This window comes from Streptomyces sp. NBC_00178 (assembly GCF_036206005.1).
In the GTDB taxonomy this organism is placed as follows: domain Bacteria; phylum Actinomycetota; class Actinomycetes; order Streptomycetales; family Streptomycetaceae; genus Streptomyces.
Window position 1 is genome coordinate 519045 of the sequence record NZ_CP108143.1, and the last position, 113048, is coordinate 632092.

100 protein-coding genes (1 of these 100 only partly in view) are annotated in these 113048 nt (G+C 72.8%); 42 read left to right on the top strand and 58 right to left on the bottom strand.

Annotated features, from left to right (window positions below; translation table 11 throughout):
• The first annotated feature begins 177 nt into the window (after window positions 1-177).
• Window positions 178-2439, top strand: coding sequence for a terpene synthase family protein (locus tag OHT61_RS02135; protein ID WP_329034517.1), 2262 nt, complete (start codon window positions 178-180; stop codon window positions 2437-2439).
• Here the strand turns inward: OHT61_RS02135 and OHT61_RS02140 are convergent.
• Together OHT61_RS02140 and OHT61_RS02145 are read right to left on the bottom strand one after the other, a co-directional pair.
• Window positions 2378-2878, bottom strand: coding sequence for a hypothetical protein (locus OHT61_RS02140; protein ID WP_325748050.1), 501 nt, complete (start codon window positions 2876-2878; stop codon window positions 2378-2380). The two genes, OHT61_RS02135 and OHT61_RS02140, sit on opposite strands and share 62 nt — an antisense overlap.
• A 46-nt stretch (window positions 2879-2924) precedes the next feature.
• Window positions 2925-3326: an ACT domain-containing protein gene (locus OHT61_RS02145; protein ID WP_329034518.1), complete on the bottom strand. Its 402-nt coding sequence runs from the start codon at window positions 3324-3326 to the stop codon at window positions 2925-2927.
• Window positions 3327-3610: 284 nt separating this feature from the next.
• Here OHT61_RS02145 and OHT61_RS02150 point away from each other — a divergent pair, with 284 nt between their 5' ends.
• Both OHT61_RS02150 and OHT61_RS02155 read left to right on the top strand, forming a co-directional pair.
• Window positions 3611-4768, top strand: coding sequence for a right-handed parallel beta-helix repeat-containing protein (locus tag OHT61_RS02150; RefSeq protein ID WP_329034520.1), 1158 nt, complete (start codon window positions 3611-3613; stop codon window positions 4766-4768).
• Between the two features lie 34 nt (window positions 4769-4802).
• A complete protein-coding gene (locus OHT61_RS02155; RefSeq protein WP_329034522.1) occupies window positions 4803-5876 on the top strand; it encodes a methyltransferase in 1074 nt (357 codons plus the stop codon).
• 72 nt (window positions 5877-5948) lie between these two features.
• Here OHT61_RS02155 and OHT61_RS02160 read toward each other — a convergent pair whose 3' ends face one another.
• From OHT61_RS02160 to OHT61_RS02190, 7 genes are all read right to left on the bottom strand, one after another.
• On the bottom strand, window positions 5949-6281 hold the full coding sequence (locus OHT61_RS02160; RefSeq protein ID WP_329034524.1) for a TcmI family type II polyketide cyclase: 333 nt from the start codon (window positions 6279-6281) through the stop codon (window positions 5949-5951).
• 20 nt (window positions 6282-6301) lie between these two features.
• Entirely contained in the window at window positions 6302-6781 is a 480-nt protein-coding gene (locus tag OHT61_RS02165) for an SRPBCC family protein (protein ID WP_329034526.1), read from the bottom strand.
• Between the two features lies 1 nt (window position 6782).
• Window positions 6783-7040, bottom strand: coding sequence for an acyl carrier protein (locus OHT61_RS02170; RefSeq protein ID WP_327121664.1), 258 nt, complete (start codon window positions 7038-7040; stop codon window positions 6783-6785).
• Between the two features lie 15 nt (window positions 7041-7055).
• Window positions 7056-8315 (bottom strand): ketosynthase chain-length factor, encoded by a 1260-nt coding sequence (locus OHT61_RS02175; protein ID WP_329034528.1) that lies wholly within the window; start codon window positions 8313-8315, stop codon window positions 7056-7058.
• The gene (locus OHT61_RS02180; protein WP_329034530.1) at window positions 8312-9580 is read right to left on the bottom strand and encodes a beta-ketoacyl-[acyl-carrier-protein] synthase family protein; all 1269 of its coding nucleotides are present in this window, start codon (window positions 9578-9580) and stop codon (window positions 8312-8314) included. Before OHT61_RS02180 ends, OHT61_RS02175 begins: the two co-directional genes overlap by 4 nt.
• Window positions 9577-10011 (bottom strand): cupin domain-containing protein, encoded by a 435-nt coding sequence (locus OHT61_RS02185; protein WP_329034532.1) that lies wholly within the window; start codon window positions 10009-10011, stop codon window positions 9577-9579. The genes OHT61_RS02180 and OHT61_RS02185 overlap by 4 nt, the downstream gene beginning before the upstream one ends.
• Window positions 10012-10081: 70 nt before the next feature.
• Window positions 10082-11200, bottom strand: coding sequence for a SchA/CurD-like domain-containing protein (locus tag OHT61_RS02190; RefSeq protein ID WP_329034533.1), 1119 nt, complete (start codon window positions 11198-11200; stop codon window positions 10082-10084).
• A 272-nt stretch (window positions 11201-11472) separates the two neighbouring features.
• Between OHT61_RS02190 and OHT61_RS02195 the strand changes: the two genes are divergently transcribed.
• Both OHT61_RS02195 and paaK read left to right on the top strand, forming a co-directional pair.
• Complete coding sequence (locus OHT61_RS02195) at window positions 11473-13116, top strand: FAD-dependent oxidoreductase (RefSeq protein ID WP_329034535.1); 1644 nt, start codon at window positions 11473-11475, stop codon at window positions 13114-13116.
• Window positions 13117-13372: 256 nt separating this feature from the next.
• A complete protein-coding gene (gene paaK, locus OHT61_RS02200; RefSeq protein WP_329034537.1) occupies window positions 13373-14662 on the top strand; it encodes a phenylacetate--CoA ligase PaaK in 1290 nt (429 codons plus the stop codon).
• A 223-nt stretch (window positions 14663-14885) separates the two neighbouring features.
• On the opposite strand, the gene OHT61_RS02205 is transcribed toward paaK, so the two are convergent.
• The 3 genes from OHT61_RS02205 to OHT61_RS02215 all read right to left on the bottom strand — a co-directional run bounded on the left by OHT61_RS02205 (window position 14886) and on the right by OHT61_RS02215 (window position 18180).
• Window positions 14886-15833 (bottom strand): class F sortase, encoded by a 948-nt coding sequence (locus tag OHT61_RS02205; RefSeq protein WP_329043059.1) that lies wholly within the window; start codon window positions 15831-15833, stop codon window positions 14886-14888.
• 88 nt (window positions 15834-15921) lie between these two features.
• Entirely contained in the window at window positions 15922-16419 is a 498-nt protein-coding gene (locus OHT61_RS02210; protein ID WP_329034538.1) for a sortase, read from the bottom strand.
• Between the two features lie 249 nt (window positions 16420-16668).
• Window positions 16669-18180: an acyl-CoA synthetase gene (locus OHT61_RS02215; RefSeq protein WP_329034539.1), complete on the bottom strand. Its 1512-nt coding sequence runs from the start codon at window positions 18178-18180 to the stop codon at window positions 16669-16671.
• A 358-nt stretch (window positions 18181-18538) separates the two neighbouring features.
• Between OHT61_RS02215 and OHT61_RS02220 the strand changes: the two genes are divergently transcribed.
• Complete coding sequence (locus tag OHT61_RS02220) at window positions 18539-20407, top strand: serine hydrolase (RefSeq protein WP_329034541.1); 1869 nt, start codon at window positions 18539-18541, stop codon at window positions 20405-20407.
• A gap of 27 nt (window positions 20408-20434) precedes the next feature.
• A complete protein-coding gene (locus OHT61_RS02225; protein WP_329034542.1) occupies window positions 20435-21079 on the top strand; it encodes an SIMPL domain-containing protein in 645 nt (214 codons plus the stop codon).
• A gap of 104 nt (window positions 21080-21183) precedes the next feature.
• On the opposite strand, the gene OHT61_RS02230 is transcribed toward OHT61_RS02225, so the two are convergent.
• Entirely contained in the window at window positions 21184-22758 is a 1575-nt protein-coding gene (locus OHT61_RS02230) for a phytoene desaturase family protein (protein WP_329034544.1), read from the bottom strand.
• Between the two features lie 147 nt (window positions 22759-22905).
• Between OHT61_RS02230 and OHT61_RS02235 the strand changes: the two genes are divergently transcribed.
• Window positions 22906-23532: a DinB family protein gene (locus tag OHT61_RS02235; protein WP_329034546.1), complete on the top strand. Its 627-nt coding sequence runs from the start codon at window positions 22906-22908 to the stop codon at window positions 23530-23532.
• A 2-nt stretch (window positions 23533-23534) separates the two neighbouring features.
• On the opposite strand, the gene OHT61_RS02240 is transcribed toward OHT61_RS02235, so the two are convergent.
• The 4 genes from OHT61_RS02240 to OHT61_RS02255 form a co-directional block, all read right to left on the bottom strand.
• A complete protein-coding gene (locus OHT61_RS02240; protein ID WP_329034548.1) occupies window positions 23535-25778 on the bottom strand; it encodes a serine/threonine-protein kinase in 2244 nt (747 codons plus the stop codon).
• 68 nt (window positions 25779-25846) lie between these two features.
• The gene (locus OHT61_RS02245; RefSeq protein WP_329034550.1) at window positions 25847-26782 is read right to left on the bottom strand and encodes an oxygenase MpaB family protein; all 936 of its coding nucleotides are present in this window, start codon (window positions 26780-26782) and stop codon (window positions 25847-25849) included.
• A gap of 141 nt (window positions 26783-26923) precedes the next feature.
• Window positions 26924-28075, bottom strand: coding sequence for a methyltransferase (locus OHT61_RS02250; protein WP_329034552.1), 1152 nt, complete (start codon window positions 28073-28075; stop codon window positions 26924-26926).
• Window positions 28076-28145: 70 nt separating this feature from the next.
• Window positions 28146-28352 (bottom strand): hypothetical protein, encoded by a 207-nt coding sequence (locus tag OHT61_RS02255; protein ID WP_329034553.1) that lies wholly within the window; start codon window positions 28350-28352, stop codon window positions 28146-28148.
• A gap of 210 nt (window positions 28353-28562) precedes the next feature.
• Between OHT61_RS02255 and OHT61_RS02260 the strand changes: the two genes are divergently transcribed.
• Window positions 28563-29393: an endonuclease I family protein gene (locus OHT61_RS02260; RefSeq protein WP_329034555.1), complete on the top strand. Its 831-nt coding sequence runs from the start codon at window positions 28563-28565 to the stop codon at window positions 29391-29393.
• 4 nt (window positions 29394-29397) lie between these two features.
• Here the strand turns inward: OHT61_RS02260 and glsA are convergent, their stop codons facing one another.
• The gene (gene glsA, locus OHT61_RS02265) at window positions 29398-30750 is read right to left on the bottom strand and encodes a glutaminase A (protein ID WP_329034557.1); all 1353 of its coding nucleotides are present in this window, start codon (window positions 30748-30750) and stop codon (window positions 29398-29400) included.
• Between the two features lie 288 nt (window positions 30751-31038).
• On the opposite strand from glsA, the gene OHT61_RS02270 reads away from it, so the two are divergent.
• Both OHT61_RS02270 and OHT61_RS02275 read left to right on the top strand, forming a co-directional pair.
• Window positions 31039-32154: a baeRF3 domain-containing protein gene (locus OHT61_RS02270; RefSeq protein ID WP_329034560.1), complete on the top strand. Its 1116-nt coding sequence runs from the start codon at window positions 31039-31041 to the stop codon at window positions 32152-32154.
• Between the two features lie 135 nt (window positions 32155-32289).
• Window positions 32290-32697 (top strand): hypothetical protein, encoded by a 408-nt coding sequence (locus OHT61_RS02275; RefSeq protein WP_329034561.1) that lies wholly within the window; start codon window positions 32290-32292, stop codon window positions 32695-32697.
• Window positions 32698-32807: 110 nt separating this feature from the next.
• Here the strand turns inward: OHT61_RS02275 and OHT61_RS02280 are convergent, their stop codons facing one another.
• The 7 genes from OHT61_RS02280 to OHT61_RS02310 form a co-directional block, all read right to left on the bottom strand.
• The gene (locus OHT61_RS02280; RefSeq protein WP_329034563.1) at window positions 32808-35195 is read right to left on the bottom strand and encodes a phosphoketolase family protein; all 2388 of its coding nucleotides are present in this window, start codon (window positions 35193-35195) and stop codon (window positions 32808-32810) included.
• A gap of 12 nt (window positions 35196-35207) precedes the next feature.
• Window positions 35208-36614 (bottom strand): NADP-dependent succinic semialdehyde dehydrogenase, encoded by a 1407-nt coding sequence (locus OHT61_RS02285; RefSeq protein ID WP_329034565.1) that lies wholly within the window; start codon window positions 36612-36614, stop codon window positions 35208-35210.
• A 148-nt stretch (window positions 36615-36762) separates the two neighbouring features.
• Window positions 36763-37224, bottom strand: a complete 462-nt coding sequence (locus OHT61_RS02290) for an ATP-binding protein (protein WP_329034567.1) — start codon at window positions 37222-37224, stop codon at window positions 36763-36765.
• Window positions 37225-37377: 153 nt separating this feature from the next.
• Complete coding sequence (locus OHT61_RS02295) at window positions 37378-39474, bottom strand: xanthine dehydrogenase family protein molybdopterin-binding subunit (RefSeq protein WP_329034569.1); 2097 nt, start codon at window positions 39472-39474, stop codon at window positions 37378-37380.
• Between the two features lie 76 nt (window positions 39475-39550).
• Window positions 39551-40546 (bottom strand): FAD binding domain-containing protein, encoded by a 996-nt coding sequence (locus OHT61_RS02300; RefSeq protein WP_329034570.1) that lies wholly within the window; start codon window positions 40544-40546, stop codon window positions 39551-39553.
• On the bottom strand, window positions 40543-41115 hold the full coding sequence (locus OHT61_RS02305; RefSeq protein WP_443049347.1) for a 2Fe-2S iron-sulfur cluster-binding protein: 573 nt from the start codon (window positions 41113-41115) through the stop codon (window positions 40543-40545). The genes OHT61_RS02300 and OHT61_RS02305 overlap by 4 nt, the downstream gene beginning before the upstream one ends.
• Before the next feature lie 35 nt (window positions 41116-41150).
• Window positions 41151-41546 (bottom strand): hypothetical protein, encoded by a 396-nt coding sequence (locus tag OHT61_RS02310; protein ID WP_329034573.1) that lies wholly within the window; start codon window positions 41544-41546, stop codon window positions 41151-41153.
• A gap of 538 nt (window positions 41547-42084) precedes the next feature.
• Between OHT61_RS02310 and OHT61_RS02315 the strand changes: the two genes are divergently transcribed.
• The 3 genes from OHT61_RS02315 to OHT61_RS02325 all read left to right on the top strand — a co-directional run bounded on the left by OHT61_RS02315 (window position 42085) and on the right by OHT61_RS02325 (window position 44309).
• Window positions 42085-42420 carry a DUF6479 family protein gene (locus OHT61_RS02315; protein ID WP_329034574.1) on the top strand — a complete coding sequence of 112 codons (336 nt, stop codon included), beginning with the start codon at window positions 42085-42087 and terminating at the stop codon, window positions 42418-42420.
• Window positions 42421-42462: 42 nt separating this feature from the next.
• Window positions 42463-43377: a cation diffusion facilitator family transporter gene (locus OHT61_RS02320; RefSeq protein ID WP_329034576.1), complete on the top strand. Its 915-nt coding sequence runs from the start codon at window positions 42463-42465 to the stop codon at window positions 43375-43377.
• Window positions 43378-43490: 113 nt separating this feature from the next.
• Entirely contained in the window at window positions 43491-44309 is an 819-nt protein-coding gene (locus OHT61_RS02325; RefSeq protein ID WP_329034578.1) for a VOC family protein, read from the top strand.
• Between the two features lie 5 nt (window positions 44310-44314).
• Here OHT61_RS02325 and OHT61_RS02330 read toward each other — a convergent pair whose 3' ends face one another.
• Window positions 44315-44893: a DUF6328 family protein gene (locus OHT61_RS02330; RefSeq protein WP_329034580.1), complete on the bottom strand. Its 579-nt coding sequence runs from the start codon at window positions 44891-44893 to the stop codon at window positions 44315-44317.
• Window positions 44894-45178: 285 nt separating this feature from the next.
• On the opposite strand from OHT61_RS02330, the gene OHT61_RS02335 reads away from it, so the two are divergent.
• Window positions 45179-45565 carry a VOC family protein gene (locus tag OHT61_RS02335; protein ID WP_329034582.1) on the top strand — a complete coding sequence of 129 codons (387 nt, stop codon included), beginning with the start codon at window positions 45179-45181 and terminating at the stop codon, window positions 45563-45565.
• A gap of 52 nt (window positions 45566-45617) precedes the next feature.
• Here OHT61_RS02335 and OHT61_RS02340 read toward each other — a convergent pair whose 3' ends face one another.
• A complete protein-coding gene (locus OHT61_RS02340; protein ID WP_329034584.1) occupies window positions 45618-46115 on the bottom strand; it encodes a GNAT family N-acetyltransferase in 498 nt (165 codons plus the stop codon).
• Window positions 46116-46158: 43 nt separating this feature from the next.
• Window positions 46159-46563, bottom strand: a complete 405-nt coding sequence (locus tag OHT61_RS02345; protein WP_329034585.1) for a J-domain-containing protein — start codon at window positions 46561-46563, stop codon at window positions 46159-46161.
• A 218-nt stretch (window positions 46564-46781) separates the two neighbouring features.
• On the opposite strand from OHT61_RS02345, the gene OHT61_RS02350 reads away from it, so the two are divergent.
• Window positions 46782-47357, top strand: coding sequence for a hypothetical protein (locus tag OHT61_RS02350; protein WP_329034586.1), 576 nt, complete (start codon window positions 46782-46784; stop codon window positions 47355-47357).
• Entirely contained in the window at window positions 47354-47989 is a 636-nt protein-coding gene (locus OHT61_RS02355) for a hypothetical protein (RefSeq protein ID WP_329034589.1), read from the top strand. Before OHT61_RS02350 ends, OHT61_RS02355 begins: the two co-directional genes overlap by 4 nt.
• An 81-nt stretch (window positions 47990-48070) precedes the next feature.
• On the opposite strand, the gene OHT61_RS02360 is transcribed toward OHT61_RS02355, so the two are convergent.
• On the bottom strand, window positions 48071-48868 hold the full coding sequence (locus OHT61_RS02360) for a tyrosine-protein phosphatase (RefSeq protein ID WP_329034591.1): 798 nt from the start codon (window positions 48866-48868) through the stop codon (window positions 48071-48073).
• 106 nt (window positions 48869-48974) lie between these two features.
• Window positions 48975-49469, bottom strand: a complete 495-nt coding sequence (locus tag OHT61_RS02365; RefSeq protein WP_329034594.1) for an SHOCT domain-containing protein — start codon at window positions 49467-49469, stop codon at window positions 48975-48977.
• 190 nt (window positions 49470-49659) lie between these two features.
• Between OHT61_RS02365 and mutA the strand changes: the two genes are divergently transcribed.
• From mutA to rho, 4 genes are all read left to right on the top strand, one after another.
• Window positions 49660-51516, top strand: a complete 1857-nt coding sequence (gene mutA, locus OHT61_RS02370; RefSeq protein ID WP_329034596.1) for a methylmalonyl-CoA mutase small subunit — start codon at window positions 49660-49662, stop codon at window positions 51514-51516.
• Entirely contained in the window at window positions 51516-53750 is a 2235-nt protein-coding gene (scpA, locus tag OHT61_RS02375) for a methylmalonyl-CoA mutase (RefSeq protein WP_329034597.1), read from the top strand. The genes mutA and scpA overlap by 1 nt, the downstream gene beginning before the upstream one ends.
• A 10-nt stretch (window positions 53751-53760) precedes the next feature.
• Window positions 53761-54780: a methylmalonyl Co-A mutase-associated GTPase MeaB gene (gene meaB, locus OHT61_RS02380; RefSeq protein WP_329034598.1), complete on the top strand. Its 1020-nt coding sequence runs from the start codon at window positions 53761-53763 to the stop codon at window positions 54778-54780.
• A 387-nt stretch (window positions 54781-55167) separates the two neighbouring features.
• Entirely contained in the window at window positions 55168-56310 is a 1143-nt protein-coding gene (rho, locus tag OHT61_RS02385) for a transcription termination factor Rho (protein WP_329034600.1), read from the top strand.
• Between the two features lie 76 nt (window positions 56311-56386).
• On the opposite strand, the gene pgm is transcribed toward rho, so the two are convergent.
• Entirely contained in the window at window positions 56387-58033 is a 1647-nt protein-coding gene (gene pgm / locus OHT61_RS02390) for a phosphoglucomutase (alpha-D-glucose-1,6-bisphosphate-dependent) (protein WP_329034601.1), read from the bottom strand.
• Window positions 58034-58624: 591 nt separating this feature from the next.
• On the opposite strand from pgm, the gene OHT61_RS02395 reads away from it, so the two are divergent.
• From OHT61_RS02395 to OHT61_RS02435, 9 genes are all read left to right on the top strand, one after another.
• On the top strand, window positions 58625-59800 hold the full coding sequence (locus tag OHT61_RS02395) for a glycosyltransferase family 4 protein (protein ID WP_329034603.1): 1176 nt from the start codon (window positions 58625-58627) through the stop codon (window positions 59798-59800).
• On the top strand, window positions 59797-61284 hold the full coding sequence (locus tag OHT61_RS02400) for an exopolysaccharide biosynthesis polyprenyl glycosylphosphotransferase (RefSeq protein ID WP_329034605.1): 1488 nt from the start codon (window positions 59797-59799) through the stop codon (window positions 61282-61284). Before OHT61_RS02395 ends, OHT61_RS02400 begins: the two co-directional genes overlap by 4 nt.
• A gap of 3 nt (window positions 61285-61287) precedes the next feature.
• Complete coding sequence (locus OHT61_RS02405) at window positions 61288-62649, top strand: O-antigen ligase family protein (RefSeq protein WP_329034606.1); 1362 nt, start codon at window positions 61288-61290, stop codon at window positions 62647-62649.
• A complete protein-coding gene (locus tag OHT61_RS02410) occupies window positions 62646-64268 on the top strand; it encodes a lipid II flippase MurJ (RefSeq protein ID WP_443049348.1) in 1623 nt (540 codons plus the stop codon). The genes OHT61_RS02405 and OHT61_RS02410 overlap by 4 nt, the downstream gene beginning before the upstream one ends.
• Window positions 64258-65028 (top strand): polysaccharide deacetylase family protein, encoded by a 771-nt coding sequence (locus tag OHT61_RS02415; protein ID WP_329034608.1) that lies wholly within the window; start codon window positions 64258-64260, stop codon window positions 65026-65028. The genes OHT61_RS02410 and OHT61_RS02415 overlap by 11 nt, the downstream gene beginning before the upstream one ends.
• Entirely contained in the window at window positions 65025-66167 is a 1143-nt protein-coding gene (locus tag OHT61_RS02420; RefSeq protein ID WP_329034611.1) for a glycosyltransferase, read from the top strand. Before OHT61_RS02415 ends, OHT61_RS02420 begins: the two co-directional genes overlap by 4 nt.
• Window positions 66167-66841 carry a YveK family protein gene (locus tag OHT61_RS02425; RefSeq protein WP_329034613.1) on the top strand — a complete coding sequence of 225 codons (675 nt, stop codon included), beginning with the start codon at window positions 66167-66169 and terminating at the stop codon, window positions 66839-66841. The genes OHT61_RS02420 and OHT61_RS02425 overlap by 1 nt, the downstream gene beginning before the upstream one ends.
• Window positions 66838-68001 carry a GNAT family N-acetyltransferase gene (locus OHT61_RS02430; RefSeq protein ID WP_329034614.1) on the top strand — a complete coding sequence of 388 codons (1164 nt, stop codon included), beginning with the start codon at window positions 66838-66840 and terminating at the stop codon, window positions 67999-68001. Before OHT61_RS02425 ends, OHT61_RS02430 begins: the two co-directional genes overlap by 4 nt.
• A gap of 110 nt (window positions 68002-68111) precedes the next feature.
• A complete protein-coding gene (locus OHT61_RS02435; RefSeq protein ID WP_329034615.1) occupies window positions 68112-68423 on the top strand; it encodes a chaplin in 312 nt (103 codons plus the stop codon).
• Between the two features lie 90 nt (window positions 68424-68513).
• Here OHT61_RS02435 and OHT61_RS02440 read toward each other — a convergent pair whose 3' ends face one another.
• Both OHT61_RS02440 and OHT61_RS02445 read right to left on the bottom strand, forming a co-directional pair.
• Entirely contained in the window at window positions 68514-69374 is an 861-nt protein-coding gene (locus OHT61_RS02440) for a tyrosinase family protein (RefSeq protein WP_329034617.1), read from the bottom strand.
• A gap of 18 nt (window positions 69375-69392) precedes the next feature.
• Window positions 69393-69854 (bottom strand): tyrosinase family oxidase copper chaperone, encoded by a 462-nt coding sequence (locus OHT61_RS02445; protein ID WP_329034619.1) that lies wholly within the window; start codon window positions 69852-69854, stop codon window positions 69393-69395.
• A gap of 339 nt (window positions 69855-70193) precedes the next feature.
• On the opposite strand from OHT61_RS02445, the gene OHT61_RS02450 reads away from it, so the two are divergent.
• From OHT61_RS02450 to OHT61_RS02460, 3 genes are all read left to right on the top strand, one after another.
• Window positions 70194-71456, top strand: coding sequence for a cytochrome P450 (locus tag OHT61_RS02450; protein WP_329034621.1), 1263 nt, complete (start codon window positions 70194-70196; stop codon window positions 71454-71456).
• Window positions 71457-71593: 137 nt separating this feature from the next.
• The gene (locus OHT61_RS02455; protein WP_329034624.1) at window positions 71594-72787 is read left to right on the top strand and encodes a glycoside hydrolase family 26 protein; all 1194 of its coding nucleotides are present in this window, start codon (window positions 71594-71596) and stop codon (window positions 72785-72787) included.
• 58 nt (window positions 72788-72845) lie between these two features.
• A complete protein-coding gene (locus OHT61_RS02460; protein ID WP_329034625.1) occupies window positions 72846-73598 on the top strand; it encodes an SDR family oxidoreductase in 753 nt (250 codons plus the stop codon).
• 22 nt (window positions 73599-73620) lie between these two features.
• Here the strand turns inward: OHT61_RS02460 and OHT61_RS02465 are convergent, their stop codons facing one another.
• Window positions 73621-75078: a hypothetical protein gene (locus OHT61_RS02465; RefSeq protein WP_329034627.1), complete on the bottom strand. Its 1458-nt coding sequence runs from the start codon at window positions 75076-75078 to the stop codon at window positions 73621-73623.
• 153 nt (window positions 75079-75231) lie between these two features.
• Here OHT61_RS02465 and OHT61_RS02470 point away from each other — a divergent pair, with 153 nt between their 5' ends.
• Complete coding sequence (locus OHT61_RS02470; protein WP_329034629.1) at window positions 75232-76503, top strand: molybdopterin-dependent oxidoreductase; 1272 nt, start codon at window positions 75232-75234, stop codon at window positions 76501-76503.
• A gap of 310 nt (window positions 76504-76813) precedes the next feature.
• On the opposite strand, the gene OHT61_RS02475 is transcribed toward OHT61_RS02470, so the two are convergent.
• From OHT61_RS02475 to OHT61_RS02485, 3 genes are read right to left on the bottom strand one after another with little or no spacing between them, the layout of a single operon-like run.
• The gene (locus OHT61_RS02475; protein ID WP_329034631.1) at window positions 76814-77599 is read right to left on the bottom strand and encodes a class I SAM-dependent methyltransferase; all 786 of its coding nucleotides are present in this window, start codon (window positions 77597-77599) and stop codon (window positions 76814-76816) included.
• Window positions 77596-78255, bottom strand: a complete 660-nt coding sequence (locus OHT61_RS02480; RefSeq protein ID WP_329034633.1) for a TIGR04282 family arsenosugar biosynthesis glycosyltransferase — start codon at window positions 78253-78255, stop codon at window positions 77596-77598. The genes OHT61_RS02475 and OHT61_RS02480 overlap by 4 nt, the downstream gene beginning before the upstream one ends.
• Window positions 78252-78983: a glycosyltransferase family 2 protein gene (locus OHT61_RS02485; RefSeq protein WP_329034634.1), complete on the bottom strand. Its 732-nt coding sequence runs from the start codon at window positions 78981-78983 to the stop codon at window positions 78252-78254. Before OHT61_RS02485 ends, OHT61_RS02480 begins: the two co-directional genes overlap by 4 nt.
• A 124-nt stretch (window positions 78984-79107) precedes the next feature.
• Here OHT61_RS02485 and OHT61_RS02490 point away from each other — a divergent pair, with 124 nt between their 5' ends.
• Window positions 79108-79878, top strand: coding sequence for a response regulator transcription factor (locus OHT61_RS02490; RefSeq protein WP_329034635.1), 771 nt, complete (start codon window positions 79108-79110; stop codon window positions 79876-79878).
• Between the two features lie 4 nt (window positions 79879-79882).
• Window positions 79883-80995, top strand: a complete 1113-nt coding sequence (locus OHT61_RS02495; protein WP_329034637.1) for a sensor histidine kinase — start codon at window positions 79883-79885, stop codon at window positions 80993-80995.
• Window positions 80996-81037: 42 nt separating this feature from the next.
• Here OHT61_RS02495 and OHT61_RS02500 read toward each other — a convergent pair whose 3' ends face one another.
• Entirely contained in the window at window positions 81038-82117 is a 1080-nt protein-coding gene (locus tag OHT61_RS02500; protein WP_329034639.1) for an NAD-dependent epimerase/dehydratase family protein, read from the bottom strand.
• 297 nt (window positions 82118-82414) lie between these two features.
• On the opposite strand from OHT61_RS02500, the gene dhaK reads away from it, so the two are divergent.
• From dhaK to OHT61_RS02515, 3 genes are read left to right on the top strand one after another with little or no spacing between them, the layout of a single operon-like run.
• Window positions 82415-83401, top strand: coding sequence for a dihydroxyacetone kinase subunit DhaK (dhaK, locus tag OHT61_RS02505; RefSeq protein WP_443049349.1), 987 nt, complete (start codon window positions 82415-82417; stop codon window positions 83399-83401).
• 39 nt (window positions 83402-83440) lie between these two features.
• The gene (gene dhaL / locus OHT61_RS02510) at window positions 83441-84058 is read left to right on the top strand and encodes a dihydroxyacetone kinase subunit DhaL (protein WP_329034643.1); all 618 of its coding nucleotides are present in this window, start codon (window positions 83441-83443) and stop codon (window positions 84056-84058) included.
• Window positions 84055-84465, top strand: coding sequence for a PTS-dependent dihydroxyacetone kinase phosphotransferase subunit DhaM (locus tag OHT61_RS02515; RefSeq protein ID WP_329034644.1), 411 nt, complete (start codon window positions 84055-84057; stop codon window positions 84463-84465). Before dhaL ends, OHT61_RS02515 begins: the two co-directional genes overlap by 4 nt.
• 103 nt (window positions 84466-84568) lie before the next feature.
• Here the strand turns inward: OHT61_RS02515 and OHT61_RS02520 are convergent, their stop codons facing one another.
• The gene (locus OHT61_RS02520) at window positions 84569-88057 is read right to left on the bottom strand and encodes a phosphodiester glycosidase family protein (RefSeq protein ID WP_329034646.1); all 3489 of its coding nucleotides are present in this window, start codon (window positions 88055-88057) and stop codon (window positions 84569-84571) included.
• A 187-nt stretch (window positions 88058-88244) separates the two neighbouring features.
• Here OHT61_RS02520 and OHT61_RS02525 point away from each other — a divergent pair, with 187 nt between their 5' ends.
• Complete coding sequence (locus OHT61_RS02525; protein WP_329034647.1) at window positions 88245-88751, top strand: NUDIX domain-containing protein; 507 nt, start codon at window positions 88245-88247, stop codon at window positions 88749-88751.
• 4 nt (window positions 88752-88755) lie between these two features.
• Here OHT61_RS02525 and abc-f read toward each other — a convergent pair whose 3' ends face one another.
• From abc-f to OHT61_RS02545, 4 genes are all read right to left on the bottom strand, one after another.
• Window positions 88756-90429, bottom strand: coding sequence for a ribosomal protection-like ABC-F family protein (gene abc-f, locus OHT61_RS02530; RefSeq protein WP_329034648.1), 1674 nt, complete (start codon window positions 90427-90429; stop codon window positions 88756-88758).
• A gap of 303 nt (window positions 90430-90732) precedes the next feature.
• Complete coding sequence (locus tag OHT61_RS02535; protein ID WP_329034649.1) at window positions 90733-92013, bottom strand: glycoside hydrolase family 6 protein; 1281 nt, start codon at window positions 92011-92013, stop codon at window positions 90733-90735.
• Window positions 92014-92108: 95 nt separating this feature from the next.
• Window positions 92109-93395: a PP2C family protein-serine/threonine phosphatase gene (locus tag OHT61_RS02540; protein ID WP_329034651.1), complete on the bottom strand. Its 1287-nt coding sequence runs from the start codon at window positions 93393-93395 to the stop codon at window positions 92109-92111.
• 25 nt (window positions 93396-93420) lie between these two features.
• Window positions 93421-94317, bottom strand: a complete 897-nt coding sequence (locus OHT61_RS02545) for a GNAT family N-acetyltransferase (RefSeq protein ID WP_329034654.1) — start codon at window positions 94315-94317, stop codon at window positions 93421-93423.
• Window positions 94318-95215: 898 nt separating this feature from the next.
• Here OHT61_RS02545 and OHT61_RS02550 point away from each other — a divergent pair.
• Window positions 95216-96475 (top strand): sulfite oxidase, encoded by a 1260-nt coding sequence (locus OHT61_RS02550; RefSeq protein WP_329034655.1) that lies wholly within the window; start codon window positions 95216-95218, stop codon window positions 96473-96475.
• 66 nt (window positions 96476-96541) lie between these two features.
• Here OHT61_RS02550 and OHT61_RS02555 read toward each other — a convergent pair whose 3' ends face one another.
• Complete coding sequence (locus OHT61_RS02555; RefSeq protein WP_329034656.1) at window positions 96542-97462, bottom strand: NAD(P)-dependent oxidoreductase; 921 nt, start codon at window positions 97460-97462, stop codon at window positions 96542-96544.
• Window positions 97459-98157: an adenosylcobinamide amidohydrolase gene (locus OHT61_RS02560; protein WP_329043064.1), complete on the bottom strand. Its 699-nt coding sequence runs from the start codon at window positions 98155-98157 to the stop codon at window positions 97459-97461. The genes OHT61_RS02555 and OHT61_RS02560 overlap by 4 nt, the downstream gene beginning before the upstream one ends.
• Before the next feature lie 343 nt (window positions 98158-98500).
• Here OHT61_RS02560 and OHT61_RS02565 point away from each other — a divergent pair, with 343 nt between their 5' ends.
• A complete protein-coding gene (locus tag OHT61_RS02565; RefSeq protein WP_329034658.1) occupies window positions 98501-99484 on the top strand; it encodes a PRC and DUF2382 domain-containing protein in 984 nt (327 codons plus the stop codon).
• A 190-nt stretch (window positions 99485-99674) separates the two neighbouring features.
• On the opposite strand, the gene OHT61_RS02570 is transcribed toward OHT61_RS02565, so the two are convergent.
• The 13 genes from OHT61_RS02570 to OHT61_RS02630 all read right to left on the bottom strand — a co-directional run.
• On the bottom strand, window positions 99675-99842 hold the full coding sequence (locus tag OHT61_RS02570; protein WP_329034660.1) for a hypothetical protein: 168 nt from the start codon (window positions 99840-99842) through the stop codon (window positions 99675-99677).
• Window positions 99839-101683 (bottom strand): acyl-CoA dehydrogenase family protein, encoded by a 1845-nt coding sequence (locus OHT61_RS02575; protein WP_329034662.1) that lies wholly within the window; start codon window positions 101681-101683, stop codon window positions 99839-99841. The genes OHT61_RS02570 and OHT61_RS02575 overlap by 4 nt, the downstream gene beginning before the upstream one ends.
• Before the next feature lie 38 nt (window positions 101684-101721).
• Complete coding sequence (locus OHT61_RS02580; RefSeq protein WP_329034664.1) at window positions 101722-102669, bottom strand: carbohydrate kinase family protein; 948 nt, start codon at window positions 102667-102669, stop codon at window positions 101722-101724.
• A 146-nt stretch (window positions 102670-102815) separates the two neighbouring features.
• Window positions 102816-103079, bottom strand: a complete 264-nt coding sequence (locus OHT61_RS02585) for a type B 50S ribosomal protein L31 (RefSeq protein WP_329034666.1) — start codon at window positions 103077-103079, stop codon at window positions 102816-102818.
• 130 nt (window positions 103080-103209) lie between these two features.
• The gene (locus OHT61_RS02590) at window positions 103210-104088 is read right to left on the bottom strand and encodes an ABC transporter substrate-binding protein (RefSeq protein ID WP_329034668.1); all 879 of its coding nucleotides are present in this window, start codon (window positions 104086-104088) and stop codon (window positions 103210-103212) included.
• Between the two features lie 6 nt (window positions 104089-104094).
• A complete protein-coding gene (locus tag OHT61_RS02595; RefSeq protein ID WP_329034671.1) occupies window positions 104095-104787 on the bottom strand; it encodes a GNAT family N-acetyltransferase in 693 nt (230 codons plus the stop codon).
• Between the two features lie 51 nt (window positions 104788-104838).
• Window positions 104839-105750, bottom strand: coding sequence for a YihY/virulence factor BrkB family protein (locus OHT61_RS02600; RefSeq protein WP_329034673.1), 912 nt, complete (start codon window positions 105748-105750; stop codon window positions 104839-104841).
• Between the two features lie 128 nt (window positions 105751-105878).
• Entirely contained in the window at window positions 105879-106196 is a 318-nt protein-coding gene (locus tag OHT61_RS02605) for a cupin (RefSeq protein ID WP_327121503.1), read from the bottom strand.
• Window positions 106197-106228: 32 nt separating this feature from the next.
• A complete protein-coding gene (locus OHT61_RS02610) occupies window positions 106229-107863 on the bottom strand; it encodes a glycoside hydrolase family 13 protein (protein ID WP_329034676.1) in 1635 nt (544 codons plus the stop codon).
• Window positions 107864-107974: 111 nt separating this feature from the next.
• Window positions 107975-108859 (bottom strand): carbohydrate ABC transporter permease, encoded by an 885-nt coding sequence (locus tag OHT61_RS02615; RefSeq protein WP_329043065.1) that lies wholly within the window; start codon window positions 108857-108859, stop codon window positions 107975-107977.
• A 75-nt stretch (window positions 108860-108934) separates the two neighbouring features.
• Entirely contained in the window at window positions 108935-109897 is a 963-nt protein-coding gene (locus tag OHT61_RS02620; protein WP_329034677.1) for a carbohydrate ABC transporter permease, read from the bottom strand.
• Between the two features lie 88 nt (window positions 109898-109985).
• Window positions 109986-111398 (bottom strand): extracellular solute-binding protein, encoded by a 1413-nt coding sequence (locus OHT61_RS02625; protein ID WP_329034678.1) that lies wholly within the window; start codon window positions 111396-111398, stop codon window positions 109986-109988.
• A gap of 572 nt (window positions 111399-111970) precedes the next feature.
• Window positions 111971-113048, bottom strand: partial view of a discoidin domain-containing protein gene (locus OHT61_RS02630; protein WP_329034680.1) — the 3' portion only. 3209 nt of this gene lie beyond the right edge of the window; 1078 of the gene's 4287 nt are visible here — the last part of the coding sequence; its start codon lies beyond the right edge, outside the window; the stop codon is at window positions 111971-111973.

Below are 113048 nucleotides of genomic sequence, written 5' to 3' on the forward strand. Positions count from 1 at the left end.
GGCGCACACTCTGTTGCGCAAGGGGTTGGTGAGTCAAGAGTGCAGTGTGCAACGACTCCTGAGCTTGTGTGACTAACTCCCGCCGTGCGTGCCCCGGATGGCCGAGGGGTAGTGCTGCCGCCGACAGGACGGATCCGCGGGGTCACGCGGAGTTTCTCTGAGAGGCCGGACGTACACATGGCACAGCCCTTCACCCTGCCGGACTTCTACGTGCCGTATCCGGCGCGTCTCAATCCGCATCTGGAGGCGGCCCGGAGCCACACCCGGGAGTGGGCACGCGGGATGGGGATGCTGGAGGGCTCGGGCATCTGGGAGGAGGAGGACCTCGAGTCCCACGACTACGCGCTGCTCTGCGCGTACACCCACCCCGACTGCTCGGCCGAGGCGCTGTCCCTCGTCACCGACTGGTACGTGTGGGTCTTCTTCTTCGACGACCACTTCCTGGAGCTGTTCAAGCGCACGCCGGACCGGGAGGGCGGCAAGCGGTATCTGGACCGGCTGCCCGACTTCATGCCGATGGGTCGCGGCGTCGCGACGCCCGAGCCGGAGAATCCCGTCGAGGCGGGTCTCGCGGATCTGTGGGCGCGGACGGTGCCGAGCATGTCCGACGCGTGGCGGGCCCGGTTCGCCGAGGCGACGGAGAACCTCCTGAACGAGTCCCTCTGGGAGCTCGCGAACATCAACGAGGGCCGTATCGCCAACCCCGTCGAGTACATCGAGATGCGCCGCAAGGTGGGCGGGGCTCCGTGGTCCGCGGGGCTCGTGGAATACGCCGCGAACGCCGAGGTCCCCGCGTCGGTCGCCGGCGCTCGCGCGTTGCGGGTGCTGAGCGACGCGTTCTCCGACGCGGTGCATCTGCGCAACGACCTCTTCTCGTACCAGCGCGAGGTCGAGGACGAGGGCGAGAACAGCAACGGAGTCCTGGTCCTGGAGCGGTTCCTGGCCTGCTCGACACAGCAGGCGGCCGAGGCGGTCAACGACCTGCTGACGTCACGCCTCCAGCAGTTCGAGAACACCGCCCTGACCGAACTCGGGCCGTTGTGCGCGGAGAAGGGTCTGACCGCGGACGAGACGGTGGCGGTCCTGGCCTACGTCAAGGGCCTCCAGGACTGGCAGTCCGGCGGCCACGAATGGCACATGCGCTCCAGCCGCTACATGAACGGCGGTGCCGCGCGGAGCGTGCCCGGCTTCGGCATGGCCGCGGCCTCGATCCGGCTCACCCCCCGCGCCGAGTCGCTGCGCCTGCGCAGCCACACGCACGTGCCCTACCAGCACGTGGGCCCCTCCGTGCTGCCGGACTTCGACATGCCGTTCAGCACGACCCTCAGCCCGCACCTGGACGGCGCGCGCGTCAGGATCGTGGAGTGGTCGCACCGCATGGGCCTGCTGGAGGCGCAGCCGGGCGTGCCGGGTTCGCACATCTGGGACGAGGACCGGCTCGTCGCGACCGATCTGCCGCTGTGCGCCGCGGGGTTGCACCCCGATGCCACCCCCGACGAGCTGGACCTGTCGTCGGGATGGCTGACCTGGGGGACGTACGGGGACGACTGGTTCCCGGTGGTGCACGGGCGGACGCGTGATCTGGCGGGGGCGAAGCTCGCGAACGAACGGCTGTCGCTGTTCATGCCACTGGACGGTGTACCCCTGCCCGAGCCGGTCAACGCGCTGGAGCGGGGGCTCGCCGACCTCTGGCGCAGGACGGCCGGGCCGATGGACGAGAGCGGTCGCCGCACCTTCCGCGAGGCCGTCGAGAAGATGACGGCGAGCTGGCTCTGGGAGCTGGCGAACCAGGCCCAGAACCGGATTCCCGACCCGGTGGACTACATGGAGATGCGCCGGGCGACGTTCGGTTCGGACCTCACGATGAGCCTGTGCCGGCTCGGTCACGGCAGGAAGGTGCCGGACGCCGTCTACCGCAGCGGCCCGATGCGTTCCCTGGAGAACGCGGCCGCCGACTACGCGTGCCTGATGAACGACGTCTTCTCGTACCAGAAGGAGATCGAGTACGAGGGCGAGGTGCACAACGGCGTCCTGGTCGTGCAGAACTTCTTCGGAGTGGACTACCGGACCGGCGTCGCGATCGTGGACGACCTGATGAAGTCGCGGATGCGCCAGTTCCAGCACGTCGCCGAGCGGGAACTCCCGGTGCTGTACGACGATTTCGGCCTGGACGCCGAGGCCAGGGAGGTCCTCGCCGGTTACGTCGTGGAGCTCCAGCACTGGATGGCGGGCATCCTCGTCTGGCACCGCGACTGCCGGCGCTACCGCGAGGAGGACCTGCGGCGGGGCACCGGCACCCCGTGGCACGTCGGCGGCCCCACGGGGTTCGGTACGTCGGCGGCGCGGGTCACCCGGCTGCTCGTGGCGCAGGGACGTTTCAGCCCTGCTGGAACAGCTCTGCCGGAAGTGGCTTCAGCAGGGCGTACAGGTCGTCCGTGATCGGACGGTCCCAGCTGGCGATGGTGACGAGCACGCCGTCGCTCCGGTCGAACTGGACGCAGGAGATCCGGCTCTCGGAGAGTTTGACCCGGCGCACGATCAGCAGGCTGTCGCCCTGCATCACGGGTACGTCCTCGGTGCCGGTCACCTCGACCGGCTCGTCGTTCTCGAGCGCGAGGAGGAGCTGCGCGACCTCGAAGGGAACCTGGCCCTCCTCGGTCTCCCGGGCCGGTGACCCTTCCGGCAGGTTGCCGATGATCATCGCGGGCCCGCGACCGCCGAACAGGTCGTAGCGCAGGAACACGCCCTGGCAGCTCCCGTCGGGGGCGGGCAGGAGACCGGCGCCGAGGTTGCCGGGCCAGTCGCCCGGGTCCATGGCCAGGACATCGAAGTCCGGGCCCGCGGGAGTGGCGGCGCTGCGGCGGCGGAGGAAGGACATGGGGCCATGTTACGTGTCCCGGCTCACGTCGCGGAGCCGGGCACTGCTACCGGGACTCCGCCGCCAGGGCCTCCAGCACCCGGACCGCCTCGGCCGCCCGCTCGTACGGGACGAAGAGGTGGTCGTGGTGGTATCCGGCGACCACGTTGCAGCTGATGCCCGCGTCGGTGAGTGCCAGCGACACCGCGGCGGTGAGCCCGACGGCGTCCAGTGCGGAGTGCACACGCAGGGTGATACGGCCGGCGGTGAAGTGGTGTTCGAGACCCGCAGCGTCGGCCTGCGCCTCGGGGACGACCAGCGTCAGCCCCTCCTGCTCGGAGACGGTGGCGACGGGGGTGACACCGGCGGGGACCTCGCCACCGGCGACGCTGGTGAAGACGTAGCGGCCACTCTGCAGCTCCGGCCGCATGCTCCGCAGAAGTGTTCGAAGATCCCGCTCACCTGTCATGGGGCCACGCTACGCGCCCGGGCCGGCCCGCACGTCCCGTCCGGCGCGGGCACTCCGGGCCCGCGATCCGGCCGCCCTGGCCCGTTCGGGGTGGGTCGGTTCGTCCGCGGGGCCCCATCACCGCGTCCCGCGCTCGGCCCGGACGTGTCCGCGAGGGCACCCGCAACGGCGCCGAACGCGGTGCGTGACGGGTCGCGCGGGCCGAGTAAGCCATTCAGGCACGCCTTGTATCCATACGGTCACCTTGCGTGGCAACGTCGGTTGATCGCCCATAGCTTCGGCTCATGAGAACAAGACACCTGAACAGCCTGGCCGCCGTCACCGTCGTCACGGCCTCCGCCCTCGGTCTCGCGGCCGTCCCCACCGCGGCGTCCGGCCACCGGGATCACGTGGTGCACCCGGGCGAGTCGATCCAGGGCGCGGTCGACGCGGCGGAGCCGGGCGACACGATCGTCCTGCTCCCCGGCACCTACCGCGAGAGCGTCCTGATCAAGACGCCGGGACTGACCCTGCGCGGGGCCGGTGAGCGTACGGTGATCAGGCCTCCCGCCGCCAAACCCGCGAAGAGCTCCAAGCCGGCGAAGTCCACGAAGCCCGCCAGGACCACCAAGGGCGCCGAGGCCGCGAAGGGGCCCCGGGCCGCCAACGCGTGTGCGGCCGGCGGGAACGGCATCTGCGTCATCGGGACCAAGAGCAACACGGTCGACGACGTCCGGATCCGTGCGCTGAGCGTCTCCGGATTCAGCAAGAGCGGCATCTGGGCGTCCTGGACCGACGGGCTCTCCGTCCGCAGGGTGACCGCATCGAAGAACGGCACCTGGGGCATCGCCCAGGAGCGTTCGACGCGCGGCGACTTCCGCCGCAACACCGCCACGGCCAACGGCGACGCGGGCATCTTCGTCGCCAACTCCGTGTCCGAGGAGGGCGGCGCCACGGACACCGGCGGGACGCTCGTCGTGGACAACTCCGTGACCGGGAACCGCATCGGTGTCACGGCCCGCCGGGTCAGGAACATGGTGATCGACGGCAACACGATGACCGGCAACTGCAGCGGGGTGTTCGTCGTCGGCGACGAGTCGAAGCCCGCCGCCGGCGCCATCACGATCAGCGGCAACCGGATCCTGAAGAACAACAAGTTCTGCGCCGCGACCCCGCGCCTGTCGGCGATCCAGGGCTCGGGCATCGTCCTCACCGGAAGTGAGCGCACGATCGTTCGTTCCAACGTCATCCGGGACAACGTCGGCTCGACCCCCCTCTCCGGCGGCATCCTGCTCTTCAAGAGCTTCGTCGGCGCGCTGAACACCGACAACGAGATCAGCCGCAACCTCGTACGCGGCAACAAGCCGGCCGACCTCGCCAACCGCGACACCGCGGGCAAGGGCAACACCTTCGTCAGCAACACGTGCGGGACGTCCGTCCCGGCGGGGATGTGTGCCGAATGACAGCCGACCACCGCTCAAGGAGGAACGAGACGGTATGACCACCGTGAGCCCCACCCCCGAGACCCCCGTCACCGCGCCCCCGGCGTCCGCCGCCGCTCAGACTCCACCGCCGTCCATGCGTCTGCGTGAGCTCGCGTTCGGGGCGGCGTGCGCCGCGGCCGTACGCGCGGCGGCGAGGCTGGGCATCGCCGACGCCCTGGGCGATTCGCCCTCGTCGGCCGCGGAGCTGGCGCTGGTCGTGGACGCCGAACCCGTACCGCTGCAGAGGCTGTTGCGTGCACTGTGCTGCTACGGGATCTTCGCGGAGACCGAGGACGGGAAGTTCGTCCACACCGAGATGTCCCGGCTGCTGCGGGAGGACGACCCCAACAGCCTGCGCTACATCTCGCTGTGGTGCACGGAGCCGTGGACCTGGGAGGTCTGGCCCCGGCTCGAGGACGCCGTGCGCACCGGCACGAGCGTCTTCCCCGAGACGTTCGGCAAGGGCTTCTTCGACTACCTCCACCAGGACGCCGGCGAGTCCGCGCAGGTCTTCAACCGGGCGATGACCACGTCCAGCGTGCAGTCCGCGCGGGACGTCGCCGACCTGCTCGACCTCACCGGGGTCTCCTCGGTGGCCGACATCGGCGGCGGCCAGGGCCACGTGCTCGCGAGTCTGCTGGAGAAGCACCCCTCGGTCCACGGCACGCTCATGGACCTGCCGGGTGTCGTGGCGCGCGCGGACGCCAGGCTCCGGGACGGGGGCCCGCTCGCGGACCGCGTCCGGATCGTGCCCGGCGACTGCCGCGAGGACGTCCCGTTCGAGGTGGATCTCTACATCATCAAGAACATCCTCGAATGGGACGACGAGAGCACCCGCAGGACGCTCGCCAACGTGGTCGCCGCCGCTCGTCCCGGCGCGCGCGTGGTGATCATCGAGAACCTCGTCGACGACAGCCCGTCCATGCGGTTCACCACGGCGATGGACCTGCTGCTCCTGCTCAACGTCGGTGGTGCCAAGCACACCCGGGAGAGCCTGGTCACGCGGATCTCCGCCGCGGGCCTGCGGGTGGGCGAGATCAACCCGGTCAACGCGTACCTGCACGCCTTCGAGTGCATCGTGCCGTAACCCGGAACCCGGCGCACGAAGTCGCCCCGGGTCCGGCACTCAGGTGCCGGACCCGGGGCGATCGTCCGTGCGTCAGGCCGAGCCGTCCCGCTGCCACGTGTAGAACTGCTGCGCCATCGCGTCCTTGGGACCACGCCAGGTCTGCGGGTCGTAGGGGCTCACGAAGGCGGTCAGCCGGTCGCTGATGGCCTTGAACTCGGGGTGGTCCATCACCTTGGCGATCTCCGGGCCCGGAGGGCGCTCGGACTCGATCAGGTGCAGGTAGACGTCGCCGAACTGGAACAGACTCCGCCTGTTCACGCCGACGAGGTGGGGCAGATCCGTGTTGTCGGAGGCCGCGAACAGCTTCGCGATGTCCGGTGCGGACTCGGGTGCCATCCGGGCGACGATCAGTGCGTGGTGCATCCGGCTGCCTTTCCGGGGGCTCAGTTGGCGGGGACCGAGGCGGTGCGCCGCTCGCGGTCGCGCTGCTCGATCTTGTCCCGGATGAGCTCCAGCTGCACGCGGGAGTTGCGGTTGATGTTCTCGGTCATCCACGCGTCGTCGACGGGCGCGTCCGGGCGCATCGCGAAGTCCTGCCGCCAGTGCATGCGCGTACCGCCCGGGACCTCCGAGTACTCCCACCGGATGTCCATGTGCTGGAACGGGCCGGGCTCGACCCGCCGGGCGCGCACGTTGCGGCCCTGACGGTCCGTGGTGCGCTCCGAGACCCAGCTCCAGACCTTGCCGTTGTCGTCGGGGTGCATCGTGAGGCGGAAGGTCGTCTTCTGCCCCTCACGCTTCATCACCTCGACGGCCGCGTACTCGCTGAACAGCTGCGGCCAGTTCTCGAGATCGTTCGTCATGTCCCAGACGAGGTCCAGGGGCGCGGCGATGGTGATCTCGTTCTCGGTGTGTCCGGACACGTCAGGCTCCTGTCACGAGGGTGGTGTTCACGAGGTCGAGGAACTCGCGGGGCGTCTTGCACCGGTCGGCGTCGACCGGGAGGGGGTGGCCGTACCGGTTCTCGAGCGCGGCGACGATGCCGAGCAGCCCGAGCGAGTCGAGGCCGTACTCGTCGAAGGCGGAACCGGGGCGGTTCGCCATCTCCGTGGGGTCGACCGTGAGGCCGGCACCGTTCTTCATGAGTCCGGCCAGTTCCTCGTACGTCAGTTGAGCGGTCATCGGTACTGCTCCTTCTCAGACGGGGGTGTCGGTGGGGCGTCGCAGCACCAGGGCCGCGTTCGATCCCATGAGTCCTCGGCTCAGCACGAGGGCCGTCCTCATCTCGGCGGGGCGCGCGCGCCCCATCACGAGGTCGAGGTCGTGGCACACGTCGAAGACGTTGGGCGTGGGCGGGATCAGGCCGTGCTCCATGGCGAGCACGGCCGCCGCCGTGTCCAGTACGGGGGCACCGCAGTAGGCGCGGCCGATGCCGGTCTTGGGCGCCGTGACGGGTACGCGGCGTCCGTGCGCGCCGAGGGCGTCGGCGATGGCCAGCGCTTCGGCTCGGTCCGCCGACGGCACACCGAGCGCGTCCGCGAAGACCACGTCGATCTCCTCGGGCGCGCAGCCGGCCTCGCGCAGTGCTCCCTCGATCGCGTGGGCGAGCCCCGCACGCGACTCGTCCCACCGGGCGGCGCCCGTGAAGGTGGCGGCGTGTCCGGCCACTTCGGCGCGGACCCGGGCCCCGCGTTCGAGGGCCGCCGTCTCCTCCTCGACCACCAGCATGCCGCCGCCCTCGGCCGGGACGAATCCGCACGCGTCCTTGGTGAACGGCCGGTAGGCGCGGGTGGGGTCGTCGCTCAGGCTGAGGTCGTCGTAACCGAGCTGGCAGACGACCGAGTACGGTGCGAGCGGCGCCTCGGCCGCACCGACGACAACGGCGTCCGTGCCGCGGCGGATGGAGCGCGCCGCGTGCATGAGCGCGTCCAGGCCGCCGGCCTCGTCGCTGGCCACGACGGCGCACGGCCCCTTGAAGCCGCCACGGATCGAGATCTGGCCGGTGCTGGCCGCGTAGAACCAGGCGATGGACTGGTAGGGGCCGACGAAGCGGGACCCCTGCCCCCACAGCCGTTGCAGCTCGCGCTGGCCGAACTCACCGCCGCCGGACCCGGCAGCGGTCACCACTCCCACCTTGAAGGGCGCGCCCTCGTAGTCGGCGCGGCCGAGCCGGGCGTCGTCGAGTGCGAGATCGGCGGCCGCCATCGCGTAGTGCGTGAAGCGGTCCGTCTGCACGAGGAAGCGCTCCTCGATGAACGCGACGGGGTCGAAGTCCCGGACCTCGCCCGCGACGCGCAGCGGGAGGTTCTCGCAGCCCTCGCGGGAGACCGTGTCCAGGACGCTGACGCCCTCCTGGGTCTGCTTCCAGAAGGCGCCGGCGCCCGTCCCGTTGGGGGCGACGACTCCGATACCCGTGATCACGGAACTGCGGCGTGCCGGGGTTGCCGGGGCACTCATGGGTTCCTCCCGCCTGATCGGGTCATGGCGACGGCGGACTGGAATCCGCCGAAGCCGCTGCCGACCGAGAGCACACTGCGCAGCTTGAGGGGCCGGGCGGTGCGCGGTACGTAGTCGAGGTCGCACTCGGGATCCGCGGTCTCGTAGTTGGCCGTCGGCGGCACCGTCTGGTGCTTGAGGGCCAGTACGCACGCGGCGATCTCGATGGCTCCGATGGCGCCCAGGGAGTGGCCGACCATCGACTTGATCGAACTCATCGGCACCTTGTAGGCGTGGTTGCCCAGAGCGCGCTTCACCGCGGCCGTCTCGTGCCGGTCGTTCTGCTTGGTGCCCGAACCGTGCGCGTTGACGTAGTCGACCTGCGAGCCGTCCAGCCTGGCGTGCGCGAGGGCGGTGTTGATGGCCTCGGCCATCTCCAGGCCTTCGCTGGTCAGACCGGTCATGTGGTAGGCGTTGCCGAAGGTGGCGTAGCCGGATATCTCGCAGTAGATCGTGGCGCCGCGGGCCCGTGCGTGCTCCAGTTCCTCGAGCACGAGGACCGCTCCGCCCTCACCCATCACGAACCCGTCCCGGCGGGCGTCGAACGGCCTGGAGGCGTGCTCCGGGTCGTCGTTGTTCGCCGAGGTGGCCTTGATCGCGTCGAAGCAGGCCACCGTGATGGGGGTGATCGGCGTGTCGGACGCCCCCGCGATGCAGACGTCGACCCTGCCCTCCTCGACGGAGTGGAAGGCGTAGCCGATCGCGTCGAGTCCGGACGTGCAGCCCGTCGAGACGGTCTGCACCGGTCCGTGGGCGCCCACCTCCTCGGCGACCGCGGAGGCGAGCGTGCTCGGCGCGAACGCCCTTTCGAGATGGGCGCCGGCGGGCCGGTGGTCGACATCCCAGCGGGCGCCGCTCCCGCTGACGGCGACGTAGTCGTGCTCGAGCCGGGTGGTGCCGCCGACGGCGGTCCCGAGGGAGACCCCGATGCGCCAGGGGTCCTCCCTCTCCAGGTCGAGTCCGGCGTCTCCGAGTGCTTCCCTGGCCGCGACCAGGGCGAACTGGATGTACCGGTCCGAGCGGGCGATCAGCTGCTCGTCCAGGCCGTGGGCCACGGGGTCGAAGTCGCACTCGGCGGCGATGCGCGAGCGGAACTGCGACGGGTCGAACAGGGTGATGCCGCGTGTGGCCGTGCGGCCGTTGGCGAGCAGGTCCCAGAACGCCGGGGCTCCGATGCCGCCGGGTGCGACGACCCCGACCCCGGTGACGGCGACGCGCCGTGTCATGAGGCGGCCCCCGTTCGTTCCGGCGGGGCTCCGCGCTCGGCCGTCTCCGTGACCTCGGTGTCCACGTGCCCGAGCTCCGGGCGCGGGGCGAGCGGGCCGAGGTGGAAGACCATGCGGGCCTCCACGTCCCCCACGTTGCGGAAGCGGTGGCGGACGTGCGGCGGGATCAGCAGCCCCTGGTCGGGCCGCATGGCGAACGTCTCCCCGTCCAGGTCGACTTCGAGCAGCCCGGCCACGACGTACACGAATTCCTCCGAGTACGGGTGGTAGTGCTCGCCGATGCGGTCGCCGGGCTCGACGAGGGCCAGCCCCATGAATCCGCTGGTGGCCCCCACCGCCGTGGGGGTGAGCAGGGCGCGCAGGTCGCCCCCGCGCCTGCGGTTGGGCTGAGTCTCGCTGAGGTCCACGATGCGAGGCCGGTGGGTGGTCATGGCTGGTCTCCTCCAGGCACGTTGTGCGGTGGGTAGGCGGAGCGGGGTGGGCCCGGTCGCCGGTGACGCGTCAGGACTCGGTGGCCCGACGGTCGGTGATCAGGTTCATCTCGGCCTGCGCGAGGAAGCGCGCGGCCTCCTGGTCGGTCGTCGGCATGCCGTTGGCACCGCCGTCCAGCAGCCGGCCGAGCATGGCCGCCTTGCGGTGGCCGCCGATGCCGAGCGCCTGCGTGGGCTGCGCGTCGAGCGGGCCGCTCACCTCGAGGAGCCGCACCACGATGTCGTCGCGCTGGAAGATGGTGCTGCTCTCGATGGGGCTGGTGACGTCGTCCGCCGCCGCCTCGTCCTGGCCGGCGAGCAGCCGGGCCAGAGCCATGCCGCAGCCCTCCTTGCCCTGGTAGAACAGCGCGTGCCGTTCGACCTGGGCCGAGGAGTGACGGCCGGCCGTCACGTGGTGGACGGTCGGGAGGGCCGCACGGGTGAAGAACATGCGGGCGGAGTCGGGGTCGCTCAGGTCGCGGTCCTGCTCCAGATACGGGTTGATGGCCTCTTCCACGGCCCTGACCTCGGGCTGCCGTGAGACGTGGCGCAGTGCCGCCATCAGGTCGCCCTCGACCTCGACGGCCCGCACGACACGGTTGCCGTGCATGAAGAGCGAGGTGCGGCGCAGGCGGGTGTTCTCGTCCACGCGTGCCTTCGGGGACTCGTAGTCCGCGAGGATCTTCGCGACCATCTCCTCGGTACCCGGCTTCACCGTGAACGTCAGTGCGTGGCGCACGACGCCGTCGCCGAGGCGCGGTGCCGACTGCAGGCGGCTCTTGGCGGGCTGCGCGGCGCTCTCGAACGCCGCGCCGGTCTCCCGCAGGACACTGAAGCGGAGGGACCGCGTGTCACGTACGCAGCTGTGCAGCGGCTGCACCGTCGCGACGTGCTCCTCGCTGTTCACCCAGGCCAGGAACGGCGGCGCGCTCTCCCACTCACTGGTGATGAGCCACTGCGAGGGGTTCTCGATGGACTGGCAGAGCTGGTCGCTGATGTGGCCGGGGATCGAGGCCACCTGGTTGCGCATGTGCTCGTACGCCTCGAGGAACTGGTTCTGGGCGCCGTCGTGCAGGTCCAGCAGCAGTATGACCCGGAGCCTCGAACCGTCGAAGGCGGACTGAGATATACGTTCCGAGAGGGCTGTCATCTTTCGTTCTCCTTCGAGACGATACGGCGGCCACGGCACGTGACCCCTCGTCATCCGGCGGTATCGGTGGAAGCGGCACGAGCCCCTGCCCGCTGACGCGCGGCGAAGCCCCCGCAACGCGGACAGCGCTCCCGCGACTGATCGTGGAACGCTGGTACGGGCGGCGCGAGATTTATGAACCGTTCAGGTGAGGAGCCGTCCCAAGCCCTGCCGAACCACTCCCGCGAGGGCATGGACACTGCATCCGTCCTGTGTCCGAGCTGGAGCAACAGATGAACGAGAACGTCGACCATCGCGTACCGGTCCTAGTCGTGGGTGGCTCCCTGGTGGGCCTGTCCACGTCCCTCTTCCTGAGCCGGCTCGGCATCCGCCACCTGCTGGTGGAGAAACACCGCAGCACCTCGACCCACCCCCGCGGGCGCGGCAACAACGTGCGCACCATGGAGATCTTCCGCACCGCGGGGGCGGAGCGGCTGATCCGGGACGCCGCGTCCGTGCTGGCGGACAACCACGGCATCCTGCAGGCGGGCTCGCTCACCGGGGACGACCAGGAGTGGCTGTTCAAGGAGATCGACCCGGGGGGCGGCCTCGCCAGGTTCAGCCCCAGCGGCTGGTGCCTGTGCAGCCAGAACGACCTGGAACCGGTCCTGGTCGACCACGCGAGGGCGCAGGGCAGCGAGCTGCGGTTCTCGACCGAGCTGATCAGCTTCGAGCAGGACGCGGACGGGGTCACCGCCGTGGTGAAGGACCGGGAGACCGGGGTGCACAGCACGGTGCGCGCCGACTATCTCGTCGCGGCCGACGGGCCTCGCAGCCCGATCCGTGAGCAGCTCGGCATCGGCCGGACGGGTCCCGGCGACCTGTTCCACAACGTCAGCATCACCTTCCGCTCCCGGGGGCTCGCCGCGGTGGTCGGTGACCGGCGCTTCATCGTCTGCTACCTGACCAACCCGAAGGCGGACGGGGCGCTCCTGCCGGTGGACAACGAGGAGCGCTGGGTCTTCCACGCGCCGTGGCAGCCCGACCGGGGCGAGACACTGGAGGACTTCTCCGACGAGCGGTGCGCGGAGCACATCCGTCTCGCGGTCGGAGCGCCGGACCTGGACGTCGAGATCACGGGCAAGGCACCGTGGCACGCCGCGGAGCGGGTGGCCGAGCGGTACAGCTCCGGCAGGGTCTTCCTCGCAGGCGACTCGGCCCACGAGATGTCCCCCACCGGCGCCTTCGGCTCCAACACAGGGATCCAGGACGCGCACAACCTGGCGTGGAAGCTGGCCGCCGTGATCGGGGGCGCGGCGGAGCCGGGGCTCCTCGACACGTACGAGGCGGAACGGCTGCCCGTGGCGGCGGCCACGAGTGCGCGGGCGTCGGCCCGTTCGAGTGAGCACAGCCACCCGGGGTACGCGGGTTCGCCCGGCCCCGGTGGCGGTGGCGGGCGCAAGGGCGGCGGCATGCTCGCGGTCGCCCTCGGATACCGGTACGCGCGGGGGGCGGTCCTGGGCGTCGACCCCGCGACCCCCGTGGTTCCCGAGGGCATGGGTCTGACGGGCGAACCGGGGTCCCGCGCCCCGCACATGTGGCTCGGCCGCGACGGGGAGCGTGTCTCGACCCTGGACCTGTACGAGCAGGCGTTCGTCCTGCTCTGCGACGCCCGGCACCAGGACTGGCGTGCGGCCGCCGCAGCCGTGGCGAAGCGCCTCGGTGTCCGTCTGGACGCCTTCGGTATCGGTTCCGGCCCCGATGCGGACCTGCGGTCGGAGGAGGGGGCCGACTGGGCGGTCTCCCACGGCACCTCCGCCGAGGGCGCCGTGCTGGTGCGCCCCGACGGTTTCGTGGCCTGGCGGTCCGAGGACGCGGCGGCGGACCCCGAGGGAACGCTGTACGAGGTGATGGCGACGCTGCTGCACCGCGTCTGACCCGGTACGAACGGCCCGCTGCCTCGCCTGCGGGCCCGGCCCCCGCCCTGCCGCCTCCGAGCTCCGGTTCGAAGGAGGCGGGGCGCGGTCGTGCGGGGGCGGCTGCCGTACCGGCTGACGGGATGCGGTGCCAGGGGGGTCCGGGAGTTTTCCACAGGCTGGGCCCGGCCCTTGCCAGATGGCCCCGCATCCTGAATTACTGCTCCCAGGGAACGACCGAATGGTCGGTCGTCCGTCGCCGGGGAGGATGATCCGTATGACGGCGCTGCTGGATGCCGGAGAGCGGCTCGGCCGCGACGAGCTCGAAGCGCTGCAGCTGGAGCGCCTCCGGGCCACGCTGCGGCACGCGTACGAGAACGTCGGCTTCTACCGGACCGCGTTCGACAAGGCCGGACTGCGGCCCGAGGACTGCCGCACCCTCGCGGACCTCGCCCGCTTTCCGTTCACCGTGAAGGCCGACCTGCGTGACAACTACCCCTTCGGGATGTTCGCCGTCCCCGAGGACCGGGTGCGGCGGATCCACGCCTCCAGCGGCACGACGGGCCGGCCCACGGTGGTCGGCTACACCGCGCGAGACCTGGACACCTGGGCGGACGTCGTGGCCCGCTCGATCAGGGCGGCCGGCGGGCGCCCGGGGCACAAGGCCCATGTGGCGTACGGCTACGGGCTGTTCACGGGCGGCCTCGGTGCCCACTACGGCGCCGAGCGGCTCGGTTGCACGGTCATTCCGGCGTCCGGTGGGATGACCGCGCGTCAGGTGCAGCTCATCCAGGACTTCCGGCCCGAGATCATCATGATCACGCCGTCGTACATGCTCACCCTCCTGGACGAGTTCGAGCGCCAGGGTGTCGACCCGCGCTCAACGTCCCTGAAGGTCGGCATCTTCGGCGCCGAACCCTGGACCGAGCAGATGCGCCGGGAGATCGAGGAGCGGTTCGCGATCGACGCGGTGGACATATACGGGTTGTCGGAGGTGATGGGGCCGGGTGTGGCGCAGGAGTGTGTCGAGACCAAGGACGGCCTGCACATCTGGGAGGACCACTTCTATCCGGAGGTCGTCGACCCGTTCACCGGGGAGGTCCTGCCGGACGGGGAGGAGGGCGAGCTGGTCTTCACCTCGCTGACGAAGGAGGCCATGCCGGTGATCCGCTACCGGACCCGCGACCTCACGCGTCTGCTGCCGGGCACCGCACGCGTCTTCCGGCGGATGGAGAAGGTCACCGGGCGCAGCGACGACATGGTGATCCTGCGCGGGGTGAACCTCTTTCCGACCCAGATCGAGGAGATCGTGCTCCGGACACCTGGGGTGGCGCCCCACTTCCAGTTGCGGCTGACCCGCGAAGGACGTCTCGACGCCCTGACGGTGCGGGCGGAGGCACGGGCGAGTGCCACGGCGGGCGACCGCGCGGCGGCCGCGCGGTCGATCGCGTCCGCCGTGAAGGACGGGGTCGGCGTGAGCGTCGAGGTCGAGATCGTCGACCCCGAGACGCTCGAGCGGTCCGTGGGCAAGATCAGGCGCATCGTCGATCTGCGGGAGGGCGGCTGACGAGGCGCGTCGGTGCGCCCCGGGGCGCGATGCGCCGAGCGGGGCGCGACGTGACGGCATGGGGGCAGGACCGGCGACCGTGCGTCGGCGTGAGGAGGTCGGGGACGCTGTCAGGGAGGTGGACGCCGTCAGCGGGACGCGGCCGGAGAGCCCGACGCCGTCAGCCGGACGCGGTCAGGGAGCGGGGAACGGTCGGCTGACCACGCTCCGGGAGAAGACGCCGTCAGCGGGACGCGGTCAGGGAGGCGAAGACCACGACGTTGTCCCGGTAGCCGGACTTCTTGTCGTAGACGCCCCCGCAGGTGATCACCCGTAGCTCGGGGCGGGCCGAGGGCCCGTAGACCTTCGCGTCGGGGAAGCTCTTCTTGCCGTAGGTCTCGACGGCGTAGACGGTGAACACCGCGGTGCTCAGGTCCTCCCGGACGATCTCCACGGTCGCCCCTGTGCGCATCAGCGCCAGGGTCTGGAAGACACCGGGACCGAGGCGGGTGTCCACGTGTCCGGCGGTGACGGCGGTACCCACGGCACCCGGAACCGTGCCCCCGGCGTACCACCCCGCGAGCACCGGATTGTTGTCGGGCGGGGGCTTCAGGGCGCCCGCGGCGTCCAGGCCCAGCTTCATCAGGGGCGCGTCCACCTTGAGGCTGGGAATGCGCAGGCGGGTGGGCGTCACGGGCGGAAGCGGCCGGACGGCGGGCCGCGCCGGGAGGGTGCTCCGGCCGGGCGCGGGACGCGGCGAGGCCGTGGGGGCTTCACCCGGGCGTGCGGGCGCCGGTCCGGTCGGTGGGAGGAAGCCCGCTGCCGGGAGCAGTGGCGCCGGCCGGGCCGGGGGCCGGGGGACGAGGGCCGGCGGCGCGGTGGGCCGGCGGACGAGGGCGGGGGTGCGGGGCTCGGGGTGTTCCGCCGCCGCGTACGGCAGCGCGGTGTACGGCGGCGCGGGCCAGACCGGCACCGAACGGGCCGGTCGGCCCGCCGGGTTCGGCATGGGGGCCGCGGGCGGTGCGGGGGCCGCGGGCGGTGCGGGGGCCGCGGCGGCGGCCGGGGGCTGGGGCGGCCTGTCGTCGCGCAGCCCGGTGATCACGAGCACGGTCCCCGCCACCAGTGCCCAGACGATGTGCTTCACGGCCGGGAAGGTCTGGGACGTCGGGCTGTTCGTGGGCACGGTCTCCATCGTGTGCCTCTGCTTCACGGGGTCGGTGGGGGGGGTCCGGGGCCCCGGGAGCGAGAAGTCCGGGGCCCGCGGACGGGAGCCGTGCGGTTCAGCCGCGTGCGGCGGCGGCGCGGCGGCGCATCCTGACCACTCCCCCGGCCGCCGCCCCGGCGAGCAGCAGGCTGCCCAGCGCGAGCTGGGTGCTCGTGTCCGTGGGGGTACCGAAGCCGGCGTCCACGCCGCCGCTCGGGGCACGGTCGGTGATGCGGTAGGTGTCCGTCATCTTGATCCGGGGAGGACACTTCACGGTGACGGTGTCCGTACCGGGCGCCGCGTCCTTCGGGATCTCGAACACACCGACGAGCACGCCCTTGCGGTCGCCCTCGAAGAGGTGGAAGGCGCCGCCCGCCTCCGACGTTCCCTTGCCGTAGGTCTCCTTGCCGCAGGCCCTGGTGCTGACAGTGACCTGTGCGCCGGGCGAGGCGTGCGCCGGGCTGATGCGGATGGTCTGTTCACCGGCCGGGTCGGCCGCCTCCGCCACGGGGGCCGCGAAGGCAAGGGAACCTACGGCCAGACAGATACCCGCACCGATGCGTGTGTTGCGCATGTGGATCCTCCAACGGGAGCAGGGTCCGGCCGGAGTGCGCGGCACCTCTGCTGTGCTCCACCTCCGAGGCAACCGACACCCCGTCACCCCCGCAACACGTGGTGCCACCACGCATGTCACCCGGCCGGGCCCGGAGTCGCACGTCGAGGCGCTCGTTTGCCCAGGTCATCCGATCCCGGACGGAAGCTGAGGAGGAATCATGCCCGCGACGGCGAACGGGCTAAGGGGTGGGCCCCGTCGGACGGGGGGTCAGCCGCCCGCCCCGGTGTACCGGTCCCGCAGCTCCCTCTTCAGGATCTTTCCGCTGGCGTTGCGCGGGAGTTCACCGACGAACAACACCCGCTTCGGGGCCTTGAAAGGTGCGAGCCGCTCGCGGGCGTGACCGATCAGCTCGGCCTCCGTCGCCTCGCCGCGGAGCACCACGAAGGCCGTGACCGCCTCGATCCAGCGCGGGTCCGGGAGCCCGACCACGGCCGTCTCCGCCACAGCCGGATGGGTGTAGAGGACATCCTCCACCTGGCGGGAGGCGACGAGCACCCCTCCCGAGTTGATGACGTCCTTCACCCGGTCGACGACCGTGAAGTAGCCGTCGGTGTCGCGCACCGCGAGGTCACCGGAGCGGAACCAGCCGTCGCGGAAGGCCTCGGCGCTCTCCTCCGGCTTGTCCCAGTAGCCCCGGCACAGCTGCGGGGAGCGGTAGACGACTTCACCCGCCTCCCCGTCGGGGACCTCCTTGCCCGCGTCGTCGACCACTCTCGCCTCGACGAAGAGCACGGGGCGCCCGCAGGAGTCCATCCGCCCCTCGTGCTCGTCGGGGCCCAGCACGGTGGCGAGGGGCCCGATCTCGCTCTGCCCGAAGCAGTTGTAGAAGGCCAGTCCCGGCAGCCGCTCGCGCAGACGCTCGAGCACCGGAACGGGCATGATCGAAGCGCCGTAGTACGCCTTGCGCAGGGCGCCGAGCTCGCGGGTCGCGAAATCCGGATGGTTGGCGAGTCCGATCCAGACCGTCGGCGGCGCGAAGAGGCTGTCCGCCCGTCCGGCCTCGATCAGGTCGAAGATCCGCCCGGCGTCCGGTGCGTCGAGGACCGTGTTCTCGGCGCCCACGGCGAGGTACGGCAGCAGGAACACGTGCATCTGCGCGGAGTGGTAGAGCGGCAGCGAGTGCACGGGCCGGTCGGTGGCGCGCAGGTCCAGGGCGGTGACGGCACTGACGTACTCGTGCACCAGCGCGCCGTGCGTCATCATCGCGCCCTTGGGCAGGGCCGTGGTGCCGGAGGTGTAGAGGAGCTGCACCAGGTCGTCGGCGCCGGGTTCGCGCGCGGGCGCGAAGGGGCGCGGCGTGTCCAGTTCGTCCAGCAGGGAGTCCGGGGCATCCCGGAGCGCCCGTACGGCGTGACCGGCCGGGACGCGGGGTGCGAGGTCGGGGTCGGTGAGGACGAGCGCGCTGCCGGACTGCCCGATGATGTACTCCAGGTCCTCGCCCGTGAGGTTCTGATTGACCGGCACGTGCACCAGCCCGGCCCGGGCGCAGGCCAGGTAGGCGATCAGATACGCGTCGGAGTTGTGGGCGTAGGTCGCCACCCGGTCGCCGAAGCCCAGTCCGTGCTCGTCCGTCAGGACCGCGGCAGCGGTGCTGACCGCCTCGTCCAGCGCGGCGTAGGTCCAGGTCCGTCCGGCGTACCTGAGCGCGGTGCGCCCGGGGGTGCGTCGTGCGCTGCGTGTGAGGACGCCGTCCACTGTGCTGCTGCGTACACCTGTCATGGCGTGATCCTGGGTGGCGGGGCGCCGGGGGTCAAGAGCCGTGGGCGCCGGTGTCGACGGTCCGTGCGGCCGTCTCCCGCACCGTCGAGGGCTGCCGTTGCCGCGGCCGGTCCCGGCGCCGGTCGGTGCCCGGCGGGCCCGTGAGGAGCGGTCGCCCGGCCGCCGGGGAGAAGACGGGGCGAAGGAGACGTGACCGGACAAGGCGACTGTCGTCACGTCAGATTCTTTCGTCGTCCCAGGGACACGAGGGGCTGCCGTGACAGTAGCCTCTGGTTCGGCAGGAAGTTTCATCGCCGTACGAGATTTCGAAAGTTACTTTCGCGCAGGGTGCTTTCGACGTGAGGGGAAGGGGTTCCGGATGGCCGGATACGTGTCGGACCGGGGAATGAGCCGTCGGAGGCTGGGCAGCGGGATACTGGCTCTGGGCGGGGCACTCGCCCTCGCTCCGCTTCCCCTGGCGGGTGCCGCGGGACCGGCGCTCGCCGCGGGCCGGGCCCCGGAGGACGGCGGGACTCCGGGCAGGACATCGGGAACCGGGACGGTCATGGAACCAGGGCGGAACCGGCCCACTCTGCGGCGCGGCCCGGCAGCGCGGGCCGGCCTGCTGCCGGATCAGCTGGACCGGCTGGTCGCCGATGCGGAGAAGTACCTCTCCGACTCCCCCACGCACCCCTGGTACGCGGGCGCGGTCCTGCTCGCCGGCCGGGGCGGCACCGTGGCCCTGCACCGTCCGATCGGCTCGGCGGTGCGCTACTCGGCGTACGACGAGAAGACGGACAGCGGGGTGGAGTTCCCCGCGGACCAGCAGATCCCCATGGCCGAGGACACGGTCTTCGACCTGGCGTCGGTGTCAAAGCTGTTCACCTCGATCCTCGCCGTCCAGCAGATCGAGCGCGGAGCGCTGACGCTGGAAGCGCGGGTGGCCTCGTACCTCCCCGAGTTCGCCGGGGGCGGCAAGCAGGACGTGACGGTGCGGCAGCTCCTCACCCACACGTCGGGCTTCCGGGCCTGGATCCCGCTCTACAAGGAGCCGACCCGGGAGGGACAGCTCCGCCTCCTGTGGGAGGAGGTCCCCGCGTCCACTCCGGGCAGCAAGTACCTCTACTCCGACCTGAATCTGATCTCGCTGCAGCTGATCCTGGAGAAGATCACCGGCCGCACCCAGGACGTCCTGCTCCGCGAGGAGATCACCGCTCCGCTCGGAATGCACCGCACGCGGTACAACCCGCCCGCCTCCTGGAAGCCGAAGATCGCGGCGACCGAGGACTCCCGCCTTCCCTGGTCCGGTCTCGAACGCGGGCTCGTCTGGGGCGAGGTGCACGACGAGAACGCGTACGGCTTCGGGGGTGTGGCGGGGCACGCGGGGGTCTTCTCCTGCGCCTGGGACCTCGCGATCCTGGCGCGCACCCTGCTCAACGGCGGCGTCTACGGCAGGTCCCGGATCCTGTCCGAGGATTCCGTGGAGCTGATGTTCACCGACTTCAACACGGCGTTCCCCGGCGACGAGCACGGTCTGGGCTTCGAGCTCTACCAGCACTGGTACATGGGCGCGATGGCCACCCCGCGCACCGCGGGTCACACCGGTTTCACGGGTACGAGCCTGGTCCTCGACCCGACCACGGACTCCTTCCTGATCGTCCTGGGCAACTCCGTGCACCCGGTGCGCACCTGGCGTTCGGGAAGCGCCCCCCGGGTGGCCACGGCCAACCGGATGGCGCGCGCGGTGCCGGTCCGTCCGGCACGGGGCGGCACCGCCTGGTTCTCCGGCATGGCGAGCGCCACCACCGCGACGCTGACACTCCCCGCGCTGCGCCCCTCCTCCTCGCAGCCCGTACTGAGCTGCGGCCTGTGGTGGGACACCGAACCGGCGTCCGACTCCCTGCGCCTGGAGGCGTCCTCGGACTCCGGCGCGACCTGGCAGCCCGTCGCCTTCACCACGGTGCCCGCAGAGGGGGCGCGGCCCAGGAACTCCAGCGCGCATCCGGACGGCTCGGTCTCGGGGTGGTCGGGACGCGTCTGGCACTCCCTGGAGGCGGACCTGAGCGCGTGGCGCGGCACGCAGGTGCGGATCCGCTGGCGTTACACGACCGACCAGCTGTACGTGGGGCGTGGTGTGTACGTGGACGCGCTACGGGTGCGGGACGGCCGCCGGACACTCTTCGACGAGAGGAAGCCGGGCGACGCCGGCCGCATCGAGGCGACCGGGTGGACCGTTTCCGCCGACTGAGCCGGTCCTGCTGGTTGGATGGCCGGCATGAACGGAACCCAGTCCATAGAGGCGCCCTGGGGCGTGTCGGTGTTCGGGGCGGCGAGCGTGGACGCCGCGCCCGACCTGGCACGCCTGCGGGTCGCGATATCCCAGACCAGGAACAAGCCCGGCGAGGCGTTCGAGGCCACGCGGAGCGGGGTGAACCGCATCCGGGAGGTCCTGCGCGGCCACCGGGTGCCGGAGACAGCCGTGTCCACGTCCAGGCTGAACCTCCACTCCCAGTGGACCTACGGCGGCGAACGCACCTTCGTGGGGTATGAGTGCACCGCGTCCTTCGTGATCGAACTCCGCGACCTCGACAGCCTGGAGACGGTGCTCGTCGAGGTCGTCGAGGCCGGGGCCAACGAGGTCAAGGGCGTCGAGTTCGATGTGCGGACGAAGAGGGAGCTCCGTGCCAGGGCCCGTGCGGCGGCCGTGGCCGCCGCACGGGAGAAGGCCGCCCTGTACGCGGAGGCGGCGGGAGCGCAGCTCGGTCCCGTCGTCCACATCAAGGACGTGGACGCCGAGCAGGTGCAGAACTACCGCAGTCACAGCAGCCACGACTCCGGCGGCGGCGAAGGTGATCTGACGCCGGGCAAGGTGACGGTGTCGGCGGGGGTCGTGCTCGGCTTCTCGCTCATCGGCGGCTGAGCGGACACCTCAGGGCACATGTGCGGAGCGTGGGCCGCGCCCGGAGAGACTGCCCACGCCCCGCACCTCCTTCCGGCGCGCCGCGCCCCTGCGACCCGTCGGGCTCATCTGCCCAGGGCCGCCATGGCCGCGTTGTGACCGGGTACGCCGCTGACCCCGCCGCCGCGCACCGCGCCCGCGCCGCACAGCAGGACGTTGGCGTGGGAGGTCTCGACACCCCAGCGGCCGGTGTCCTCGCCGGCGTACGGGAAGGACAGGTCCCGGTGGAAGATGTGCCCGCCGGGCAGCCCGAGTTCGCGCTCCAGGTCGAGCGGTGTCTTCGCCTCGATGCACGGCTTCCCCGTGGCGTCGACGGCGAGGCAGTCGGCGATCGGCTCGTCGAGGTGGGCGTCGAGCTGGGTCAGGGTCGCGGCGAGCAGGGCCGTGCGCGTCGCCTCGTTGTCCGCCTCGAAGAGCCGGGCGGGCGTGTGCAGGCCGAAGAGGGTCAGGGTCTGGTAGCCGCGCTCCGCGAGGCCGGGGCCGAGGATCGACGGGTCGGTCAGGGAGTGGCAGTAGATCTCGGAGGGCGGGGCGCCGGGGGGACGCCCGGACGCCGCCTCACGGTACGCGGCGGCCAGTTGCTCGTATCCCTCGGCGACGTGGAACGTCCCGGCGAACGCCCGGTGCGGGTCGACGGCACGGTCACGCAGCCTCGGCAGCCGCGTGAGCAGCATGTTCACCTTCAGCTGGGAGCCCTCGGCCGCGGGTGGCGGCTTCTCGCCGAGCAGTTCGGCGAGCGCCCGGGGCGACGCGTTGACCAGGACCCGCCGCGCGGCGACGACGTGTTCCCCGTCGGGTGAGCGGACGGTGACCTCCGCACGCGCCCCGTCCGTCTCGATGCGCGTCGCCTCGTGCAGGACCCGGATCTCGGCGCCGGCGGCCGACGCGGCACCGGCCAGCGCGTCGGTGAGCGCGCCCATCCCGCCGACCGGCACGTCCCAGTCGCCGGTGGAGTTGCCGATCACGTGGTAGAGGAAGCAGCGGTTCTGGAGGAGCGACGGGTCGTGGGCGTCGGCGAACGTGCCGATGAGCGCGTCGGTGAGCACGACTCCGCGTACGAGGTCGTCGCTGAAGTACCGCTCCACCGCGACTCCGACGGGTTCCTCGAACAGCATCCGCCAGACCTCTTCGTCGTCCACGCGGTCCCGCAGGGCGTCGCGGGTGACGAGCGGTTCGGTGAGGGTCGGGAAGACACGCTCGGCGGCCTTCCGCGTCACCCCGTAGAAGCGCTCCCAGGCGTCGTACTCACGGTCGCTCCCGGTGAGCGCGGCGAACGAGCCGCGCGTCCCGTCTCCGCCGACGAGCAGTCCCGTCGAACGGCCGCCGCGCGTCGTGGGGGTGTACGAGGAGACGGTGCGCTTGCGCACGGCGAAGTCGAGGCCCAGTTCGCGCACGATCTTCCCCGGGAGGAGCGAGACCAGGTAGGAGTACCGGGAGAGCCGGGCGTCGACGCCTTCGAACGGGCGCGTCGACACGGCCGCGCCTCCGGTGCCGGCGAGACGTTCGAGGACGAGGACCGACCGGCCGGCGCGGGCGAGGTAGGCGGCGGCGACCAGGCCGTTGTGACCGCCGCCCACGACGACCGCGTCGTAGTCGCCGCGCGAGGGCGCGCCGGGTGAGGACATCTGTTCTGCGGGCATGTCCCTTCGTAACACGCGCTGATCGCCCGTGGACAGAGGGCGGGCGGGCCCGGCGCGAGTGCCCGGAAGCGCTGGGCGGGGCGGGGGGTGCTGTGGCAGGGTGCTCGCCCCGGACGTTTCCCGCCCCGTACACACGAGGAGCCCCCCATGGACACCCCCGCACGTCTGATTCCGCTGCTGGAGCAGTTCGACTGGGCGCGCGAGCGGCTCGTGAACCGCATGGCGGGGCCTACGGCCGACAGCGGGAACGGAACCGACGTGGAGGTCACGGTCCTGACCGACGCGGAGTACCTGTGGGAACCCGTCAAGGACTGCTGGTCCGTGCGCCGGCACAGCGCGGGGCCGGGTCCGGGCGCGACGTCCCTGACGGGCTCGGGCGACTGGGGGCGTGACACGGGGCCGTTCCCGCATCCTTCCCCGCCGCCCTTCACGACCCTCGCGTGGCGCCTGAGCCACCTCAGCGAACTGCTCGCCCTGCGCGCCGACCACACGGCGGGGGAGCACGGCATGACTCGGGACGACTACCGCGTGGTGGGTGACGCCGCAGGTGCGGTCGCGGACTTCGAGGCGTCGGCGGACGCATGGCGCTCGGCACTCGTGGGCGCCGACGACGCGGCACTCGACACGGTCGGCCACAGCACCTATCCGTACGGCAGCGACCCGGAGGACCCGTTCATCGACACCGTCTGGTGGGTCAACCAGGAGATCCTGCACCACGGGGCCGAGATCGCCCTGCTCCGCGACCTGTACCGCGCGCGGGGCGCCTCGGCCTGACGTCAGTGCGGGGACGGCCCCCGCTCCCGGCTCAGGTCGGCGACGCGCCGGTACAGGTCTGCGGCCTCGGCGCCCCGGCCGAGCTGCTCCAGGCAGTGGGCCTCGTCGTTGCGGCCTGCGAGGGCGTCGGGGTGGTGGACTCCCAGTACGCGTTCGCGGGCCTCGGCGACCACCCGGTAGCCGGTCAGGGCCTCATCCCACCGGCCGAGCCAGCCCAGGCCGACGGCGACCTCGCGCCGGCTGACGAGCGTGTCGGGATGGTCGGGGCCCAGCGTGCGGACCCGGATCGCACACACCTCGCGCGACTCGGCGAGCGCCTCCTCCCAGCGTGCGAGCCGCCCGAGGCTGACGCAGAGGCCGTGCCGGGCACGAAGCGTCTCGGGGTCGGCCGCGCCGCTCACCCGCGCACGGTCCTCGGCGAGCCCCCGGTAGAGCTCCAGGGCCTCGGCGCTGCGGCCGAGCCGGCCGAGGCTGACGCCCATCTCGTAGCGGGCGGCGAGGGTGCCGGGGTGGTCGGCGCCCAGCGTGTCGGTGCGGGCCCGCACCACCTCGCGGTAGGTGCGCAGGGCCTCGGTCCAGCGCTCCAGGCGGCCCAGGGTGCAGGCCACTTCGTACAGGGTGGCCAGGGTGTCCGGGTGCGCCGCGCCGAGGAGACGGCGCCTGGCGTCGGCCACCTCGCGGGCCATGCGGTACGACTCCTCGGGGCGGCCCAGCCTGCTGAGGTTGAAGGCCAGGTTGTGGCGGCAGCGCAGGGTGTCGGGATGGTCCGGCCCCATGGAACGCTCGCGGGAGGCGAGGACCGCCGCGTACACCTGGTGCGCCTCGAAGTGCCGGCCCAGGTGGCCGAGTACGTACGCGGTCTCCTGCCGCGCGGCGAGGGTGTCGGGGTGGTCGGGGCCGAGGACCCGTTCCCGGCCGTCGGCGGCCCGGCCGAACGCGCGCAGCGCGTCCTCGGCCCGCCCGGTGCGGCTGAGGGCGTATCCGGCCTCGTACCCGCTGGCCAGCGTGTCGGGGTGGTCGGGGCCGAGGGCGTGGCGTCGTGCGGTGGCCACCTCGCGGTGCACCTCCGCGGCCTCCTCCCAGTGGCCGAGCCGCCCCAGGTTCAGTCCCGCGCGGTGACGGCTGGCCAGGGTGGCGAGCAGTTCGGGCGCCGGGGCGGGGCGGCCGTGGCCGGCGGGCGGGAACGCACCGGTGAGCACGGACGGAGCCGCCGTCGTCCAGGATCCGGTCAGGTCGCTCGTGTGGTCGGGGGCCGCCGTCGTGGTCCGTGCGGTGTCACCTGCGGCCTTGGGGCCGCTGGTCATGTGCCGTGTCCAGGACGGCAGTCGGGCCGGGCCGTCCACGCCCCGCGCCGGCGGCGGGGCCGGGGAGCCGTGTGGGCCGGCCGGCTGCTCGCCGGTGCGGCCGACCGCGATGCGCTGCCGCAGGTCTCCGGCGTCGGCCGGCCTCTCGTCCGGCGTCTTGGCCAGCAGGTCGAGGACGACCCGGTCGAGGAATCCGGGGAGTTCGGCCCGCCGGGCGCGCGGCGGCTCCGGGGCGGTGTCGCGGTGCCCCACGAGGACGGCCCAGGCGTCGTCCATGTCGAACGGTGGTGCGCCCGTGGCGATCTCGTACAGCACGCAGCCCAGGGAGTACAGGTCGCTGCGGTGGTCGACCTCACCCCCGCCGATCTGCTCGGGTGACATGTAGTGCGGGGTCCCCATCGCGATCCCGGTACCGGTGAGGCGTGAGGTGAAGCCGATGTCGTGGCCGAGCCTGGCGATGCCGAAGTCGCAGATCTTCACCGCTCCGTCGTCGAGCCGCATGATGTTGGCGGGCTTGAGGTCGCGGTGCACGATGCCCTGCTGATGGGTGTAGCCGAGAGCGTCGGCGACCTGGTCGGCGATGTCGACGACGTCGGCCACCGGCAGCGGCTTCTGCCGGTTGTCCTCCAGGAGCTGGCTGAGGTTGCGTCCCTCCAGGAGTTCCATGACGAGATACAGGACCCCGTCGAACTCGCCGAAGTCGTGGACGACGGTGACGCCCCGGTGCTGGAGCGCGGCGGCCACCCGCGCCTCGCGGCGGAAGCGCTCGCGCAGGACGCGCGTGAAGTCCTTGTCGTGCTGCGGCCCCACCGGTTTCAGGCACTTGACGGCCACCTGGCGGCCGAGTGCCTCGTCCCGCGCGCGCCACACCTCGCCCATGCCCCCGCGCCCGATGAGATCGAGCAGCCGGTAGCGGCTCTGGATCAGCCTCGTGTCCGCCATCGCCCGTTACCGCCCCCGTCTGCCTCGCACTGCCCGCCCGGGCCTCGTCCGGACCGCGCCGGGCTCACCTACCCTGCCCCGGCCCGATCCGAAGGGCGCTCCCCCGGCCCCGCGCCCTCTTCGGCACCGTCCAGTATGGCGCCCAGCCTGCGGAGTTCGTACGGGGTGGGTCTGCTGCCCGGGCCCAGTCGTGCCATCGCCTTCGCGATGTGGCGTGGAGGCAGACGACGGCGCAGGCGGGCGGGGACGAGGCGCAGGAGCGCCCCCGTGGCGCGCAGGCGGCGGTCGGCCACCGCCGGAGCGGGCGCGGGCCTGCCGTACAGCTCGTGGGCGTACGCGGGCAGGGAGTCGTAGGCGAGGGCGGCCACCCGCCGCCACAGCAGGGCACGCGCCGGAACGAGGAGGGCGGGTACGGGCGGGCTGCGCAGGAAGTCGTCGACCTCCCGTGCCTCCGCACCCGCTGCCAGCCGGGGACGGATGCCTTCGAAGTAGGCGCGTAGGGCGGCGGCCGAGCCGGGCACTCCGGAGGGGTCGAGGCCGACGAGCCGGGCGGACTCGCGCTGTTCGTCGACGTAGCGGTCGGCCAGGGCGTCGCTGAGCGGGAAGCCGGAGCGGCGCTCGACCTGGAGGTAGGAGTCCACCTCCGCGCAGTGCACCCAGAGCAGGAGTTCCGGTTCGTCGATGCCGTAGACCTCGCCGGTGGCCGGGTCGGTGGCCCGCAGGAGCCGGTGGATCCTGCGGACCCTGGCGCCGTACTTCTCGGCCGCGCCCGTGGTGCCGTAGCTGAGCGTGCCGACGAAGTCCGCGGTGCGCAGCAGTCGTCCCCAGGCGTCCTTGCGGAAGTCGCTGTTCTGCAGGACGCCGCGCAGGGCGCGCGGGTGCAGGGCCTGCAGGTAGAGGGCCCGTACCCCGGCCACCCACATCATGGGATCGCCGTGCATCTGCCAGGTGACGGAGTGGGGGCCGAACAGTCCGGGATCCGCGCCTTCCACGGTGCCGTCCATGGGCTCGCCCCTTTCCGCCCGGGTGGAACCGGGGCCGGCTCCGGCAGTGCGCCGTGGCCCGTCACCGCCGGCCCGGCGTCCTCGTACGGTTCCATGGATACCGCACCCCGGCGCGTTCCGGGGAGGGCGCCGGCAGGGGGATCAGCGCTTGACGGCCCGCAGGACGACGAACTTGGGGTCGCCCGCGACGGTGACGCAGTTGCCGAAGATCCGGCGCAGCTGTGTGTGGTAGCCGAGGTGGCGGTTGCCGACCACCCACAGCTCACCGCCCTGCCGCAGCGAGGCGTGTGCTCCCCGGAACATGTTCCGGGCCGTGGCGTCGGTGACCGCCTGGTGCGAGTGGAACGGCGGGTTGGTGAGGACGAGGTCCACGCTCCGCGGTGCCACGTCCGCCATCGCGTCCCCGACCACGAAGGCGGCATCGGCGTCCGTGTTCGCCCGGAAGGTCGCCTCGGCCGAGGCGACGGCCTGGTACGACTCGTCGATGAAGGTGACGGACGCCGCGGGGTTGGCGAGCGCGGCGGCGGTGCCGACGACGCCGTTCCCGCAGCCGAGGTCGACGACGTGGTCGGGGCCCGACCGCGCGGGGAGGTGCTTCAGGAAGAAGCGGGTGCCGACGTCGAGGCGCTCGGCGCAGAAGATCCCCGCGTGGTTGGTGACGGTCCGCCCGGAGGCCACGCCGATGTCGTCGGGCAGGTCGTAGTGGTACGGCCAGGGGCTGGGGGTCCTGGGCAGCGAGGGATCGGGCGTGCAGTGGATCAGCCGCGCCTTCTTGACCGCGAGGGATGTGCGGGTGGGCCCGATGATCCGCTCGAACAGCTTCAGCGTGGAGGTGTGGATCTCCTTCACCATGCCGGTGCCGATGACGACGGTCCCCGCGTGCACGGCGGGCGCGAGCCGGTGCAGCTGGTCCTCCAGGAGCGCGAGGCTCTTGGGTACGCGGACGAGCAGCAGGTCCACGCGCTCGGGCGGGGTGTCACGGGCCGACAGCATCCGGACGGAGTCCGCCGGGACGCCGTTGCGCCCGAGGTTGGCGGTGGTCGCCCGCCGGGTGAGGTAGGAGTCGCTGATCTGCACGGGCCGGTGGGCGGCCAGCGCGGTGGTGAGAGCCCCCCAGCGGTCGCCCACGACGGCGACGGTGCCGGACGGGTGGACGGGTTCGCTCCCCTCGTCGCCGTCCAGCCTCCGCAGCAGGTACTCGTCGGCGGCGTCCCACGCCCGGAGCGGATCGCGCGGGTTCTCGGGGAAGCGGGCCAGCTCGAATTCGCCCTGTGACGTCGTCAAACGGTTCATATTGCGTTCAGGCTATCCGAGCGGCGGGCGGTGCCCCGCACACCGCCCGTCCGACGGCACCGCCCGGGCGCTAGGGGAGCCGTTTGTCCATGGCCGAGCGGCCCTCCTCGGACAGCCTGCGCCGGGCCCATTCGAGGTTCTCGGGACTGAGGTCTCGCCCCGAGGCGAGGACCAGGTCCTCCGCGCTCGGCTGATCGTCTCCGCCCGTGTGCAGCAGACGGTCGGGAGTGATGCCCCGGACCTCGGGCCCCGATGCGGATTCGGACTCTTCGCTCATGCCGCCTCCTCGTCCTTGCGGCAATTCTCGCGCCGGGGCGCACTCCGCGCATCCGAGGACCCGTCGAGCGCGGATTGGATGTCACTTGACTTGCACATGATAAATACGCAACGTTCACACGACCGGCACCGTGCGTGTGGAAGGCTCCCGAGCCAGCAGACAGTACCCGGCCTCACGACACCGTTCGCAGTCCCGGAGAGGACACCCCACATGTCCAGCCGTCGCCTTTTCTACGCGCGTCCACTTCTCGCCACAGCCGCCTCGGTCGCCGTACTCACCGGCGTGGCGGCCACCGCTCCCGCCGCGACCCCCACACCTCCCGCCACCACCGGCACGACGTCGCCCGCCGCCGCACTCGACGACACCTACTACCAGGACGCCCTGGGCAAGACCGGCGCCGCGCTCAGGAGTTCGCTCCACACGATCATCAGCGACCAGACCAAGCTCTCCTACACCCAGGTCTGGGACGCCCTGAAGCTCACCGACCAGGACCCCGCGAACTCCTCGAACGTGATCCTCCTCTACACCGGTCGCTCCCAGGCGAAGACCGGCAACGGCGGCGACGCGGGCGACTGGAACCGCGAGCACGTCTGGGCCAAGTCGCACGGCGACTTCGGCACGGCGACCGGCCCGGGCACCGACATCCACCACCTGCGCCCCGAGGACGTGGGGGTCAACTCGGTCCGCGGCAACAAGGACTTCGACAACGGCGGCAGTGCGGTCTCCGGGGCGCCCGGCAACTTCACGGACGGCGACTCGTTCGAACCGCGCGACGCGGTCAAGGGCGATGTCGCCCGGATGATCCTCTACATGGCGGTCCGGTACGAGGGCGACGACTCCTTCGCGGATCTCGAACCGAACGACAGCGTCAGCAACGGCTCGGCCCCGAACATCGGCAGGCTCTCCGTGCTGAAGCAGTGGAGCCAGGAGGACCCGCCGGACAGCTTCGAGCAGAACCGCAACGAGGTCATATTCGACCGCTTCCAGCACAACCGGAACCCGTTCATCGACCACCCCGAGTGGGTCGAGGCGATCTGGTAGGGGCTCACGGCGGACCGGCCAGGTCCCGCGCGCAGTGCTCGACCGCCTCCTCGCGGGAGCCGTAGCGCGGCAGGTCCTGGCCGGTCCGCCCCCGGACGAGTGCGGGCGGGCCGAGCCGGCCGTCCGGGTCCACCACGGACGCACGGCGTCCGTCGCGCGCGAGGCGGGCGAGTCCGGCGTGCAACAGGGCGAGGGCGACACCGTCGGCCCCCGTGACGTCCCGGAGATCGAGCACGACGGGACCGGCGCGCTCGGGGCCCGCCTCGTCCAGGGCGAAGAGCACCCGCTCGACCGCCGTGACGTCGAGGGCGCCCTGGGCGGCGACGACTCCGACGCGTTCGCGCAGCGCCCTCGCCTCCTTTCCCGCCGGAGCCGACGGGAGCACGTCGGCGGTGGTCGCCAGCGTGACGGTGGACCCGGGGAGCGCGGGATTCCGCATGAGGTGGAGCCCCAGGCGCTCCGAGAGGGCGCCGATCGCCTCACGGCCGCGTACGGAGGTCCCCGTGGCGTCGAGGAGCGGGCTGTAGGTCGCCAGACCGAAGCGGGCGGGACCGGCGGCGATCAGCCCGCCGGACACGCCGCTCTTGGCCGGGAGCCCCACCCGCAGCAGCCATTCGCCGGAGGAGTTGTACATGCCGCAGGTGGCCATGACCGCGAGGACCTGGGCCGCGACACCGGGGGCGACGACGGTCTCACCGGTGACGGGGTTGACGCCCCCGTGCGCGAGGGTGGCCGCCATCACCGCCAGGTCGACCGCCGTGACCCGTACCGCGCACTGCCGGAAGTAGGTGTCCACGGCGGCGACCGGATCGGCGGGCAGGACGCCCGTGCTGCGGATCAGGTAGGCGAGGGCGCGGTTGCGGTCCCCGGTGGCGGCCTCGGAGGCGTACACGTCCTCGTCGACGTCGAGCCTGCGCCCGGCGAAATTGCTCAGGGTGGTCAGGATACGGGTGAACGCGGGGACTTCCGGGGTGCCCGCGACCAGAGCGGTGGCGACGATGGCCCCGGCGTTGACCATCGCGTTGGCGGGCCGCCCCGTGCGGCGCTCCAGGCTGATGGCGTTGTACGCCTCACCGCTGGGCTCCGCACCGACCCAGCGGTCCACCTCGTCGAGGCCGAGCGAGGAGAGCGCGAGGGCGTAGACGAAAGGCTTGGAGACGGACTGGAGCGTGAAGGGGGTGTGAGCGGCACCCGCGCTGTAGCGGTGTCCGTCCATGCTCACGAGCGCGAGGCCGAAATCGCCCGCGTCGGATCTCATCAACTCCGGGATGTAGTCCGCGCGTTCACCCTCGCGGACATCCACGAACCGCCTATGGAGGTCGCGCAGCGCGTCCGTCACCGCTTCCGCCGCGCTCATGCGCGCTCCACCTGCCGCCCGCGCCGGCTCGCACCGGCAGGTCCTCCCGGGCCCACCGGCGCCACCGCCGTCCTTCCGCGTGACCGGCGCCGCCGCCGGTCAGCCGCCGTACCCGCGTCCGGCCGCAACGAGGACGTGGTGAGCGTGGCCATCGCACGGACCTCCGCGGGACGAGGGAACAACTCGCTCATCTTAGGATCAAAAGGTATGAATTGACTCGTCGAACCAGTCGCTCCCCCGCAGGGGCGGCCCCAGCACCGCGCACCCCGAACCCTCCGGGAGGGAACGATGGATACGGACGCCCTGACCCCCGGCCTCTTGCAGGAACTGCGCAGGACCCGGCCCTACCCGGCTCTGTCCCTCACGATGCCGACCCACCGCACGGCGCCGGAGAACGCCCAGGACCCCGTGCGCCTGCGGAACCTGGTGGCCGAGGCGGGCAACCGGCTGGAGGCCGACCCCCGGGTGAGCCGGGAGACCGCGGCCGCCGTGAAGGCGCAGCTGGACCGGGCCGCGGAGGAGGTCGATCAGCGCCGGGCGCTGGACGCCCTGGTCATCTTCGCCGACGCCGACGAGTACCAGATCTGGCAGCTTCCGCGGACGGCTCCCGAGCGCGTGGTGCTGAGCGACAGCTACCTCACCCGCAATCTCGTCTCCGCGAAGGCGCGCTCGCGGCATTTCTGGGTCCTCGGCTTCTCCGCCGAGCACGCCACCCTGTTCTCGGGCACGAACGACGGCCTGCGCGCGCAGAAGCGGGGCGGATTCCCGCTCGCCGCCCCGCATGAGGCGCCCAACCCGCAGCGCGAGGAGCGGATCGGCGACACCCCGAGCACCTACAGCAGCGAGGACGCGCGCAACTTCCTGCGCACGGTCGACGAGAAGCTGCGCGGGATCCTGGCCGCCGACCCCCGACCGCTCTTCCTGGTCGGCCTGGCGCCCGCGCTCTCCCTGCTCGACGAGGTGGGGGAGAGCGCGAGGACGGCCGTCGGCCGGATCGCGAAGGGAACGACGGCGGACACGAGCCCTCCCGAGCTCCTGAAGGAGCTCGCACCGGCGCTGGAGGACTGGCGGCAGCAGGCCGCCGCCGGGATCCGGGGCCGGCTCGACAACGCCAAGAGCAGCCGCTCCTTCGCCGGAGGGCTGGACGAGGTCTGGACAGCCGTACAGGAGGGCCGCGCAGGCCTGGTCACGGCCGAGGAGCACTTCGAGCAGAAGGTCAGGGTCACCGACGGGCACCTTGAGCCGGTGGGCCCCGACGTCACACCGGGCACGGACGGGCAGGTGCGCGAGGACGTCGTCGACGAAATCGTCGAAGCGGCCCTGGACAACGGCTGCGAGGTCGCCTTCGTGGCCGACGACTCGCTGGCCGGACACGGGCGCGTCGCGGCGGTCCTGCGCTTCTGACGGCGCGGCCGTGCGCGCGTGCGCGGCGTGTCCCTACGTGAGGATTATGTGAAATATGTCTAGGTTTGGCGCTCCCGAAGTCGATCGCACCGCGTCGGTCCCGCCGATCACGCCGTGCACGAAGGAGAGCCATCCATGGACCGATTCAGGCGTGCCTCGGCCGCAGCCCTGCTGACAGCTCTGGCCCTGGCCGGTGCGGTGGGCGCGGCCGCGGCGTCGTCCGACGTCCCGGCGCCGTCGCCCGGGCCGAACGCCCAGGATCTGATGAACCGCCCCGCCCTCTCGGCGTACGCGACCGCGCGGAGCGTCGCGGCCTGGGAGGAGTTCCGCATCCACGGATCCGCCCGGAACATCGGCTCCGGCACCCCGGTCACCCTCCAGCAGAGGCAGGGCGGGCGCTGGGTCACCCTGCCGGCCACGATGCGGACGGCCGCCACCGGCGAGTACAGCCTGCGGGTCAAGCTCGGGATCAAGGGCGAGAACGCCCTGCGCATCGTGGGCGGCGGCGCCGTCTCCCCCGTCGTGCGCACGACCGTCGGCTGACTCCCCCGCCACACACGTCGGCCGGCCCGCTGCGGCAGCGGGCCGGCCGACGTGCGTGAGCTGCGTGGGCGCGGCCGACGACGCGCCTGGGCCGCGTGGGAGCCGCCGGCTCAGCCCTCCCAGACCCAGTCGGCCACCTCGGGCAGGTCGCTGCCGTGCTCGCGGATCCAGTCGTGATGACGGGTCCTCACGTCCGCCATCGCCTGGCGGACGGCGACGGCGCGCACACCGAGCCCGGGAACCCGGTCGACCACGTCCATGACCAGCCGGTAGCGGTCCAGGTCGTTGCGGACCACCATGTCGAACGGCGTGGTGGTGGTCCCCTCCTCCTTGTAGCCCCGCACATGCAGGTGCGCGTGGCCCGACCTGCGGTAGGCGAGGCGGTGCACCAGCCACGGGTAGCCGTGATAGGCGAAGATCACGGGCTTGTCCCGGGTGAAGAGGGAGTCGTACTCCGCGTCCGGCATTCCGTGCGGGTGCTCGTCGCGCGGCAGCAGCCGTGTCATGTCGACCACGTTGACGACGCGCACGGCGAGGTCGGGCAGGTGCCGGCGCAGGAGCTGCGCCGCGGCCATGGTCTCCAGCGTGGGCACGTCGCCGGCGCAGGCGAGCACGACGTCGGGCTCCCGGCTGCCGTCCTCGGTCCCCGCCCAGTCCCACGTCCCCGCCCCGCGGGCGCAGTGGGCGCGGGCCTCGTCGAGGGTGAGCCAGTCGAAGCCCGGCTGCTTGCCCGCCACGATCACGTTGACGTAGTCCCTGCTGCGCAGCACGTGATCCGCCGTCGACAGCAGGGTGTTGGCGTCCGGCGGCAGGTAGACCCGGACCACCTCGGGGCTCTTGTTGAGGATGTGGTCGACGAAGCCGGGGTCCTGGTGCGAGAAGCCGTTGTGGTCCTGCCGCCAGACGTGCGAGGTGAGCAGGTAGTTCAGCGAGGCGATGGGCGCGCGCCAGTGCAGCCGCCGCGAGGTGCGCAGCCACTTGATGTGCTGGTTGACCATCGAGTCGACGATGTGCGCGAACGCCTCGTACGAGGAGAACAGCCCGTGCCGGCCGGTGAGGAGGTAGCCCTCCAGCCAGCCCTGGCACAGGTGCTCGGAGAGGACTTCCATCACGCGGCCGTCGCGGACCAGGTGCTCGTCCGTCGGGAGGATCTCCGCCTGCCAGGCCTTGCCGGTGACGTCGTACAGCGCGCCCAGCCGGTTGGACTCGGTCTCGTCGGGCCCCACCACGCGGAAGTCCCGCCGGCCGGAGGTGGCCGCCATGACGTCGGCGAGCAGTCCGCCCAGCACCCGGGTGGGCTCGTGCAGGACGGTCCCCGGCTTGTCGACCCGCACCGCGTGGTCCTCCAGCGGCGGGAGCGGGAGATCGCGCAGGAGCAGGCCGCCGTTGGCGTACGGGGTCGAGCCCAGGCGCGCCGTGCCCTCCGGGACGCATGCCAGGACCTGGGCCGTCGGCCGGCCGCCGGAGTCGAAGAGTTCGTGCGGCCGGTAGGAGCGCAACCACTCCTCGAGCTGGCGCAGATGACCGGGATCGTCCCGCACTCCGGGCAGGGGGACCTGATGGGCGCGCCAGGTGCCCTCGACGGGCAGCCCGTCCACTTCCCGCGGTCCGGTCCAGCCCTTGGGGGTGCGCAGCACGATCATGGGCCAGCGGGGCCGCTCGGCGGCTTTCCCGTCCCGGGCCGCGCGCTGGAACTCCCCGATGCGGTCCAGGGCGTGGTCCATGGCGGCCGCCATCGCACGGTGGACCACGGCGGGGTCGTCGCCCTCGACGTACACCGGGTCGTGGCCGTATCCGCGCAGGAGCGCGTCGAGTTCGTCCCCTGACAGCCGGGCGAGAACGGTGGGGTTCGCGATCTTGTACCCGTTGAGGTGGAGGATCGGCAGGACGGCGCCGTCGTGCACGGGGTCGAGGAACTTGTTGGAGTGCCAGGACGCGGCCAGTGGTCCCGTCTCCGCCTCACCGTCTCCGACGACGCAGGCGACGAGCAGGTCCGGGTGGTCGAGGGCGGCGCCGTAGGCGTGGGCGAGGGCGTACCCCAGTTCACCGCCCTCGTGGATCGATCCCGGGGTCTCCGGGGCGACGTGACTGGGCACCCCGCCGGGGAAGGAGAACTGCTTGAACAGCAGGCCCATCCCCTCGCGGTCACGGCTGACGTCGGGGTACGTCTGCGAGTAGCTGCCCTCCAGCCACGCGTTGGCGAGAACCGCCGGTCCGCCGTGCCCCGGGCCCCAGACGCAGACGGCCTCGGTGCCGCGCGCCTTCACGACCCGGTTGAGGTGCGTGTGGACCAGGTTGAGTCCGGGTGAGGTGCCCCAGTGGCCGAGCAGCCTCGGCTTGATGTGCTCGGGGGCCAGCGGCTCCTCCAGGAGGGGGTTGGCCATCAGGTAGATCTGGCCGACCGCGAGGTAGTTCGCCGCCCGCCAGTGGGCGTCGAGCGCCGCCAGCTCGTCGTCGGTCAGGGCGGAGGGCGCGGGCTGTGTACGGGCGTCGGTCATGAAGCGTCCCTCCTAGCGGGCGTCCGGGTCGGGGCCGTACCAGACGGTGGTCGCGTTGCAGAACTCACGGATGCCGTGACCGGCGAGTTCCCGGCCGTAGCCGGAGCGCTTCACCCCGCCGAACGGCAGCGCCGGATGCGAGGCCGTCATGCCGTTGAAGAAGACGCCGCCCGCCTCCACGTCGCGTACGCACCGGTCCATCTCCGCATCGTCACGCGTCCAGACGTTGGAACTCAGCCCGAAGGGGGTGTCGTTGGCGAGTTCCACCGCTTCGTCGAGGTCGGCCACGCGATAGAGCGTCGCCACCGGTCCGAAGGTCTCCTCGCGGTGGATGCGCATCGCCGGGGTGATGCCCGTGAGCACGGTGGGCTCGTAGAACCAGCCGCGGCCACGGCCCTCCGGCCGCCGCCCTCCGCACAGCGCGGTGGCGCCCTTGGCCAGCGCGTCGTCGACGAGCTCCTCCAGGTCCGCACGCCCCTGTTCGCTGGAGAGGGGGCCGACCTCGGTCGTCTCCTCCAGGGGGTCACCGACGGTCAGTGCGCGCATTCCGGCGGAGAAGCGCTCGGCGAAGGCGTCGTAGACGTCCGCGTGCACGATGAAGCGTTTGGCGGCGATGCAGGACTGGCCGTTGTTCTGCACGCGGGCGTTCACCGCCGTGTCCGCGGCCTTCTCCACGTCGGCCGAGGGCAGCACGATGAAGGGGTCGCTGCCGCCGAGCTCCAGCACCGTCTTCTTCACCTCGTCGCCCGCGACGGCGGCGACCGCCCGGCCGGCGGGCTCGCTGCCGGTCAGGGTCGCGGCGGCGACCCGGGGGTCGCGGAGGACCGCCTCGACGGCGCCCGAGCCGATGAGCAGCGTCTGGAAGCAGCCCTCGGGGAACCCGGCCCGGGTGAACAGGTCCTCGATGTACAGCGCGGTCTGCGGCACGTTCGAGGCGTGCTTGAGCAGGCCGGTGTTGCCGGCCATGAGCGCGGGCGCGGCGAAGCGCATGACCTGCCAGAGGGGGAAGTTCCACGGCATCACGGCGAGGACGACACCGAGCGGGCGGTAGTGCACCCGGGCGCGCGAGGCACCGGCGTCCTCGACGTCGGTCTCGTCGGGGTGCTCGTCGGCGAGCAGGCGCTCGGCGTTGGCCGCGTACCAGCGCATCGCCTTGGCGCACTTGGCCGCTTCCGCGCGGGCCGCCCTGACCGGCTTGCCCATCTCCGTGGTCATGGTGCGGGCGATGTCCCGCTGGTCCTCGTCGAGGAGATCCGCGGCCCGGTTCATCAGGCGGGCGCGTTCGGCGAAGCCGGTCGTGCGGTAGCGGCGGAACGCCCGGTGGGCGGCCTCGAGCCTGCGTTCGGTCTCCCGCTCGTCCAGTGCGTCGAAGGTCCTGAGCGTCTCGCCGCTCGCGGGGTCGACCGTCGCGATGGGCATGGGTGTTCCTCCTTGCGTCGTACTTCGACCGTGCCGGGCCGCGCCACCGGGCGCAACGCGGCCCCTCGCACACGCGTACCCGGCCGGTGCGGATCATGCGTGCCGGAGCACGCCGTCCGTACCGGCCGGGCCGGTCCCGGGCCGTTCGTCACACGAGTTCGGCGACCGGGGTACTGCGGAAGGTACGGCCGCCGGGGAGCGGCGTACGCGGGAGCAGTCCGGTGGTGCGCGGGGACTCGGCGTAGCGCGTGAACCAGACGACTTTGCCGCCGTCGGTCCGGCAGGTGCCCCAGCTGTCGCTGAGGGCCATGACGCGGCTGAGACCGCCGCCACCGCCGTCGAGCAGCCGGGGCATCCGGGAGTCGTCGTCGGCCACGGACACCGTCAGGTGACGGCCGGTCCAGCGCAGCTCGAGGACACAGCGGTCCTCCTCGCCGACGTGCAGCCGGACGTTCGTCAGGAGCTCCTCCGCCGCCCGGCACACGGGCCGGACGTGCAGGTCGAGACTCCAGTGACGAAGGTGTGCGGCGACTATGCGCCGCATCTGGGAAATGCGCTCTGCCGACACCGGCAGTTCGACCGAGTAGTGCCGGTCGAGTGGAACGGTCATCGTCGAGGCTCCTCACCGCGAGGCCCACGTGCTTCACCCCGTCTGTACCAACGACCCCCGAACACGAAGCGTGAGCAGTAGTCACTTCTGGGTCACTCCTCAGGGTGAGCCCGGATGGCCGGTCGCGCAACCGAGGGGCCCCGCCACCGGGGGTCACGGCAGGTAGGGCAGCACCTTGTCCGGGGTGAGGGGGAGTTCGCGGAGCCGGGCACCCGTGGCGTGCCGGACGGCGTTCCCGATCGCCGCCGCCGTGCCGACGATGCCGATCTCCCCGATGCCCTTGCTGCCCATGGGGTTGAGGTGGGGGTCCTCCTCGTCGATCCAGTGCGCCTGGACGTCGGGGACGTCGGCGCAGGACGGCACGTGGTAGGAGGCCAGGTCGCTCTCGGTGTAGTCCCCGAAGACGGGGTCCATGGTGCTGCCCTCGGTGAGGGCCATCCCCAGGCCCATGACCATCCCGCCGATGAACTGGGAGCGCGCGGTACGGGAGTTGAGGATGCGTCCGGCGGCGTAGACGCCGAGGAGCCGGCGCACCCGCACCTCGCCCGTGAGGGAGTCGACGGCCACTTCGGCGAAGTGGGCGCCAAAGGCGTGGCGTGAGTACGGCGGCTCCTGCTCCGTCTCCTCCCCGGTGTCGGCGGTGACGGTGACGCCCTCCGGCGGAAGCGTCCCGCCGTGCTCCGCGAGCCGGGCCCGCAGGGCCGTGGACGCCTTGTGCACCGCCGACCCCCAGGAGGCCGTACCGGAGGAGCCGCCGGCCAGGGGCGCGGTCGGCAGGTCGCTGTTGCCGATGTCGATCGTCACGTCCTCGGGGGGCGCCTCCAGGACCGAGGCCGCGATCTGCGCGAGGACGGTGCGGGCCCCGGTGCCGATGTCGGTGGCGTTGACGCCGATCCGGTAGGAGCCGTCCGGCGCGGCGTGGGCGGAGGCGGCCGACTTCGACACGAGCACGGGATACGTCGCCGACGCGACCCCGGTGCCGATCAGCCACGGCCCTTCCTCGCGCGTCGCGGGCTGCGGGTCCCGGCCCTGCCAGCCGAACAGCCGGGCGCCCTCGGTGAGACAGCGCGCCAGGTTGCGGCTGCTGAAGGGCAGGCCGCTGTCGGGTTCGGTCCGCGGCTCGTTGCGCAGCCGGAGTTCGACCGGATCCATCCCGAGGGCGTTGGCCAGTTCGTCCATGGCCGACTCCAGCGCGTACATCCCCGAGGCCTCTCCCGGCGCGCGCATCCAGGAGGGGCTGGGCACGTCGAGGGGCACGACCAGGTGCGCGGTGCGGCTGTGGGGCGACGCGTACATGATGCGGGCGGGGACGGCCGCCTGCTCGACGAACTCCTTGATCCGCGAGGTCTGCGTCACGACCTCGTGCGAGACGGAGGTGAGCACGCCGTCGCGGCCGGCTCCCAGCCGCACCCGCTGGAGGGTGGGTGCGCGGTGGCCGACGATCGCGGCCATGTACCGGCGGGGCAGGGCCAGCGTGACCGGCAGCCCGGTGTGCCGCGCCGCCATCGCGGCGAGGACGACCTGCGGGCGCGGGGTGCCCTTGGAACCGAACCCTCCGCCGACGTGCTCGGATACGACGGTGACGGCGTCCTGACCGAGGCCCAGTGCCTGGACGAGGGTGTCGCGCACGGTGGAGGAGCCCTGGCTGGAGTCGTGGACGGTCAGGTGGCCGTCCTCCCACACGGCGGTCGAGGCGTGGGGTTCCATCGGGTGGTTGTGCAGACCGCCCAGCGTGTAGGCCGCGTCGATCCGCACGGGTGCGGCGTCGAAGGCCGCCCCGGCGTCGCCCCGTTCCCTCAGGCCCGGGAAGCCGCCGTTGGCCTCGTCCGGCACGCGGAGGCCCGCGTGGTCCACGGTGAGGACGACGTCGTGCGCGGTGGAGGAGTACTCGACGTGCACGGCGGCCGCGCCCGCCCTGGCGGCCTCCGTGCTCTCCGCAAGGACGAGGGCGACGGGCCAGCCGCGGTGCGGCACCCGGTCGTTCTGGAGCACGGCGAGGATGGGGTCGTCCGGTTCGTTCAGCTTCGGCGCGTTGTCGTGCGTCAGGACCGTGTGCACCCCGGGCAGCGCCAGCGCGTCGGCCGTGCGGATCGCCGTGACACGTCCGCTCGGGACGGTGGCGGGCACGATCCAGCCGTGCAGGAGTGCGGGGCCGGTGTGCTCCGCGGCGTAGCGGGCACGGCCGGTCACCTTGTCCCGGCCCTCACGGCGGACGACGGGGGCACCCAGCGGCTGCGGGGAGTGGCTCATGGCGTAGGACCTCGGTTCGTCGTGGGTGCGGGCGGGGGCCGGGCCCCCTGCGCCCTGAGGTGACCGCGGGGGGGGATCAGGCGGCCGCGCTGCGGGAGGTGAGCGCGGTGAGGGTGCCCACCGCGAGTCTGCGGGCGAGGTCCACCTTGAACGCGTTGTCGCGCAGGGGCGCGGCGGCGGCGAGTTCGGCCTCGGCGGCCCGGGCGAAGGTCTCCTCGGTCGCGGGGGCGCCCCGCAGCACCTCCTCCGCGGCCCGTGCGCGCCACGGCCGGTGCGCGACGCCGCCGAACGCCAGCGCGCCGTGCTCGACGTGGCCGTCGCGCACGCTCAGCACGGCGGCGACGGAGACCAGCGCGAAGGCGTACGAGGCACGGTCCCTCGCCTTTCGGTAGAGCGACCCTGCGGAGGCGACGGGGGGCGGCAGCACCACCTCGGTGATCAGCTCCCCGGGCCTGATGACCGTGTCCTGGTCGGGATTGTCGCCGGGCAGCCGGTGGAAGTCCGTGACGGGCACGGTCCGCTCCCCCTCGGGCCCGTACAGCCGGACGCCGGCGTCGAGTGCCGCGAGCGCGACGGCCATGTCGGAGGGGTGGGTGGCGACGCAGTCCCGCGAGTGGCCCAGCACCGCGAGGTCGCGATGGGCTCCTTCGCGCGCGGGGCAGCCGGAGCCGGGGACACGCTTGTTGCAGGGCTTGGAGACGTCCTGGAAGTACGGACAGCGGGTGCGCTGCAGCAGGTTCCCGCCGGTGGTCGCGGTGTTGCGGAGCTGCCCGGAAGCCCCGGCCAGCAGGGCCAGCGACAGGGCGGGGTAGCCCGTGCGTACGTCGGGGTGGGCGGCCAGGTCGCTGTTGCGCACGGTCGCACCGATCCGGAGACCGCCGTCGTCCGTCCGGGTCACGACGTCCAGGGGCAGCCGGCTGACGTCGATGAGGAGTCCGGGGGACTCCACCCCGAGTTTCATCAGGTCGACGAGGTTGGTCCCGCCGCCGAGATAGCGTGCGCCGGGACTGCCGGCCCCGGCGCGGACGGCTTCGGCCACGGTCGCGGGACGCTGGTAGGCGAAGGGTTTCACGAGGCCACGTCCTCGATCGCCTCGACGATGTGCGGGTAGGCGCCGCACCGGCAGAGGTTGCCGCTCATCCGTTCCCGGATCTCGTCGGCGCCGAGGGGCGCGGGCCCCCGGGCCGCGAGCCTGGAGGGCGGCGTGACGTGGGAGGGGAAGCCGTCCTCGGCCTCGGCGAGCATGCCGAGGGCCGAGCAGAGCTGGCCGGGGGTGCAGTAGCCGCACTGGAGCGCGTCGCGTTCCAGGAAGGCCGTCTGCAGCGGGTGCAGGCGATCGCCGTCCGCCAGGCCCTCGACCGTGGTGATGCGGGCGTCCGACTGGGCGACGGCGAGGAGCAGGCAGCTGTTGGCGCGGCGACCGTCGACGAGGACGGTGCAGGCACCGCACTGGCCGTGGTCGCAGCCCTTCTTGGCCCCCGCGAGCCCGAGGTGTTCACGCAGCGTGTCCAGCACGGTGGTGCGGTGATCGAGCGTCAGGGTGTGCGGCGTGCCGTTGACGTGCAGCGTGAAGGTGGAACGCATGTCGGGCGCCGGCACCTGTGCCGTGTCCGCGCCGAAGGCCCCGGGAGTGACATCCATGTACGCGTACCTTCCGTGATCGGGTGGCTCGGTGCTCACACGGCGCGGTGGCTCTCCAGCCGCAGCCGGATCTCCTGCTCCTGGTCCCCCGCCGCCGTCCCGACCAGGCGCACGGCGAAGGCGTCCTCGAGGGACCTGCGGAAGCGGTCGACGGCCCAGTAGCCGCCCTGCGCCTCGACCGTCACCGCTCCGGACAGCTGCGCCGGCGACGGCTCCTCCTTCGTCTCGGACACGTCCACGGTGGCCGTCCACACGGTGGGGCGGGTGTCCGAAGCGGTCTCGGGGGTGTCGCTCGCGGGGCGGTCGGAGACGAAGGAGCGGCGCAGCACCTCGAAGACGGTGCTCGCGTCCTCGGTGGGGCAGCCGCTCAGCGTCACCACGACGTCGCCGCTCTCCTGATGCTCCTGCTTCTGTTCCTGTGCGGTGTTCACCCTGGTTCCTTTCGCTTGGTGCGCTGCGGGGGCCGGCGCGCGCCTCGCCCTCCCCCAGCGGCCCGGTGACTCACTCCAGGCTCTCCCCCCGGCCGCGTGTCGGCGACACGAGCGCATGCCGGGGGCCGCGCCGTCAGGTGGCCTCGACGGGCCGCCTACCCGATGTCCCGCGGCGAAACACGAGCGCCTCGCCCGCGGTGCGCACAGCGCCGGGAGCGGGTCTTCCGCGTCCGGTCGGTGAAGGTCCGCCGGTGGCCGCCGGCGTGGACGAGGGCGGCCTCACCGCCCGCTCCGGGAACCGCACAGGCGTAGGGCGCGCGCCGCCGGGAAGCCGGAGCAGGGTCGGAAGTGAGGCGGAGGCCGGAACCGGCCCCTCCCCGGGCGGGCACAGGCCGTGAAGGCGCGCGGACCCGCTTGCCCGGACATCGTCCTGGAGCCGATTCGCACCATGTGAAACACATTTACCGTGACATCGTCATAAAACATGAATTCATGTCAATGGCTGTCTGTGATCGATTCTCCGGGGTATGCGCCATGCATGGACGTTACGAACGGAGCAAGCAATTCGCTCGCCGCCATCCTCGCCGACGACGGCCCCGGGGCCGTGGGCGTGATCGTCGGCATCGCGGGGCTGGCCGTGGTGGTTCTGCTCATCGGCGGCTTCTGGTGGGGCATGCGCCGCCGGGACAAGGAGCTTCCGCCACCGCGCCCCGAGGAGCAGCCGGAGAGGCCCGAGCGCCGCACGGAGATCCGGGAGACCGGTCAGCACACCTCGGACCACTTCCCGGACAACGGCAGCGCCCTCTCGCCGTACGAGCTCGGCGGCCACGGTAACGAGGTGATCCCGCCCGACCCCGAGCGTCCGCGCGACTGAACGCGCGGCTGACACCGGCACCACCGCATCGGGGGGATACAGATGAACCGGTCGAAGTCCGACGACCGGACCCGGATCACGGTCCTGGTCGCACTCGCCGCCAACCTCGTCATAGCCGTCGCGAAGGGGGTGGGCGGATTCCTCTCGGGATCCCCCGCCCTCCTCTCCGAGGCCGCCCATTCCGTGGCGGACAGTGTGAACGAGGTCTTCCTGCTGGCCGCCCTGCGGCGCAGCCACCGCCCCGCCGACAGCCGTCACCCTTTCGGCTACGGCAAGGAGCGCTACTTCTGGTCGCTGCTCGCAGCGGTCGGGATCTTCACCGTCGGGGGCTGCTTCTCGTTCTTCCAGGGCTTCGAGGCCCTGAGCACCGACGGCCGTGAATCGCCCGAGGGCTACACGGTGGGCCTGGTCGTCCTCGCGTTCGCACTCCTCGCGGAAGGCGGCTCCCTCGTCCGGGCGCTGGTACAGCTCCGCGGCGAAAAGGGCGCGGCCCGCGACCCGGCCCTGCGGACCGTCGTCGCCGAGGACAGCACCGCGGTCCTCGGCGTCGTCCTGGCCATGGTCGGGATGGTCCTGCACCTGATCACCGGGAACGTCGTGTGGGAGGCCTCCGCCTCCCTGGCGATCGGTCTCCTCCTGGTCTACGTCGCCTTCCGGCTCGGCAAGGACGCCCGCGACCGGCTGATCGGGGAGTCGGCCGACCCCGAACTGCGCAAGGGGGTGCGGGAGCTTCTGGCCTCGCAGCCCGAGATAGACAACGTGGCCGCGCTGTTCACGATGGGGCTGGGCCTCGACTCGGTGATGCTGGCGGCCAGGGTGGACCTGGCGCCGGGCATCGACAGCGAGGAGATCGAGCGGGTCTCCGTGCGGATCAAGCGCTCCATCAGCCGGGCCTGGCCCGAGGCCGAGCACGTGTTCCTGGACATCACGAACGCGCCGCCGCGGGGCGGTGTCTGAGCGCTCCCTCCGCGTGTTGCGGGAGTCGCCGCGGCGGATGAGGCTGGTCCTGGCCGCGCGGCACCCGACAGTCCTGCCGCGCCATCGACGAGGCAGAGGGACGCAGAGGCACCATGAGCACTGGCGAACCGCGGACCGCCCATGAACCGGCAGCTCTGACCGGTGCGGGCGCGCCGTGCTGGGTCCACCTGGTGACCCGCGACCTGCAGGACGCCCAGCGCTTCTACGGGGGTGTCTTCGGGTGGGCGTTCCGGCCCGGCCCGCTGGGCCGGGATTTCGTGATGGCCCGGTCGGAGGGCGTGCCCGTGGCCGGCATCGCCGCGGTCGCGTCCGCCTACCAGGTGGCCGTGGCCTGGACGCCCTACTTCTCCGTCCGGGACGCCGACGTGGCGTCGGCCCGCATCCGTGAACGCAGCGGCACCGTGGCCGTGGGACCGCTGGCGATCGGCACCGGCCGCGCGGTGCTGGCCGCCGACCGGGACGGCGCGGCCTTCGGCGTGTGGGAGTGGACCGGGCGCGCGGCCTCCCTCAGCCCGTCCGGACACCGTGCCCACGCCTGGCTGCGCCTGCGTACCAGGAACGCCTTCGACGCCGCGATCTTCTACGGCGAGGTACTCGACTGGGCGAGCGGGGAGCTGGGGGGCTGCGAGGTGGCCTACGTGAAGGAAGAGGTGCTCGTACGCTGCAACGGCCGCCCGCTGGCCCGGATCAGCTCGGGTGCCGTCGAGTCCGCGCCGGACCCCATGGTGCGTCCGCACTGGCAGGTGCAGTTCCCGGTGTCCGACGTGGAGGCGACGGTCGCCGCCGCCGAGCGGTTCGGGGGCACGCTCATGGAGCGGCGGACGGTGTCCCACGGCAGCGAGGCGACCCTGCGCGACCCGGACGGCGGGCTGTTCACCGTGACGGACGTGCGCAGCCCGGCCGACGACTGACGGTCTCAGCCCCGGTGGTCCGGCTCCTCGGTGCCGGACGACGGCGCGGCGGTCTCCCGCTTCCCGTTGTCCCGGGCGATGGCCCAGAGCGGGAAGACGAACCAGCAGACGGCGAACCAGAGGGCCATCACGCCCACGAGCCACAGCGCCACGACGTTGTGCAGCGCCACCCGCAGGATGAGCAGCAGGGTGCTGCACATCGTGCAGAAGAGCAGGCCGAGCCCGAGTTTCGTCAGGCGCGAGGCCCAGGTCACCGTCTGCGGTTTCATCCGCCGGCCGGTGAGGAGCCGGTGGTAGGACACGGGGCCTATCAGAGAGGCCGCGGTCGCGGATCCCAGCATGACCGTCACCACGTAGATGTTGCGGTCCACGGTGGAGAGATCGGCGAACCGGGGCTGGAAGACCACGGCCAGCAGGAATCCGAACAGGATCTGGACGCCCGTCTGGGCGACCCGGAGCTCCTGGAGCAACTCGCCCCACTGCCGGTCCGCCCGCTCCGCCTCGGTCTCACGCCGGCCGCTGTGCGGGTTGGTCCCCACGCCGTCTCTCTCGCGTTCACCCTCGGACGCCGTTGTCCGGCCCATCGATGCCTCCCCCAACTCGAACGTATGAGCTGGTACAGGTTCCCCGCGAATCCGCCCCGAATCCTCGGCGCCGAACTCGGCCGGGTGGTCAGGGGGCGATGGGTGGTGCCCCGGCGACCGGGAGGAGCCCCGGGCCTGCGCCGGCCCGACGGGCCAGGACCCCGGGCCACGACCTCGACGCACCGTGACGACTCACTTAGGATCGGGATACGGCATCGCGCGTCGGTCACCGGCTGGGTGAGGCGTGGAGGTAGCCCGTGAGATGCCTGTTGGAGGCATTCCACAGTGTCAGTCGAGTTGAACCACACCATCGTCCACTGCCGGGACAACCGGGAGTCCGCCGATTTCCTGGCCCACATTCTGGACCTCACCACCGGAACCGAATGGGGACCCTTCATTCCGGTCGTCCTCGCGAACGGCGTGACGCTGGACTTCGCAACCGTTCCCGCCGAGTCGATCACCGTGCAGCACTACGCGTTCCTGATCTCGGAGGCGGAATTCGACAGCGCCTTCGACCGCATCAGGGCGCGCGGCGTCGAGTACTACGCGGACCCGCACAAGAAGCACCGCGGCGAGATCAACCGCAACGACGGCGGACGCGGGGTCTACTTCCCGGACCCCAGCGGGCACGGACTGGAACTCATCACCCGTCCGTACGGCGGCTGGTCCTAGACGCCCTGCTCCGGCGGCCCCTACAGGGCCGCCGGACGCCGGGGCTCCCGGCTCAGGGCCGGTCCCCATCCCGTCCGTCACCGATCCTGAGGACCATCTCCGGCCGGTCCCACATCACGGCGGGCGGTCGGGCGGGGACCGTGCCGGTGCGTTCGGCGCCCACGCTGCGGTAGAAGCCCTCGGCGGGCGGGTGCGCGACCACGCGGACGTCCGCCAGGCCCGCACGGCGCGCCTCCTCGTGCAGATGCGCGGCGAGGAGGCGCCCGATGCCCCGCCCCTGGGCGTCGTCGGCCACGAACATCAGGTCGAGCTCGGGCGGGGAGAGGACCAGCGAGTAGAAACCGAGTATCCGGCCGTCCTCGTCGACGGCCACATGGACGGCGTGCGCCTCGATGTAGTCCGGGCCGACCTTGTACCCCGCGACCATGGGCGCGTACGGGCCCTCGTAGGCGCGCGAGGAATTCACCAGGCGCGTGAGCCGTCGCGCGTCCCGCGCGACGGCTCGCCTGATCCGTACCTCGCCCCACCGGGCCGTAATACGCGGTCTCATACAGCGAGTATTACGCACACCGGCGGCCCGGCACACCTCGCTCTCAGGGCCGCTGCCGCCCCGCCCGCCACTCCTCCACCACCGCGTCGACGTCGAACGGCTTCAGGTTCAGCGGGGGCCCCTCCGGGGGCCTCGCCAGCGCGGCGCGGATCGCCTCGTTCGTCCCCGCCAGGATGCGGCGCACCTCGGCCTCGGACCGCGCGTTCAGCGCGTCGCGCCGGGCGTCCTCGGCGGCCTTGCGCAGGGCGAGGGACGGCGGCAGCACCGACAGGCCCTCACGCTGCATCTTCGCCTTGATCCACCACTCGGCGTCGTACGGCCGCTCGAGACCGGGGATCGGCTTGCCCAGCCCGGGCAGACCGGCGAAGTCGCCGCGCTGCTCCGCCTCGCGGACCTGCCTGTCCACCCAGGTCTCGAAACCGACACCCGCGGGCTTGCGCTCGGTCACCGGACACCCCTCTCCGAAGTCCTGCCGGACCGCCCGGCGTTCGGCCGGGAGCCACCTTTCCAGGTTAACGGGGTTCCGGCTGCTTGAAAGTCGCCCGGGGGGTTACACGGCTGGTGCACGGAGCCCGGGGGGACACCCGGCCGGGCCCGATTCCGGAAGGGGTTGACGAGAGTGGAAGAGCACGACGCACCGACCGCGGACCGGCGGGAGCGGACATCATGACGACCGTGGTGATCATTGTCGCCGTCGTCCTGGTGGCGGCGCTGGCCTTCTTCCTCGTCCGCGGCCGGCAGACCGGCGGACGTGGTCTGCAGCGCCGGTTCGGGCCCGAGTACGAACGCACCGTGGCTCGTCACGAAGGCGACACCAAGGCCGCGGAGCACGAGCTCGCCGAGCGGGTGAAGCTGCACGGCTCACTGTCCGAGCAGCCCCTCGCACCCGGAGCGCGCGAGACGTACGTCCGCCGCTGGGCCGAGGTGCAGGAGAAGTTCATCGACTCCCCCAGGGACGCGGTCGTCGAGGCCGACGCGCTGCTCGCGCAGCTGGCCCACGACCGGGGTTTCCCGGACGGCGGCAGCTTCGAGGAGCAGACGGCGGCCCTCTCGGTCCATCACGCCGAGCAGGTCGACGGCTACCGCAAGGTGCACACAGCAGTGCGCGGCCAGGGCGGTACGGAGGAGATGAGGCAGGCCCTGATCGAGTCCAGGGCGCTCTTCGACGTACTGCTCGCGGACGCGCCGGACGAGCCGGCCCGGACGGACCGGCACGAGACGAAAGGCAGTGCAACGGCATGACCGACCACAGCGACCCCAGGACAGAGCCCGTCTCCCCCACGGAGCCGCGACGCACGACGGCACCCGGCGTCACGCGTGAGTCCGCGAACGGAGCCGGCGCCACGCGCGAACCCGCGGCCTCCCGCGAAACCGCGACCGGGACGGATCTCACGCCCGGAGTCACGCGTGAATCCGCGGCCGACAAGCGGCACGCGCCGGAAACCGCACCGGACACCGCGGCCGGGACCGCCAGGGGCGACGGCAGAGACGGGCCGCTGAAGGACGCGGCCCGCGCCCGTCTCGATGCTCCGGCCGCCCCCGGGAAGGCCCCCGGCAAGCCGTCGGGCGCACGGACCACCCACCGCGAGGAGCACGACACCGACCGGCCGCTGGTGTCGCGGGATGACCAGGACAAGCTGTCCCAGCGCATGCAGCAGGCGGTCACCGACTTCGTGGAGAACCCCCGCCGCGCGGTCGAGGAGGCGGACAGCACGTTCGACTCGATCGTCTCCGGCCTGACCGAGGCCCTCACGGAGCGCAGGCGGGTCCTGCGGGCCGGCTGGCAGGAGCAGGACACCGAGGCGCAGACGGAGGAGCTGCGGATAGCCCTCCAGCGCTACCGCGATCTCAGCGAGCAGCTGCTGAGGATCTGAGCGGTGCGACCCCGGGCGAACCGGCCCGGTGCGCGTCCCACGGACGCCGCACCGGGCCGGTTCGCGTGCGCGGGAGTGCCGTCAGGCCGGTACGGCGAGGTCGGCTCGAAGCCGGTCGGCGACCGCCCGGGGCAGGCGCAGGGCCTTGTCCAGATAGCCGTCGAATCCGCCCCACCGCTCGTCCATGGCGTCCAGGGCCGCCTCCAGGTAGCGAGGCCGCGCCTCGACGACCGCGGAGGCGATGTCGGGGTCACCGCCGGCGTCGAGGAAGCTGCGCACGGCGGGGCCGAACGCGGCCCTGACGGCGCGGTTCACCGCGAGGAACTCCGCGCGTACGACCTCCCGTGAGGCGCCCGCCATCATCAGCAGCAGTGCGGTGGCCCAGCCCGTGCGGTCCTTGCCGGTCGCGCAGTGGAAGAGGAGCGGGCGCGCCCGGGGGTCCGCGGCGGTGTCCAGGAAGGCGCGGTAGGCGGCCGCCGCCCCCGGGGAGAGGACCATCTTGCGGTAGGTCTGCGCGAACAGTTCCTCCGCCCTGCCCCCACCGAGCAGCGCCGTTGCTCCGTCCGGGTCGGCCAGCAGCGCCCTGAGCCGCGCCGGTGCCACGCCGGGGTTGTCGCCGAGGACGTCGGCGACGAACAGCCTCGCGCCCGGGGGCAGCCGGTCCGGAGCCCACTGACGCTCGTCCGCCGTGCGCAGATCGACGACCGTACGGATGCCGAGCGCGGCCACGGCCATGTCGTGCTCCGCGTCGAAGTCGCTCAGCTGACCGGAGCGCAGCAGGATCCCCTGGCGCAGGCGGTGGTCGCGGCCCAGGGCGATGCCGCCCAGATCGCGCAGGTTGACGACGGTGGCTGCGGGGACGGCCCGGGCGGTCTGCACGATGAACTGCCTCTTTCCCGACAGACTGCAGGTCGGAATCAACGTCGCACGGCGTGCGCGTATCGACAAAGGGAACGCGGGTCGCGGGCTGTCGGCCGACCGGGTGTCAGTCGGCGAGGATCCTCGTCTTCTGCGCCGCGAACTCGGCGTCGGTGAGAACGCCCTGCTTCCTGAGCTCGGCGAGCCTTTCGAGCAGGGTGATGACGTCGTCCCCGCCGTCGGCGGGGACACGCTCGTGCGCCACGAGGTGGCCTCCGGCGGCCTGGACCGCTCGCGTGAGGGGAACGGACCAGAGGTCCTCCCAGACGATCAGCGCGACGAAGCCGCCGTCGGGCAGGCCTTCGGCCACGCCGAGGTCCGTGAGGCGCGGCAGGCCGGACGGCCCGTCACCCGGCGGCGCGAACGACACCAGCCCCTGGGGGTCCATCTCCCGCAGCTCCACGAGCTGGAGCGTGCCGCCCTCACCCTTGCGGGCGAATGCCAGATCGAGGATACGTACCGCGTCCGACGCGACGGCGTCGGCGAGTACGGGCGCGATCGCCTCGGCGAATCGGGCGCCGGGAAACGTGACGACGAGGTACTCCACGGGTCCCACGTCCACGATGCGTCCTTCCCCTGCGGTGCTGGGTCGCCAAAAGCATAACTTCGGGCATTAAGTGACGCACTGTGAAACTTCTGGAGCAACAGAACTAATTCACGTCTCAACCGAAAGAATTGCGCACATTCCGGAGAGTGCAAGGTCACAGCCTGTGGCCCTGCTGCCCGTCAGGGTGCTGACCTAGCATCTGACCATGACGGTCCTGCCTGCTGACGGGCTCTCTCTGGCCGCCGAATTCCCCGAACCCTCCCACGACCAGTGGCAGAGCCTTGTCGAAGGCGTACTGCGCAGGTCCGGCAGGGAAGTCACGGGAACGGCCGCCGAGGAAGCGCTGTCCACCGCACTCGGGGACGGGCTCACGGCCCGCCCTCTGTACACCTCCGACGACACGTCGGCCGACCCCGGTCTGCCCGGCTTCGCGCCCTTCACCCGGGGCAGCAGGGCCACGGGGAACACCACCGACGGCTGGGACGTGCGCCAGCACCACGCCCTCACCGACCCCGTACGCCTCAACGAGGCGGTGCTGGGCGACCTGGAGAACGGCGTCACCTCGCTCTGGCTGGCCGTGGGCGGCCCCGGCGGAGTGCCCGTCTCCGGCCTCGCCCGGGCGCTGGAGGGCGTCTATCTCGACCTGGCGCCGGTCGCACTCGACGCGGGCTCCGACGCCGGCGCCGCCGCGGCCGCGTTGCTCGCGCTCTACGAGGCCCGGGGCGTCGCAGGGGACGCGGCGCGCGGCAGCCTCGGGCTGGACCCGCTCGGACAGGCCGCTCGCACGGGCGCCGAGCCGGACACGGACGAGGCCGCGCACTGGGCGGGACTGTGCGGACGGCAGTACCCGGGTCTGCGGGCGATGGTCGTGGACGCGCTGCCCTACCACGAGGCGGGCGGCTCGGCAGCCGAGGAGCTGGGGCTCTCCCTCGCCACCGGCGTCGCGTATCTGAGGACGCTCACCGCGTCCGGTCTCACCGTCGAAGAGGCCTGCGCACAGCTGGAGTTCAGGTATGCGGCGACGGCCGACCAGTTCCTCACGATCGCGAAGCTCCGTGCCGCCCGGCGGCTGTGGTCGCGCGTGGCCGAGGTCTGCGGGGCACCGGGCGCCGGGGCGCAGCGGCAGCACGCCGTGACCTCGTCGGTGATGATGACGCGCCGCGATCCCTGGGTGAACATGCTGCGGACGACGCTGGCCTGCCTGGGGGCGGGTGTGGGCGGGGCCGAGGCCGTCACCGTCCTGCCGTTCGATCACGCCCTGGGGCTGCCCGACGCGTTCGCCCGGCGGATCGCCCGTAACACCTCCACCATCCTGATGGAGGAGTCGCACCTGGCCCGGGTGACGGACCCCGCGGGCGGCTCGTGGTACGTCGAGCGGCTGACGGACGAACTCGCCGCCGCGGCCTGGGCGTTCTTCCAGGAGGTCGAGCGTGCCGGCGGCCAGGCCGCCGCACTGCGCTCCGGCATGGTCGGCGAGCGGATCGCGGCCACCTGGGCCGCGCGGAGCAGTGACCTGGCGCGGCGCAAGGAGCCCGTGACCGGGGTCAGCGAGTTCCCGAACCTGGCGGAACGGCCGGTGGAGCGCGAGGCCGCGCCCGCCGCCCCCGCGTCAGGCGGACTGCCCCGGGTCCGGCGGGACGAGGCGTTCGAGGCGCTGCGCGCCCGGTCGGACCGGCATCTGGCCGCCACGGGAACCCGCCCGAAGGTGTTCATCGCCGCGCTCGGGCCCGCCGCCGTGCACACGGCGCGGGTGTCCTTCGCCGCAAACCTCTTCCTGTCGGGCGGCATCGAACCCGTCCACGACCCCGTCCCGGTCGACGCCTCGACCGCCGCCGCGGCCTTCGCCGCGAGCGGGGCGACGGCCGCCTGCCTGTGTTCGACGGACGCCCTCTACGCCGAGCAGGCCGAAGGTGTCGCCGCGGCCCTCAGGGGGGCGGGCGCCGAGCAGATCTTCCTGGCCGGGCGCCCCGGGGAGTACACCGGCGCCGACGTCCACGTCTTCGCCGGCTGCGATGTCGTCGCCGTCCTCTCCTCCGAACTCGACCGCATGGGAGTGGCGTGATGCAGACCCCCGAGACCACCGGGCCCGGCGTGGCCCAGGTGCCGGACTTCTCCGACGTGGACCTGACCGGCGACGCACCGGCCGAGGTGTCCGAGGACCGCTGGCGCGCCGCGGTGAAGGAGTCGGCCGGCCGGTCCGACGAGGAGCTCCGCTGGGAGACCCCGGAGGGCATCGAGGTCAAGCCGCTGTACACCGGACGGGACCTGGAGGGGCTCGACTTCCTCGGGACCTACCCGGGCATCACGCCGTACCTGCGGGGCCCCTACCCGACGATGTACGTCAACCAGCCCTGGACGATCCGTCAGTACGCCGGGTTCTCCACCGCCGAGGAGTCCAACGCCTTCTACCGGCGCAACCTCGCCGCGGGCCAGAAGGGCCTGTCCATCGCGTTCGACCTGCCCACCCACCGCGGCTACGACAGCGACCACCCGCGGGTGACCGGTGACGTCGGCATGGCGGGCGTGGCGATCGACTCGGTCTACGACATGCGGCAGCTCTTCGACGGCATCCCGCTGGACCGGATGTCGGTGTCGATGACGATGAACGGCGCGGTGCTTCCGGTCCTCGCGCTGTACATCGTGGCCGCCGAGGAACAGGGCGTGCCGCCCGAGAAGCTGGCCGGGACCATCCAGAACGACATCCTCAAGGAGTTCATGGTCCGCAACACCTACATCTATCCGCCCGGTCCCTCGATGCGGATCATCTCCGACATCTTCGCGTTCACCTCGCAGAAGATGCCCCGGTACAACTCCATCTCGATCTCCGGCTACCACATCCAGGAGGCCGGGGCCACGGCCGACCTGGAGCTCGCCTACACCCTGGCCGACGGCGTGGAGTACCTGCGGGCGGGTCAGGCCGCCGGGCTGGACGTGGACGCCTTCGCCCCGCGGCTCTCGTTCTTCTGGGCGATCGGCATGAACTTCTTCATGGAGATCGCGAAGCTGCGGGCCGCCCGCCTGCTGTGGGCCAAGCTCGTCAAGGAGTTCGGCCCGAAGAGCGCCAAGTCCCTCTCGCTGCGCACCCATTCGCAGACCTCCGGCTGGTCGCTGACGGCGCAGGACGTCTTCAACAACGTGACGCGTACGTGTGTCGAGGCGATGGCCGCGACCCAGGGCCACACGCAGTCGCTGCACACGAACGCGCTGGACGAGGCGCTCGCCCTGCCCACGGACTTCTCCGCGCGCATCGCCCGCAACACCCAGCTGCTGCTGCAGCAGGAGTCCGGGACCTGCCGGGTCATCGACCCGTGGGGCGGCAGCGCGTACGTCGAGAAGCTCACGCACGACCTCGCACGGCGGGCCTGGCAGCACATCGAGGAGGTCGAGGCGGCGGGCGGGATGGCGAAGGCCATCGACGCGGGCATCCCGAAGCTGAGGATCGAGGAGGCGGCGGCGCGTACACAGGCGCGGATCGACGCCGGCCGCCAGCCGGTCATCGGGGTGAACAAGTACCGGGTGGAGAGCGACGAGAAGATCGACGTGCGGTCGGTCGACAACTCCTCGGTGCGCGTGCAGCAGGTCGAGAAGCTGCGGCGGCTGCGCGAGGAACGGGACGAGGCCGCGTGCCAGGAAGCGCTCCGCGCCCTGTCCGAGGCGGCGGGCCGGGACCCCGGGCCGGGGCTCGAAGGCAACCTCCTGGCGCTGGCGGTCGACGCGGCCCGGGCGATGGCCACGGTCGGGGAGATCTCAGACGCCCTGGAGAAGGTGTACGGGAGGCACGCGGGCCAGATCCGTACGATCTCCGGGGTGTACCGCAAAGAGGCAGGAGAGTCCCCGTCCGTGGACCGCACCCGCACCCTCGTCGGAGAGTTCGAGGAGGCCGAGGGCCGGCGTCCGCGCATCCTCGTCGCCAAGATGGGCCAGGACGGCCACGACCGCGGCCAGAAGGTGATCGCGACCGCCTTCGCCGACCTGGGCTTCGACGTCGACGTGGGCCCGCTGTTCCAGACGCCGGGCGAGGTCGCCCGGCAGGCCGTCGAGGCGGACGTGCACATCGTGGGCGTCTCGTCCCTGGCGGCCGGCCACCTCACCCTCGTGCCGGCGCTGCGTGAGGAGCTGGCGGCCGAGGGCCGGGAGGACATCATGATCGTGGTCGGCGGGGTGATCCCGCCCCAGGACATCGAGGCACTGCACGAGGCGGGCGCGGCCGCGGTGTTCCCGCCCGGCACGGTGATCCCGGACGCGGCGCACGACCTGGTCACGCGGCTGGCCGCCTCGCTCGGCCACGAGCTGTGAGCCGCTGACCGTGGCCGCGAGGATCGACATCGACGCGTACGCCAAGGGTGTGCTCGACGGGAGACGCGCGTTCGTGGCCCGTGCGATCACCCTCGTGGAGTCGGCCCGCCCCGATCACCGGGTGCTGGCCCAGCGCCTGCTGAGCGACTTGCTGCCGCACGCGGGGCGAGCCCGGCGGATCGGGATCAGCGGGGTGCCGGGCGTCGGGAAGTCCACCTTCATCGATGCGCTCGGCACCCTGCTGACGGGCCTCGGACACCGGGTCGCGGTACTCGCCGTGGACCCCTCGTCCAGCCGTACGGGCGGTTCCATCCTGGGCGACAAGACCCGGATGGAGCGGCTGTCGGTGGACGCGCGGGCGTTCGTCCGCCCCTCCCCCACGGCGGGGACCCTGGGCGGTGTGGCCAAGGCGACGCGCGAGTCCATCGTGGTCATGGAGGCCGCAGGTTACGACGTCGTGCTGGTGGAGACGGTCGGGGTGGGGCAGTCGGAGACGGCGGTCGCCAACATGGTCGACACCTTCCTCCTGCTCACCCTCGCTCGTACGGGGGACCAGTTGCAGGGCATCAAGAAGGGCGTGCTGGAGCTCGCCGACGCCATCGCCGTCAACAAGGCGGACGGCCCTCACGAGCGCGACGCCCGCTCCGCCGCGCGCGAACTGGCCGGGGCGCTGCGGTTGATGCATCCGGTGGACGCGGCCTGGACTCCCCCCGTGCTGACGTGCAGCGCCCGGGAGTCGACGGGGCTCGGCGAGCTGTGGGAACGGCTGGAGCAGCACCGCACGCTCCTGGAGTCCACGGGCCGCCTGACGGCCAAGCGCCGCGAGCAGCAGGTGGACTGGACCTGGACCATGGTCCGTGACGAGCTCCTGGACGCTCTGCGCGGCCACTCTGCGGTACGCGCCCTCACTCCGGAACTCGAACAACGGGTGAGGGCAGGCGAGTTGACGGCGACTCTGGCGTCCGAGCAGATCCTCCGGGCGTTCCGGGGCGAGGAGCGGGCGGACGAGGGGCGGCCGGACACGGCCTGAGCCGGAGCCCCGGACGCGCTCCGCCGCCCCTCCGGCCCCCAGTGACTCCCGCACCCTCGGGCCCGCCCCTCGCGCGGGCGGGCCCGAGGGCACCGGCTGGACGAGGCCGGGGCACTCCGCAGTGCCCCTGAGGGCGGCCCCGCCCCGCCCGCACCCTTTCCCCCTCACCCCGATCGTGATATCTTCCGATCAGCACCCGTGTACGCCGGTATCCGGCGCCGGTGCCATTCCCCCGCTGTCGCGCCCGTCTCGTAGGACCCGCGATCCAGCTTCTCAGCACCACTTCACCTGTCCGGTCCGGGCGTCCTCGCCCGTCGTACGAGGCGTGATTCCTCCGCCCCGCCTTCGCCGGACCTCTCGTTCGCCATGTCCGCGAAAGGACCCACCATGACCACCAGCACACTCGAACGCCCCGTCGCCCCGCCGCACCAGCCGGTCCGGACCTCCGGTGTCCTCGACACCGGGGACGGCGGACACGGCGTGCTGCGTACCGACGGCGGCCACCCCTCACCCCACGACATCAAGGTGTCACCCGCCCTGATCCGGCGGTACGGCCTGCGCAGGGGCGACGTCGTCGAGGGGACCTGCGAGCGTCCCCGCGCGCTGTCCGCCATCGAAGCGGTGAACGGCCGCCCCGCGCACGAGTTGCGGGGCCGGCCGCATTTCCGTGACCTGACACCGCTGCACCCGCGCGAGCGGCTGCGCCTCGAGACGCCGGACGGCGGCCCCGCCCCCCGGATCATCGATCTGGTCGCGCCCGTCGGCAAGGGCCAGCGCGGGCTCGTCGTCGCGCCTCCCAGGACCGGAAAGACGGTACTGCTCCAGCAGGTGGCCTCCGCCGTCGCCGCCAACCACCCCGAGTGCCACCTGATGGTGGTCCTGCTGGACGAACGGCCCGAGGAGGTCACGGACATGCGCCGTTCCGTGCGGGGCGAGGTGTACGCCTCCACCTTCGACCGGCCGGCCCGGGAACACATCGCGCTGGCCGGTCTCGCCCTGGAACGCGCCAAGCGGCTCGTCGAGCAGGGCCGGGACGTCGTCGTCCTCCTCGACTCCCTCACCCGGCTGTGCCGTGCCCACAACACGAACGCGGGGGCCGGCGGCCGCACGCTGAGCGGCGGGGTGGACGCCGCCGCCCTCGTCGGCCCCAAGAAGCTCTTCGGCGCGGCCCGCCTCGCCGAGGAGGGCGGTTCGCTCACCATCCTGGCGACCGTGCTGGTGGACACCGGCTCGCGCGCCGACGACTACTTCTTCGAGGAGCTCAAGAGCACGGGCAACATGGAGTTGCGTCTCGACCGTGCGCTGGCGGACAGGCGGGTCTTCCCCGCCGTCGACGTCACCCCGTCGGGGACCCGGCGGGAGGAACTGCTGCTGCCCCCGGCGGAACTGTCCGCCGTACGCGGGCTGAGGCGGGCCCTTCGGACGAGGGACCCGCACACCGCCTACGAAGCGCTCCTGGAGCGGATCAGGTCCACCCCGGGAAACGCGGCGCTGCTGCGGCAGTTGAAGGCCACCGTCCCGGGTGCGTGACCGCGCGGCCGGCCGGCCGGAGGGCAGACCCGCCGTCCTGGTCCGCCCTCCGCCGGCCCGGGCCCCGGCCGACGGATCAGCCCGTGGAGCCCAGTGCGTCGGAGACGAGGGCGCGGGCCTCGTCCTGGACCGTGGCGAGGTGCTCCGGCCCCTGGAAACTCTCCGCGTACACCTTGTAGACGTCCTCCGTGCCGGAAGGACGTGCCGCGAACCAGGCGCTGTCGGTACACACCTTGAGCCCTCCCATCGCCGCGCCGTTGCCCGGGGCCTCGGTGAGCACGGCGGTGATGGGCTCACCGGCCAGTGTGTCCGCGCGGACCTGTTCGGGCGACAGCCTGGCCAGCACGGCCTTCTGCTCACGGGTCGCGGGCGCGTCGACCCGGGCGTAGGCGGGGTCGCCGAAGCGCGCCGTGAGTTCGGCGTAGTGCTGCGAGGGCGTGGAGCCCGTGACGGCGGTGATCTCCGAGGCGAGGAGGGCGAGCAGGATCCCGTCCTTGTCGGTCGTCCACACCCGGCCGTCGCGGCGCAGGAAGGACGCGCCGGCCGACTCCTCGCCGCCGAAGCCCAGGGTTCCGCCGAACAGCCCGTCGACGAACCACTTGAAGCCCACCGGGACCTCGACGAGTCGCCGTCCGAGGTCCGCGGCGACCCGGTCGATCATGGAGGAGGAGACCAGCGTCTTTCCGATGCCGGTACCGGCCGGCCAGCCGTCGCGGTGCGAGTAGAGGTAGCGGATCGCCACGGCCAGGTAGTGGTTGGGATTCATCAGCCCGCCGTCGGGCGTGACGATGCCGTGCCGGTCGGCGTCGGCGTCGTTGCCGGTGGCGATGGTGTAGGCGTCGCGCTGCTCGATCAGTGAGGCCATGGCGTGCGGCGACGAGCAGTCCATCCGGATCTTCCCGTCCCAGTCCAGCGTCATGAACCGCCAGGTGGGATCGGCGAGCGGGTTGACGACCGTGAGGTCGAGGCGGTGCCGCTCGGCGATCCGCCCCCAGTAGGCGACCGATGCGCCGCCCAGCGGGTCGGCGCCGATCCTGATCCCGGCGTCGCGCACGGCGTCCAGGTCGAGCACGGCCGGGAGGTCGTCGACATAGCCGGTCAGGAAGTCGTGGCGGCCCGTGGTCCCGGCGGCGAGCGCCCGGGCGTAGGGGATCCGCCGGACCTCCTTCAGCCCGCCCTCGACCAGGGCGTTGGCGCGGTCCTGGATCCACGAGGTGGCGTCCGATCCGGCGGGGCCGCCGTGCGGCGGGTTGTACTTGAAGCCGCCGTCCCCGGGAGGGTTGTGCGACGGGGTGACCACGATGCCGTCCGCGAGACCGCCGGTACGGTCGCGGTTGTACGTCAGGATCGCGTGCGAGACGGCCGGGGTGGGCGTGTAGCCGTCGTCCGCGTCGATCAGGACGGTCGCGCCGTTGGCCGCGAGGACCTCGACTGCCGTGACCCTCGCGGGTTCGGACAGCGCGTGGGTGTCGGCGCCGAGGAACAGCGGACCGTCGGTGCCCTGCTCTCGCCGGTACTCGCAGATGGCCTGGGTGGTGGCGGCGATGTGGTCCTCGTTGAACGCGGCCGCCAGGGCCGAACCGCGGTGGCCCGAGGTTCCGAACGCCACGCGCTGGCCGGGCTCGGACGGATCGGGGTGGACGGAGTAGTAGGCCGTCACCAGCCGTGCCACATCCACCAGATCGCCGGCCTGCGCCGGCCGGCCGGCCCGTTCGTGAACCATCGTCTCTCCTCTGTCTTCGGCTGCCGCTCTCGGACCGTCCCGGGGCGGACGATCATCACGAGTTGTACCCGATCCTGCCGCGTCGACCGCGCTCCGGGACAGCCCGTACGGGACGGGACCAGCAGTACATACGGAACGGGCGGGCCGCACGGCCTGTTCCGCGCGATCGGCCGGTTCACGCGGATGTGCCGCACGAACTCGGGACCACCGGATTGCGCCCCGGGACACCTCCGGAACGCCCTCCGCCGGAATTCACGGCACCGGACGGACGGGGCGGTCCGGCGCATTCCGGCCGGGAATTCCGGTTGGCTCGGGTGTACGAACAGAGGCATACACCATGGGCCATCATGCGCCAACGCCCGACAGAAAATCCTATTGGCCCATCTGACACGCCGCAGCATTCGGGGGTAAATTATCCGACGACCCGACAGGGCTAACGACGCGGCTTCGAACGCGAGTCGTCCGCGTTTTCCCACCCGGCGTCTGCCACAGTGCGTTTCGGTTTCACCCACTTGATCTCCGCCGCCACATTCCTTGCCGCCGGTGTTTACCCGAACCGGCTCTTCGGGGGCTTGTGAAAGAGAGCCGTGCGTGCTGCAGAAGAGTTGCACCGAGGAAAATCGACTGACGGTCCTTCACCTGGTCCAGCCGGTGGAGGGCGGAGTCGCGAGGGTCGTGACCGACCTCGTCGCGGCTCAGGTCCGTGCGGGACTGCGTCCCGTCGTGGCCTGCCCGCCGGGTGGTGAACTGGCGGCCGGAGCGGCCACCGCCGGTGCTCGCGTGTACGAATGGCCGGCCGAGCGGGCTCCGGGTCCCCGGCTGAGCCGCGAGGTCTCCACGGCCGGCCGTCTGATCCGCTCATGCCGTCCGGATGTGATCCACGCCCACAGTGCGAAGGCCGGGCTCGCCGGGCGCCTCGCCGTGCGCGGCCGGGTACCGACCGTGTTCCAGCCCCACGCCTGGTCGTTCGAGGCGCTGGACGGCCGGGCTGCCGGCCTTGCGGCGTCCTGGGAGCGGTTCGCCTCCCGCTGGAGCGACCGCATCGTGTGCGTCAGCGAGTCCGAGCGGCGCGCCGGCGAACGGGCCGGCATCGCGGCGCACTGGTCGGTGATCCACAACGGCATCGACCTGAGCCACTTCCTGCCCGTGGGACCGGAGGAGGCGTCGGCCGGCCGCGCGGCCCTCCCGCTCCTCGCGGGCGTTCCGGCCGACGCCCCGCTCGTGGTGTGCGTGGGGCGCCTGAGCCGGCAGAAGGGACAGGACGTGCTGCTGCGGGCCTGGCGGACCGCTGACACGGCCGGTGCACGGCTCGTCCTGGTCGGCGACGGTCCCTGCGCACCGGAACTGCGGCGCACGGCACCCGACGGGGTGCTGTTCGCGGGGGCCACCGCCGACGTGCGGCCGTGGATCCGGGCCGCGGATCTGGTCGTGCTCCCCTCGCGGTGGGAGGGGATGGCGCTGGCCCCGCTCGAAGCCATGGCATGCGGCACGCCCGTCCTGCTGTCCGACGTCGACGGGGCCAGGGAGAGCCTGCCCGCCGGACATCTGGCCCACTGCCTCGTACCGCCCGAGGATCCCGCGGCACTCGCGGCGGCCCTGACCGCCCTGCTGGCCGACCCCGGACTGCGGGCGGAGCTGGGCCGGACGGCTCAGAGCCGCACGCGGTCGGTCTTCGACGTGACGAAGACAGCCGGGGCGGTCCTGCACCTCTACCACGAACTTGTCGGCAAGTCCCGCCCCATGACGAGGAAGCGCACCCAGCGATGACGACGGAGAGTGCCCCTGTTCCCCGAGCCGCCCAGGCAACTGCCGTACGGAGCGCGGCTTCCGCTGTACGACCACCGCGGAGCGGCGGTGACGACGCACCGGCCGCGCAGGCCGCCGCCGGTGTCCGGCGCCGCAGGGCGCCCGCGGCGCTGATGGCCTCCGACGGGCTCGCCCTCGGCCTGGCCGTGGTGCTGGTGGCACCAGGCCCGTGGCCACCGGTCGTCCTCCTCCTGCAGGTCGCCCTCCAACTGCTGCTGCACGCCTACCGGGGCCTGTACCGGACCGGCCTGTCCCCCTCGGTGCTGGCGGAGCTGCCCGCGCTGACCGGCCTCGCCCTGGTGCAGTGGTACGTCACGGCCGAGGCCCTGACCACCTACGACCCCCGCTACTCCGCCGGCTGGACGGCACCGGCCTGCGCCTTCGGCGTGCAGCTCCTGCTGGGCTGCTGCGGGCGCGCGGCCGTCCACCGGGTCCGGCTGCGGTCCGCCGCGCGCCATCCGCAGTCCACCCTGGTGATCGGCGACGGGCAGCTCGCCGACCGGGTCGTCGCCGTCCTCCAGGAGCACACGCGCTACGGCATGCGGCCGGTGGGCAGGGTGGGGGCCACGGCCGCCGCGACGGACGCGCCCCCGGACGCCGAGGCCGGTGAGGCACCGCTGCCCGTCCTCGCCTCGGTGCAGGACGCGAGCCGGGCGGTCATCCAGAACTCCGTCCGTCACGCCGTGTTCACGGTGCCGCCCGAGTCGGCGCCGGACGGAGCCGAGCTGTTCGCTCTCTTCGCCAAGCACGGCTGCCGGGTGTGGCTGATCACCGATCAGGAATCCGTCGCCCGCTACCGGAACGGCCCCCGGCCCGACCACGTGTGGGGTTTCGCCGCCCATCCGCTGGAGACCGGCCCGCACCGCCCGGTGGCCCACCGGCTGAAGCGGGCCATGGACGCGGTCCTGGCCGCGGTCGCCCTGGTCGCCGCCGCGCCCGTCATGGCCGCCTGCGCACTGGCCGTACGCGTCTGCGACGGTCCGGGTGTCGTGTTCCGCCAGGAGCGCGTCGGCAGGAACGGACGGCCCTTCGTGCTCCTGAAGTTCCGCACCCTGCGCGCCGACGCGCACGAGTCGGCGACCCGGTGGAACGTGTCGGAGGACCGGCGGATGAGCGTGGTCGGCCGGACCCTGCGCAGGACGTCGCTCGACGAGCTCCCCCAGCTGTGGAACGTGGTGCGCGGCGACATGAGCCTGGTCGGACCTCGACCCGAACGACCCTATTTCGTCCAGCAGTTCAGCCGGATGCATCCCGGCTACCGGACCCGTCACCGGATGCCGGTCGGCATCACGGGACTCGCGCAGGTGAACGGCCTGCGCGGTGACACCTCGATCGAGGACCGGGCCCGGTTCGACAACAGGTACATCGAGACATGGTCGCTGTGGCAGGACATGTGCGTGCTCGCGCGCACGGCCGGCTCGGTGTTCCGGCTCGGAGGAAGCTGAACCGTGGCACTCATCGCAACCGCGGCGCCCGCGGTACGGCCCGTCGGCAGGAGTGCGCGCCTCCACAGGTGGGCGCGCCGCTGGCCACTGCTCCCGCTGGTCCTTGCCGTGCTGCTGCTGGCCGTACCGGACGACGGCGCGGGGGCCGGGGCCGTCCTCGGGGTGCCGGCCCCCGATCTCCTCTCGGGCGTCGCCGTCCTCGTGTGCGCGGGCCGCCTGCTGTTCCTGCGCAGGCGTCCCCTCACCGTCGCGGCCGCCCTCGTCCTCGGTCTGCCGGCCGTGGGACTCACCCTGGCCACCGTCACGGCCGCGGACCCGGCGGCGGCGCTCCCCGGCCTCGCCCGGTACCTCCAGATCTTCGTCCTGGTGCCCGCGGCGGTCCTGCTGCTGGTCCGGGACGCGCAGGGCTTCCGGATCGTCGCCGGTTCGCTGGTCGTCCTGGCGGCCGTCCAGGGGGCGACGGGCGTGCACCAGTACGTCACGGGCTCCGGCGCCTCGTACATGGGCGAGGACATCCGCGCGGTGGGCACGTTCGGCCCCAGCGACGTGATGGGGATGGCCACCGTCGTCGGCTACGGGCTGCTGGCCGCCGTCGCCTACGCGCTGCGCACCCCGGCGGGTACGCCCGCCTGGCTGAGGCCGTGGGCCCCCGTGACCGCGGCGCTGCTGGTCGTCCCGCTCACCCTGTCCTTCAGCCGGGGCGCCTGGATCGCGACCGCGGCGGGGGCGCTCGCCGTGATCGCGCTGACCGGCGCCCGGCAGGCCGTCCGGGCCCTGGCCGTCCTGGCGGCGGCGGGGACCGTGCTCGTCGGCGGATTCGGCGTCGGGTCCGAGATGATCTCGCAGCGGCTCACCAGCATCACCCAGGTGACCAGCGCACCGGACCAGTCGGTCAACGACCGCTACGCGATGTGGGCCGCCGCCGCGGACATGTGGCGTGAGCGGCCCGCGACCGGCGTCGGCCTCAAGGGCTTTCCCACGCACCGCGACGCGCACGCCTCCATCGGGCTCTCCGCGGGCAGCGACACGGCGGGAGCGGGGCAGGCGTTCCGCAAGCAGCCGCTGCTCTCCCCCCACAACATGTACCTGCTGGTCCTCAGCGAGCAGGGACTCGTCGGCTTCGTCGCGCTGGTCGGCTCCTGGGCCGCGCTGCTGGTCGGCGGCGTGCGCAGACTGGTGCGCGCCCGGGCACGGGGCTCCGCCGCCGTCGACTGCGGGCTCGCCGCCGTCGGGCTGATGACCTGGCAGACCGTCGACTTCCTGTACGCCGACATCGGGGGCCCGTCCACCGTGCTCACCGGGATCGTGCTGGGCCTCGCCGCGTGGTGGGCACTGGCGGATCCGGAGAGGACGACCACCGCGTGAGCACGACCACCACGGGAACGGCCGGGGAGGCGCCGGACACCACGGCGTCCGTCCACGGTGACCCGGCCGGCCCCGGGCGGTTCCTCGCGCGGGCCGCGGGGGGCGCCGCCGGTCTGACCGTGATCGCCGCTCTCCTGGGGCTGGTCCGGGACCAGGCCGTCGCCCGGCTCTTCGGCGCCAGCCATGACAGCGACGCCTTCCTGATCGCGTGGACCGTGCCGGAGATGGCGGCCACGCTGCTGATCGAGGACGGCATGGCGCTCCTGCTCGTGCCCGCGTTCAGTCTGGCCCTGACCAGGCGGGCCGCGGGCGGGCACCTGACGGACCCCGTACGCGCCCTGGTCGCGGACACCCTGCCGAGGCTGTTCGCCGCCCTGGCCTGCGCGGGCGCGCTGCTCGTCGTGGGGGCGCCCTGGGCCGTCGCGGTCCTGGCGCCGGGGCTGGACGATCCCCGGCTGGCGGTGGACTGCACCCGTCTGACGGCGGTCACGGTCCTCACCTTCGGTGTCACCGGATACTTCAGCGCGGCGCTGCGGGCGCACGGGCGGTTCCTCGCACCGGCCGGGGTCTACATCGCGTACAACATCGGCATCATCGCCGTGACGCTGGCGCTGCACTCCGTCTGGGGGGTGCGCGCGGCGGCCGCCGGGGTCGCCTTCGGCAGCGTGCTGATGATCCTCACCCTGCTGCCCACGTTCGTACGGCTGGTGCCGCGGCGGGGCGGGCCCCGCCGGGGCGCCGCGCGCGGGCAGCGGCCCGCGCTGCTCGGTGCGACGGTACTGGCACCCGTCGTCCTGTTCGTGGTGAGCCGTCAGTCGCAGGTCCTCGTCGAGCGGTTCCTCGCCTCGTCCCTGCCGGACGGTGCCATCTCGCACCTCAACTACGCCCAGAAGGTGGCGCAGTTGCCGATGGTGCTGTCGATGATGATCTGCACGGTGACGTTTCCGGTGGTGGCCAGGGCCATGGCGTCCGGTGACCGGGAGGGCGCACGGCGGCGGGTCGAACGTGACCTCGCGCTCGCCGGGACCGTGGTGCTGCTGGGCACCGCGGTGGTCCTCGGCTGTGCGCAGCAGATCGTCGAGGTCCTCTTCCAGCGCGGGGCCTTCGACGCCGCCGACACCGCCGCCACGGCCGGTGTCATGCGGGTCTACGCCCTCGGGCTGCTGGGCCACACCCTGGTCGGAGCCCTGTGCAGGCCCTACTTCTCCGCCGGCCGGCCCACCTGGTACCCGCTGGGTGCGATGGCGGCGGGACTGATCGTGACCACGGGGGCCGGGCTGGCCCTGACCGGTCCGTTCGGTGTCGACGGCATCGCCGCGGCGAACGCCGTCGGCATCAGCACGGCCGCGCTGCTGATGCTGCTGGGGCTGCGCGCACGGGCGGTGCCCGTCCGGGCGAGCACCGTGGCCCTGTCGCTCCTGCGCCCGGCCGCTGCGGCGGCGGTCGCCGCCGTCGCGGCCGGGCTCGCCACCGGCCTGATGCCCGGCCCTGTGGCCGGCCTCGCCGCGGGGTGCCTCGCCGTCCCCGCGGCCTTCCTTCTGACCGCTCTGACGCTCCGGGCTCCCGAAGCCCTCCATCTGCTGGCACTCGTCCGACGGAGGTTCTCCCATGGCCGCTGACACCTCGGCACCCCGTGCTCCCGCGCTCCCTCCGCGCACCCGGCCGTGGATCCTCACGTACCACTCCGTGAGCGATCCCACGGACGATCCGTACGGCATCACGGTCTCCGCCGAGCGCCTGGACGAGCAACTGACCTGGCTGCGGCGCCGGGGCCTGACCGGGGTGGGGATCACCGCCCTGCTCCGCGCGCGGAGCGCCGGTGAGCGCGGGCTCGTCGGCCTGACGTTCGACGACGGGTACGCCGACTTCGTCGACGAGGCGCTCCCCGTGCTCCTCGCCCACGGTTTCGGTGCCACGGTGTTCGTCCTGCCCGGGCGGCCGGGCGGCTCCAACGTCTGGGACCCGCTCGGTCCGCGCCGGCCGCTGCTGACGGAGGAGGGCGTCCGCACCGCCGCCGCGGCGGGCGTGGAGATCGGCTCGCACGGCATGCTCCACCGCGACCTGACGACGCTCTCCGACGACGACCTGCGCCGCGAGACACACGACAGCCGGGACGCGCTGCGCCGCATCACCGGGCACGCCCCGGCCGGGTTCTGCTATCCGTACGGCACGGCCGACCGGCGGGTCGCCGAGTCGGTGCGGGACGCCGGATACGTCTACGGCTGCGCCCTGGCACCCGGCTCCCTGTCGGGGCCGCACGCCCTGCCCCGCACGCACGTCAGCCAGGCCGACCGGGGCGCCCGCCTGCGGGCCAAGGAGGTACGGCACCGGCTGCGGGAGCGCCGCGCCGCAGCGTCGCGGCGGGGTGACGCCGGATGAGGGCGCTGCACGTGATCACCGGGCTCGGCGTGGGCGGCGCCGAGCAGCAGCTGCGCCTGATGCTGCGTCATCTTCCGGCGCGGTGCGACGTGGTGACGCTCGCCAATCCGGGAGCGGTGGCCGAGGGGCTCCGCGCTGACGGTGTCCGGGTCCACCACCTGGGCATGCGCGGCAACCGCGACCTGGCGGCCGTGCCCCGGCTGGCCCGGCTGATCCGCCGCGGGACGTACGACCTGGTGCACACCCACCTCTACAGGGCCTGTGTCTACGGCCGGATCGCGGCCCGGCTGGCCGGGACCCCCGTGGTCGCGACGGAGCATTCGCTGGGGCGCGCGGAGATCGAGGGGCGTCCGCTCACGCGCGGCACCCGGGAGCTCTACCTGCGCACCGAGCGGCTGGGAGCGGCGACGGTCGCCGTCTCCGACACGGTCGCCCGCCGGCTGCGCGAGTGGGGCGTGCCCGCAGCCCGGATCCACACCGTGCCGAACGGCATCGACGCGGCCGCCTTCCGCCACGACGAGGGACGACGGCGCGCCACGCGGGCGCGGCTGGGCATTCCCGACGGAGCCTTCGTGGTGGGCGGCGTGGGCAGACTCGTCCCCGGGAAACGCTTCGACCTGCTGATCCGCGCGGTCTCCGAGCTTCCCGGCGCCTGGCTCGTCCTGGCCGGGGAGGGCCCGGAGGCGCCGTCGCTGCACGGCCTCGCGGCGCGGCTGGGGGTGGCGGACCGGGTCCGCCTGCTCGGGGAGTGCGGCTCCGCGGTCGCGTCCCCCGGGGTCCCCGCGGTCCTCAGCGCCGTCGACGTGTTCGTGTCGGCCTCCCGCGAGGAGACGTTCGGCCTGGCGGCCGTCGAGGCGCTGGCCGCGGGGCTCCCCGTGCTGTACGCGGTCTGCCCCGCCGTCGAGGACCTTCCGGCGGGCCTCGCGCCCGGAGCGCTCCGTATCGGGTATTCCTCGGAGACAGCCGACCCCGCCCCCGCACTGACGGCGGCGCTGAGGCACCGGATGGAGAGCGGCACGCGCCGGCTGCCGCCCCCGCCGGCCGTGGACCACTACGACATCGCACGCAGCAGCCGGCGGCTCATGGACGTCTACGCACAAGCCATCGACACCGAACCCTCGACCGGGAGAGCACACTGATGACCGAGTCCCCCGCGCAGCCGTCCGTCTCGGGACGGTTCCGCAGGCTCCGCCCCGCGTCCGTACGGCCCACCTGGTGGCCGCTGCCGGCCGGCATCCTGCTCGGGGCAGCCTGCGGATTCTCCTACGGCATGCTCGCCACCCCCCAGTACACGGCCACCAGTTACGCGATGGTCACCGCGGGCAAGAGCGTCGACCCGGCCGCGGCCCTGGGGTACGCGCAGTCTTACGGCCGCCTGGCCACGAGCGACGCGACCCTCTCGTACGCCAAGGGGGCCGCGGGCGAGCCGGTGCGCGAACTGCGCACGCACGTGCTGTCCGAGACGTCTCCGGACTCCCCGATGATCGCCGTCACCGGCACGTCGGACGATCCGGACCGTGCCGCGGACATCGCCAACGCCGTCACCGAGGCCGTGGTCGTCAGCAGCGGGCACGTCGCGAAGGACACCGGCGTGAAGCTGATCAAGTTCTCGCACGCCGTTCCACCGGGCGATCCGGCGTCCCCGTCCGTGCCCCTCGGCGCGGCGGTGGGCGCGAGCGCGGGAGGCCTGGTCGGCGGCCTGGTCCTGCTCGTCCGCCCGCGCCCCGGACGCAGGGACACCACCGCGCCGGTGCCCGCACCCGCCCAGGGCGGGGCCGCCGCGCCGGCCGACGAGAAGGAGCTCGTGGGATGAACACCGACCGCCGACGGCTCACCGTCACGCTCTGCCGCGACCTCGCGGAGTTCACGGACCTCGCCGCGGAGTGGGACGCCCTGCACCGCCGCTGTCCGACCGCCACACCGTTCCAGAGCCACGCGTGGCTCCGCTCGTGGTGGCTCTCCTACGGAGCGCCCGGCCGGCTCCGCGTGCTGCTGGCACGGCGCAACGGGCGGCTGATCGGGGCGGCGCCGCTCATGCTCGTGCACCGGCCGATGCCCCTCCTCATGCCGATCGGCGGGGCGATCTCCGACTTCTTCGACATCCTGGTCGACGGCGAGGACGCGCCCGCCGCCGTGACGGCGCTGGAGCGGGGGCTCCACCGGGCCGCCTCCCACACGGTCGTCGACCTGCGGGAGGTACGGCCCGACGCGTCCGCCCAGCTGCTGTTCGACAGCTGGTCCGGCGCGCGGAGCAGGCTCACCGACTCGACCTGCATGGAACTGCCCGCCGAGCCGATCGACACCCTCATCGCGCGGATGGGCGGGTCGCGGGCCCAGCGGTCCCGGGCCAAGCTGCGCAAGATCGACTCGCTGGGCATCGAGTGCCGTGAGGCATCCGTCCACCGGGTGGCGGGCGCGATCGGCAACCTGCTGCACCTGCACGAGCTGCAGTGGCTCGGCAGGGGGGTCAACCCGGAGCACCTGCGCCCCCGGTTCTGCGCGCACCTGGTGCGCTCCGCGCGCCGGATGGTGCGTGACGGGGAGGCCACGGTCAGGGAGTTCGTGCTCGACGGTGAGGTGGTGGCGGCGGACCTGTCCCTCGGGTCGGCGCAGCTCACCGGCGCCTATCTGTACGGCGTCGATCCCCGGCTCCGGGAGCGGAAGGTGGACGTCTCGTCGATGCTGCTGCGGGAGATCGCGCGGGAGGCTTCGGGTTCGGGGCGCGGCGTGCTGAGTCTCCTGCGGGGCGCGGAGCAGTACAAGAACAACTGGGGTCCGGTGGCGGTCGTCAACCAGCGCCTGCTGCTGGCCCGCTCAGCCCTGGAGCCGATGCTCCGTCTGCGCGAGGGACAGCTGGCCGTGCGCGACCTGGCGGCGGAGACCGTGAAGTCCCGCTTCCCGGCCGCGCGGGACTGGCGCGCCCGGCTGAGCGAGCTCCCGGTGACCGGACTCTCCCTCGTCACCCGGAGTTGATCCTAGATGATTACTTTTGCGGTGATCCGTTACCGTCTGTCGATTCCCGCGTTGTCAGTGCATACCGGCCGCACCCCCCGCGGCCGGTCTCGAATCCCCAAGGAGAACTGATGTCGCGTATCTCGAAGGTGGCCGCCGTCGTGGCAGGTACCGGTGCCCTGGTCGCCGGCGGTGCCGGCATGGCCTTCGCCGACGCCGGCGCGGGCGCCGTGGCCGCCGGCTCCCCCGGTGTCCTTTCGGGCAACGTCATCCAGGTGCCCGTGCACGTCCCGGTCAACGTCTGCGGCAACACGGTCAACGTGATCGCCCTGCTCAACCCGGCGTTCGGCAACACCTGCGCCAACGTGTCGGAGCACCACGAGGTCGAGGCCGAGCACCACGACGACTCCAAGGCCGAGGGTGACTACGGCTACGGCCACTGATCTCCCTGACGGGACCTGCCGGGCCCCCTCCCTCCGCGTCGGTGCGGAGCGAGGGGGCCCGGCCGCGTCATGCGCGGGACCGGCGGCCGCTCACACGTACCGGTAGAGGCGGGAGTGGTCCATGAGCTGGGAGGGCGGTACGTCCCAGGGCGGCATCGGGCGGTCGTACGGGAAGACCCTGTCCTGCTCGGGGTCGTCGGCCGCCAGCGCGCCGGCCGGCAGGTAGCGCGAGCGCGGGTGCGCCTTCTGCCAGCGCGTCCACAACAGGTCGATGAAGGCGTGGTGCAGCCAGAAGACGGGGTCGTCGGGCGATGCCGCGCCGGCCATGGACCCGCCGATCCAGCGGTGGACCCGGTTGTGGTTGGCGATCTCGCGCGACCCCCTGATCCCCCAGCCCTCGATCCTGTTCCGGAAGCCGCGGGTGCTGACGCTGTTCCAGGGCTCGGCGTCGTAGAGGGGGTCCTTCAGCGCGCGGTCCACCTCCGCCGGGCGGGGCAGGGTGACCGGAGCCGACGGCCGGCCGAAGTCCCGGCGCAGAAAGGGTTCGTCGGTGACCCCGGCGCTGATCCGCCAGTTTCCCTGCCGGTAGGCGAAGGGCCCCGTCATGACCTGCCGGTCCCCCGGCCTGCCGTTGCCTCCGAGGAGATCGCCCCTCCACAGGGACGCGCCGGGTGTGTTGTCCCGGGTCCAGTCCCAGTAGGGGATCGAGACGCGCGGGTCGACACTCCGCAGCGCCTTCTCGAACTCCAGCAGGTATCTGCGGTGCCAGGGGAAGAAGGACGGGGTCATGTGGGCGGGACGCGGCCTGCTGTCCCCGTCGGACACGTAGAACTCGACGTGCATCCGGACGAACTCGTCGTACCGTCCGGAGCGTTTGAGCTCCAGGATCGCGTCCACGAGACGCTTCTTCTCCGTGCGGGTGAGGTCGCGCTGATTCTTGCGGCTGTACACCGGGCTCGTCCTCCGGGGTCAGATGGCGTGCGGGGGCGCCGCCGACAGCTGTGCGGCGCCGATCTCGTCGACCGCCGCGCGGGCCGTCTCGAGCAGCGTGGGGTAGGACTCGTAGTGGTTGACGGCGCTGAGGTAGCTCCCGTCCGCGCGCCGCATCACGTGCAGGGGGCGGCCGTCGATGCGGACGTCGGCCTCGGGCGCCGTGGTCACCGCACCCGCCGCGGCGGCCTGCGGCCGCGTCCCCGCGGGGACCACCGGGGTGACCCCACCGCGGATCTCGCGCCCCTTGTACAGCTCGGAGAAGCGCTCGGGCCCCACGGCGTCACGCCGGTCGCCCGCTCCGTCCACCTGCTCCCGCAGGAGTACCGGGGCGAGCGCTCCGCCGGTGGCGGCGACGACGGCCACGGTGAAGGCGGTCCGCAGGACCGCGCGGCGGGCCGGGCCCGCCGGCTCCGCACCGGTGCGGGTGTTCGGGTTCATGGTGGGTGTACCTGCCTCTCGTCCGCTTCCGCGAGGTGTCTCGCACACGTGGGCAACGACGCGCGGGGCGAACGGTTCTGATGGACCGGAACGCGCCCTGCCGGTCTCCACGCGCCCGCGGCACCCGGCGCGGCGTAACGGCCGGCTGTCGGACACGTCCCATTACACCCCGAGCGGGGCAGGCCTCCGCCGCGCGACGCGCGTCGGGTGCGTGCCCGGGCCGGACGGCCCTCCGCGCGTACCGCGACCGTGGGAATTCGTCCGGCCGCTCCGGCCGTGTCGGCCTCCCGGAGGGGGCCGCCGGGCCAGCATGGCCGTCCGAACCCCCGGAGGTTGGACATGAACGCGCCGACGCAGGCACCCGCCCACCGCGTGCGAGGGACGGAGGGTGCGGACCTCGCCGACCCGGCGTTCTGGCGGCTCCCGCGGTCGCGGCGCCTGTCGGAGTTCGCGCGGCTCCGGGAACTCGACGCCCCGGTCCGCTTCACGCCGGGCAACGGGTCGCGCACACCCTTCTACGCCCTCGTCAGGCACGCCGACGTGCGGGCGGCCAGCCGGCAGCCGCTCCTCTTCGCGAGCGCGCCCGGGGCCACCTCTCCGGAACCGGCGCCCTGGGCGAAGGCGCTGTTCGGCAACTCCATGGTGAACATGGACGGTCCCGGGCACGCGGGTCTGCGCAGGACCATCTCGCGCGCCTTCACACCGCGGCTGCTCGCCGCGGCCGAGGAGAACATCTCCGCCGTCGCCGCGCGGCTGGTCGACGAGACGGCCGCCGAGGGCCCTGGTGACTTCATGCGGTCGGCGGCCTCGCGCATGCCCTTCGAGGTCATCTGCGACCTGATGGGCATCCCCGCCCGCCACCGCACCGCGATCCTCGCCCGGATCGACGACGCGTCGGAGTACGTCGGGGTGCAGCGCCGCGGCCGGGCGCGGCTGCGCGTGCCCGGCCGGGGTCTGCGCTCGCTGGCCCGCATGCAGTTCGAGATGGCGGGCATCGCCCGGGAGCGGCGTCGCGTCCCGGCGGACGACGTGATCTCGGCGCTCGTGCGCGCCGACGTCGACGGGCGGGCCCTGTCCTCCCGCGAGCTCGGCGCGTTCTTCTCGCTGCTTCTCGTGGCCGGTGTGGAGACCACCCGGAACGCGATCGCCCACGGGCTGGTCCTGCTGACCGCGCATCCGGAGCAGCGGGCGCTCCTGAGGTCCGATTTCGAGCGGTACGCCGACGGCGCCGTGGACGAGATCGTCCGCCACTCGACGCCCATCATCCAGTTCCGCCGCACGGTCGCCGCCGAATGCGAGCTGGGAGGGCGCACGTTCCTGCCCGGGGAGAAGGCCGTGCTCCTGTACGCGTCGGCGAACCGGGACGCCTCGGTCTTCGCGGACCCCGACGCCTTCGACATCACCCGGTCGCCGAATCCGCACCTGGGCTACGGCGGCGGCGGGCCGCACCACTGTCTGGGCGCGCATCTGGCGAAACTGGAGATGAAGGCCCTGTTCCGGACCATGCTCGAACGGCTGGGAGACGTACGGTCGGTGGGAGAGCCGGGGCTGGTCGACTCGAATTTCGACAATCGTGTCGGCACCCTCCCCTACGCATTCTGACGGGTCACCCGAATGGTGCGATCGAAGCCGCCGCGCGTCGCGAATGGTCTATTCCCGGCCGGTCCCGCAGGCCGTTGTTGAATCTTTCTCCTTAATGTCGTCATGGTCGGATACCGGCCGTAATCCAAGGAGGAACCGTGCCCGCACAGCGCCGTCTCATCAATTTCGGCATCGGGGCGACCGCGTTCGGCCTCCTCGTGAGCGGTGCGGTCCTCGTCGGCCACGACGGCGCGGACACGGAGGCCGGCAAGGGCTCCGCTCGGAGTGCACCGGAACCGGCCGGAACGACGGCCATCGGGGCCTACCTGCACTACGGCCCCAAGGGCGTGCAGCGGATGGCCGAGCTGTCGCGGTGGCTCGGCGGCACGGAACTACGGGTCGGGCACAGCTATCTGCCGGGCGACGTGTGGCAGAACATCGAGGGCCGGCCCGGGTTCCTCGCCTACTGGGCCGCGTGGCGGCGCGCGGACGCGAACCGGATGTTCGTCCTCAACACGCCGATGATGGAGCGCAACGAGGACCGCGTCTCCGACCGCGAGGTGCGGAGCCTGCTGCGCGCCGGGGTCGACGGGCAGTACGACGAGCACTTCCGCAGACTGGCGGAGCGCCTGGTCCTGCTGGGCATCCCGGACACCGTGCTCGTGCTGGGCTGGGAGATGAACGGCACCACGTACACGCACCGCTGCGGCCCGGACCCCGTGGCCTGGAAGGCGTACTGGAAGCGCATCGTCACGACGATGCGGTCGGTGCCGGGCCAGAAGTTCCGTTTCGACTTCGCGCCGAGCAGGGGACGGGACGCGGTGCCCTGGACCGAGTGCTATCCGGGTGACGACGTCGTGGACATCATCGGCATGGACTCCTACGACCAGCCGCCCGCCCGGACCTTCGACGAGCAGGTCAGCGAACCCTACGGGCTGCAGAAGCAGGTCGACTTCGCGGCCGAGCACGGCAAGCCGATCTCCTTCCCGGAGTGGGGGCTGTTCCGCAACGGCGACAACCCGGAGTACATGCGCCGCATGCTGGAGTGGATCGATCTGCACAAGCCGCTCTACCAGACGATCACGGACTACTGCCCGCACGGGGTGTGGCAGTGCTCCGAGAACCCCCTGTCCTCGGCGGTCTTCCGGGACAAGCTGAGCGGGCTCCCGAACGCCGAGCCGTCCGCACCCGCGCCCGACCCGAGCGGGACGCCGGCCGTGCCGAAGCCGGACAAGCCCACGCCGACGGTGCCCGTCCCGGACCCCAACGCGGACGAGTGGTGCGTCAGCCTTCCGCTGAGCGACTGGTTCGGCCAGTGGCTGACGGACCGCGAGTTCTGCGTGCGACGCTGAGGCGAGGCCGCGGCGGACCGGGCGGCGTGCCCGGGACCGGTGATCGAGGGAGCACGGCATGCGGGTGGCGGTGGCCGGCGGGACCGGCCTGGTGGGACGTCTGGTCGTCGGCGAACTGACGGCCGCGGGACACGAGCCGGTCGTGCTGTCCCGGGCACGCGGGGTGGACCTCGTCCGGGGCACCGGCCTCGACGGGGCCCTGTCCGGTGTGGACGTGGTCGTCGACGTGAGCAACGTGACGACGCTCAGCAGGCGCAGGGCGGTCGGGTTCTTCGACTCGGCCGGCCACCGCCTGCTGGACGCGGCCGCGGGTGCCGGGGTGCGCCACCACGTGGCGCTGTCGATCGTCGGCGTCGACCGGGTCGCCCACGGCTACTACGCGGGCAAGCTGCGCCAGGAGGAGATCGTGGCGGAGGGCCGGGTGCCGTGGACCGTGCTGCGGGCCACGCAGTTCCACGAGTTCGTCGGCCAGACGCTCCAGCAGATGCCGAGGCGGCTGGCCGTGGTGCCCCGGATGACCACCCGGCCGGTGGCGGCCCGGGAGGTCGCCCGGCATCTGGTGGAACTGGCCCTCGCTCCCCCGCGGGGGATGGCCCCGGAGCTCGCCGGACCGCGGGTGGAGCAACTCGTGGACCTGGTGCGCAGGCTGCTCGCCGCCAGGCAGGAGCGCCGCCTCGTGGTGCCCCTGTGGCTGCCCGGAGCGGCGGGGGCCGCCATGCGGGGCGACGGTCAGTTGCCCCTGGGACAGGGGCCGAGGGGCTCGGAGACCTTCGACGAGTGGCTCGTCCGCACCGGCGGGCGGGAGGGCTGACACTCACGCACCCGTTCTCCGCTCACCACCCCGTCCACAGCAGATGGTTGATCAGCAGGGCGACGGCGGCCTGCGCCGCCAGCCAGCCCCGCCGGCCGGCGGCCGGAAGCAGAGCGGCGGCGGGGATCAGCCAGACCACGAAGGGCTGCCAGATCCGTTCCGTCTCGGCCTTGCTCATGCCCGAGAGGTCCGCGACGGCCAATGCGAGGAGCGCGGCAAGGGTCACGCATGCCAGACGCTGAGCGTGCGTGAGCGTGCCGGGGCGCAGACCGCGTACGGCGGCGGGGACCGACACCACCGCCCGGCGCAGGCCCGCGACGGTGGCGAATCCCGCCGCGAGCGTGGCGCAGGCGAGGTTCGCCCAGACCCAGTAGCCGTAGGGGCGGGTCCCGCCGGCGCCCTGGTAGTAGCGCTCGACCAGCAGGTGATAGGCCTCCCACCAGTTGAAGCCCGCCAGGGTGAAGGCCACGGGGGCGACGAGCGCGCCGAGCACCAGGAGGCCGAGCGGCCGGGCCGTACGCCCGAGCAGGAGGACCGCCGCCAGGAGGGCCGCGACGAGCGTCAGGCCGTAACTGAGGTAGCAGGTCAGCCCGAACAGCAGTCCTGAGCCGAGGGCCGCGGCTGCCGGGTGCCCGGCCGTGCGGGTCGTGGCGACGGCCAGCAGCGCCACGGACCAGGCCGCGACGGCGGCGAAGTAGCCGTCGGCCGAGGTCCCCGTCCAGACGGCGAAGGGGGCCAGGACGAGGAACGGGGCGGCTCGCCGTGCGAGCTCCTCGCCCGTCAGTGCCCGCAGGGCGACCATGACCGCCGCCGCGGCGGATCCCCCGAGCACGATGCACCACATGCCCGCCCAGGCACCGCCCCCGAGCCCTGCCCGGTCCAGCCCGACGAACGTGAGGGTGGCGCCCGGCGGGTGTCCGGCGACGTGGGCGGGCCAGTTGCCGGGCGGTCCGATCACGATGTGGTCGGTGAATCCGCGCAGGGCGGCGCCGATGTCGTCGAACCGGTCGATCACGCGCAGGTATTCGTGCTTGGTGGTGAGCCGGCGCTCGATGCCGCGGTACCAGCCCTCGATGAGGGCGAGCGAGAGGATCCAGGCCACCGAGCCGGCCCAGCAGGTGAGGAGCAGGCCCCGCCAGGGCATGCGGGCCGCGGCCCGGGGCCCGAAGGCGATGACGGCGGCGGCCACGGCCAGGGCGGCAGGGGTGCCGGGGCCGATGTGCGGGTCCCAGGAGGCCAGGAGGGGCGGCCAGTGGACCTGCAGGCTGCCGTCGCCCTCCTGGATCACCCATCCGACCCCTATGGCCACCGCCACCAGGAGCGCTCCCGCCGCGGCGGCCGCCAGGTCCCGGCGGCGCCCGGCGGGAGCGGCCGGGACGGCGGGAACGGCGGAAACGGCGGAAACGGCGGAAACGGCGGGCACGGTGGAGTCGGCGGGATCGGCGGCACGGATCGGGTCACTGCGTTCCTCGGTCGTCACGCACGCACGCTACGCACCGGCGGGCCTCGTCGGGCGGTGCGACGCCGCCGCGTCACCGATCCGTCAGATCCGCGGTGGGGCGTGCGCGGACGTCAGACTTTCGTCAGGAGTCGCACGCCCCCGGGGGCGGTGACCCGGCATACCGTCGGCACCATGCGCGACAGACTCCTGCAGGCCCGTGCACACCTCCCCTCTCCCCGTTTCCCGCTTCCGACCGAGCCCGCGTTCTGGCGCAGTCCGGTGCGCGGGGCCCGCTTCACGGCCGTGCTCGGTGTGGTGCTCCTCGCGGGGATCACCCTGATCTTCGTGACCGGACTGCTGTCGTACGCCGCGTACAACCCGGACCTCGCCGCCGTGAACGACAAGACACCGGACAAGGGGTGGCTCGGGTTCTACCTGTTCGACTGGCCCACCGGGCCGCACTGGCTCTACCGGCTGACGCAGGGGGTCCACGTCACGCTGGGCATCGTCCTCGTGCCCGTCCTGCTGGCGAAGCTGTGGTCGGTGGTGCCGAAGCTCTTCGCGCTGCCGCCGGCGCGGTCGGCCGGACACGCCCTGGAGCGTCTGTCGCTGCTGCTGCTCGTGGGCGGGGCGCTCTTCGAGTTCGTCACCGGACTGCTGAACATCCAGTTGGAGTACCTGTTCCCCGGCTCCTTCTATCCGCTGCACTTCTACGGGGCATGGGTCTTCATCGCCGCGTTCCTGGCCCACACCTGCCTGAAACTCCCCCGGGCGCTGCGGGTACTGCGCGCCGGACTGCCCGTCGGGGAGAAGGACGGACTGGCCCCTCCGAATCCCGCCCCGCCGACCGTGTCCCGGCGTGGTGCCCTCGCCGTCGTGGGGGCGGGGTCGCTGCTCCTGCTGGTCACGTCCGCCGGCCGGAGCTTCGACGGCGGGCTGCGGCGCACCGCCCTGCTGACCCCGCGCGGCGGGGCCGAGCCGGGGCCGGGGCCCAACGGGTTCCAGATCAACAAGACCGCCGCGAAGGTGGGCATCACGCCGGCCGACACGGGGGACCGCTGGCGGCTCACCGTCGTCGGCCCGGCCGGGGAGACCCGGCTGACCCGGGCCGAGCTGCTGGCGATGGGGCAGCACAGCGCGGCGCTGCCCATCGCGTGCGTGGAGGGCTGGTCGACGTCCGACCAGTGGTGGCGCGGAGTGCGGCTGCGCGACCTCGCCGCACTCGCCGGATTCCCGGACGAACCGCCCGGGGTGCTGGTCGAGTCCCTCCAGCGCAGCGGGCCGTTCCGGACGGTGGCGCTCAGGGGGAACCAGGTGCGCGACCCGCTGTCACTGCTCGCGCTGGGTGTCAACGGGGAGGCCCTGTCGCCGGATCACGGTTACCCGGCCCGCGTCATCGTGCCGGCCGCCCCCGGCGTGATGAACACCAAATGGGTGACCCGCCTGACGTTCGGGGAGCTGTGATGGGCGTTCTGCGCCGCTGGTACGGGGAAGGGCCGCTGCACCTGCTGCTGATGGCCGCGTCGCTCGCCCTCGCGGGGTACGCGGGAGTGCGCCTGCTCGACGGGGACACCCTGTTGATCCTGGTGTGGTTCGTGGGCGCCGCGTTCGTCCACGACCTGGTCCTGGTGCCGCTGTACTCGGCGGCCGACCGCGCCCTGCGGATCCCCTTCGCGCGGCGTCCGGAGCAGGTGAACTTCGTACGCGTCCCGCTGCTCCTGTCCGGACTCCTCCTGCTCATGTGGTTCCCCCTGATCACCCGTCACGCGGTGCGCTACGAACCGGCGAGCGGGCTGTCCCCGGACAGGTTCCTGGGGAACTGGCTGCTGATCACCGCCGCGCTGTTCGCGGTGTCGGCGCTCTGGCTCGTATTGCGGACCCGGCGGGAGCGGCGCAGGGCGAGGAACGGGCGTCCGTCGTCCTCCCACTGATCGACGGGCTTCCAGTCCTCCTGCCGGGCGTAGCCGAGCAGGGCGGACACGCCGACGCGGGCCCACGGGAAGTGGGGGCCCGCTCCCGCCGGCCCGCGGCCGTCGTCGAGGCGCACCTGGACCCGCTCGTCCACGTCGTGGGGGGCGGCCTCGGTGATGAGCAGTCCGCCCGGGGCGAGCACGGCGGCCACCCGGCGGAGCAGCGCACCGGGGTCGCCGCCGATGCCGATGTTGCCGTCGATGAGCAGGGCCGTACCCCAGCGTCCTTCGCCGGGCAGCGGCTCGAACACGCTGCGGCGGAGCGCCGATCCGCCGATCCGCTGGGTGCGTCCGATGGCGGCCTCGCTCACGTCGATGCCCAGGGCCCGGTGTCCGCGCGCGGCCAGGGCGGCGACCAGACGGCCGGGGCCGCAGCCGATGTCGATGACCGCGCCCTCGCTGCGGCGCAGGGCGGCCAGGTCCGCGGCGTCGGCCTCCGCGCACCAGCGTTCGACGTCGAGGGGCAGCAGCCACCCGTCCTTCCGCCGGAGGAAGAGCGGGCCGCGGCCCTCGCTCAACGCGCGCGCGTACGGATCGGCGGTGGCCCACGGGGCGGAACCCGGGCCCGCCGGCGGCAGGACCGTGCTCATCGGACCGCCGCCCGGCTCAGTCGCCCGTGGGTCCGGGCGAAGCATCCGTGCGGCGCTGCGGCGGCGACGTGGGCGGCGTCCTCGGCCGTGTCCACGTCGCGCAGCACGGGCAGGTCCCGCACGGTGAGGCCGAGTTCCGCCAGACGGGCCCGCTGGAGTGCGCCCGTGTCGGGGCGGGACATCACCACGCCCCGCACGGCGCGGGGGTCGGGAGCCGCGAGGCCGAGGGCCCAGAAGCCGCCGTCCTCGGCCGGTCCGAACCAGGCGTCGCAGCCGTCCCGTCCGGAGGGGGAGAGCGCGGGGGCCAGCAGTCCGGGAGTGATCTGCGGGGTGTCCATGCCGATGAGGAGTGCGGGACCGGTGCACGTGGCGAAGGCGGCGGCGATGCGCTCGTCGAGGCTGCCCGCGCACTGCGGCAGTACGTCGAAGCCCGGGGGCGTCCAGGGTCCGGGGCGGCCTTCGAGAACCAGGACCCGTCGTCGTACGGGCAGGGTGAGCACGGTCCTCAGGGTGTCCTCGAGTGCCGCGGCGGCGAGTTCGGCGGCCTCCTCGGGGCTGAAGGGCGGCGTGAGCCGGGTCTTGACCCTCCCGGGCAGCGGCTCCTTGGCGATGACCAGCAGCGTCGTCGCCGCGCCGTCGGGTGCCGGTGAGCTCATCGGGCCGCCTCCGCACGGGCGGCGGGCGAGGTCCGCGCGGCGGGCTGGCGCAGCACCGCGCGCATGTCCCGGACCGCGTGCCAGGTGCCCCGCCAGGTGCCGGTCACCTTGGACTTGCCGGTGCGGGGCAGATACGGCACGTCCGTCTCGCAGACGCGCAGTCCGGCGTCCGACGCGCGCACCACCATCTGGAGCGGGTAGCCGCTGCGACGGTCCGTCAGGCCGAGCTCCAGCAGGGACTCCCTGCGTACGGCCCGCATCGGCCCGAGGTCGCGCAGTCGCAGTCCGGTTCGGCGGCGGAGCATCCTGGACAGGACGGCGTTGCCCGCCCTGGCGTGCAGGGGCCATGCGCCGCGGGCCGTGGGGCGCCGCCTGCCGAGGACCAGATCGGTCTCGCCCTCGGCGATCCGCCGGACGAACGAGGTCAGGAGCGCCGGGTCGAGCGAGCCGTCGCAGTCGCAGAAGCAGACGTACTCCGCCTCGGCCGCGAGCAGTCCCGCATGACAGGCGGAGCCGAATCCGCGGCGCGGTTCGTGCACGACGGTCGCACCGAGCGCGCGGGCGATGTCCGCCGACCCGTCGGTGGAGCCGTTGTCGACGACGATGGCCCGCCAGCCTTCGGGGACACGGGCCAGCACCCGGGGCAGGGCCGCGGCCTCGTCGAGGCAGGGCAGAACGATGTCGGCGCGGAGGGGGGCGGCAGGGTCAGCCGGTGAGTAGTCGGTCACGCCGATCACCCTACGGAGCCAAAAGCGGCATTCCGGGCTCCGGGTTCTTACGAAACGTGGACGTCGACCGTGTGGCGGGGGGGAGACCCTCCGCCGGGACGGGCGCTGATGCCACAGTGGCGCCATGCAGAACATCGCTTCCCCTCCGGACTCCGGCGGCGTGTCACCGAGCGGTCGCGCGGACGGCGTGTCACGCGGCCGTGTGCTCGTCGTCGACGACGATCCGACCGTCGCGGAGGTGGCCGCCGGGTATCTGGAGCGCGCGGGCTACGACGTCGGACGGGCCGGCGACGGGCCGGCGGCACTGGAGGGTTTCGGGGTGCTGCGGCCCGATCTCGTGGTGCTCGACCTGATGCTGCCCGGCATGGACGGCTTCGAGGTGTGCCGGCGGATGCGTGCGCGGGGGCCTGTGCCCGTCATCATGCTCACCGCGAGGGGTGATGAGGACGACCGGATCCTGGGGCTGGAGACCGGCGCGGACGACTACGTGACCAAGCCCTTCAGCCCGCGCGAACTCGTGCTCCGGGTGGAGGCGGTGCTGCGCCGGGCCCGGCGCGCGGAACCCGGCGCCCCCGCCCGGCTCGGCGGAGCCGGGATCGACCTGGAGCCCCTGGCCCGGCGGGCGACCCGCGACGGCAGGGACCTCTGCCTCACACTCCGCGAGTTCGACCTGCTGGCCTTCTTCCTGAGCCATCCGGGCCGGGCCTTCAGCCGCGAGGAGCTGATGCGGGAAGTCTGGGGCTGGGACTTCGGCGATCTGTCGACGGTGACCGTCCACGTGCGGCGCCTGCGCGGGAAGGTCGAGGCCGACCCGGCCCGCCCCGGCCTGATCCACACGGTGTGGGGCGTGGGATACCGCATGGACCTGCCCGGCGACGACACCTCGGGGGACTGAGCCCATGGCCGACTTCCTCCTCATCGCGCTCCTCGCCTTCCTCGGCGCCGCCGGGGCCGGGCTGCTCGGGGCCCTGGTCCTGCGGTTGCTCAGAAACCGGCCCCTAGTGGTCTCCCTGAGCGTCGTCGCCGCGGTGGCGGTGACGGCGATGCTGGCCGGGACCCTGACCGTGGCCTGGGCGATGTTCCTGTCGCCCCACGACCTGACGGTGGTGACGACCGTCGTGGCCATGGCCGCCGCGGTGTCGCTCGCGACCGCGGTCCTGCTGGGCCGCCAAGTGGCCGCGAGCAGCCGTGACCTGACGCTGGCGGCCCGCTCCTTCGGCGACGGGGGGACGTTCGCCGCACCGCCGGGGCAGGCGACGGCGGAACTCGCCGCGCTGACGCGCGAACTCGCGGCCACCAGCGCCAAGCTCGAGAGCTCCCGGGAGCGTGAGCGCGCCCTGGAGACATCGCGCCGGGAGCTCGTCGCGTGGATCTCGCACGACCTGCGGACCCCGCTGACCGGGCTGCGCGCCATGTCGGAGGCCCTGGAGGACGGTATGGCACCGGACGCCGGCCGCTACCTGCGGCAGATACGCCGCGAGGTGGAGCGCATGAACGGCATGGTCGGGGATCTCTTCGAGCTCTCCCGGATCCACGCCGGATCGCTCACCCTGGCTCCCACCCGGGTGTCCGCACACGACCTGGTCGGCGACGCGCTGGCCGGCGCCGGTCCGCTGGCCCGCGAACACGGGGTCCGCCTCGTCGGGGGCCGGGTCGAAGCGGTGCCGGTGGAGGTCGACAGCAAGGAGATGGGACGGGTCATGGGCAACCTCCTGATCAACGCGATCAGGCTGACCCCGGCCGACGGGACGGTGGCGGTGGCCGCGCAGCGCTCACCCGAGGGTCTCGTGCTCTCCGTGACCGACGGGTGCGGCGGGATCCCCGAGGCGGATCTCGCGCGGGTGTTCGACACGGGGTGGCGGGGCAGCCCGGCCCGCACCCCTCCGTCGGGGGCGGGCCTCGGGCTCGCGATCGTCCGCGGGATCGTCGAGGCGCACTCCGGCCGCGCCGGTGTCCGGAACGTGGCGGGCGGCTGCTGCTTCGAGGTCACCCTGCCCGCCGCCCCGGGCTGAGGGCTTGCGGGCCGCCCGTGCGGCGGGGCGGCGGCCCGGGGGCTAGCTCCGCGGTCCCGTGGCGGGGCGCAGGGGTGCCGTGGCGAACTCCCGCATCCCCGCGGCGAAGTCCGTCTCGGGCTTCCAGCCCAGCTCCTCGCGCAGGCGCCGCGAATCGGCGGTCACGTGGCGGACGTCCCCGAGCCGGTACTCCCCGGTGACGACGGGATCGGGCCCTCCGTGGGCCGCCGACAGCGCCCGGGCCATCTCGCCGATGGTGCGCGGGGTGCCACTGCCGGTGTTGTAGGCGTCGAAGGTGCCCGGCGCCCGCTCGGCCAGTGCCGCGAGGGCCACGGCGTTGGCCGCCGCGACGTCCCGTACGTGGACGAAGTCGCGCCGCTGGCCGCCGTCCTCGAAGACCCGGGGCGCCTCTCCCCGGGCCAGGGCCGACCGGAAGAAGGACGCGACACCGGCGTACGGGGTGTCGCGCGGCATCCCCGGGCCGTACACGTTGTGGTAGCGCAGCGCCACCGCCCGGCCGCCCGTCGCCCGGGTCCACGCGGCGGCGAGGTGTTCCTGCGCGAGCTTGGTGGCCGCGTACACGTTGCGGGGGTCGGTGGGGGCTTCCTCGGTGACCAGGCCGGGCAGCAGTTCCGAGCCGCAGGAGGGACAGCGGGGCTCGAACCGTCCGGCGTCGAGGTCGTCCGGCGCCCTGGGGCCCGGCCTGACCGAACCGTGCCGGGGGCAGTCGTACCGTCCCTCGCCGTAGACCACCATGGACCCCGCGAGCACCAGGTCCCGGACCCCTGCCGCCGCCATGCCGGCGAGGAGCACCGCGGTGCCCAGGTCGTTGCAGCCGACGTACTCCGGCGCGTCGGCGAAGTCCTTGCCGAGGCCCACCATCGCCGCCTGGTGGCACACGGCGTCGATGCCGGACAGCGCACGGGCCACGGCCTCCCCGTCCCGGACGTCCGCGACGATCGTCCGGACCCCCGGTGGAAGTTGGCCGGTGGCGGGGGCGGCAGGCCCGTGCGCCGAGGGGAGCAGGGCGTCGAGGACGACCGGCTCGTGCCCGCCCGAGGCGAGGGTCCGGACGATGTACGACCCGATGAAACCGGCTCCGCCGGTGACCAGTACACGCATGCCGCCACGCTAGGCCGCGCACGGACCGCGGCGGCGGCGCGGCACGCCCGCGTCACGGGACCGTAAGGACCGCGGGAGCTCGTGCCGGACGCCCCCCTGGCGGGTGGTCGGCGCGCAGACGGGCGCGTGTACGTCCCTCCGACGGCTCGGATGTGTGTCCCTCCGACGCGTCGCTTCCCGATCACACGGGTCTCTTCGATACTGGGGGCCGTACGCACTGAGACAAGAGGATCGGATTCACGCCGACGGCGGGCACCTGCGGTCCGCCGTCGCTCTCTCCTGGAGGAACCGTTGCGCATGCTCATCAACGTGCCGGAGACAGTCGTCGCGGACGGCCTTCGCGGTATGGCCGCCGCCCACCCGGATCTGGTCGTGGACCCCGAGAAGCGTCTGGTCGTCCGGCGCGACGCGCCGGTGGCGGGCAAGGTCGGGCTCGTCTCCGGCGGCGGCTCCGGACACGAGCCGCTGCACGCGGGATTCGTCGGTCCCGGAATGCTCTCCGCGGCCTGCCCGGGAGAGGTGTTCACGTCCCCGGTGCCCGACCAGATGGTGCAAGCGGCGGCGGCGGTCGACAGCGGGGCGGGGGTGCTGTTCATCGTGAAGAACTACACCGGTGACGTCCTGAACTTCGACATGGCGGCCGAACTCGCCGAGGACGAGGGTGTGCGGGTCGCCCGGGTGCTCGTGGACGACGACGTCGCGGTGTCCGACAGCACCTTCACCGCGGGCCGCCGGGGCACCGGGGCGACGCTCTTCGTGGAGAAGATCGCCGGCGCGCTCGCCGACGAGGGAGCGCCGCTGGAGCAGGTGGAGGCGGTGGCGCGCCGGGTGAACGAGTCCTCGCGGAGTTTCGGGGTCGCGCTCAGCTCGGTCACCACTCCGGCGAAGGGCACCCCGACGTTCGATCTCCCGCCGGGCGAGCTGGAGTTGGGCATCGGCATCCACGGCGAGCCCGGACGTGAGCGGCGCGCCATGATGACCTCGCGCGAGATCGCCGACTTCTCGGTCGACGCGGTGCTGGAGGACCTGCGGCCGGCCGGCCCCGTGCTCGTCCTGGTCAACGGTCTCGGCTCGACGCCGCTGCTGGAGCTGTACGGGTTCAATGCCGAGGTGCAGCGGGTGCTGTCCGAGCGGGGTGTGACGGTGGCTCGTACCCTGGTGGGGAACTACGTGACGTCGCTCGACATGGCGGGCTGTTCGGTGACCGTCTGTCAGGCGGACGAGGAGCTGGTACGGCTCTGGGACGCGCCGGTACAGACGCCCGCGCTCCGCTGGGGCCGGTGAACGAACCTCCGTCGGTCCGTGTGAGGAACAGGAGATCTTGTGCTCGACACCGACTTCTTCCGTCGCTGGATGACGGCCACCGCGGCAGCCGTGGACCGCGAGGCGGACCGGCTGACCGAGCTCGACGCCGCGATCGGGGACGCCGATCACGGCAGCAACATGCGGCGCGGTTTCAGCGCGGTGCGCGACGCGCTGGAGAACGAGCCGCCCGAGACGCCCGGTGCGGTGCTCGCGCTGGCCGGACGTCAGCTGATCTCGACGGTCGGCGGGGCGTCCGGGCCGCTGTACGGGACCCTGCTGCGCCGCACCGGGAAGGCGCTGGGCGACGCCCGGGAGGTGTCGCCCGCCGGACTCGCCGAGGCATTCGGCGCGGGGGTCGCGGCGGTGGCGCAGCTCGGCGGGGCCCAGGCCGGTGACAAGACGATGCTCGACGCGCTGCTCCCCGCCGTCGAGGTCCTGGCCGACTCGTTCGAGGAGGCCCACGACGCGGCCGTGGCCGGTGCGTCGGCGACGGTTCCCCTGCAGGCGCGCAAGGGCAGGGCCAGCTATCTGGGTGAGCGCAGCATCGGGCACCAGGATCCGGGGGCGACGTCGGCGGCGCTCCTGGTCGGGGCGCTCGTGGAGGCCGCGGCCGGCGGCGACGGGGGTGGCGCGTGACCGGGGAGAATCAGGTCGGAATCGTGCTGGTCTCGCACAGCGGGCCGGTGGCGGATGCCGTGGCGGAGCTGGCTGGAGGGCTGGCGGCCGGCGGTGCGACGGCTCCGGTGGCGGCGGCGGGAGGCACGTCCGCCGGGGGGCTGGGGACGAGTCCGGAGCTGATCGCCGCGGCGGCCCGGAGCGTGGACCGAGGCGCCGGTGTGGCGCTCCTGGTGGACCTCGGGAGCGCGGTGCTGACGGTGAAGTCGATGCTGGCCGACGGAGATGAACTGCCCGCCGGGGCAAGGCTGGTGGACGCACCGTTCGTCGAGGGCGCGGTGGCCGCGCTGGTGACGGCCTCCGCGGGCGGCGATCTGGACGCCGTGGAGGCCGCGGCCTCGGACGCGTACGGCTACCGGAAGACGTGAGCGGCGGGAGGCCCTGAGCTCCTGTTCCCCGCCGCTCCCCAGGGGGCGGCGGGGAACAGGAGCTTTCCGGTCCCGCGCGGTGGGTGCGCGAGGGGGTGACGCGTCAGGCCGCGGGCGCCACCGCCCCGGCCGTGACGGTGACCCGGATCTGCCGCGAGGTGCCGTTGACGGTCACGCCGAGGGTGACCGAGCCGGGCCGGAGTGCGGTGAGCGTGCCCGTCCGCGGGTCCAGTGCCGCGACGTGACGCCGTCCGGCGGTTCCGGCTCCGCCGATGTGGACGTCGGGCGAACCGGTCCAGTCGACGCTGAGGGGGAAGGCCGCCGGCACGGTGCGCGCGCCCTGGGTGACGCTCGCGGTGACCTGCGCGCGCTCCCCCGCCACGAGCTCCGCGGGCGCGTCGAGGGACAACGCGTCGACGTGGGCGCGTGTCTGCACGGACACCCAGTCGGGCCCGCCGCGCCAGGGCTGTTCGCGGGCCCGGCGCTGTTCGCCGGCCGGGACCCGGTCGGCTCCGATCAGGGACCACCCGGTGAAGCCGCCCTCGTCCGCGGGCCCGGCGGGCGCCTTGCCCGAGTTGCCGTTGACCAGGTACGGAACCCCGTCGACGCGCGAGGCGTGGAACACCCCGACGTGGCTGCCGATCATCGCCGCGCCCTTGCCGGTCGTACGCCGGAAGTCGGCGAGCCACTGTTCGACCAGGGCGGCCTCCTTGCGGTCGGTGAGCCGGCTGCCCTGCTGGGGCGTCGGGTCGCGCGGCGGCACGTGCTCGATCAGCATCACGGAGCCGACGGAGCGGTCCTCGGCCGCCGCGTCCAGCTGGGCCCGGAGCTCCTTGATCTGGGCGAGACCACCGCCGCGCAGTCCGAGGCTGGAGGTGTCGAGGGTGATCACCCGGGTGCCCTCGTGGTCGAAGGTCCGGCCGGCCGGGCCGAACACGGCCGTGAAGTCGTCGATCGTGCCGCCCATCACCTCGTGGTTGCCCGGCACGTAGTACCAGGGCAGCGCGTCGCCGAGTTCCTCCTCCAATACCCGCCGTGCGAAGGCGAGATCGGCGGGTGACCCCTCGTCGACGAGGTCCCCGTTGACCACCAGGAAGTCCGGCCGGGCGGCCCTGATCTCCCGGAGGGTGCGCCGGGCCTGCCGGACGATCGCGCTGTCGGGGTCCCGGGCGACGAACTGCGCGTCGGACATGACCGCGAAGCGCCAGTCCCGGCGTCCGGTCACCGCAGCCGTGTCGATCAACGGGTCGGCGGACACGGCCTGTTCGGGAACCTCGACCGTCGGTGGCACCTGCGCGGTCAGGTCGTCGACGACGATCTCGCCCGTGTACTGCCGTGCGGCTGCGGTCTCGGCGAGGTAGAACCGGTGGACCGACAGCGGCATCGCCACGCCCGGCGGTACGGCGAAGGTGACCTGCCGCCAGCCGGTCCAGGTGATGTACGGCCCCCGGAGCAGTTGGTCCGACCCCGCGGCGTCCTTCAGGTGCAGCGTGGGCCAGGCGCCGTTCCCGTCCCCATTGATCCAGAGCGTGTACGACTGGGGCTGCCCCGGTACGGGGACGGGTTGCGGCGGCGCCGCGTAGGCCGCGCGGGTCGCCGTCGACCGGGTGAAGTCGTAGGTGAGGCGCAGGCCCGTGCCCGTGTGCCCCTCGGGTGTGGCGGCGAGCGCGCCGTCCGCGCGTGCCTGGCTGAACTTCCAGGTCCCGGCGTCGTCGAAGGCCGAGACGGCCTGTTCGGTGAGGCCGACGCTCACGGCGATCGTGGCGTGCGCGCCGCCCACGGTGGCCTTGACCAGCCCCGCTCCGGCTCCGGGGCGCGACCTCACGGTGAAGGATCCGCGTCCGTCGTCGGCGATCTCGAACAGCGCGCGGTCGTAGTCGAGGGTGACGTCGGCCGGCTCCACGGGGGCGCTCGCCCCGTGGGCGTCGAATCCGACGACGCCGAACCGGCCGGTGGCCCGCGCGTCCGCGAGCCCGACCCGTGCCGTGGTCGGTGTCACGCGGGTCAGGCGGTCGAGGACCGTGAGGCTCGTCCCGCCGTGGGCTCCCGCCCGTTCGGCCCGTACGCCGGTGCTTCCGCTGCGCCGGGCGGTGAAGGTGCCCTGCCGGTCGACGCTTCCGACGGACGGGTCCACGACCCTCCAGTGCGGGGTGCCGGCGGCCGGGCCGTACGTCTCGTCGTATCCGGCGGCGGTCAGCCGCCTCGTCAGGCCCGGGAAGACCCGCTCGGGGTGCCCTCCGGCGACGGGGTCGTCCCCGGGAGCGACCCCGGCCGGCGTGCGGGTCTCCAGCCAGAAGCCGTGGAGCCTGCCGCTGCCGTGGGGGGCCGTGAGCGCGAGGCCGTTGGGGACGGTGCGCTCGCTGCCGTCGGAGGGGCTGTTCTCGACCTGGAGTGCGTCGCTGCCCGGTTCCCGGGCGACGAGGGTGGAGGAGCCGCCGCCGTCGAGGTTCAGCGCGCTGTGGGATCCGGCGCGGCGCATCATCTCGCCGAGTTCGGTGAGGGTGACGCCGCCGCTGTCGGCCTGGCGGCCGTCGACGGTGAGGACCTGCATGGTCCGGCCGTCCTTGGAGAAGCCGACGGCCGTCCGGGGCGCCGCGGTGTTGTTGCCCTCACCGTCGTGGTTCTGGGAGACCCCGTCGGCGACGAGCAGTTCCCTGCCGCCGACCGCCGTGCGCGGGACCGGGCCGTCGTCGGTCCGGGCACGGTACTCGATGCCCACCGGGTCACCCGGCTCCAGGGCCGAGAGCAGGTCCGCCCCGGCCTCGCGGCCGACGAGCACGACGGTGTCCTCGGGCACGGACCCCGAGCCGGGGGTGCTGGACACGGAGGCGACCTTGCCGTCGCGTACGGCGACTTCGGTGACGGGCCGCGCGTCGTCGACCGTCAGGGCCCGGTGGGCGGCGCCCCAGGCCGAGGTGTAGGCACCCACCCCCTGGGCGGGGACGTTCGCCGCGTTGTAGGCGGCGAGCGGGTGGGTGCCCGACGGCAGGGTGAGGGTGCCCTCGAAGTACAGCTCGAGGACGCGGCCGGCGTTCTCCGGCCCGATGCCGACCGCCCGGTTGGTCCCCGGTGCCGGCGAATGGACCGTCAGGCCGTCCTTGATCCCCGGGCCCTGGGGTGCCCCCGTCTGGTTGATGTCGAAGAAGTCGGCGTTGACCGCCGCGACGGTACGGCGCCCCCGCCCCGGATCGTGCCCGGCCGCGAGCTCGGAGACCGTCCGCCGGTCGGCGACCCTGCCGGTGGACAGGTAGTCGGCCCGCACGCCGCCGTCCAGGTCGACCGAGAGGGAGTCGACCCTCAGCCACTTGTCGGACTCCAGGCGGTCGTACGAGTCCAGCCGGACTCCAGGGGCGATGGGCCGGGAGGCGCGGGCCGTCTCGATCCCGTCGCGGTCGACGACGGCTCCCGGCCTGCCGGACGGACCACTGGCGGGCGGTGGCGCGACGGGCCGGAGGATTTCGGCGGCGGTGTACGGGCGGGGGTCGGGACCGGGGTCGGCGGCCGCCGGTGCGACGGCTCCCCACGCCGTCGCCGACACGGTCGCCAGCAGCACGAGGGGCCGCAGGGCGCCGCGGAGTGTGGCAAGGCCCACAAATCCTCCTGATACGGAACGGATTGCGCACAGAAAGCGCTGTCGGCCGACAGCATGGCCGGACGCGTCGGCCCGCACCAGAGGACAACAGGGACATCAGGAGGAACGGCGTGCGCCGAAGGGGTGATGCCACGGCGGCGGGGTGTCCGGGTCCCCGGCAGAGGTGGCACGCGGGCAGACTGACGCCATGACGACAGTCAGGCGCAGTGCCGGGGTCCTGCTCTTCCGGGTCGTGACCGGCGAGGACGGCGGCCGGGACGCCGAGGTGCTGATCGGCCACATGGGCGGCCCCTTCTGGGCGCACCGTGAGAGCGGCGCGTGGTCCGTCCCCAAGGGTGAGCCCGAACCCGGCGAGGAACTGCGGGCCGCGGCTCGCCGGGAGTTCGAGGAGGAGCTGGGACTTCCGCTCCCGGACGGGGCGTGGGTGGCGCTGGGCGAGAACCTCCAGGCCGGCGGCAAGAGGGTGCACGTGTGGGCCGTGGAGGCGTGGCTCGACCCGGCCCGGGCCGTGCCGGGGACCTTCACCATGGAATGGCCCAAGGGCTCCGGTGTGCGGCAGGAGTTCCCGGAGATGGACCGGTTCGCCTGGTGCACACCGGAGGAGGCCTCGGAGCGCCTGGTCGCGGGGCAGCGGGTCTTCGTCGAACGTCTGCGTGACCACGTCCGGGAGGGGCGGGCGCCCGCGGAGGCGTAGCCGGTCAGCGGGCGCCGGACCGCGCCGCGCCCGGAACGACGCGGCCCGCGCGGAGTTCGAGGTGGTCGCCCGCGAATCGGCCCCGGAAGCTGCGGTCGTGCGAGACGACGACGACCGCTCCCGTGTACCGCTCGAGCGCGGTCTCGAGCTCCTCCGCCAGGTCGGGCGCGAGGTGGTTCGTCGGCTCGTCCAGGACCAGGAGATCCGCCGGGCGGACGGCCAGCCGGGCCAGGGCCAGCCTGCGCTGCTGTCCGACGGAGAGGTCCGCGACCGGGACCGGCAGGTCCTCCGGGCGGAACAGGCCGAGGTCCAGGAGTTCGCCGGCGTACTCGTCCGGGACCCCCGGCCGTCCCGCGGCGAAGGTGGCGAGCAGCGTACGGCGCGTGGGACGCGCGGGGAGTTCCTGCGGGAGGTAGCCGGTCCTGCCCCGGCGCCGGACCGTCCCGGCGTCGGGTACGAGGTCGCCGGCCAGGAGGCGCAGGAGCGTCGTCTTGCCCGCACCGTTCGGCCCGGTGACCAGCAGGCGCTGCCCTCGCCCCAGGCGCAGTGAGGGCAGGTCCAGCCGGCCGGTCACGACGACCGACTCCAGCTCCGCCACGAGGCCGTGGCCCGGGTCCGGGGCGGCCGCCGGGGCCGTGCCCGCGGTGGCGAGGTCCGCGGTGAAGCTCAGCGGACGGGGAGGCGCGGGTACCGGGGAGCGGCGCAGCGTTTCCAGCCGGGTCCTGGCGGCCCTGACCCGCCCCGAGAGCTTGGCCTCGTGGGACCTGCGGTGCTTGCCGAAACCCTCGCCGGGGTCCTTGCCGCTGCCGGTGAGGCGCTGCCCGGCGGCGTCCACCAGCGCCTCGGTGCGGACGAGTTCGTCGAGCCACTCCTGGTGCTCCTGGGCCCAGCGGCGCCGGGCGGCGGCCTTCGCCGTCCGGTAGCCGTCCCAGCCGTCGCCGTACCGCCGTACGGTGCGCAGCTCGCGGTCGACCTCAAGGATCACGGTGGTGGTCCGCTCCAGGAACGCGCGGTCGTGGGTGACGGCGACGACGGTCCCGGTGTGTGCGCGGAGGTGTTCCTCGAGCCAGCCGACGGCGGCGGCGTCGAGGTGGTTGGTGGGTTCGTCGAGCAGGAGGAGTTCGGGCGCCGCGGCGAGTACGCAGGCCAGGGCGAGCCGGGCCTGTTCGCCACCGGACAGCGTGCCCAGCTCCCGGTCCCGCGTGAGGGCGCCGAGGCCGAGCCCGTGCAGGGCCGCGTCGGTCCTGGCGTCCGCCTGGTAACCGCCGCGCTCCTCGTACCGGTTCAGCAGGTCTCCGTACTCGGTGAGGCGCGACTCGTCCGGATCGCCGTCGGACATGGCCTTCTCCGCCGCGGAGATCAGCGCTTCCAGCGTCCGGAGTTCGGCGAGCGCCGCGTCCACGGCGTCCTGCACCGTCCGCCGGGGACCGAGGGCGAGGGTCTGGGTGAGGTGGCCGGTGCCGCCGGGGAAACGGACGGTGATGTCACCGGTGTCCGGGGCCTCCGCTCCGGCGAGGAGCCGCAGCAGTGTGGACTTGCCGGACCCGTTCTCGCCGATGACACCGGCCTTCTCCCCCGGCCGGATCGTGAAGGACACCTGGTCGAGGACGCGCCGGTCGCCGTACGCCTTGAAGACGTCGTGCACGGCCAGCTGGGCATGACGGGGCTGCGGATGCATGGGTGCTTTCCCTGAAGTGACGTGTTCCGGCGCACGCAGGGCCGTCGGGGGCGGTGCGCGCCGCCGGACCGGACTGCCGGACGGCGGGGAGGAACGCGGCCGGCTGCGCACCCCGCGCGGAGCACGCGGCGTCGCCCGGCGGCGTCCCGGCCGGAATCAGAGGAAGAAGTAGTGCCTGCCCATGGCGTCCACCGTAACCGTGCGGGGCGGGCCGGGCGAAGGGTTTACGCCCGGGGGTTCTCCCGGGCGCCGTGCGCTCCTCGAAGACGCACGGGCGCGCCCGGCGGCGTGGGGGGAGCCACGTCACCGGGCGCGCCGCGCTCGGGACGGCGGGAAGGGCGGCGGCCGGCGGTGTGTCCGCGGTCGCCGCCCGGAGCCGTCAGCGCAGGGGGGCTGGGCGAACCTGACCAGTTCCAGGGCCTGTTCGGGGAACCAGGCACCCGCCGCCGGGTCGGTCGTCCGGCGCTCCGGGTCCTGCGGGCCCTGCGTACCGCGCAGGCAGAGGCCGTCGGACTCTCCGGGGATCTTGATCCACAGCCGGGCGTCGTGGAGCGGGTCGCCGGTGCGGGTGGTGGGACGCGCACCCAGACCACGGCCGGGCGGGTTGCACCATTCCTGCGGATCGGTGTACTTGCCGGCGGGCGCCGTCCAGGGGCCCCGGCCGTTTCGGCTGCTGTCCGTGACGAAGTGCTTCATGCGGGCGGGGTCGGCGTCGACGTGGGCGTCCAGCCAGGCCCGGGCGTCCGCTCGGGGCCACCACTGGTCGGGGCAGTCCGCGCCGGCACCCCCCTTGTCCACGTATGCGAGACAGGACGAGATGAGAGTTCCGTACCAGGAGCCGGCCTCCTCGGTCCGGTAGTTGGAGGCGTTGGTGAAGAAGCCCGTGGCCCGCTCCACGCCGCCCTTCAGGAGGCGGGGCACGATGCTGTTCACCGAGTGCCAGCCCTGGTGACCGGTGTCGAGGTAGACCTTCGTGCGGGCGAGCGGTTCGAGGGTGTCGACGGCGTGATTCACCTCGGTGTAGCGGGCCGCGGTCTTCGTGCCCTCGGCGTCGTCCTGGCCGCAGTCGGCGGGAAGCAGGGCGAGGGAGTCCGGTTCCAGGACGACCAGCGCCTCGTGGCCGCCGATCCCCCGGGCGACCGCGTCGATCCACTCCCGGTACTCGGCGGTCGTGGACGCACCGCCGGCCGAGTAGTTGGCGCAGTCCCGCCCGGGAATGTCGTAGAGCGCGAAGACCGGCACGGAGCGCTGTCCGGCCGCCTCGCGCACCACGCGCCTCGCCTCTTTCTCGACGACGCCGGGGCTCTGGTCGCCGAACCAGACGGCGTGCGGCGTGCGGGCCATGGACACGATCCCGGCCGCGTCCCGGAGCCGGCCGTCCCGCACGAGGCCCAGGGCCTGGGTGTACGCGCCGGGGTTGGCCTCCGGCGTGTAGAAACGGGTGTCGCGGGCTTCCGTGCGGGTCGCGTCGCCGTCGGCGGGCCGGGCGTTCGCGTGGCCGGCGGCGGCCGGCCGGCCGGCGAGCAGCAGAGCCGCGGCACAGGCGAGCGGCAGGGCTCTTAACAGGGTGGCTCGGGTGCGCATGGGTGTCCATCCTCGGTCGCGACGAACGTGCGGGAGCGCTCCCATTCGCGGGTGCGGGAGCGCTCCCATGAGGGTTCCGGCAGACCGCGCCCGCGTCAAGGGTGGCGCGGGCCCGGCTCAGGATCGGCGGGTCGCGCGCCGCCCTGGGCCGCCCGCAGGGGGCGATCGTCAGGTCGCGGGCTGCCGGGCCCGGCCGCCGGGCGCTCCTGCCTCCCGGGAGGCGCGGGCGGGTCGCCGCCGCCCGGTGGTCTGCTCATGACGAGCACGGCGACGTCGTCGCGGCGCACACCGCCGGAGAACTCCTGGAGGTCGGCCCGGAGCGCGTCGAGGAGTTCGGCGGGCTCGCGCCCGGCCCACTCGCCGAGCCGTTCGTCGAACGGGTAGAAGGCGCCGGTGGCGTCCCTCGCCTCCGTCACGCCGTCGGTGAGTACGAGCAGGGTCGCGCCCGGTGGGAACGCGACCCACTCGGCCGTCCGTTCCTCGCTGCTGAGTTCCGCCATGCCGAGGGGTACCGACGTCCGGTCCAGAGGGACGACGGAGGCCGTCCCGTCGCGCAGGAGCCGCGGCAGCATGTGGCCGCAGTTGACGACCCGCACCTTGTCGCCGCCGTCGAAGCCGAGCAGCAGCGCGGTGACGAAGCGTTCCGTCTCGCCGGTCTCGGCGGAGTAGGCGTTGTGCCGCACGACGGCGTCCTCGACCGCGTCCGCGACCGCGGTGAGCTCCGGCTCCCGGACGGCTGCTTCCCGGAAGGCGCCGAGGGCGGCGAATCCCGCGCCGATCGCCGGGAGGCCCTTGCCCTGCACATCACCGATGATCACCCGGGTTCCGTGCGAGGAGTGCACCACCTCGTAGATGTCGCCGCCGACGAACCGGTCCTCCTCGATCGGCTCGTAGAGCCCGTGGACACAGACCTGCGCCGTCGTGACCGGGAGGGGGCGCAGGATCTGGCGCTGGAGTGCGACGGTGGCCGAGCGCAGGCGTGCCATCTCGGTGGCGTGCCGGATGCGGGCGGCGCACGCGACGACTCCGAGACCGCTGGCCAGGGCGGTGAAGCCGATGAGGAACAGCACGTCCCAGAAGGCGCCGGCCATCGTGATGCGGGACCCGACGACCACCAGCGTGACCCAGACCGCGACGAAGCTCGTCTGCCGGACCGAACAGAACACGGAGGCCAGTGCCGGCAGTACCACGAGCAGCGGGATGAGCGGCAGTTCTTGCCCCGTGAAGGCGTCGATGCTCACGACGGCGGCGGTCAGCAGGACGAGCCACAGTCCGAGCGCCGGGTTCCCGATCCGGGAGGCACCTGCCGTCCTTTCGTCCGGATCGGTCCCCGGCAGTGGTGGCGTGCGCGCCGCCGACGGGCGCCGGAGCCCTCTGACCACGGCACGCCTCCCGCCTGTTCGTCGGCTATCGGCCCACTTGTTCCAAGTTACCCGCCCTCCGGTCAGGGGTCCTGACGTCGCCGGGCACGGGGACGCCGGCCGGCACGATCGCGGAGAGGAACGACGTCGTACGGCGCAGGGTGAAGCCGAGGTTCTCGTACAGGCGGATGGCCGAGGTGTTCGACGCGGCCGCGTGCAGGAAGGGCGTCTCGCCGCGTTCGCGGATGCCGTGGGCGACGGCCCGGACCAGCCGGCCGGCGAGCCCCTGGCCGCGCACCGACTCGTCGGTGCAGACGGCACTGATCTCCGTCCAGCCGGAGGGGTGCAGCCGCTCCCCCGCCATCGCGACCAGGACTCCGGCACGGCGGATGCCGAGGTAGGTGCCGAGTTCCACGGTGCGGGGGAGGAAGGGGCCGGGGCGGGTGCGGGCGACCAGGTCGAGCATCTCGGGTACGTCGGCGGGGCCGAGGGGCGACGCCTCTCGATCGGGTTCGGCGGCCACGGAGTCGTCCACCATCTGCACCCCCGTGGCATGGAACACGATCTCCCAGTCGGTCGGCGGCGGCTCGCGGAAGGCGGTGAGGGTGAGGTGGGCACCGGCCCCCGCGAGGGCGGCCACATCGGCCCAGTCCTGGGGCCCCGGGTCGTCCGGCAGGGCGAGCCAGGGCGTGACGTCGGGGTGGTAGCGCAGGACGCGCCCGCGCCGTTCGGCGAAGCGGGCATGGGGCCCGGTCAGCGAGGAGCGGGCCGGGTTGTCCAGGGGGTGTCCCGGGGACCCCGCTCCCGGGGACCCCGCTCCCGGGGCATCGGCGGGGCGCGCGCCCGGCGACGGCTCCGCCGGCGACGCTGCGGCCCCGGCGGGGTCCGCCTCGGCGGGCGGGCTCGCGGACGGGATGGCGGGTGGGCGGGTGGCCTCGGGCATGGCTTTCTCACTCCGGTCGGTATCGGCAGCCGGCGACATCTGGAGAAAAGCCGATTCACCCTGCACCTGTTCCCTGGCCGCCGGACTGTTCACGTGAGCGCAACGAACGCGCTCTCCCTCACGTCCACGCCGGGGCCGGCCGTGGGACCGTCGGGGCCGGGAAGGTGGAGTAGGGGGCGGATACGTGGAGGGTTCGGTCATTCGTGTACCGCGGAGGCCGATCCGTCCCCAACGGCCCTCTCGCTGTGGCACCCTGGGTACGGCCGCCCCACCGGGCTCCCCCGTACCGGTGGGGCGGTTCCTCGTGTTCCGGTGCAAGCGTGCTTCCGGCGCCACTCCCCTCGCGGCCCGGCCGTGCCGCGTCCCCGCGGAGGCAACCGTGATGTGTCCGGGCCGCACCGTGGCGGAAGCCGCCTCCCGGACGCACGTGTCCAGGCCGCACGTGCACGCCTCGCGGACGCCCGTGCACGTCTCCCGTTCCGCGCGTCCCGTCTGCCGGCGCCACACGGTCGGCACGCCGCGCGGCGCCGGGACCGGCCCGTGCACCCTCATGGCGCCCCAGCCTCAAGGCCCGCCGCGCGAGCGTCTGTTGCGGCCGCGTTGCAGGCTCATGGCCAGGTGCACGACCCGCTTCCAGCCCGGCTCCGTACCCCCTACGGTCCGTGACAGTACGCCGCCGACGCGTCGCCACCGCGCCCGCGCGAACACGGTCGAGGCCGGGCACGTGCAGTCACGCGCGCGGGAGCGCCCCGGCCGCTCCACCCGCCCCCGCGCGGCCCCGCCCCGACAGCTCCACCGCGCACAGCTCCACCACCGCACCGCTTCAACCCCGCACCGCTTCAACCCCGCACCACTTCCACCCCGCCCGCAGATGCCCCGCCTCTCCCCTGGAGCGCCCATGAGTTCCCCGTCGCCCTCCGAAGCCGCGTACGACCGGATGCGGCTTCGGCAGTGGTCCCGAGGCCGCGCGAGAAGCGCCGGTGTCGATCGCCGCGATCTGCTGCGCCTGATCACAGCCGCCTCGCTCGCCGCGCCGCTGCTGCCCGCCGGCGCCCCGGCCGCCCGCGCGGCGGTCGCTCCGGCGGGGATCGTGAAGCCCCTGCCGCCGGAGGTGTTCACCGTGCGCGGCACCAACGCCGAGACGAACTTCGCGGCGCTGCGCGGCACCGGGCTGCTCACTCCTGCCGACCGCTTCTTCGTCCGCAACCACACGGCGACCCCGCTCATCGACGCTGCGGACTGGCGGCTCACGGTGTGGGGCGACGGGCTGGAGGGCGGCCCCGTGGACTTCACGTACGAGGCACTGCGGGCCCTGCCGTCGGTCAGCCGCACGGCGTTCGTCGAGTGCGCGGGCAACGGCCGGAGCTTCTTCACCTCTCAGCAGGGACAGCAGGTCAGCGGTACGGCGTGGACCCTGGGCGCGATCGGGACGGCACGCTGGCACGGGGTGCGGCTCGCCGAGGTGCTGCGCGCGGCGGGCATCGGGAGGCGCGCCGTGGACGTGCTGCCGCGCGGCCTGGACGCGGAGGTCGTGAGTGACGGCACGAACCTCGGCCGGGTCCGTCGCCCGCTGCCGGTGGCGAAGGCGCTGGACGACGTGATCCTGGCGTACGAGATGAACGGCGAACCGCTGCCGCGCGATCACGGTGCCCCGGTCCGCCTGATCGTGCCGTCCTGGGTGGGCATCGCCAACATCAAGTGGGTGGGCGACATCGAGGTGAGCGCGGAACCGCTGCTGACTCCCTGGAACACCGGCCTGTACCGGCTGTTCGGCCCCGGCCACCCGCCGGAGGGCAGCGCGCCCCTCACCCGGCAGACGCTCAAGAGCGCCTTCGAGCTCGCCCCCGGCGCCTCGTTCGCCGCCCGTCGCAGGCACCTCCTCACCGGCAGGTCCTGGTCGGGCGGTGCTCCGGTGCGCCGTGTCGAGGTGAGCACGGACGGCGGCGCCGTGTGGCGCCGGGCCCGGCTGCGCGACGAGCCGCGTGCGGGGAGCTGGGTGCGCTGGACCGCCGACTGGGTCCCGCGGACGACGGGGCCCGGGGTGCTCCTCGCCCGCGCGACGGACCGGTCGGGCCGCACCCAGCCCGTGACGGCCGCCCACAACACCCAGGGCTATCTCTTCGACGCGGTGGTGAGGCACCCCGTGACCGTCGTCTGACCAGCCGCCCCGGCGCAGCGATGACTGCGCGTCAGGAACGCTGCGGCGGGGCGCTGTTCGGCTTCGTCACGAAGAACCCTCGTCGTCGCGCCCTTCGGCGCGGCCCGCGAAGTACGTGGCGATCATGTCCTGCCCGCCGTGCCCGGCCGCCTCCGCCCTCGTGAACCGCTCGGCGGAGGCGGCGACCAGGTCCAGCCTCACTCCCGACGCCTCGGCGGCATCGAGGATCAGCCGGGAGTCCTTGAGCGCCGTGGAGAGGGCGAAGCTCGGGCTGAGGTCGCCGGAGAGCACGGCCGCCGACTTGCCCTGCAGGTAGGGCGTGTCCAGCGGACCGCCCTTCATCGCGTCCAGGAACAGCCGCGGGTCGAGGCCCAGACCCTCGGCGAGGTTGAGGCATTCGGCCACGCTGTTGACCATGTTGATCACCCAGGTGTTGGCCACGAGCTTGAGCCGGGTGGCGTCTCCGGGCTCCTCCCCGACCCACACGGTGCGCCTGCCGATCGCGTCCAGCACGGGCTGCGCCGTCGCGCGGGCTTCGGCCGGGCCTGCGACGAAGACCGTGAGGGCGCCCTGTTCCGCCGGCTCCTTCGTGCCCGACACGGGGGCGTCGAGATAGACCAGGCCCAGCTCCCCGGCGCGGTGCACGAGGTCCGTCGTGGCGTCGAGTCCGACGGTGGAACACTGCAGCCAGGTCTGTCCGGGACGCAGGCCGGGCGTCGCCGCGGTGAGCGTGTCCGCGACGGCCGGGCCGTCGTTCAGCACGGTGAGGACGACGTCCGCCCCGCTCACCGCCTCCGCGGCGGTGTCCGTCACGGTGGCACCGTGGGAGGCCAGTGGCTCCGCCCTGGCGCGCGTGCGGTTCCATGCCCGGACGTCCAGCCCGGCCCTGAGCAGGCTCACGGCCATGCCCGAGCCCATGATCCCGGTGCCGAGGACGGCGACCGTCGGCGTGCCGGGGGTGGCGTCCGTGGGGGGCGGGGTGGTCATACGAGGTTCCTCTCGTCGGTACGGGGACGGTCGGGGGCCGGTGCGTCCCGAGCATGCCGCAGCGCGCTCTCCAGCACGGCGCGGTGCACCGCTCTGGCGAGTCGCGCGCCCCAGCGCGAGCGGGGTCCGGCGAACGGTTCGCCGGGGCCGGACTCCGGTGCGGGAGCGGCCACGCACACGGCGTCCGTGGGGGTGCCGGAGCAGTCGAGTCCGGCGTCCACGAGTGCCTGGACCTTCGCCTCGGTGGCGGTGGCCACGGCGTTGACGAGGGCGGCGTCGGACAGGGCGACCGGAAGGACGACGACGATGTTCACGGTGCCGGCGGGCAGCGGCCCGTCGGTGCCCGCGGCGGGCCCGGCGGCCCATCCCCGCACCCCGAGGCCGCTGGTGACCGTCGCGGTCGCACCGCCGTCGTCCGCGACGGTGTGCGCGGTGACGTCGGCGGCGGTCATGAGACCGGCGCCGGGGCCCGTCAGCGCCTCGGCCGCCGCGATCTGTGCGAGGTGGCGGTCGGGGTCGAGCCGGGGGTAGCCGCCGGGGACCTGGGCGTTCAGGATCCAGTCGCGCGGTCCGAGGCCACCGCCGAGTACCGCACTGCTGCACACCCGCCAGCCGGGACCGAGCCGCCACACGAGGTGGTGCAGGGTGGCACCGTCCTCGTGGCGGGACAGGAGTTCGCCGCGCTGCCGGGGCAGGCCGACGCGTACGGAACCGATGGTGCACCCCCGGTGTGAAGGCCCGCCCGCACACCCCGGGCGTACGGCCTGCCGACGGCCGGCAGCGGCCCGTCGATCATACGGGCGGCCCTTCGCCCCGGAGCAGGCGTACCCGGGAGCACCCTCACCCGAATGGCGTAACGGGGGTGGCAGGCCCGTTTTCTGCCCGGAACGGGGCCACCGCCCACCCCCGATGGCCCGGGCCGCCCGCCGCCCAGGCCGGGAAGTTGCAGCGTCCAACCGGGTGAGGCGCGATGGAAGCCGGACGCGCCTCCCCTGCTGGACCCACCTTCAGGACGCGCCCGGGCGAGGAGGAATCGGCATGGGAGCCGCTGACGGTTTCACGGATTCCGGAGAGCTCGACGGTCTGACCGTCTTCGACAGTGACGGCGAGAAGGTCGGCACGGTCGGGCGGGTGTACGTCGACGACGACACCGGCAAGCCGGACTGGATCACGGTCAAGACCGGCATGTTCGGCATGAAGGAGAGCTTCGTGCCGCTCGCCGGAGCCCGTCGCGTGGGCTCCGACCTGCACATCTCGCATCCGAAGGAGCGCGTCAAGGAAGCCCCCCGGGTGGACGCCGACGCGCACCTGTCCGTCGCCGAGGAGGAAGAGCTCTACCGGCACTACGGGCTGACCAGGAAGGCCGCCGGTGCGGGCGGAGACGCGCGCACGACGTCCGGGACGGGCACCGCCGCCATGGGCGCCGCGGGCGCGGCCGGGGCAGCGGGTGCGGCCGGTACCGCCAAGGCCGGCCAGGCGAAGACCTCAGGCACCACGGCCGGCATGGGTGCCGGGCCGGGCACCGGGAAGCACCGCGACATGGACACCTCGTCGACGTCGCGCCCGCTCGCGGGAGCCGGGGCCGAGCGTTCGGCCGCTGCCGGTGGCCGGGAGGAGATGATCCGTTCCGAGGAACAGCTCCAGGTCGGCACGGAGGAGTACGAGAGCGGCAGGGCCCGCCTGCACAAGTACGTCGTCACGGAGAACGTCACCAGGACGGTCCCCGTGTCCCACGAGGAGGTCCGTCTCGTACGCGAGCCCCTGAGGCCGGGCGAGAAGACGACGGGCAGCAAGGACCTCGGCGAACAGGACGTCGAAGTCACCCTCCACGCAGAGCGAGCCACCGTCCGCAAGGAGGCGGTCCCTGTGGAGCGGGTCCGTCTCGAGACCAGCAAGGTGACCGAACAGAAGGAAGTCTCCGCCGAGATCCGCAAGGAGAAGATCGACTACGCGGACGGCAAGGACGACATGGGCAGCGGCAAGGACATGGGCGGCGAGTTCGGCCAGGGACGTCGTCGCTGACCCCCTCACCCAGCGGCGACCGGCCGCGCGGCAGCAGCGAGGGGCGGGCCCGGGAAGTTCACGGGACCGCCCCTTCGCCGTGCCCGCGCGGCCGAAGGACGTGGCTCGCCCCCGGCCCCGGGGACGGGCCGGCTCCGTGGACGGCCTTCCGGCGGACCCGTCGTCCGGCACCCCCGTCGCCGGGCACGCGTCACGGGCGAGGGCGGGGGCGAACCGATTCGCCGCGGTACACCGACGGCTTCGCGCACCGGCGCGACAGCACCGACACCGTCCCCCAGTAGGCGACCAGGACGACGCGGAGGCCGAGGGCCTCCAGGCTCTCGCCCAGCCGCACGCGTGCCGCGCGGACGGCGCTCACCGGGCATCCGCCGGACCGGTGTGCCACGGCGCGCCGGGGTCGTCATAGGCGTCGGCGTAGTCCGCTCCGGCGATCGGCCAGTCCGCGAGCAGTTCGGCGGGCAGGGCGAAGGAGTCCGCGAGCTGCGGGGCGTGCGCGGCGACGGCCGCGATCAGTTCCTCGGTGCTCTCCGCCAGGGACTCGACCTGATCGGGGCTCAGGAATCCGGCGGCCAGCAGATCGCCGCTGTTGCGGGCCACCCACTCCAGGGCGAACAGCCGCTCCAGCTCGGCCACCCGGTCCCTCGCCTCGCCGTCGGGCAGCGTACGGCGCGCGTCGGCGTACGCCTCGGCCGCCTCGCGGTACGCGTAGGCCTCCACGCCCCGCAGGGCCGGCCCCGAGGCCGCGTTCCACCGCCCGAGGGCGTCCTCGTCCGGCGCTCGCAGCGCGCGTGCCCTGGCCCGGCCGAACCAGATGTCCTCGACGGCCGCCAGCAGCCGGCCGAGGAAGAGAGGGTCGTGCAGATCACCGGGCTCCGGGGCCCCGGTGCCGTCCTCGCCGGGGGCGGCAGCGAAGAGCATGTCCGCGGCGGCCTTGGCGAACAGGGCGATGTTGTCGCCCTCCGCCGTGATGGCGCCCTCCACCCCGGTGACCAGCTCGGTCATTCCGTTGTTCTCCAGCAGGGCCTGCGCACCGCAGCGTTCGCGACTCTGCACGATGACCTCGCGGGCACGCCAGGTGATCCAGGCCTTGCTCACGTCCACGAGCCTCACGGCCTCGGTCCGGCCGGCTTCGCCCGTGCTCGCCTCCCATCGGTCGTGCGCCCTGCGGTGCAGCAGGCTCATGGCGAAGACCGTGGCCATGGCCGAGGCGAGCGGGCCGTGGTGGGTCCGGTGGGCATTGACCGGCACCGGCATGGTGCCCCGGGAGCCCGGGATGAGCCGGTGTCCGCCGTAGCGCACGGCGACCGCCAGGGTGGCGCGGGCCGAGCCCGCCGCGCAGGCGCTCAGCGCGATCCGGCCCGGGGTGACCCGTCCGATCGCGGTCAGGAAGCGCCGCCGCCGGTCCCCCGGCTCGGTCCTGAACTCCCCACGGGGGCCGTCCCCCGCGTCGTCCCCGAGCAGCGCGTCCCGGGCGACGAACAGCCGGTCGAAGGACGTCAGGCAGTGGTCGACCGGGCTGCCCATCCGGGCCGGCAGCCGCCGCACCCGCACACCTGGCAGTGCCCGGACGTCGTCGGTGAGCCGCACCAGGAAAAGGCGTACGCCGTGGTCGGCGCCGTCGGCCAGCAGGCGCGCGGCGACCAGCCCGGACTTGGCGCCGCCCGCGGGGCTGGTGTTGGGCATGAACTTCTGCGCACCCGCGTTCGGGGTGTGCAGGACGAACCCGTCGCGCGCACGGTCGTAGGTGGCCGTGGTCTCCATGGCGGAGGCGTTGTTGCCGTGCGCGACCTCGGTGCAGAGGAAGGTCCCGATACGCCGCATCGAGAGGTGGTCGGAGAGGTCGCGGCGGCCGGTGGGGTCGTGGTCGAGCAGGCTGCCGAGGAAGAGGTTGTAGTGGATGCCCGCCACGGTGGTGAGCGCGGGGTCCACGGGGCCGAGCCAGGCGTGCAGGGCCGCGAGCGCCCGGAGATCGGCGGCGAGCCGCGCGCCGTTGTCGAGCGACCGGTTGAGGATCCGCAGCCGCTCGTAGGCGACCGCCAGGCGTTCGTCGGGTGTTCCCCCGGCGGGGCGGCGGAACGGTTCTGTGCTGATCAGCCGCTGCCAGAAGCCGTGTTCGCGGCGGAAGTCCGGACCGAGGAGGACGCCGGTCAGCAGCTCGGCGGTGGACGGCGGGGCGGTGTCGGTAAGGGTCACGGTCATACCGAGTTGAACGACCGGATCACGGGGAGGACACCCTGTCATCCGGGGGCGGTCACGCTGGTCAGAGCGGTTGCCAGCTCCTCCCTGTCGGGAGGCAGCGCCCCGGCCCGGCCCACGGTCACGGCGGCCGACGCCACGGCGTGGCGCAGCACGTCACCGAGGACGGCGGGATCCGGCGTCCGGAGCCGTGCGCGCCCCCGTGCGCCCAGCAGACCGTGCGAGGCCAGGGCGTGGAGCGTGCCGGACATGAAGGCGTCGCCCGCGCCCACGGTGTCCTCGATCCGGACGGGCGGCGCGCCGACGCGCACCACGGTGTCGCGCAGGAACGCCAGCGCGCCGTCGGCGCCCATGGTGAGCAGGACGACCGACGGGCCCGAGCGCACCCAGCGGGCCGCCGCGCTCTCGGGGGCCTCATCGGGATACAGGCGCCGCAGGTCCTCGTCGCTGGCCTTGACGATGTCGCTCAGGGCGACGAAGTGCTCGGCGCGGCGCACCGCGTGGGCGTGGTCGCCCATCAGCGCCGGACGCACGTTGGGGTCGTAGCTGACGGTCGCCGTGGCCCGCAGGTCCTCCACGAGGCGCAGGACGGTGCCCGCGCCGGGTTCCAGTGCGGTGGCGACGGACCCGGTGTGCACGTGCAGCGGCAGCTCGCCGGGCCGGTCGACGTCACCCAGGGTCCAGGTGATGGCGAAGGTGTACGCGGCCCGGCCCTCGTCGTCGAGTTCGACCGTGGCCGCCGGGGTGGGCGCCCCGCTCCCGTCCGTCAGGACCCGCACCCCGGCCGACGCGAGGTGGTCCCTGATCAGCCGGCCGTCGGCGTCGGGGCCGAGCTGGGTCAGCAGTGTGGTGTCGCGGCCCAGCCGGGCCAGCCCGTACGCGACGTTCGCGGGGCTGCCGCCCGGATGGGTCCGGTCCGGCTCTCCCGGCGTCCTGACGATGTCGGCGACGCATTCGCCGATGACCAGCAGGGCGGGGCTGTCGGGCATGGGTGGCGGGTCTCCTGTGGGGGACGCGGGCTGCGGTGCCCGGCGGGAAACGGCGGTCGGGGTGCTGTGCTGACTGCCGCCGATTCTGCCCGGTGCACAGGAGCGTGCCTGACCAGGGGGTCGTCCCCGCGACCCGGGACCGGCGGTCAGGAGGAGGCTCCGCGCCCTTCCTCCCCGTACCGCTTCTCGAACTTCGCGACCTGCCCCTCGGTGTCGACCACCCGCGCCTTCCCGGTGAAGAACGGGTGGCTCTCCGCCGAGATCTCGACGTCGATGACCGGGTAGCTGTTGCCGTCGTCCCAGTCGATCGTCCGGTCGCTCGACGCGGTGGACCGGGTCAGGAAGGCGTACCCGGCGGAGCGGTCGCGGAAGACGACGGGGCGGTACGACGGGTGCTTGTCCTGCTGCATGCCTGCTCCTCGGGATACGGGGATCTCGCGTCCCAGCCTCCCGAACGGCGGGGCGCGGCGCGATCCGGGGCGTCCGTACGGAGCAGCGGCCCCGCTGCCCGGGGCGCGGGCGGCCGCCCGGATCCCGGGGTCAGCCGGCCGCCTCCAGGGCGTCGGCGACGAGTCCGAGGAACCGCGCGTGGGCACGGGCGCTGCAGAGCGGTTCCGGGTTCCACGGCACGGTCCGCACGCCCGGGGCGGCGTCCCGCCACGCGGGTTCCCCGATCTCGGCGAGGGGCACGGCGTTGGCCCTGATGTCCGCCAGGACGACGCCCGGCTCCAGGGCCGCGGCCTGGGTCCAGTCGACGGTCGCCCAGTTGACACCGGCCCCCTCGGGCGGGGACACCAGCTCCACACCGAGCTCCGCCAGCACCCGTAGCTCCGGCCACATCCGCGGGCGCGCGACATAGGCCTGCCCGGGGCCGGCGGGAGAGAGGGCCAGCACGCGGGGGCCGCCGGGGGAATGGGAGCGTGCGACGGCGCGCAGGCGCTCGCGCGCCGCTTCCAGGCCGCTCGCCGCGTCCGGGTCCGTCGAGCCGCCGAGCGAACGCGCGAGTGCGGCGAACCGCTCGCTGACGCGGTCCAGGGTGCGCGCCTGCCCGACGTCGATCACGACGACCGGAACGCTCTCCTCCAGGTGCTTGGCGGTGTCGGGTTCCAGACCGTAGAGCTGGCCGTGGCCGTAGCTGACGGCGACGACCAGGTCGGGCCGGCCGCGTAACAGCGTGTCGAGGTCCAGGTCGTCACCGGCGCCCCGGTAGTCGACGGCGTCCAGGGGAAGGCCGCCGGCCTTGGCCCGGTCCGGCCCGGCGCCGTCGTGGCCCGAGCCGAAGATCCCCTCCGGGCGGACACCGTGATCCCAGAGGGTCGCGCCCGCCTGGATGTAGGCCAGCACCCTGGACGGACGGCGGTCCGCCGCCGCCAGCCGGCCTCGGTCGTCCTCGAAGCTCCACCCGCTCTGCTCGGCCATGCCGTCTCACCCCTCCGGACGGGCGGCCTCGGCGCTCTCCGGGGCTCGCCACCCACTACTTGCCCAGCCCGCCGGTCCCACACCCTCGGTGGAGCGCCCCAGATAGGTCAGGGGCCCCGGGTCGGGGACGTCGATCACCCGGAAGCCGAGGCGGTCGTAGAAGGCCCTGGCCGGGGTGTTGGCGGTCACCATGGACAGGTGCACGGCCGGTACGCCCCCGCTGTGCAGGGCGTACAGGAAGGTGTCCATCAGCTTCCGGCCGTACCCCCTGCGCTGCCAGGCCGGCAGCAGGTCGATGTGCAGGTGGGCGGGGTGGGCGTCCAGTTCGGGGAGGACCATGCGCTCGGGGCGGTACAGGAGAGCCGTCATGGCCTCCGTGGGCGAGTGCGGCTCACCCCCGGGCTCCGGGAAGCGGTCCCTCACCCGGGGCAGCCAGATCTCGCGGAAGTCCGCGGCGAAGCGCCGGGTGTCCGCCGTGCCCAGGACGTAGCCGACGGCCCGCCCCGAGCCGTCGTCGAGGACGAAGGCCAGCTCGGGTTCGAGGTGGGCGTACGGCGCCGCGAAGAGCGCGGGCATCAGCCAGGGGTCGGGGTGGAGGTGCCGGGAGTCACCGCCGTTGTCGGCCGTGCGGACGCAGATGTCCGCCAGGGCCTCGTGGTCCGCGGGGCGGTAGGGCCGTACGTGCGCTGCCTCGGTCATGGCCGCATCCTCCACCCTTGGGAGCGCTCCCACAAGGGGCCCGCAGGCCGGTCAGGACGCCTTCCCCTCCCGCGGGCACGCCGTGCGGGCGAGCTCCACGTTGAACTGGGCGCCGGTCAGGAGGGAGAGGTTCGCGAACCAGACCCAGATCAGGAAGACGACCAGACCCGCGAGCGAACCGTAGAGCCTGCTGTAGCTCCCGACGTGGGTCGCGTAGAGGGCGAAGCCGGCCGAGGCGACCAGCCACAGGAACGCGGCGAGCACACCACCGGGCAGCCCTCGTCGCACCCCCCGGGCCGTGCGTGGGCCGGTGTTGAAGAGGACCACGATGAGGCAGGCGACCAGGCAGAGCAGCACGGGCCACTTGAGGGCGGCCCAGAGCGTCTCACCGGCCTGGGCGAGACCGATGCGGCGGCCGAGCCACCGGGCGAGGGGACCGGTGAGCACGAGGGCGAAGGCACTGGCCATCAGCAGGACGAGCAGCCCGACGGCCGAGGCCACGATGATGTGCACCTGGCGCAGCGGCGGCCTGGTGTCCTTCACGTCGTGCATGGCGTGCATCGCCCGCCGGAAGACCGCCAGGTAGCTGGACGCCGACCAGATGGCGCTGACACTGCCCGTGGCGACGAGGAGCCACACGGCGGTGCGCTCCTGGGTGGCCGCCTCCAGGGGCCGGCGCAGCGCAGCGCCCGACTCGGCCGGCGCGATCGCCGTGATGTCGGCGATCAACGCGTTGGTCGCGCCGGGGTTGGCCAGGCCGATGACGGAGACCGTGACCAGAAGCGCGGGGAGCAGGGCGAGGATCGCGTAGTAGGTGAGGGCAGCGGCCCAGTCGGAGATGTCGTCGTTCCACAAGGAGACGGGCGTCCGGCGCAGAGCGGTGCGCCACCGCCTCGTCGTCGCGGTGCGTCCGCCCGTGCGCGGGGGGCGTTCCGCGAGGGGGGTGTCGGTCCTGCTGGGCACGCGGATTCTCCGGGGGACGTAGGAGGAGCGGAGGAGCGGGAGGGCCGGGCGTCGTCACGGATGGTCCGACGACCCGGCCTCCTCCCTTTCTCTCATGCCTCGATCCCGCGGGTGTACTCCAGACCGGCTCAGACGTTGACGGCCGTGAGCAGCACCACCGCGTCCTCCAGGGCCAGCAGCCCGTGCCGCTCCTGGGGGATGGGGTGGAGCCGCCCCTCCGCCAGCTCCACGTCCCCCGACGCGGCGGTGATCCGCACGGCGCCGCGCAGCACCTGCAGCGACGCGGCGGGCGGGGCGTTGTGCTCGTCCAGGGCGGAGCCCGCGGTCAGCGCGATCACCGTCTGCCGCAGTGGCTCCTGGCGCAGCAGCAGGTGCGCGCTGCGCCCGTGCGCCGCGGCACGGGCCGCGGACAGGTGCTCGTCGGCGAGAGCGTTGAGATCGTCCATACGACCACTGTGCCGCAGCCTCCGCTCCCCCGCTATCCCTCCCCGCGCAGCCAGGCCGCGGTGTCGGGGGGCAGCGTGCCCGAGGGGTCCAGCGGGGCGCTGGTCAGCAGGACCGTGTCGTGGTCGGGGAGCGCCACGGGACCGGCCGAGAGGTTGACGACGCAGATCAGGCCGTGCGTGCGCGCGAACGCCAGGACGCCCGGCTCCGACGGCAGCCAGTTCAGCCGGCCCTCCGCGGTCTCGCCGGGGGCGGCGGCGAAACCCGGTTCGGCGCGCCTCAGCCCCAGCGCCGTGCGGTAGAGGCTGAGCATGGACGCGGGATCGGTGCTCTGCGTGTCGGCCGCGTACGAGGGCCAGGACTCCGGCTGCGGCAGCCAGGGCTCCCCCGTCGATCCGAAGCCGGCGTAGGGCTCGCCGGCGGACCACGGCAGGGGCACGCGGCAGCCGTCGCGGCCGGGGTCGACGCCGCCCGAGCGCAGGTGCATCGGGTCCTGGATCCGCTCGCGGGGGATCTCGGCCTCGGGCAGGCCGAGCTCCTCCCCCTGGTAGAGGTAGACGGCTCCTGGCAGCGCCAGTGAGAGCAGGGCGGCGGCACGCGCCCGCCGGGTGCCGAGCTCCGGGTCGGTGGGCGTGCCGAAGACCTTGGCCGCGAAGTCGAAGCCGGTGTCCTCGCGTCCGTAACGGGTGACGGTGCGGGTCACGTCGTGGTTGCACAGCACCCAGGTGGCGGGGGCGCCGACCGGGGCGTGCTCGGCGAGCGTGTCGTCGATCGAGGAGCGCAGGAGCCCGGCGTCCCACGGGCAGGAGAGGAAGGTGAAGTTGAAGGCCGTGTGCAGTTCGTCGGGGCGCAGGTAGCGGGCGAAGCGCTCGGAGTCCGGGAGCCAGACCTCGCCGACGAAGATGGCCCCGTAGGCGTCCGCGATGGTGCGCCAGGAGCGGTAGATGTCGTGGAGCTCGTCGCGGTCGATGTACGGGTGCGGGTCGACGCCCTCGGTGAAGTCGGGCAGTGCGGGGTCCTTGGCGAGCAGGGCCGCGGAGTCGATGCGCACGCCGGCCACGCCCCGCTCGAACCAGAAGCGCAGGACGTCCTCGTGCTCCTGGCGGACCGCGGGGTGCGCCCAGTTGACGTCGGGCTGCCCGGGGGCGAAGAGGTGCAGGTACCACTGGCCGTCGTCGAGCCGCGTCCAGGGTGTGCCGCCGAATTCGGAGACCCAGTCGTTGGGCGGGATCTCGCCGTGCTCGCCGCGTCCCTCACGGAAGTGGAAGAGATCGCGTTCGGGGCTGCCCGGTGCGGCGGCCAGGGCGGCGCGGAACCAGCTGTGCCGGTCGGAGACGTGGTTGGGGACGATGTCGATGATGGTGCGGATGCCCAGGTCGCGTGCCTCGGCGATGAGCTTCTCGGCCTCGGCGAGGGTGCCGAAGGCGGGGTCGATGGCGCGGTAGTCGGCCACGTCGTAGCCGCCGTCGGCCAGCGGGGAGAGGTACCAGGGGGTGAACCACAGTGCGTCCACGCCCAGTTCGACGAGGTAGGGAAGCTTCGCCCGGACGCCCGCGAGGTCGCCGGTGCCGTCTCCGTCGCCGTCGGCGAAGCTGCGTACGTAGATCTGGTAGATGGCGGCGTCGCGCCACCACGGTGCGGTGGCCTCGGTCGGACGGATGGCTGCCACGTGACGTTCCTTTCGGGCAGGAGGTACTCCGCCCCCGGCCCGGACACGGGGCGTGGATGGGTGGGCCGGAGGCGGAGTGCTGGTGGGGAGGCGGTGGTTCGGAGGGGGGCGTCAGCCCTTGAGGCCGCCCGCGGTGAGACCGCTCATGATGTTGCGCTGGAAGAGCAGGAAGATGAGCAGCGTCGGGACCGACGCGATGGTGAGCGCGGCGATGAGGACGTTGAGCGGGACGCCGTTGGACAGCGAGTAGATGCCCACGTTGAGGGTCTGCTTCGCCGGATCGGGGAGGGTGAGCATGGGCCAGAGGAAGTCCTTCCAGACCCCGACCACCGCGAAGATGGACACGACCCCGAGGATCGGGCGCGATATCGGCAGCACGATGCTGCGCAGGGTGCGCAGCGGCGAGGCGCCGTCGATGGCCGCGGCGTCGAGGAGCTCACCCGGGATCGAGTCGAAGAACCGCTTCAGCAGGAAGATGTTGAAGGCGTTGGTGACCGACGGGAGCCAGATCGCCCAGGGCGAGTTGAGCAGGTTCCGCTCGAAGATCGGCACGTCGAGGACCGTCAGGTACTGCGGGACCACGAGCACGGTCGCCGGGATCATCAGGGTGGCGAGCATCATGCCCAGGATGACCTTGCCGAAGACCGGGCGCAGTTTGGACAGCGAGTAGGCGGCGGCCACGTCGAGGACCAGCTGGAAGGCGAGCGCCCCGAAGGCGTAGTACAGGGTGTTGAAGAGCAGCTTGGACAGGTCCATCACGGTCCACGCCTGGGAGTAGTTCTCCGTGTGGACCGACGACGGGAAGACGGTCGGCGGGCTCTGGACGACCTCCTGGGTGGCCTTGAGGCCTCCGGTGACCATCCAGTAGAGCGGTCCGAGGAACGCCAGGGTGAAGGCCGTGACCACCAGGGCGAAGACGATCCAGTAGACGGCCCTGCCCCGGGGGCGGCCGAGCTGGGCCGGTGAGATCAGGGTCCGCTGGCGGCCCCGGTCCATGTCCCGGCGCCGGCCGGCGTTGCGGGCCCCGCGCCGGGAGACAAGCGTGTTCGATGCCATCGTCGTGCTCCCGTCCTAGTCTTCGCTGCTGCGGCTGAGGCGTACGTACACCGCGGAGAAGCCCGCGAGCACGATGAGCAGGACGAGTCCGAGGGCCGCCGCGCTGCCGTAGTTGTTGAAGTTGAAGGCGTACTGGTAGATGAGGTAGACGACGGTGGTGGTCGAGCCTTCCGGGCCGGCGCCGTTGGTGAGCAGGAACGGCTCGGTGAAGACCTGCATCGTCGCGATGATCTGCATGAGCAGCAGCAGGGACAGGATGAGCCGCGTCTGCGGGATGGTGACGTGCCAGACCTTGCGCAGCAGCCCGGCACCGTCGAGTTCGGCCGCCTCGTAGAGCTCGCCGGGGATCCCCTGGAGGGCGGCGAGGTAGATGAGCGTGGCCCCGCCCATGTTCATCCAGGTCGACGCGATGACGACGGAGAGCATGGACGTGTCGGGGTCCTGGAGCCATTGCAGGGCCGGCAGGTGCAGGAATTCCAGGATGCGGTTGAAGAGCCCGTAGCCCGGGTCGTAGAAGTACTTGAAGAGCAGTACGGAGGCGACCGGGGGCAGCATCACGGGCAGGTAGACGAGCAGGCGCAGATATCCCTGCGCGTGCCGGAACTCGTTGATCACTACGGCGACGACGAACGGAACCGCGAAGCCCAGGACGAGGGCCAGCGCCGTGAAGAGCAGGGTGTTGCGCCAGGCCTGCCAGAACGCCGGGTCGTTGAAGACGTAGCTCAGGTTGGACCAGCCGGCCCAGGTGGTCCTGCCGTCCTCGGTCTTCTGGAAGGCCAGGACGAATTCCCTGACCATGGGATACCAGGAGAAGAAGGAGAAGCAGAGCACCGCTCCGATCAGGAAGCCGTGTGCCGAGATGTTGCGGCGCACGGCGCGCACGAACTCCTCGCGGGTGGAGTCCGGCCCGGTGGGGCGCTGGTGGTGCCCGGGTGGCGGCGCGCTCGCCTTCCCGGTGGACAGGGTGGGGGCCGACATGGTCTCTCCTCGGTGCGGGTGCAGTCGCTCGCAGACGGACGGTCCGGATGCGGGGCCGGGCCCGCCCGGCCCGGCACCCGCACGTCCGTCACTGGTTCGCCAGAACCTGGTTCACCTGCTGCTCCGCGGTGTCGAGCAGCTTGTCGATGTCGGCGTCCTTGTTGGTCAGGACCGCGGACATCGCGTTGTCGAGGATCTTGTAGATCTCCTGGGCCTTCGGCGGCTCGGCCTTGCCCTGGACGGGGTTGTCCATGAACGCCTTGAAGTTCTGCACGGGCATCGTGGCGTTGGCGACGCGGTCGGCGTCGTCCTTCGCCTTGCTCTCACCGGTGAAGAAGTTCGGCTGCGGCAGTCCGACGGGCAGCGCGTCGGCCTTGGTGCGGGCCCACTCAAACTGGCCCTTGCCGGGGGTGAGGTTCTTGAAGTTCAGCCAGGCGACGGCGGCCTTGATCTTGTCGGGCGAACTGCCCTTCTTGATCATGTAGTTGTTGCCGCCGAACAGGGTTCCCTGGGCGCCGGGAATCGGACCGAGACCGAAGTTCTCGTACTTCGCGCCGAGTTGCTGCACCATGTAGGCGATGTCGTCGGGCGCGGCCAGGAACATGCCGAGCTTGTCGGTGGAGATCTGCTTCTGCAGGTCGCCCCACTTCAGCAGCTGCGTCCTGCCCATGCTGTCGTCCTTCCAGCGCATGTCGTGCAGCTGCTGGAGGACCTGCTTGCCCTTGTCGTCGTTGAAGGCGGCCTTCTTGCCGCTCGCGTCGACGACGTCCCCGCCCAGGCCGTACTGCGTGGCGGTGAAGTGCCAGCCTCCGTTGTTGCCGGCGCTGTACTCGCCGAATCCCGCGATGCCCTTGCCGAGGCCCGCGATCTTCTTGCTCGCGGCGCGGACGTCCTCCCAGGTGGCCGGCGGGGTGTCGGGGTTCAGGCCGGCCTGCGTGAACAGCTTCCGGTTGATCATCAGGCCCATGGTGTAGTTGCTGGTCGGCAGCGCGTACAGCTTGCCGTCCTTGCGGGCGACGTCGAGCACCTGCGGCTGGATGTCCTTCAGCGCCGGGACCGAGGTGTCGTTGACGTAGGCGGAGATGTCCTCCGCGCCGTCGTTGTCCAGCACCTGCTGCAGGTCGGTGAAGTACGCGTAGAACACGTCGGGCTGCGACTTGCCCTTGAGCATGGCCGTGAAGCGCGGCGGCTCCAGGCACTGGCCCGGCGTCGACTTCCCGTCGATCTTGACGTTCGGGTACTTCTTGTTGAACGTCTTGACGTCCTCGTTCCACTCGCGCAGCTCGGCCGCCTTCGCGGCCGGCGGCATGCAGTCGATCGACAGCGTCACCTTGGCCTTCGGGTCGAGCGGCGCTGACGGGTCGGACGAACCGCTGCCGGAGTCGTCGTTCCCGTCGCCGCTGCTGCTCGTGCCGCAGGAGGCAAGGGCGGTCAGGGCGAGGGCGGTGACGACGGCGGCCGCGGAGGCACGGCGGGTACGGCGAATCCCAGCACTTCTCATCGGTGGTCCCCTTCGGGCATGAGCACGGTAGGCCCCGGCCGACTCTCTCTGTCGGGGCGCGGCACACTCAACCACTGGCGACATGTGAGCGCAATATCTCGCGCAGTTTTCGTAAATGTTTGACATCCCTCCGCATGCGACGCACGGCGGATTGAAGGTGCCTCGACTCCGCGTGGCGCCCGCGGCGGACCCCAGGCCGGCGCCCACGACTGCCCGACGACGCCCCACAGGGCCCCAGGAGGCCACTGAGGGCCCGTACGGGGGTGGGAGCCGGGACCGGATGCCGTCGCGTCGCGAGACGACCGCACACGGCCGGCCGAGAGGTGCTCGGAGACACGTGAAAAGCCGTCAGCACCCTGCGGGGCAGGGCACCGACGGCTCTCCGCCCGGCGGCCGCGACCGACGGTCTCGATGCGGAGCCGGGCTCGCCCACGGGCCCACGGGCGGCCTCGGGGAGCGCGATTCGGTCTCCGCTCCCGCAAGAGACGGACTTCCACGCGCAAGGGCGCTACGCGAGCGGGGTACCCCCGGATGCTCCCGGAGGTACCCCGCCCGCACGGTGTGCGCCCCCCTTACGGGTTGATGTTGATCTTGAAGGAGGAGGTGGTGTTCTTCACGTCCTGGGCGTTGCCGCTGAGCTTCAGCCCGTTGAACGTGACCTCACCGACGGCAGGCCCCTGGCCCGCCTCCGGCATCTCGTTGGCCCACAGCCCGAAGCCCGACTTCGCGTCGAAGGCGTCGCCGCTCTTGCGCGCGCCGGTGATCGAGATGTCGGTGAGCACCGTGTCCTTGATCGGGAACTGCGGCTGGCCCCCCACGTAGTTCGTCTGGAACATGATCCCGCTGTACGTCGGGTCGACGATGTCCACGTGCGAGATCCTGATGCCCTGGAAGACCTTGGAGGCCGAGAACAGCCAGATCCCCGGGAAGGTCTGCGACCCCCAGAAGTGGCCGCCGGACCGGATGACGGACACGTTCTCGATCGCGGTGGGTGCGGTCCCGAAGCCGTTCATCGGGTAGCCGAAGTCCAGCGAACTGACCGTGATGCCGGAGTACACCAGGGTGTCGGCGATGAGGATGTTGCGGAAGGTGTTGTCATAGCCGCCGTACACGGCCACACCCGCGGCCCTCCAGGTGAGGATGGACGTGAGGTTCTCGTACACGTTGTTCTTCATGTCCGAGCCGCCGGAGTCGATCGCCGAGAACAGCGCGAAGCTGTCGTCGCCCGTGGCCCGCGCCTCGTTGTTGGTCACGTGGTTGTCCGTGGAACCGTTGGTCATGTTGATGCCGTCGGCGAACATGTTCCGGATCCGCGAGTTCTTGATCGTGACGTTGTCGGTGTTGGCCCCCCAGTAGAGGCACACCATGTGCTCGTTCCAGATGTTGTCGATCACGATGTCGGAAACGTTCGAGAAGTCGAACACCTTGCCGGGACCGTCGATGCGGGACGTGTAGTTGCCGAAGTACGCGAAGTTCGAGAACGACGAACCCTTCGCACTTGCCTCCGCACGGAACCCGATGTCGGTGTTGTCCTGCATGGACGGGGCCCGGAACCGGGTGAACCAGGGCCCGGCACCGACGACCTTCACGGCCTTGCCGTAGACCTGGAACTTGCTGGCCGTGGAGTAGTCACCCGCCGGCAGGTAGACG

Excerpts from the sequence above, each read along its gene's own strand:
- OHT61_RS02135 (WP_329034517.1), top strand. The coding sequence starts at position 178 with ATGGCACAGCCCTTCACCCTGCCGGACTTCTACGTGCCGTATCCGGCG.
- OHT61_RS02140 (WP_325748050.1), bottom strand. The coding sequence starts at position 2,878 with ATGTCCTTCCTCCGCCGCCGCAGCGCCGCCACTCCCGCGGGCCCGGAC.
- OHT61_RS02145 (WP_329034518.1), bottom strand. The coding sequence starts at position 3,326 with ATGACAGGTGAGCGGGATCTTCGAACACTTCTGCGGAGCATGCGGCCG.
- OHT61_RS02150 (WP_329034520.1), top strand. The coding sequence starts at position 3,611 with ATGAGAACAAGACACCTGAACAGCCTGGCCGCCGTCACCGTCGTCACG.
- OHT61_RS02155 (WP_329034522.1), top strand. The coding sequence starts at position 4,803 with ATGACCACCGTGAGCCCCACCCCCGAGACCCCCGTCACCGCGCCCCCG.
- OHT61_RS02160 (WP_329034524.1), bottom strand. The coding sequence starts at position 6,281 with ATGCACCACGCACTGATCGTCGCCCGGATGGCACCCGAGTCCGCACCG.
- OHT61_RS02170 (WP_327121664.1), bottom strand. The coding sequence starts at position 7,040 with ATGACCGCTCAACTGACGTACGAGGAACTGGCCGGACTCATGAAGAAC.
- OHT61_RS02175 (WP_329034528.1), bottom strand. The coding sequence starts at position 8,315 with ATGAGTGCCCCGGCAACCCCGGCACGCCGCAGTTCCGTGATCACGGGT.
- OHT61_RS02180 (WP_329034530.1), bottom strand. The coding sequence starts at position 9,580 with ATGACACGGCGCGTCGCCGTCACCGGGGTCGGGGTCGTCGCACCCGGC.
- OHT61_RS02185 (WP_329034532.1), bottom strand. The coding sequence starts at position 10,011 with ATGACCACCCACCGGCCTCGCATCGTGGACCTCAGCGAGACTCAGCCC.
- OHT61_RS02190 (WP_329034533.1), bottom strand. The coding sequence starts at position 11,200 with ATGACAGCCCTCTCGGAACGTATATCTCAGTCCGCCTTCGACGGTTCG.
- OHT61_RS02195 (WP_329034535.1), top strand. The coding sequence starts at position 11,473 with ATGAACGAGAACGTCGACCATCGCGTACCGGTCCTAGTCGTGGGTGGC.
- paaK (WP_329034537.1), top strand. The coding sequence starts at position 13,373 with ATGACGGCGCTGCTGGATGCCGGAGAGCGGCTCGGCCGCGACGAGCTC.
- OHT61_RS02205 (WP_329043059.1), bottom strand. The coding sequence starts at position 15,833 with ATGGAGACCGTGCCCACGAACAGCCCGACGTCCCAGACCTTCCCGGCC.
- OHT61_RS02210 (WP_329034538.1), bottom strand. The coding sequence starts at position 16,419 with ATGCGCAACACACGCATCGGTGCGGGTATCTGTCTGGCCGTAGGTTCC.
- OHT61_RS02215 (WP_329034539.1), bottom strand. The coding sequence starts at position 18,180 with ATGACAGGTGTACGCAGCAGCACAGTGGACGGCGTCCTCACACGCAGC.
- OHT61_RS02220 (WP_329034541.1), top strand. The coding sequence starts at position 18,539 with ATGGCCGGATACGTGTCGGACCGGGGAATGAGCCGTCGGAGGCTGGGC.
- OHT61_RS02225 (WP_329034542.1), top strand. The coding sequence starts at position 20,435 with ATGAACGGAACCCAGTCCATAGAGGCGCCCTGGGGCGTGTCGGTGTTC.
- OHT61_RS02230 (WP_329034544.1), bottom strand. The coding sequence starts at position 22,758 with ATGCCCGCAGAACAGATGTCCTCACCCGGCGCGCCCTCGCGCGGCGAC.
- OHT61_RS02235 (WP_329034546.1), top strand. The coding sequence starts at position 22,906 with ATGGACACCCCCGCACGTCTGATTCCGCTGCTGGAGCAGTTCGACTGG.
- OHT61_RS02240 (WP_329034548.1), bottom strand. The coding sequence starts at position 25,778 with ATGGCGGACACGAGGCTGATCCAGAGCCGCTACCGGCTGCTCGATCTC.
- OHT61_RS02245 (WP_329034550.1), bottom strand. The coding sequence starts at position 26,782 with ATGGACGGCACCGTGGAAGGCGCGGATCCCGGACTGTTCGGCCCCCAC.
- OHT61_RS02250 (WP_329034552.1), bottom strand. The coding sequence starts at position 28,075 with ATGAACCGTTTGACGACGTCACAGGGCGAATTCGAGCTGGCCCGCTTC.
- OHT61_RS02255 (WP_329034553.1), bottom strand. The coding sequence starts at position 28,352 with ATGAGCGAAGAGTCCGAATCCGCATCGGGGCCCGAGGTCCGGGGCATC.
- OHT61_RS02260 (WP_329034555.1), top strand. The coding sequence starts at position 28,563 with ATGTCCAGCCGTCGCCTTTTCTACGCGCGTCCACTTCTCGCCACAGCC.
- glsA (WP_329034557.1), bottom strand. The coding sequence starts at position 30,750 with ATGAGCGCGGCGGAAGCGGTGACGGACGCGCTGCGCGACCTCCATAGG.
- OHT61_RS02270 (WP_329034560.1), top strand. The coding sequence starts at position 31,039 with ATGGATACGGACGCCCTGACCCCCGGCCTCTTGCAGGAACTGCGCAGG.
- OHT61_RS02275 (WP_329034561.1), top strand. The coding sequence starts at position 32,290 with ATGGACCGATTCAGGCGTGCCTCGGCCGCAGCCCTGCTGACAGCTCTG.
- OHT61_RS02280 (WP_329034563.1), bottom strand. The coding sequence starts at position 35,195 with ATGACCGACGCCCGTACACAGCCCGCGCCCTCCGCCCTGACCGACGAC.
- OHT61_RS02285 (WP_329034565.1), bottom strand. The coding sequence starts at position 36,614 with ATGCCCATCGCGACGGTCGACCCCGCGAGCGGCGAGACGCTCAGGACC.
- OHT61_RS02290 (WP_329034567.1), bottom strand. The coding sequence starts at position 37,224 with ATGACCGTTCCACTCGACCGGCACTACTCGGTCGAACTGCCGGTGTCG.
- OHT61_RS02295 (WP_329034569.1), bottom strand. The coding sequence starts at position 39,474 with ATGAGCCACTCCCCGCAGCCGCTGGGTGCCCCCGTCGTCCGCCGTGAG.
- OHT61_RS02305 (WP_443049347.1), bottom strand. The coding sequence starts at position 41,115 with ATGGATGTCACTCCCGGGGCCTTCGGCGCGGACACGGCACAGGTGCCG.
- OHT61_RS02315 (WP_329034574.1), top strand. The coding sequence starts at position 42,085 with ATGGACGTTACGAACGGAGCAAGCAATTCGCTCGCCGCCATCCTCGCC.
- OHT61_RS02320 (WP_329034576.1), top strand. The coding sequence starts at position 42,463 with ATGAACCGGTCGAAGTCCGACGACCGGACCCGGATCACGGTCCTGGTC.
- OHT61_RS02325 (WP_329034578.1), top strand. The coding sequence starts at position 43,491 with ATGAGCACTGGCGAACCGCGGACCGCCCATGAACCGGCAGCTCTGACC.
- OHT61_RS02330 (WP_329034580.1), bottom strand. The coding sequence starts at position 44,893 with ATGGGCCGGACAACGGCGTCCGAGGGTGAACGCGAGAGAGACGGCGTG.
- OHT61_RS02340 (WP_329034584.1), bottom strand. The coding sequence starts at position 46,115 with ATGAGACCGCGTATTACGGCCCGGTGGGGCGAGGTACGGATCAGGCGA.
- OHT61_RS02350 (WP_329034586.1), top strand. The coding sequence starts at position 46,782 with ATGACGACCGTGGTGATCATTGTCGCCGTCGTCCTGGTGGCGGCGCTG.
- OHT61_RS02355 (WP_329034589.1), top strand. The coding sequence starts at position 47,354 with ATGACCGACCACAGCGACCCCAGGACAGAGCCCGTCTCCCCCACGGAG.
- mutA (WP_329034596.1), top strand. The coding sequence starts at position 49,660 with ATGACGGTCCTGCCTGCTGACGGGCTCTCTCTGGCCGCCGAATTCCCC.
- scpA (WP_329034597.1), top strand. The coding sequence starts at position 51,516 with ATGCAGACCCCCGAGACCACCGGGCCCGGCGTGGCCCAGGTGCCGGAC.
- rho (WP_329034600.1), top strand. The coding sequence starts at position 55,168 with ATGACCACCAGCACACTCGAACGCCCCGTCGCCCCGCCGCACCAGCCG.
- pgm (WP_329034601.1), bottom strand. The coding sequence starts at position 58,033 with ATGGTTCACGAACGGGCCGGCCGGCCGGCGCAGGCCGGCGATCTGGTG.
- OHT61_RS02400 (WP_329034605.1), top strand. The coding sequence starts at position 59,797 with ATGACGACGGAGAGTGCCCCTGTTCCCCGAGCCGCCCAGGCAACTGCC.
- OHT61_RS02415 (WP_329034608.1), top strand. The coding sequence starts at position 64,258 with ATGGCCGCTGACACCTCGGCACCCCGTGCTCCCGCGCTCCCTCCGCGC.
- OHT61_RS02420 (WP_329034611.1), top strand. The coding sequence starts at position 65,025 with ATGAGGGCGCTGCACGTGATCACCGGGCTCGGCGTGGGCGGCGCCGAG.
- OHT61_RS02425 (WP_329034613.1), top strand. The coding sequence starts at position 66,167 with ATGACCGAGTCCCCCGCGCAGCCGTCCGTCTCGGGACGGTTCCGCAGG.
- OHT61_RS02430 (WP_329034614.1), top strand. The coding sequence starts at position 66,838 with ATGAACACCGACCGCCGACGGCTCACCGTCACGCTCTGCCGCGACCTC.
- OHT61_RS02435 (WP_329034615.1), top strand. The coding sequence starts at position 68,112 with ATGTCGCGTATCTCGAAGGTGGCCGCCGTCGTGGCAGGTACCGGTGCC.
- OHT61_RS02445 (WP_329034619.1), bottom strand. The coding sequence starts at position 69,854 with ATGAACCCGAACACCCGCACCGGTGCGGAGCCGGCGGGCCCGGCCCGC.
- OHT61_RS02450 (WP_329034621.1), top strand. The coding sequence starts at position 70,194 with ATGAACGCGCCGACGCAGGCACCCGCCCACCGCGTGCGAGGGACGGAG.
- OHT61_RS02460 (WP_329034625.1), top strand. The coding sequence starts at position 72,846 with ATGCGGGTGGCGGTGGCCGGCGGGACCGGCCTGGTGGGACGTCTGGTC.
- OHT61_RS02470 (WP_329034629.1), top strand. The coding sequence starts at position 75,232 with ATGCGCGACAGACTCCTGCAGGCCCGTGCACACCTCCCCTCTCCCCGT.
- OHT61_RS02475 (WP_329034631.1), bottom strand. The coding sequence starts at position 77,599 with ATGAGCACGGTCCTGCCGCCGGCGGGCCCGGGTTCCGCCCCGTGGGCC.
- OHT61_RS02480 (WP_329034633.1), bottom strand. The coding sequence starts at position 78,255 with ATGAGCTCACCGGCACCCGACGGCGCGGCGACGACGCTGCTGGTCATC.
- OHT61_RS02490 (WP_329034635.1), top strand. The coding sequence starts at position 79,108 with ATGCAGAACATCGCTTCCCCTCCGGACTCCGGCGGCGTGTCACCGAGC.
- OHT61_RS02495 (WP_329034637.1), top strand. The coding sequence starts at position 79,883 with ATGGCCGACTTCCTCCTCATCGCGCTCCTCGCCTTCCTCGGCGCCGCC.
- OHT61_RS02500 (WP_329034639.1), bottom strand. The coding sequence starts at position 82,117 with ATGCGTGTACTGGTCACCGGCGGAGCCGGTTTCATCGGGTCGTACATC.
- dhaK (WP_443049349.1), top strand. The coding sequence starts at position 82,415 with ATGCTCATCAACGTGCCGGAGACAGTCGTCGCGGACGGCCTTCGCGGT.
- OHT61_RS02525 (WP_329034647.1), top strand. The coding sequence starts at position 88,245 with ATGACGACAGTCAGGCGCAGTGCCGGGGTCCTGCTCTTCCGGGTCGTG.
- abc-f (WP_329034648.1), bottom strand. The coding sequence starts at position 90,429 with ATGCATCCGCAGCCCCGTCATGCCCAGCTGGCCGTGCACGACGTCTTC.
- OHT61_RS02535 (WP_329034649.1), bottom strand. The coding sequence starts at position 92,013 with ATGCGCACCCGAGCCACCCTGTTAAGAGCCCTGCCGCTCGCCTGTGCC.
- OHT61_RS02545 (WP_329034654.1), bottom strand. The coding sequence starts at position 94,317 with ATGCCCGAGGCCACCCGCCCACCCGCCATCCCGTCCGCGAGCCCGCCC.
- OHT61_RS02550 (WP_329034655.1), top strand. The coding sequence starts at position 95,216 with ATGAGTTCCCCGTCGCCCTCCGAAGCCGCGTACGACCGGATGCGGCTT.
- OHT61_RS02555 (WP_329034656.1), bottom strand. The coding sequence starts at position 97,462 with ATGACCACCCCGCCCCCCACGGACGCCACCCCCGGCACGCCGACGGTC.
- OHT61_RS02565 (WP_329034658.1), top strand. The coding sequence starts at position 98,501 with ATGGGAGCCGCTGACGGTTTCACGGATTCCGGAGAGCTCGACGGTCTG.
- OHT61_RS02575 (WP_329034662.1), bottom strand. The coding sequence starts at position 101,683 with ATGACCGTGACCCTTACCGACACCGCCCCGCCGTCCACCGCCGAGCTG.
- OHT61_RS02580 (WP_329034664.1), bottom strand. The coding sequence starts at position 102,669 with ATGCCCGACAGCCCCGCCCTGCTGGTCATCGGCGAATGCGTCGCCGAC.
- OHT61_RS02585 (WP_329034666.1), bottom strand. The coding sequence starts at position 103,079 with ATGCAGCAGGACAAGCACCCGTCGTACCGCCCCGTCGTCTTCCGCGAC.
- OHT61_RS02590 (WP_329034668.1), bottom strand. The coding sequence starts at position 104,088 with ATGGCCGAGCAGAGCGGGTGGAGCTTCGAGGACGACCGAGGCCGGCTG.
- OHT61_RS02595 (WP_329034671.1), bottom strand. The coding sequence starts at position 104,787 with ATGACCGAGGCAGCGCACGTACGGCCCTACCGCCCCGCGGACCACGAG.
- OHT61_RS02605 (WP_327121503.1), bottom strand. The coding sequence starts at position 106,196 with ATGGACGATCTCAACGCTCTCGCCGACGAGCACCTGTCCGCGGCCCGT.
- OHT61_RS02615 (WP_329043065.1), bottom strand. The coding sequence starts at position 108,859 with ATGGACCGGGGCCGCCAGCGGACCCTGATCTCACCGGCCCAGCTCGGC.
- OHT61_RS02620 (WP_329034677.1), bottom strand. The coding sequence starts at position 109,897 with ATGTCGGCCCCCACCCTGTCCACCGGGAAGGCGAGCGCGCCGCCACCC.
- OHT61_RS02625 (WP_329034678.1), bottom strand. The coding sequence starts at position 111,398 with ATGAGAAGTGCTGGGATTCGCCGTACCCGCCGTGCCTCCGCGGCCGCC.